Source organism: Nocardiopsis sp. NRRL B-16309 (genome assembly GCF_001279585.1).
GTDB lineage: Bacteria > Actinomycetota > Actinomycetes > Streptosporangiales > Streptosporangiaceae > Nocardiopsis.
In genome coordinates, this window is sequence record NZ_LGEC01000103.1 from 115,343 (window position 1) to 227,618 (window position 112,276).

Below are 112,276 nucleotides of genomic sequence, written 5' to 3' on the forward strand. Positions count from 1 at the left end.
GCCGAGGCCAGAGCCGGGGCGTCGGGGAAGGTGTAGACGCAGAACGGCCCCGCCGAACCGGGGTGGCGCTGCGGCTCGGACGGCATGCTCTGGAAGCGCAGCCGCCCCTCCTCCACCAGGGCGAGCAGGCTGTCCAACTGGCCCGCCATGACCGTGCGGTCACCCATCACGCGGTTGAGTACCGAGGCCTCCACCACCATGGAGACGAGCGGGGGATGCTCCTTGTAGAGGATCTCCTGGCGCTGCATGCGCGACTCGACCATCCGCGCGACCTCGGCCGGTGAGGTCCAGGGCGAGGCATCCTGGATCGCCACCCGGGCGTAGTCGGGGGTCTGGATGAGTCCCGGGAACAGCAGGCACTGGTACTCCCGCAGTTCGGACACCTTGCGTTCGATGCCCGGCACCCGCTCGTACCACTCGGGCAGCTGCTTCGGTGCGTTCGCGTTCTTCCACACCCTGTGGAAGCGCCCGTTGGCGTCGAGCGCCTGGTCGAGCCTGAGCGCCTGGTCCTCGGTCATGCCGCGCTTTCCGTGCTCCCACGCGGAGATATGTGCCGGAACGACGTTGATGTCCGGTGCGAGTTGGGCCTGTTTCAATCCCTTTCTCTGCCGGAGCGCCGTGAGTTCCTCACCGACCCGCCGCCACTTGGCCTTGCCGCGCTTGTCCATGCGCATCGTTCCTCAACCGAGAAATGACCGGGAAAACCATTGTCCGTCGATCCCGAGACCCCGCGCAACCGGAATCGGCATTCTGTCGCCACCCCTGTTCATTCCCTGGCGCGACGCCCGTGCCCGTTCCAAGGTGTTGACCAGCCGGAAGACCGGGATGGGAGAAGCGGATGGGATCAGTGGTCCGGATGGGGACGTTCAGGGACAGCACAGGGCGCGAAGGGCGGGCAGGGCGCGACGGGCGAGGAGACGTCCCCCCGGTGCTGCCGCGCAGGTCGCGCGACGCGCAGGACCGCGCGCCGATCGTGCTCGACCGCAGGGCGGAGGTCAGGGGACACGCCATGGTCGTGGCGGGTGTCCCGGAGGAGGCCCGGATGCTGCGCTACCGCCTGGGCGCGCTCTCGGGTCTGCCCGGCGAGAAGCGGCACCGGCTGCGCCTGCTGGCCGGAGAGCTGTTCACCAACGCGATCACGCACTCGCGCAGCGGACGCCCCGGCGGGCTGGTGACCGTCACCGTCTTCCGGCTGCCGGGCCGGGTCCAGGTCAAGGTGACCGACGAGGGCCCGCTGGGCGACGAGGTGGCCACACCCTGCGTCCGGCCGTGCGATCCGGAGCGGGTGGGCGGGCTGGGCCTGCGGCTGGTCGCCCTGGAGGCGGACCGGTGGGGCGTGGTGCACGAGGTTCGTGAGGGGCGCGGGACCACCGTGTGGTTCGAGATCGACCGCGAGGGCCCGCCGGGTGAGCCCGCAGGCCCGGGCGAGCCCACTGCGCCGGGTGAGCTGGGTGCGTCGGGTGAGCCCGCTGGGTCCGGTGAGCTGGGTGCGTCGGGTGAGCCCGCAGGCACGGGGAGGTGGGCTGACATGTCGACATCCCGACACGGCGACACCACCGAACCGCGGGATCCCGGGCTTCGGCCGACGCTCGCGGAGACACCGGCTTCGCTGGACGCCGTACACCGGCTCGCGATGGGCGTCGGCGCGGAGTCGGAGGCCGCCGCGATCGCCCGATCGACGGACAGCCTCCGATCGCCCTGGCGGTGACTGACTCGCCTGAAATGTCATCCGCTCCTCCGATATGTGACCCACGCCGTGTCGCCCAGGTCCTGGCTTGGATAGCGTTTGCCGGGTCTGACCAGAGCTTTTGTCGGGGGGCGCCCCTTGTCCGGGGTCATCATCGGTTTCGGTGTCATCGCCAGCGTCGTCGTGATCGGCTACATGCTGGGGCGACTCCCGATCCTCGGGCCGGGCGCCAAGGAGGTCCTCACCAAGCTGGCGTTCTACGTGGCCAGCCCGGCGCTGCTGTTCACCATCCTGGCCGACGCGGACCTGTCGGTCCTGGTGTCCGCCCCCGTCCTGGTGACCGTACTCAGTGTCGTCGCGGTGATGGCCGCCTTCGTGGCGTTCGGCCTGGTCCGGCGCTGGGGCATCGGCCGGACCACGGTGGGCGCGCTGTCGTCCGGCTACGTCAACGCGGGCAACCTCGGCATCCCCATCGCCTCCTACGTGCTGGGCGACGCCTCGATGGTCGCCCCGGTGCTGCTGCTCCAGCTGCTGGTGATCACGCCGGTCAGCCTGACGATCCTGGACCTGCACACCGGGGGCGTGCGCGGACTCGGCCCGGTGCTGCGGCGCGCGGTGGGCACGCCCGTCCGCAACCCGGTGGTGATCGGTTCGCTGGCGGGGGTGGCCGTCTCCGCGTCGGGGTGGACGCCGCCCGGGCCGCTGATGGAGCCGTTCGAGCTGATCGGCGGCATGGCGGTCCCCGCGATGCTGCTGGCGTTCGGGATCTCGCTGCACGGCAGCGGCGTCCCCGGACGCGGGCCCGAGCGCGGACCGGTGCTGCTGGCGGTGGCGCTGAAGTCGGTCGTGCAGCCGCTGGTCGCCTGGGCCCTGGGCGCGCTGGTGTTCGGGCTGGAGGGCGTGGCCCTGTTCGCGGTGGTGGTGCTGGCCGCGCTTCCGACCGCCCAGAACGTCTTCAACTACGCCACGCTGTTCCGAACGTCGGAGGTGATGGTGCGGGAGGTGGTCCTGATCACCACGTTCCTCACGATCCCCGTCCTGTTCACCATCACCTTCCTCCTCGGGTGACTCCGGGCCCCTCAGCGACCCAAGACGCACCTGCGGCAGGTGGGTTCTGTCGCCCCAACCGCAAGCCCTCCAAGCCCCGTCAGCAACAGAATCGGACGCCCGGCAGGAACGGCCGCACCCGCGTACCCTCCCCGTATGGGACACCGTCACCCGAGCCAGCTGAAGAACCCTGACATCGCCCATGCCCGTGCCCGATGGCTGCTGCGGGCCGAACTGGCCGGTTGCGAGGAGTGCAGGGCGGAGGGTGACCGCGACGCACTGGCCGACCTGGCCGAGGGCGGTGTGTTCGACTCCCTGCTGACCGGTTTCATCCTCGCCCGCGTCCCGCAGTGGTCCACGCCCGGGCATCCGCAGACCTATCCGGCGACCGCCCACGGCCTCGCCCCGGTGGACGAGCGCGACTTCTGGCACTCCCCGACCCAGGACTGCCTGCGCGTGTGCACGGTCGACAAGCGCGGCAGGGACGTCGACACCCGCCCGGCGCTGCGGGCACTGCGGCTCATGCCCTCAGTGCACCGGACGCTCGTCCTGGACGACGTCATCGACGGCCTCTCCGAGTCGGAGGTCTGAGGTCCGGCCGGGGACGAGCGCCCCCGCACTCGTTCCGGCACCCGGCACCCCGTACCCGGATCGGAGACGCAGCCGTGTCCCGGCCAGCGCCGAGCGAACCCCTCGCGCGCGAGGTATCCGGGTCATGTGTCGGTCAAGGTCGCACAGGGAACACTGACCCACAGGGACTCGCCCCCTCCCCCTTGCGGGGCGGGTCCTCCCCCAGACGCACGGTGGCCGACCGGCGCCAACGCCCGGGGCCCGGTGACGGGTCCGCCCGAACGGTTCTTCCCGGGCACGCGAAGGGGGCCGGTGGCCGCCGCGTTCACGCGACGGGCACCGGCCCCCGGAGCAGGGCGCCCCGTCGGAGCACCCGGCCTTCCGTTCTCTTCACACCCGGGTCATCACCCCGAGCCAGAGCGCTCACCCCCGGCCCGAGACATCGGCTCCGGCTCAGATCGGTCGGCGCCAGGCCGAGCCGTGAAGCCCAGGCCACGGTGTTCGGCCACGGCCCGAGTGTTCAGCCCAGGGGCGGAGCGCTCGCCCCGGCCCGACCATGATCCCCGGCCCAGGGCGCCCGGCCCCCGGCCAGAACCGTCAGCCCCAGGCCAGGGCGGTCAGCTCCGGGTCCTCCAGCGCCGTGCCGATGTCGCGCAGCACCTTGGAGCCCAGTTCCCCGTCGACCAGGCGGTGGTCGAAGGACAGCGACAGCGTGGTCACCTTCCGGACCGCCAGCTCGCCCTCGTGCACCCACGGCATGTCCCGGATCTGCCCGAAGGCGAGGATCGCGGCCTCGCCCGGGTTGATGATCGGGGTGCCCGCGTCCACGCCGAAGACACCGACGTTGGTGATGGTGATGGTCCCCTGCGACATGTCCGCCGGACTGGTCTTGCCCGCCCGGGCGGTGTCCGTGAGCTCCTTGAGGCTCGCCGCCAGCTCGGGCAGGGTCTGGGCGTCGGCGTCCTTGATGTTGGGCACCACCAGACCGCGCTCGGTGGCGGCGGCGATCCCAAGGTTCACGTAGTCCTTGACCACGATCTCCTGGTTCTCCTCGTCCCAGGAGGCGTTGACCTCCGGGTTGCGCCGGATGGCCATGAGCAGCGCCTTGGCCACCAGCAGCAGCGGGGACACCTTGACGTCGGCGAAGTCGGGACGGGCGCGCAGCCGCGCGACCGCCTCCATGGTCTTCGTGACGTCCACCTGGAGGAACTCGGTCACGTGCGGCGCGGTGAACGCGCTGCCCACCATCGCGGCGGCCGTGTGCTTGCGCACGCCCTTGATGGGGACGCGGCGCTCGCGGGCCGACCGGTCGGTGGCCGCCGCGGGCGCGGCCTGCGGCGCGGCCTCGGCGGGCGCCTCGGGCGCCTGTGCCGCGTCGGCGGCGGCCCGGACGTCCTCGCGCGTGACGATCCCGCCGGCGCCGGTGGGCGTCACCGTCGCCAGGTCCACGCCCAGGTCACGGGCGAGCTTGCGCACCGGCGGCTTGGCCAGCGGGCGGCCCGACGCCGGAGCCGGGGCCGCGGGCGCGGCGACCACGCCCGGGGTGCCGGGCTCGGCCGCGGGCACCGGCCGGGCGGACTCCTCCGTCGGGGCGGGCCGCTCGGCCTGCGCGGGCGCCGCGGTGGGCGCCGACGAGGGCGCGGGCGGTGAGGCCGGGCCCGAGGGCGTCGGCCGACGACGGGCACGGCGCTGCGTGGAGGCCGCCTTCTCGCCGTAGCCGACCAGCGGCTTCTCCCGCTTCTCCGTCTCCTCCTCGGCGGCCGGGGCCGCTCCGGACGCCGCGCCGCCGTTCCCGGCCGGGGCGTCTCCGCCGGAGCCGTCGTCCACGGTGATGATCACCGTGCCGACGTCCACCGTCTGCCCCTCCTCGACCAGCAGTTCGCGGACGGTCCCCGCGTACGGGCTCGGCAGTTCGACCACGGCCTTGGCCGTCTCGATCTCGCAGATGTTCTGGTTGACGACGATCTCGTCGCCCGGCCGCACGAACCAGGTGAGCAGCTCGGCGTCGACCAGGCCCTCCCCGACGTCGGGCAGTCTGAACTCCCGCACGCCGCCCGTGGACGGCGCGCTCTTCTGAATCCCCATGTTCTTCGGTTTCCCCGATCCCCTAGTACGCGAACGCCCGGTCCACACCGTCCAGAACGCGGTCAAGGTCCGGAAGGTAGTGCTCCTCCAGACGAGACTGCGGATACGGCGTGTCGAAAGCGGCAACACGGATCACCGGCGATTCCAGGTGGTAGAAGCACTCCTCCGTGACGCGGGCGGCGATCTCACCACCGGGGCCGCCGCTGAGCGGCGCCTCGTGCGCGATCACCAGGCGACCGGTGCGCTTGACCGACTCCACGATGGTCGGGTAGTCGACCGGCGACAGCGAGCGCAGGTCCACCACCTCGATGGAGTGGTCGGTGTCGGCCTCGGCCGCCTGGAGGGCGGTCTTGACCATCGGACCGTACGCCAGGAGCGTCGCGTCCGTGCCGGGGCGCGCCACACGGGCGGCGCCCATCGGGGTCGCCTCCTCGATGGGGGCGGCGGTGTCGACCTCGGCCTTCTCGTAGTAGCGCCGCTTGGGCTCCAGGAAGATGACCGGGTCGTCGGACCGGATGGCCTGCTGGATCATCCAGTAGGCGTCCTCGGGGTTGGCGACGGTGACCACCCGCAGGCCCGCGGTGTGCGTGAAGTACGCCTCCGGGGACTCACTGTGGTGCTCCACCGCGCCGATGCCGCCGCCGTAGGGGATGCGCATGACGATGGGCATGCTGAGCTTACCCGCCGAGCGGCGGCGCATCTTGGCCAGCTGGGTGAAGGTCTGGTTGGCGGCCGGGAAGAAGAAGCCGTCGAACTGGATCTCGACCACCGGGCGGTAGCCGCGCATGGCCATGCCGATCGCCGTGCCGACGATCCCCGACTCGGCGAGCGGGGTGTCGATGACGCGGTCGGCGCCGAAGTCCTTGTGCAGGCCGTCGGTGACCCGGAAGACACCGCCGAGCCTGCCGACGTCCTCGCCCATGACCAGGACCTTGGGGTCGTGCTCCATGGAGGCGCGCAGGCCGGCGTTGATGGCCTTGCCGATCGTGAGGTTGGTTCCCATGGCCTAACGGCCCCCTTCGGCGCCGGCACCCTCGAACGAGGCGAGGTACTCGGCGAACTCTGACCGCTGCCGGTCGATCTGGACGTTGGGCTCTGCGTAGACCTCGTGGAAGATGTCCAGCGGCTCGGGGTCGGGCAGTGCCCGGCACTCGCTGCGCACCTGCTCACCGATGGCGTCGGCCTCGGTGTCCACGGACGCGAAGAACGCGTCGTCGGCCAGCCCGTTGTTCTCCAGGTACCGGCGCACGCGCAGGATCGGGTCCTTGGCCTTCCACTCGTCCAGCTCGGCCGACGCGCGGTAGCGGCTGGGGTCGTCGTTGGTGGTGTGGGCGCCCATCCGGTAGGTGAACGCCTCCACGAGCGTGGGGCCGTTGCCCTCGCGGGCGTTGTCCAGCGCGGCGCGGGTGACGGCCAGGCAGGCCAGGACGTCGTTGCCGTCCACGCGCACGCCCGGGAAGCCGAAGCCGGCGGCGCGCTTGTAGATGGGCACGCGGGACTGGCGCTCGGTCGACTCGGAGATGGCCCACTGGTTGTTCTGGCAGAAGAAGACCACGGGGGCGTTGTTGACCGAGGCGAAGTTGAACGCCTCGTTGGTGTCGCCCTGGCTGGTGGCCCCGTCGCCGAAGTAGGAGATGACGGCGGTGCCGTCCTCGCCGACCGCGCCGTCGCGCTGGACGCCCATGGCGTAGCCGGTGGCGTGCAGCGCCTGGCTGCCGATGACGATGGTGTAGAGGTGGAATCCGTGCTCGTGCGGGTCCCAGCCTCCGTTGGTGACGCCGCGGAACATGCCGAGCAGTTCCTTGGGAGCGATGCCGCGGCACCAGGCGACGCCGTGCTCGCGGTAGGACGGGAAGGCCATGTCGCGCTCGCCGAGCGCACGGCCGGAGCCGATCTGGGCGGCCTCCTGGCCGAGCAGGGACGCCCACAGTCCCAGTTCGCCCTGGCGCTGCAGGGAGACGGCCTCGCTGTCGACCCTGCGTACCAGGACCAGGTCCCGGTACAGCGCGCGGATCTCCTCCGCGCTGATGTCAAGGGGGTAGTCGGGGTGCCCCGTCAGTTCCCCTTCTGGTGTCAGGAGCTGGATGAGCTCCGGCTCCTCGTGCGCGGTGGTATCCGACACGTCGCTCCTCGGGTACTCGGGGCCGAATTCGCGTTGGTGAACGCTGATCGGCCGGATCACGGTCCGCCCACCCGGGGGTGGTGGGTGGAGGCGGACAGCCCTCACCACATCGTGACAGACCTCACTATGGGGAGCGCAAGCCCCCAGCGTCACCTTTTAACTTGTGGGGCCCATGATCCACGACGTCCGACCGGGCCGTTTACCAGGGCTTCCTAGCAGATACAAGGACTTCCGACTACTTTCCGGCCACGAGTCCACGAGTCCACGACAGGCGGATAGAGCCCTGTTCGGAACCACGGATGCGTCCGGTCCAGCCCGCACGAGCCAGCGCCCCGCCCTACGGGAGGTCGGCTGACTCGACTGCATCGACGATCTTTCGTCTGCCTTCCCTACGCCGCTCCCGCTTGGCCTGAAACTCCAGGACGTCTTCCAGCCGGACCATCCGATGGCGGCGGCTGCCGGGCAGGCGCTCCGACGGAATCGCTCCCTCATCCAGCAAGCGCACGACGAAGGGCCTGGACAAGCCCAGCATCTCCGCGGCTTCCGCGGGGGAGAGCGTGGTCTCGGCGGCCAGCACGCAAACCGCATGTCCGGCTGAGAGCTCACCGGCCAGTACGAGGTACCCCGAGGTTTCCGGACAGGTTGCACAACACGCTGAGAGGCGACACGGGTTCAGTGCCGCCGGCATCATCAGGAGTCGGCTCCGAACTGTTGCTTGACCCGCGACGGGCCGGGGAACTCCGCAGGGACGGCGTCCATGTGGATCTCGTTGACACGACGGCCCAGCCACTTGTTGGAGTTGCGGCGCATTCCCTGACGGCGGAAGCCCGCGCGCTCGTAGGCGGTGATCGCCCCGGCGTTGGGTTCCAGGACGGTCAGGTAGACGCACTCCAACCCGGTGACGTGGAAGGCGTAGTCCAGCACCAGAAGGGTCGCCTCGGTACCGACCCCCTTGCCTCGGGCTTCGGGGGCTCCGATGGCCACGGTGTACTCGGCGACGTCCAGTCCCAGGTCGAGCAGGAGCATGGCTGTGCCCACCGGAAGCGGTTCGGGACCGTCCGTGGCGTAGACGGTGAACTTGATCTGCCGGTCGGGGGAGGACTCGTAGGCGCTGGTGTAGATCTCCCGGGTGGTCGCGATCTGCTGGGGAGTCTGCCGGTTGTATCCGACGATGGTGGGAATGCGCTGCTCCCACCGCCAGTAGTCCTCCATCAGGTCGGAGCGGATCGGGCCGATACCGGCCCGGTCACCGTGCAGCCAGAGCTCAGGTTCGTTCATGCGTGTCCTCTTCTTGCTCTCGTGGATGTGGCGCAACGGTCAGGAGCGTCTGGAAGCGCTGCGTGGATGCGGGTTCGGCGATCAGGTTTCCGTCGCTCGTGCGTATCCAGGCGTGGAACTCGATGGGGTCGGCACAGACTCCGTGACACCAGGTGACGTGTCGTCCGATCAGGGCCAGTGCGAGCACCGTGGCCACCGACTCTTCCAGGCATGCGACGCGCACGGGCAGAAACAACCCGATCCACCGAACCGCGCTGTGGACCCTCTCGGCCTCGGCCGGAGTCGCTTCCTGCGTACGGACGCGCAGTGCCTGACGCAGAAGCCACAGCGCCCGTGACATGGTGCGGTTCTTCCGGCCGAAACAGCGCACCAGGAGCGTGAGGGCCAGTGCCGGGGCGGCGAGCAGCAGATGGGCAGTGGTCGGGCGTGGAGACGGATGCCACCCGTAGTCGAGCTCCTGGCTTCCCCAGCTCGGACGCCACCGCGGGCCCGGGGTGACAGGTGACTGTGGTCGTGCGCGGCTCAAAGCGGCGCTGGTTCTGCCGTTCGCATAGTCCACAGTGACGGTGGCCGTGTCCAGGGCACAGACGATGGCGGGGGCACGCTCGACTCGGCGCCGGCTCATACGTGTTCACCTACCGGAGCCGGAGTCCAGTTCGTGGACGGGTGGCGTGTGAGTGCGCGCAACCACGCCTCCGCGGACACCGCGGCTTCGACCGGGTACAGGTCGGCTCGGATGCCCGCGGCGGTCTCTTCGAGGACGCCGTCGAAACGTTCGGGATCCATCAACCCCAGGTCCTCCAGGCGTCCACGCATGAGTTGGCGGAGGTCCGGTAGGGCCCGGCGCAGGCCCCCGAAGTGATCGGGGCAGGCGTCCCCCTTGGTCGTGCGTCTCGCAAGACGGGAGGGGAACAGGTCGTGCATCGCGTCGGCCATGAAGGGCTTGTACCGGGCGGGTCCGGGCAGGTCGTGGGGCGGTATCGACAGGCACAGGTCGACCAGGCGGGAGTCGAAGTACGGGTTGTGGAGGTGGACACCGCAGACCTTGGCGAGTTGGCCGTCGGCTCGGGCTGTACGCCCCGCCACCAGGACCGAGTCCACGAACTCCCGTTGGTTACCTGTGGCGAGAGGAAAGAGCTCGTGCAAAGCGCCTGGAGGCGGTTCCACGGCCTCCTTGGCCACGCGCCACCACGAGGTCCGCCGGGTGTGCGCCCACAGGGCTGTTTCCTTCACGGCTCGCCAGGGTTGTCCGCTACGGACCAGATCGGTCAGGTGTGCGGTTCGGGTGAGGAGCAGGCCGTCCCCTCCGTCCCCGGTCAGATGCACGGTTCGGCCATGTTCACGGGACGACCAGCGGAGCTGTTTCGTCAGATAAGCGTGAGAAACGGCTGAGGGAGGTGGCTCGTCCGCCGCGGCCAGCGCGTCCATCCGCTGGTACGGAGCGTCCTCTTCACTCAGGGGCAGCCACTCGTGGCGGATGCCCCGCCTGCGCCCGGCTTCGCGTGCGTAGTCCAGGTCTCCGCCGCGGGTGATTCCGGTGGGGTGCACGGTCACACCGAGGATGGAACGCCCGGACCGGTGCAGACGCTCCCCGGCGATGAGCGCCAACGCGGTGGAGTCGAAGCCTCCGGAGAGGTCACAGCTGAGCGGGAGCCCACCGGACAGACGTGTGTGGACCGCCGATTCGAGTTCGGCGCGGAGTACGGCAGGCAGGTCGCTTCGGTGCTGGAGCTCTGGTTTCCACATCCGCTCGATCCGCGTCGATCCGTTCCGGTCGATGGTGAGGCGGTGCCCTGGCGGGATCCGGGCCACGTCGGCGAAGTAGGAGCGCTCGACCACGGCCTCCGCGCCGGCGGGGCCGTGGAGCCTTGCCCGCAGTTGCTCCAGGTCCGGGGCGTACCCGGTCCGGGAAGCGAGCAGCAGGGAACTTGACGCCCACAGAGTGCCGGTTTTCGTGGTGTGGACGTAGATGGGCCAGGCCCAGCCGAGATCGGTCCACACCATGGTGCGTTCCGGCTCCCGGCAGACGAGCGTGTAGCTCCCCGACCAGCGTCGGGCGACGTCGTCGGGGGCTCCGGCAGCGGCGATTTCCGCGAGCTGTGCGTCAGTGGCGCCGCAGGGGCCGAAGACCGAGATCCGGCGCTCGCGGTGCCTGACCGTGCGCAGCTCTCGGGGCGGCCAGTCGTCACTGGCCCACAGTGTGGGGGAATCGGAGGTGAGGAATCGAGCCTGGCTGGGGCGCAGGGATGGGCAGGACGCGCTTGCCGTGCCGCCGAACCACATAGAACTCTCCCGATCTGGTGAGAGGGGCGCCCACCGACTGCGGTGGGCGCCCGGGAGGGTTTCAGTTGTAGGGCTGGCGCTTGGCCTCGGAACTGGACTTGCCGATCCCTTCGGTCAGTTCGGCCACATCGCCCAGGTCGATCTCGGTCTGGGGCTCAGGGGTCACCGGGGCGTGTTCTTCGCTGGGAACCACGCGGTCCTCCTCGCTCGGATGGAGTTCTTCTCGACCGCACCAGCCGGATTCCGTACTGGTGCTTCCAGGTTCTGAGGCTAGGGAGAGGCTGAAGCGATGAGAAGCGGAATACACAGCTATACGAGAGGTTCCGGAGACCGTCAGGCGGGGGTGAATAGACGTGAATACGGCGGCCTATTCTCCGCTGAGGGAGTCGATGGCGCGCAGGATCAGGGCGCGGGCCTCCTGCCCGTACCTGGCCGCCTGCGCGCACAGGTCGAAGGCCCGTGTGTACTGCTCGACCTCGCTGGAGTGGGTGAGGCGCAGTTCCGCTGACAGGGTCTCGACGGTGACGAGCCGGTCGTCGTGAATCCAGAAGCCGTGCCCCGGGTCGAAGACCACGCGCTGGTCGAACGGGATGATGCCCAGGGAGACATTGGAGAGCGCTGAAACCGCGGTGAGCCGGTCGAGCTGTTCCACCATGGCGTCACGGTCGGTGTAGCGGGTGTGGAGCACGCCTTCGGTGATGAGGAAGCGGAATCTCTTGCGCCTGCTGTACAGGATTTCCTGGCGTTGGAGGCGTTTACGGACCGCCTCGTCCACTCCGATGGACACCCCGCGAAAGCTCGCATACCGGTCGAGCACCGCCCGGATGTAGGGCTCCGTTTGCAGGATTCCCGGGATGACCGTGCACTCGTACACCCTGCGGTTCCGCGTCTCGGAGTCCCTGCCGAGGACCTCGTTCTGTGGGCCCTGCATGCCCGAACGCTCCTGGAGCCGCCACTCGACGTACATCGATTCCAGGACGCGGAGCCGGTCCACGATCTCCTCGGCAGCCCTTTCCCGGCCGCATGCGTCAGCCCATGCCCGTACCTCCGAGCTGGTGGGGATCTGGCGGCCGGTCTCCAAACGGGAGACCTTGGGCTGGCTCCAGCCCACCGACTCCGCGAGCTGCGAACCGGTCAGGCCGGCGCTGGTTCGCAGCTCACGGAGGCTCCGCCCGATCTCGTGGCGGGCTCGTTCGAGGGAGTAGGACACCTACGCAGTAAACCGCTTCCTGGACGCGGGGTCGTATTCGCTGTGGGGGATCGCGTAGTGCCAGGCGATGTCACGCCATTGGCAGTGTCGGGCGACGGTTGCCGGGTCGTCGATGACCTCGTACTCGTAGGGGGCGTCGTCCTCGTCGAAGTGCAGGACGCACACCCAACGGCTGTCGAAGAGCCAGAAGTCGCTCTGCGGTAGCTGTTCGACCGCCGGGTGGTGGCGGGGGAGCCAGCGGATGTCCTCCCCGGACTCCTCGTTGAACCGGGTTGCGGCGTGCTCCCAGCGAATGTAGTCGCTCAGCGGTTCGCTGACCACGCGGACCCGTTGCCAGAGCTTCCCTGCCTTGCGGGCCTCGCGGACGTTGCGGTGCCAGGCAGAAGTGCGGGCGTGCTTCTCTTCGAGGGAGGTGTCGCCGGTGCGCAGCCAGTACTCGAACTCCTCGCGCTCACCGGAGACGTTGTACCGGTCCCGGGTCTCCAGCTTCCAGGTGGTGTGCTCGAAGTCGAGGAACTGCTGCGCGAACTCCTCTCTGCTGAGGAGCTTGCTCACGGGGAGCCCTCCTTACGAGCGAAGCGCAGGAGCTTTTCAGGGATCTCCACCACGGTCTCGTCGTCGGCGAGATCGCGCAGGTCAGCGAGGGCTTCGGGATCGGTGACCTTGTACCCCTGCACCACGATGGTGCCTCGGTCGGTCCGGTACAGGGTCGGACAGTCGCCGTCCCGGCTGTCAGTACCCAGGAACTCCAGGCGCATGGCATCAAGCCTCTCGGATAGTCACGGATATTCACAGCACATTCATGGTCGACGACAGAAAGCATCGTGACAACTGCTCAGGGTGTCCGAAGTCGGCCAGAAATGACTGCGTCAACTCGAATCCCGAGCACAGTTCCCTCGGCATCGGTGCCCTCCCTGGACTGCCGATCACTCACCGAGCTCTGCGGCCGCACCGGGCCCCGCGCTGCCGGTGCGGCCGTTCGGGTGGGTTCTGTCGGGTCGGTTGGAGTGGTCAGCCCAGGAGGGCGACCAGGTTCTGGCCCACCGCTCCGGCCGTGACGGCCAGGGCGTAGCCGGTGACGAGGAGGCCGATCCGGCGGCGGGGCTTGCGATGGCCGGCCGGGCGGCGGGGGCGGTCCGACCTACGCGGGAGCGGCGGAGGCGGCGCGTGCTCCCTGCGGGGGCGAGGGATCGACACTGGGCGTTCGGGATCGGCGTCCTCGGCGGGCTCGCGTGCCGGTTGCGGAGCGGAAGCGGGTTTCGGTTCGGGAGTGTGGTCGGGGACGTCGTCCTGACGCCGGCAGGATTCGGAGGACTCGGCCCTTCGCATCCACTCGGGCAGGTCCCCGTGGGCGAACCGGCGACGCAGCCCGGGGGTGTCGGGCATCTGCGCGAGGAGTTCACGTTCCCTCGGGGTTCGCCCCAGGGAGACCAGCGGCGGGAGCGGCTCGGGTGCCCGACCGCCTGAGGAATGCACTTCCGGGCGGATTCCGGGACGGAGCGCGGGGCGACTGAAGCGTCGGCCTCGGGGAGCGTCCAGGACTCGGCGCAGGTCCAGGGGGATGGTCTCGGTGCTCATCGGGCGCCTCCGCAGACACACGGGGCAGAGGACACGGCGGTGGCGGTGGGGTAGGTGAACTCGGCCCACAGCACCGTGCCCAGCACGCTCATCGAGTCCGGTTCGGCCCAGCGCTGGACGCCCCACTCGTCCGCGAGCTGGTGGATGAGCCGGAGGCCGCGTCCTGACTCGGCCTGTTCCCAGCTCTCCACCGTTCGCCGCGCGGACGGGAACATCGGACGGGCGTCCAGAGGGCCGTCGTCGATGACGGACAGCCGCAGAGTGGTCTCGCGACCCATCACGATCGGCGTGGAGAGCATCCGGATCACTGCGCCGCCGTGGCGCTGGGATCGGGAATGGGTCACGGCATTGGCGAACGCCTCGCTCGCGCAGAGCTCGACGTCCTCACGGAGGTGGTGGGGAACCCCGGCGAGGGATTCGAGGTCAGAGCGCAGCTCCGCCCGGAAGCGGGGGCAGGTGGAGGGCGTTCCGGGGTACTGGCGCGCTTCCCAGCGCCGTCCCGGATAGGCGGGCGTGGGCATCTGAGGGAGAATGGACACGTCGGCAACTCCTGTTCGAGGGATGGTTGTCGGCTTGGCCCCGGGGGGTGGTGCTACACCCGCCGGGGTTTCTCATGCCACCGGAGTGACACTGAAGCTCAGCGCCACTGCTGATGTACGCAACGATAGAAACTTATGGCATAACCGTCAACACATATGCAATAAGTCCGTCAAGGTCTTGCTCCGCCAGACATGAGGGGTCAGGTACACCCCGGCGCTACGGTGGGACGCGAGTACACGTCATGCCGGAAGGGGCACGCTGGATGAGCACCCTCGAACCGCCTCGTGCGCGGTACAAACAGGTGGCCGCGCTACTGCGCGACGCCATCCGGAGGGGTGACTACGCGCCAGGCAGCACGCTGCCCAGCCAGCCGGACCTCGCTCGGGAGTACGGGCTCAACCAGAGCTCCATCAGTCGGGCGGTGTCCATGCTCCAGGCCGAGGGATGGGTTCGGACCGAGCACGGCCGCGGATCCGTCGTCCTGGAGATGCCGACCGTCAAACGTGTTCGGAAGATCGACCGTGACTACCGTTCCCCGCACGGCGGCAGCTCCTACGCCGAAGAGCTCACGGACGCGGGGCTGACACCCCGCACCGAGCTCGTCCGTTGGGGCGAGGAAGCACCCAGCGAAGAGATCTCCGAGGCCCTCCAGATCACCCCTGAGGACACGGTGCTTGTGCGCAAGCGGCACATGTTCGCCGACGAGAAGCCCGTTCAGCTCGCCATCTCCCACATCCCCATGCAGGTCGCTGGCAGCACCGAAATCGCCATGCCCGACACTGGCCCCAGTGGCATGTACGAGCGGCTGGCCCAACGCGGTTTCGGGCCGGTCCGCTTCTCCGAGGACATCGAGGTGCGCGGGGCGACCGCAGAGGAGTCCGCTTTCCTCGACATCGCCCAGGGGCAACCCGTCTTCCAGGTCATGCGCACTGCTTTCGACAGCGAAGGCCGACCGGTCGAAGCCTGCTTGAACGTCCTCGCCGCACTGCGCTGGCGCCTCACCTACACCTGGGATCAGCCACGATGAACGACGGTGTTCTGCACAGTGTCAGCGTCAGCGCGATCGTGGTGCGCCCCGAGGACGGGAAGGTCCTCGTCATTCAGCGTGCTGACGACGAGCGGTGGGTTCCGCCGGGCGGTGTCCTGGAGCTCGTGGAGACCCCCGAGCAGTGCGCGGTTCGTGAGGTGTGGGAAGAGACCGGGGTCCAGGTCCGGCCGCTGCGGCTGACCGGGGTCTACAAGAACATGAAGCTCGGCGTGGTCTCCCTGGGTCTGCTGTGCGAACCGATCGGCGGCCAGGCCCGACCCAGCGACGAGGCGTTGTCCGTGGCCTGGCTTGAGCCCGAAGAGGCGATCCGTGCCGCCCCCGAGGCCCGGGGTATCCGCATCGCCGACGCGCTGTCCAACGGAGGTCCCTTCATCCGCGTCCATGACGGAACCCATCTGTTGGCCAGTACCGCCGAGGAAGACCTTGGCTGACGCAGGGCTCACAGCGTTGCGGGTGGAGTCCGGTGGCTCCACCCGTGGCGGTCGCTGTGCCGTGTCTCTGCCTGGTGTCGGTTCCGGCAACCGAACCGAGCGCGTCGTAGCACTCCACTACGCTGATCGACGTGATTACAGGCGAGCTGAAGAGCAAGATCGATCGCCTCTGGGACGCGTTCTGGTCCGGAGGAATCTCCAATCCCCTCGAAGTGATCGAACAGATCACCTACCTGATGTTCCTCCGCAGGCTGGAGGACATCCAGAAGGCCAAGGAGAAGAAGAGCCAGCGCACGGGCAAGCCGATCGAGGACCCCCTCTACACGGCCGATACCCAGGCTCTGCGCTGGGCCGAGCTCCAGGAGCTCTCCCCGGACACCCTCTACGAGATGATGGACAAGGGCGTCTTCCCCTGGCTGCAACGGCTCGGTGGCGATGGCTCCACCTACGCGCACCACATGCGGGACGCCCGGTTCACCATCCCCAACGCGAACCTGCTCACCAAGGCCTTCGACATGATCGACGGCCTCCCGCTCGGCGACGGCGACGTCCAGGGCGACCTGTACGAGTACATGCTGAGCAAGATCGCCACCGCCGGGCACAACGGTCAGTTCCGTACCCCCCGGCACATCATCCAGCTCATCGTGGCGATGATGAACCCCGGTCCGCAGGACGAGATCTGCGACCCCGCATGCGGCACGGCGGGCTTCCTGGTCGCCGCTTCCGAGCACATGCGCGCCGAGCACAGCGATGCCCTGCTGGAAGCCACCAACCAGAAGCACTTCCACAACAGCATGTTCCACGGCTTCGACTTCGACAGCACCATGCTGCGCATCGCGAGCATGAACATGCTGATGCACGGGGTGGAGCAGCCGGACATCCGGTACCGCGACTCGCTCGCCGAGAGCGTCGCGGAGGAGGCGGAACGCTACTCGCTCATCCTCGCCAACCCGCCGTTCGCCGGAAGCCTGGACTACGAGAGCACCGCCAAGGACCTCCAGCAGATCATCAAGACGAAGAAGACGGAGCTGCTCTTCCTCCCGCTCTTCTTGCGTCTGCTCAAGCCCGGTGGCCGCGCGGCCGTCATCGTGCCAGAGGGTGTGCTTTTCGGTAGCAGCAAGGCGCACAAGGCCATCCGCGAAATCCTCGTGGAGGACCAGAAACTGGACGCCGTGGTGAAGCTGCCCAGCGGTGTCTTCAAGCCGTACGCGGGTGTGTCCACGGCGATCCTCTTCTTCACCAAGACCAACTCCGGCGGCACGGATAACGTCTGGTTCTACGACGTCGCCGCCGATGGTTTCAGCCTCGATGACAAGCGAACTCCGCTGCTCTCTGAGGACAAGCTCGGTGCCCTCTCTGAGGACCTGGAAGCAACAGAGCATGAGAAGAATAACCTGCCGGACGTACTGGCCCGGTGGTCACGTCGAGACGGCGGTGAGCAGGATCGCGCCCGCACCGAGCAGAGTTTCTGTGTGCCCAAGAAGGACATCGCTGCTCAAGACTACGACCTGAGCCTGAACCGGTACAAGGAAGTCGTATATGAGGAAGAGCACCACCGGGAGCCGCTGGAGGTCATCAAGGAACTTGAGGCCCTGGAAAAAAAGATTCAGCAGGAGCTTGCCGCACTGAAGGGGGTGCTGTGATGACCCTCCGAACCACCACCCTGGGTGATCTCACCACTATCAATCCCAAGCATGAAAAGGGCACGACCCCGGACACCCCCGTTTCCTTTGTCGGGATGTCTGATGTTGACGCGAAGTCGGCTTCGGTCACCCACGAAGAAATCCGCTCCTTCGAGGAGACTTCCAAGGGCTTCACACGGTTCAAGAAAGGTGACATTCTTCTCGCCAAGATCACCCCCTGCTTTGAGAACGGGAAGATTGCTCAAGCCACGATCAGCGAATCTTTGGGGTCCGGTTCAACCGAGTTTCATGTGATCCGAGCGCACGAAGCATCTGCCGACCCTCGGTTCCTCCTCCATATGCTTCGTCACCCTAAAGTCCTTTTCGATGGCGAGCGCAAGATGACCGGAAGCTCAGGACACCGGCGAGTCCCCGAGTCCTACGTAGCCAGCATCGCCATCCCGAATTACCCACTAGAGACTCAAGGGAAGATCGGGGAAGCACTCGACACCCTCGAATCCCTCAGGGCAATGCGCCGAAATTCGCTCGAACTTCTCGATGAACTCGCACAGTCCATCTTCCTTGACATGTTTGGCGACCCGATCCGCAACACGAAGGACTGGGGAACCGAGAAGCTTGGAGATCTGGCCCGCATCATCCGGGGCGCTTCACCTCGCCCTAAAGGGGATCCCCGCTACTTTGGCGGGCCCATCCCTTGGCTGATGATCTCCGATGTCACACGCACCCAAGGGAACACAGTAACGAATATCCGAGAGGGAGTCACAGAAGCAGGAAGAGACAAAAGCGTTTACCTGCCAAAGGGGAGCTTGATTCTCACAAACAGCGCCACCGTTGGAGTTCCCAAGTTTCTCGGAGTAGACTCATGCATCCATGACGGATTTCTGGGAATCCTCGACATCTCCCCCAAAATCAACAAAGAGTATCTCTACAACCTCTTTCTACTCAATCGAGAGCGCATCTCACAAATGGCACCGGAAGGTACTCAAAAAAACCTTAATACTGGAATTGCCAAATCTCTCGAAATACCGATACCTCCTATTGAGAAACAAGACGCCTTCGTTGAAAGAATCCGGCAGATTTCTCTCTTGAGGGAGTCGCACCAATCCCATCTCGCGCACCTGGACGAACTCTTCGCCTCTGTTCAGCAGCGGGCGTTTGACGGCGCCCTGTGGGACGATCGGGACATAGCCTCATAGCGAAACAGCGCTCCGCCCATCCCCCGCACCCACAACTTCATAACCCCGCTGCCGCCCCATCCCGTCGTCCAACCCCCACGTCCACCTCCGGGAAAGGTGCCTGGTGAGCAACTTCGACTTCCTCAGAGCCGAATGGCCCGACCTCCACAACGAGGCGATCCGTGCCGAACGCCTCGCGGTCGCGGACCCGCGCGTCTCCTGCTTCTATGCCCGTCGCACGCTCGAACTGGCCGTGAACTGGCTCTACGAGGCCGATGACACCCTGCGGACCCCCTACCAGAGCGATCTCGCCGCGCGGATCGCCGAACCCACCATGGTGAACCTGGTCGGTCCGGCGATCCGCACGAAGATGGACCTCATCCGCCGCCAGGGCAACGCCGCCGTGCACCGCCCCGGGCCGGTCTCGCACCAGGACTCCACCCGCACCGCCGTCGAGCTCTTCCACGTCCTGTACTGGCTGGCCCGCCACTACACCCGGACCCCCGACAACGCGCCCGCCTCCGGGCTGTCCTTCAAGCGCGACGTCATCCCCACCCCGGTGCCCGCCGAGGTCCGCCGCAAGAAGCAGGCCGAAGTCCAGAAGATGGCCGAGGACTTCGCCCGCCAGCAGGACGAACTCGCCAAGGCCCAGCGCCGCAACAAGGATCTGGACGCCGAAGTCCTGCGCCTGCGCGCACAGGTCAAGGAAGCCAAGGCGGCCAACGCCACCGTCCCCGACCAGCACGACTACAACGAGGCCGACACCCGCACCCACATCATCGACCTGCTCCTCCGGGAAGCCGGTTGGGTGCTCACCAACCCCGAGGACCGCGAGTACCCCCTCACCGGCCTGCCGACCTCCACCGGGGAGGGCCGGGCCGACTACGTCCTGTGGGACGACAACGGCAGACCCCTGGCCGTGGTCGAGGCCAAGCGCACCACCAAGGACGCCCGGGACGGGCAGCAGCAGGCCAAGGCCTACGCCGACGCCCTCGAAGCGAAGTTCGGCCAGCGACCGGTCATCTTCTGCACCAGCGGTTACCGCACCTTCGTCTGGGACGACCACTTCGGCTACCCGCCGCGCGAGGTCCACGGCTTCTACACCAAGGACGAGCTGCGCACGCTCATCATGCGCAGGGCGGGCCGCCAGGCCCTGGCCGGTGTGGAGATCAACGCCGACATCGCCGGACGCCACTACCAGGCCCGCGCCATCCGCCGGATCGCGGAGACCTTCGCCGACGACAAACAGCGCCAGGCCCTGCTGGTGATGGCCACCGGCGCGGGCAAGACCCGCACCGTCATCGCCCTGGTGGACCTGCTCAACCGGGCCGGGTGGATCAAGCGCGTCCTCTTCCTCGCCGACCGCACCGCCCTGGTCAACCAGGCCCTCGGGGCATTCAAGCAGCACCTGCCCAGCACCCCGGTCGTCAACCTGGTGGAGGAGAAGAACACCGAGGCGCGCGTCTACGTGTCCACCTACCCGACGATGATGGGGCTGATCAACGACGCCTCCGACGAGGTCCGCAAGTTCGGCCCCGGCTACTTCGACCTGGTCGTCATCGACGAGGCCCACCGGTCCGTCTACCAGAAGTACGGCGCGATCTTCGAGTACTTCGACGCGCTCCTGGTCGGGCTGACCGCCACCCCCAAGGACGAGATCGACCGCAACACCTACCGGCTCTTCCACCTGGAGGACGGCGTCCCCACCGACGTCTACAGCCTGGACGAGGCCATCCAGGAGAAGTATCTGGTGGGCCCCACCACCATCGACGTGCCGCTGAAGTTCCCCCGCGAGGGCATCAAGTACGACGAGCTGTCCGAGGAGGACCAGGAGGCCTGGGACCTCACCGAGTGGGACGACGACGAGGGCGCGCCCGACGAGATCACCGCGGACGAGGTCAACAAGCACCTGTTCAACAAGGACACCATCGACAAGGCGCTCCAGACCGTCATGGCCTACGGCGCCAAGGTCGAGGGCGGCGACCGGCTCGGCAAGACGATCGTCTTCGCCCGCAACACCAAGCACGCGCACTTCATCGTGGAGCGCTTCAACGACCTCTACCCCGACCTCGGCGGCGACTTCGCGCAGGTCATCACGCACAACACCAGCTACGCGCAGGCCACCCTGGACAAGTTCTCCAGGCGCGACTCACCCCCGTACATCGCGGTGTCGGTGGACATGCTCGACACCGGGGTGGACATCCCCGAGGTCGTCAACCTGGTGTTCGCCAAGCTGGTGCGGTCCAAGACCAAGTTCTGGCAGATGATCGGGCGCGGAACCCGGCTCTGCCCGGACCTGTTCGGCCCCGGCGACGACAAGTCGGGGTTCCTCGTCTTCGACATGGGCCGCAACGTGGAGTTCTTCAATCAGAACCTGCCCGCGGCCGAGGGGCGGACCCAGCCCTCCCTGCGGGAGCGGGTCTTCCGCAAGCGTGTGGAGCTGCTGCACGGCCTGGACAGCGGCGGACCGGCAGCGGCCGAGACCGGCCAGGCCACAACCGAGCAGGCCACCCCCGAGGCCCCCGGTTCCGCTCCGGCCGCCCCCGGCACCGCTCCGGAGGAGCCCGCCGACGAGCCGTCCCTGCGCCGCTCCCTGGCGGAGCGCCTCCAGTCGGAGGTGGCGGGCATGAACCACCGCAACGTCGAGGTCCGCCGCCAGCTGGAGCGGGTGGAGGCTTACCAGGACCCGGCGGCGTGGCAACCGATCACCGCCGACAAGCGCGACGAGCTCATCGAGACGCTCGCGCCGCTGCCGACCGAGTTCAAGGAGGACGAGAACAGCCAGGAGGCCAAGCGGTTCGACCTGCTGGCGCTGCGTCTGCAACTGGGCGTGCTGGAGCCCGAACCCGGCTTCGACAAGCTCCGCCAACAGGTCCAGGACATCGCCGAGGCCCTGCTCGACCCCACCACGATCAACAACCCCGTGGTGGCCAAGCACCGTGAACTCCTCGCCGACCTGGCCACCGACGCCTGGTGGGAGGACGTCACCCTGCCGATGCTGGAGCTCATGCGCCGGCGCGTGCGCGGCCTGGTCCGGCTCATCCCGAAGACGCGTCGAGGGATCGTCTACTCCGACTTCGAGGACGAGCTCGGCGAACTCACCGAGACCGAGCTCAGGGACCTGGACATCGGTGGCGGCTGGACCAGGTTCGAGCTCAAGGTCCGCACCTACGTGCACAGCCACGGCGACGACCTGTCCGTGCAGAAGCTGCTGCGCAACAGGCAGCTCACCAGCGCCGACATCGACCACTTCACGCGGGTGTTCCTGGACGGCGGTTTCGGGACCGAGGGCGACATCGAGCGGGCCGAGGAGGAGCACGGCGGCCTCGGCCTGTTCCTGCGCTCCCTCACCGGGTTGGAGCGGGACGCGGTCGCGGCCGCCTTCGACGAGTTCCAGGCAGGGCACAACCTCACCGGGACCGAACTGCACTTCCTGAAGCTCATCATCGACTACGTGGCCAAGAACGGCTTCCTGGACGTCGGTGACCTCTACGAGCCGCCGTTCACGAGTGTGTCGCCGAGCGGCCCCGAAGGGGTGTTCGGTGACGCCAAGGTGGACGCGATCCAGGAGATCCTCAACCGGATCAAGGCGACCGCGATCCCGCCGGAGGCCGCCGCCGGGTGACCTTCCTTCCCCCGTCGATGAGGGCCCGGCCGTACCGGGTGGGTCCTCATCAGGGGTGCTCTCTCCGGCCTCTCAGGACGCACCTGGGCCACAGACTCGGAGACAGCGCCCTCAGGGCCGGGTGAGGCCGTGGCGAGTCACACGCCGGCTCTCCGAATGCTTCGGTCGGGCCTCCGCATCGCCGACGCCCAAGCGAACGGCGGGCCCTTCGGAGTCCTTCCCTGGAACGGCCTGATTCGGGCCCGGTTTCCGGGCGCGGCCCAAGGTTTCTGGTCACGGCGGAAGCACCGGCGTCGACTCTGGATCACTGCCGGTGCGTTTTCCGTTGAAGCGGCGCCGGTCCGCGCGGATTCACGGTGCGCCGCGTATTCGACGGCTGTCTCCCCACCCAAACCTCGGGAGCACACCGGGTCGTCTTCCGGGCGCACCCACAGGACACCTCCCGAGCGCTTTCCGCCGGGACGGCTACGAGGTGGTGGCCGCGGCCTCGGCGGGGACGCGCATCCCGCGCTCCCGGCCGTAGTCGGCGAGCATCTCGCGGAGCTGGCGGCGGGCCCGGTGCAGTCGCGACATCACGGTCCCCAGCGGGGTGCCCATGCGCGCGGCGACCTCCTTGTAGGCGTAGCCCTCGATGTCCACGAGGTAGATGACCTCCTGGAACTCCTCGGGCAGCCGCGCGAGCGCCTGCTTGATGTCGGAGTCGGGCAGGTGGTCGAGGACCTCGTTCTCGGCCGAGCGCATACCGGAGGACGTGTGCGCCTCCGCGGCGGCGAGCTGCCAGTCCTTGATCTCGTCGGTGGTCTCCTGGCGCGGTTCGCGCTGCTTCTTGCGGTATCCGTTGATAAAGGTGTTGGTCAAGATCCTGTAGAGCCAGGCACGTAGGTTCGTGCCGGCGCGGAACTGGTGAAAATTGGCGAAGGCCTTAGCGAACGTCTCCTGGACGAGGTCTTCTGCGTCGGCCGGGTTGCGGGTCATCCGCAGGGCCGTGGGATAGAGCTGGTCGGCGAACGGTGTGACCGCGGTGGCGAAGTCGAGCGTCTGCTCGCCGTCACGGGTCTCACCGGTCGTGGAGGTCTGGTCCAATTCGATAGTCGCCAAGATTCCCCCTCGGGACGACCGGACGATCACTTCCACCCTGTTAGACGCCGCCGCACGCTTCCAATGATGACAGCTATCCGAGTGATTCGAGTCACGAACGTACCGAAAGCGTCGCCAGTCCCGGTCAGTGTCGGGTAAAGAAGCCGCGGGCTCGGGGCTCTCAGGCTCCCTGCCCCGACGACGGCGGTCGAATCCCCACCGCGGCGGACGGCCCCGAGACCACGCACGGCCACGCGTGTCGCTCCCCGCACGGGGCGGCGGCTCCCGGCGGCGCGGGACCGCGCCGTGTCGTACGCTTACGTCGCCCCCTCCGACCAGTCAGGAGTGGCGCCCGCCCGTTCCGTGGCAGGCGAGTCCGGCATACCCCGTTTTCTTGTGGAGGACCCTGTGGCCCGCGTCGTGGTTGACGTCATGCTCAAGCCGGAGATCCTGGACCCCCAGGGCCAGGCGATCGCCGGGGCCTGCTCCCGGCTGGGCTTCGAGGGGGTCGCCCAGGTCCGCCAGGGCAAGCGCTTCGAGGTCGAGGTCGAGGGCGAGGTCGACGACGCCAAGCTGGCCGACGTCCGCCGCCTGGCCGAGACCGTCCTGGCCAACACCGTCATCGAGGACTTCGAGGTCCGCGTCGACGCCTGACCCTCCGGGGCGGGTCCGAACGCTCCCGAGCACCGTTCCCGCGGTCGCCCTCCCGCGGTCGCCGCCACCACGGCGACCGACACGGGCACCCGGTGCGGCGTTTGGTGCCGGATTTCCACAGCCGTGTCCTCTACCGGACACGGCTGTTCGTTTTGCCCCATCCGGGGTCGGGAAGGTTCCCTACAGCGACAGTCGATCACGACAACGGAGCACGCGAGGTGCATGCATGGACGCCGCTTTCTCGCTCTCCCTCCCTCGTCAGGCGTACACGGTCGCCGTCGTCCGCGACGTCCTCGGCACACTCCTGCACCGCGCGGGCCTGTGCCGTGACTGTGTGGACGACGTCCTGCTGGCCTCCTCGGAGGCCTGCGCGAACGCGGTCGAGTACGGAACACCCGCTCGCGAGTACGTGGTCGAGGCCGAGCTCGACGACGACTGGTGCGAGTTGCGCGTCTCCCATCCGGGACGGGCGCCGGACGACACCGAGCTCGCCGCCCGGTTCACCCGCGAACGCACGCCCCTCCCCGGCCTCGAAGCAGAGTCGGGCAGGGGCATTCTCTTGATGCGCTACCTCATGGACGAGGTCGCCTTTCGGAGCGAGCCCCGGACCACGGTCCTGCTGCGCAAGCACATCACCCGGTGCGACCGTCCCTCCATGGGGGGCCACCGGATCCCGGAGATGCGCTACGCGACGCTCTGACCCCGGGAAGAGGCCCGGCCCGCCATCCCCGCACCCGAGCTCGCCACACCTCGCGTACCGTCCGCGCGAGGTGTGGCGTTCGTCCGTCCACGGGGTGACGCGCGCCACGACCCCTGTCGGGTCGCACACCGCGTACCCGCCACCGGGGCGCCGCGTTCGGACGATCCTCCAGGCCAGGCCCCGCGGCCGGGGGTGACCGTCGTACCCGACTACAGGCGAGCGGGTACGCTGCGGAGTGCGGACGCGCCGTCGACCGGGCGTGTTCCGTGGAGTCGGTCACGCCTCCACGGCGCGCGACCCAGGACTGGCACCGATGTCTCCCTGCCGAACAACCGATGCCTCCCCCGCACGCGGGGGATGCGCCTTCCCGGAGTGTGCTCATGACAGCCCGTGTGGGTGTCGTAACCTTCCCAGGCTCCCTCGACGACAAGGACGCCGCGCGCGCCGTCGCGCTGGCGGGCGCCGAGCCGGTCGCCCTCTGGCACGCCGACGCCGACCTCAAGGGCGTGGACGCGGTCGTCCTGCCCGGCGGGTTCTCCTACGGCGACTACCTGCGCTGCGGCGCCATCGCCCGGTTCGCGCCCCTGATGTCCGAACTGGTCCCGGCCGCCCGCTCGGGCGCCCTGCCGGTCCTGGGCATCTGCAACGGATTCCAGATCCTGTGCGAGAGCCACCTGCTGCCCGGCGCCCTCACCCGCAACTCCTCGCTGAGGTTCGTCAACCGCGACCAGGTGCTGCGCGTGGAGAACACCTCCACCGCGTGGACCAACGCCTACGACGAGGGCCAGGAGATCCTGGTGGTGCTCAAGAGCGGTGAGGGCAGCTACGTGGCCGACGAGGCCACCCTGGACGAGCTGGAGTCCTCCGGCCGCGTCGTGGTCCGCTACGTCGGCGACGACCCCAACGGGTCGCGCCGCGGCATCGCCGGGATCACCAACGAGCACGGCAACGTCGTCGGCCTGATGCCGCACCCCGAACACGCGGTCGAGGCCCTGACCGGCCCCTCCACCGAGGGACTCGGATTCTTCACCTCGATCCTCGCCCGACTGGCCGCCGGTACGCCGGTACGCGCCTGACCCGCACCTCGACTGGGGGGACGATCCGATGAAGGCACAGCTGCGCTCGCGACGGACGATGGCGGTCCTGGTGGGGGTGGTCGTCGTCGGCCTCATCGTGTCGGCCGCCGCGGGCCTCTTCCAGGCCTTCGCGACCGCCCCCGAGGTACCCCCGCTGGAGCAGTCCCAGGAGCAGCCGGGGGCACCCGGGCCCCAGGCCGAGGAACCGCCTCCGGCCTCGGCGCTCGGCGAGGCCCCCGACGGCCTCAGCTACCGCTCCGGTGAGAACGACGTGTACTGCGAGGAGCAGGAGTGCGTCCGGCTCGTGCGCGTCCTCACCGAGGACGGCGAGCCCACCGACGACACCGAGGCCACCATCCAGGACGTCTTCGACCACCTCCTGGACGAGGACTGGCTGATCATGCTCCCCGAGGGCGTGGAGTCACCCGACGACGTGCCGCTCGAACAGACCGTCCTGACCGACGAGGAGGTCATGGTCGCCGACTCCTCCCAGCACGAGGACGAGGAGACCCCGGCGGTCCTGATGATCGGCGACTCCGCCCGGACGGGCTCCTGACCATGACCTTCCGCGCCGGTTGGCGGACGCCACGGCTCGGCTCACAACCGCACATCCCGAACGGAACCACGCATGTCTGAAGTCCCCGGTCCCGACACCGTCGCCTCGGCGCACAGCAGCCCGGACACGCCACAGCCGTACGCCGAACTGGGCATGGCCAAGGACGAGTACGAGCGGGTCCGAGAGATCCTGGGCCGCCGGCCCACGTCCGCCGAACTGGCGATCTACTCGGTCATGTGGAGCGAGCACTGCTCCTACAAGTCGTCCAAGGTGCACCTGCGCCAGTTCGGGGAGAAGGCCCCGGAGAACGACGCCCTGCTCGTGGGCATGGGCGAGAACGCGGGCGTGGTGGACGTGGGCGACGGCCGCGCCGTCACGTTCAAGATCGAGTCGCACAACCACCCGTCCTACGTGGAGCCGCACCAGGGGGCGGCCACCGGCGTGGGCGGCATCGTCCGCGACATCCTCACCATGGGCGCGCGGCCGGTCGCGGTCATGGACGCGCTGCGCTTCGGCCCGGCCGACGCCGACGACACCAAGCGGGTGCTGCCCGGCGTGGTCTCGGGCATCTCGTTCTACGGCAACTGCCTGGGCCTGCCCAACATCGGCGGCGAGATCGGCTTCGGGGCCGGCTACATCGGCAACCCGCTGGTCAACGCCCTGTGCGTGGGCGTGATGAAGCACGAGGACATCAAGCTGGCCCAGGCGCCCGGCCCGGGCAACAAGGTGGTGCTGTTCGGCGCGACCACCGGACCGGACGGCATCGGCGGCGCCTCCGTGCTGGCCAGCGCCACGTTCGACGACGAGTCGCACGCCAAGCGGCCGAGCGTGCAGGTCGGCGACCCGTTCATGGAGAAGCTGCTCATCGAGTGCAGCCTGGAGCTGTTCGCCGAGGACCTCGTCGTGGGCATCCAGGACCTGGGCGCGGCGGGCGTGTCCTGCGCGACCACCGAGCTGGCGGCGGGCGGCACCGGCGGCATGCGCATCCAGCTCGACCGGGTGCCGCTGCGCGACCACCGGCTCACTCCCGAGGAGATCCTCATGAGTGAGTCGCAGGAGCGCATGATGGCGATCGTCGAGCCCGCCAAGATGGCCGACTTCCTGGCCGTGTGCGAGAAGTGGCAGATCCTGGCCACGGAGATCGGCGAGGTCACCGACGTCACGCCCGAGGAGGCCGAGCGCGGCGGGCGGCTGGTGATGACCTGGCACGGCGAGACCGTAGTGGACATGCCGCCGCGGACCGCCTCCGACGAGGGCCCGGTCTACGAGCGCCCGTACGCGCGTCCGGCGGCGCAGGACGCGCTCCAGTCCGACGACCCGGCCGCGCTGCCGCGCCCGGCCGACGACGTCGAGCTGCGCGAGCAGGTACTGCGCGTGCTGGGCGCGCCCGGCGTGGGCGACCCGAGCTGGGTGACCCGGCAGTACGACAGCTACGTGCGCGGCGACACGGTGGTGTCCACGCCGCACGACTCGGGGATGATCCGCATCGCCGACGACTCCCACAGGGGTGTGGCGCTGGCCACGGACGGCAACGGCCGCTACACCCGGCTGGACCCGTACGCGGGGACGCAGCTGGCGTACGCGGAGGCGTTCCGCAACGTGGCGGCCACCGGGGCCCGCCCGCTGGCGGTCACCAACTGCCTCAACTTCGGCTCGCCCGAGGACTCCGGCGTGATGTGGCAGTTCGCCGAGTCCACCCGGGGTCTGGCCGACGCCTGCCTGCAGCTCGGGACGCCGGTGACCGGCGGCAACGTGAGCTTCTACAACCAGACCGGCGACGTGGCGATCAACCCGACGCCCGTCGTCGGCGTGCTCGGCGTCATCGACGACGTGCGCACGCGGCTGCGCAGCGCGTTCGACACCGACGGCGACCGGGTGTTCCTGCTGGGCGAGACGCGTGAGGAGTTCGGCGGCTCGGCGTGGGCGGACGTGGTGCACGGCCACCTGGGCGGGCTTCCGCCGCGGGTGGACCTGGCCGCGGAGGCCGCGCTGGGCGAGGTGCTGGCCACCGCCGCCGACCGCGGGCTGGCCGCCGCCGCGCACGACCTGTCCGACGGCGGCCTGGCGGTCGCGCTCGCCGAGTCGGCGCTGCGCGGCGGGCTGGGCCTGCGGGTGTCCGTGGACGGGGACGCGTTCACCGCCCTGTTCAGCGAGTCGGCCGCCCGCGCCGTGGTCGCGGTGCGCCCGGGCCAGGAGGAGGCCTTCCTGGCGCTGGCCGCCGACCACGGTGTCCCGGTCGCGGAGATCGGCACGGTGGGCGGCGACGCCCTCGCCGTCACCCACCCGGGCGGTGTCGTGCAGATCCCGTTGGAGGAGCTGCGCAGCGCCTACGAGTCCGCGCTGCCCGCCCTGATGGACGGCGTGTAGGACCAGGCGGGACCTGACCGACCGGAGCGGGGGCGCCCAGGAGGGCGTCCCCGCTCCGTCGCGTCCGTGGTCAGGGTCCGGGAGCGGCCGCCGGGAGGGCCCGCCGACTCGGCCGCGTCCGCCAGCCGCTTGTCGTAGGTGACGAAGCAGCTCAATGAACATCAGGCACCGTGGTCCTCTTCTCGCAGCTCCGCCAAGGCGTCCGTAGCCAGGCGCGTACCAGGCGGCGACGACTCGCGTGGCATACCCGCCGATTCGCCCGCGGTCGGCAGAGCAACCAGGTCACGCGGGTCCAACAGGCCGCGGTCGACCGCGCTCATGACCGCTTCCTCTGCCGGATCCGGAGGAAGAACACGGCCGACGGTCTCACCATGCCTGGTCACTGTGAATGACTCCCCGTGTCTGGCCCGGTCGAAGACGTCTGCGGCGTTCCGCTGAAGCTCACGAATCGAGATCCGGTGGGTCCTCGCCTCTGTGTCCATACGACTCAGGGGACGCCACTACGATCCGCGTGTCAGGCAAAGAGTACGAACTGGCAGACACACTTTCTCCCTTGTCTGTCGCCGTCGAGGCCGGGCGGGGCGGGTAGGGGAAAGGACACGGAGGAGCGGTAGGACCGGAGGAAGACGCGAAGGAGGCGGGCGACATGCGACGGGGCAGGTTGAAGGGGCCGCTGGGCAGCCACGACCGGCCGGCGAGCGCCCTCGGGTTCCGCATGGTGCTGGCGGTGTTCGGCGCGCTGATCCTGCTGGGCGGCACGATCGCCGCGCTGGTCTGGACCGAGGAGATCTGGCTGGCCGTCCTGTTGGGGGCGGGCTTCCTGGCCTCGTGCGTGAACGCCTACTGGGTGAGCCGTCGGCTGCGCTACGAGCAACGGGGGCGCTGAGGCCGGCCCGGGACGAGCATCGGATCGCCGGCGGGGGACATGTCCGCACCTGTGGCGGACCGCCGGACCACGGGCGCGTGGGCCCGGTGGCTGCCCCTGGTGCCGCTCACCGCCGCGGTCACCGTCCTCGCGGCGACCGGCGTCCTGCCGACCTGGCCGGGACTGGTGCACCTGGTGGCCCTGCCGCCGCTCGACCTCTTCGGTGACCTGCGCGTCCTGCTCACCACCACGACCGGGCCGGTGTCCTTCGGGTTCCTGCTGGCGGCGGTGCTCGCCGTGCGCGTGGTGGTTCTGGCGCTCATGACGGGCGGGCTCACCCGCGACCGTGTCGTGCTCGCCGCCGTGTTCTACGGGATTCTCCTGCCTCCGACGCTGCTCGCCGCCGAATCCGTGTACATCGCCGGGGCCCTCCTGTACTCCCGCCTGTACTGGGGCGCGCTGGCGGCGGTCGCGGTCCTCTTCGTCCTGGGCGCCGCCGTACCCTGGTCCGTTCGGGGCGACGGCCGGGCCCGCCTGCGGGACGGTGCCGCACGAGCGTGGCGTGCCGGGCTGCGCGTCGAGGTGCTCGTGCCCTACGGCGCGGCCGTGGTGGCGATCGGGGCGCTCGCCCACCTGTTCCCGCAACTGGCGGTCGCGCTCGTCCCCGTCTCGGCGCTCGCCACCGGGGCCGCCGCCACCGCGCTGTCGCGCCCGGCCCGCCCCGGCGGCCGGCGCCGGCTGGCGGCGGCCGCGGCGGTGCTCGTCCTGGTGGCCTGGGTGTGGGTGGGCTCGCGCACGGAGGCGGAGCCCGAGGCGGCGGTGCCGCGGGAGGGGTCGATCATGCTGATGTCGGGGATCGACTCGCACTCGGGCATGGGGGACATCTTCCGCAGCCGCACCGACCTGCTCGGCTACGACTGCGCGAGTACGTACTACTTCTCCTACGCGGGCGCGGGCGACGGGCAGCCACAGGGGCTCGCGCGGTGTCCCATCCGCACCGGTGCCCCCTATACCGCTGCGGACACGGAGCGGCCGATGGAGGAGCTGGTGGCGGCGTTCGCGGAGCAGACGGCGGATCTGCCGCGCCCGCTGGTGGTGGCGGGGCACTCCCAGGGCGCGTGGGTCGCGTGGGAGGCCGTGGCCACCGGAGCGGCGCCGCGCGTGGACGTGCTGGTCCTGGTCGGCCCCTTCCAGGAGAGCACGGGCGGGTACCGGCCGCCCGGCGCACCCGGTCCGGGACGCCCCGCGTCGGACCTGCTGCACCTGCTCGTACCGCTCAGCCGGGCGGTGGACTTCACCTTCGCCCCCCGTTCCCCGGCCGGGTACGAGCTGCTGGGCACGACGCGGGCCCCCGCTCGGATCATGGGTACGCCCCTGCCGGAGGACACCCGCTCACTGAGCATCACCTCGGCCACGGATCTGCCGCTCATGCCGTCCGGCCGGCGTCTGCCGGTGGACCGCAACGCCTGTCCCCTGCGCGCCCCGCATCCCTACCTGGCCACCACGGGGGGCTACTACGTCGAGGTCAACCGCTTCCTGGACGGCGATCCCGGGCTGGACTGCCCGGCCTTCCGTGACTGGGGCGTGCCCCTGTCGACGCCGTTCTCGGCTCCTCCCCTCCTTGTGGAGCCGGAACCCGGACCCCCCGGACGGTGAACAGCGGAGCCCTCGCCCCGGCGGCCTCCGCCGGACACGGCCCGACGCGCGGTGCCGGGCCGGGGACCGGAGTCCCCGACCCGGCACCGGCCGGACGGATCCGGATCAGCCCGCGGGCTCGACGTCCTTCGGGATCCACGGCCGCCACACGTCCGGGTTCTCCTCCACCCAGACCTCGGCCGCGTCCGTCGGGTCCATGCCCTCGTCGGCGATCATCTGCGCCACCCGGTTCTGGTCCGCGTTGGTCCACGTCCAGTTGTCGAGGAACTGGTAGGCGGGGTCGCCCGTCTCCGCGAACCCGGCCCGGAAGATCTTGTTCAGCTCGTAGGCCGGGTAGTCGCAGGGAACCTCGGACGGGTCGTCGGCGCACCCCTCCTCGTAGTCCGGGAAGTCCACCCGGACCAGGTCCAGCTCCTCCTGGAGCCACTGCGGGTCGTAGAAGTAGAAGAGCACCGGCTCCTCGTTGGCGTACCGCCGCCGGACCTCGGTGATCTGTGAGGCCTCGGAACCCGCGTAGACGATCTCCAGGTCCAGGTCGAACGCGTCGATCATCCCCTGGTCCTGGGTGACGAACCCGGGCGCGCCGCCCAGGAACTCGCCCTGGTCGCCGGTCTCGGCGGTCCGGAACAGGTCCGTGTGCTCCTTGAGCCCCTCCACGGTGGTGATCTCCGGGTACTCCTCCTCCATGTAGGCGGGCACGTACCAGCCGATCACCCCCTCGTTGCCGTTGGGGCCGCCGTCGACCACGGTGCCGTTGCCCTCGGGGCCGTAGAGCTCCATGAGGTCCTCGTGACCCCAGTTCTCCACGATGACGTCCAGCACGCCCTGGTCCAGGGCCTGCCACGACGGCTGCTCGGACACCCGCATGAGCTGGACCTCGTAGCCCATCTCCTCACGCAGGACGTACGCCAACACCTCGGCGCTGGCCTCGTAGCCGACCCACCCGTTCAGGGCGATCCGTACGGTGTTCGGGTCCCGCGCGATCTGGTCCGTGCGCACCGCGCACGCGCTGACCATCATCAGTGCCAGTCCGACCGCCAGCAGCCGGACCAGGGCGTGTTCCGTGGATGCCGCCCGTCGCGAGCGGCGCATCCAGTGGTGCTCTCGCAAGGCCGAAGAGGAAGTCAGCCCGGGTTTGGCTGTCGACTGATGAGAACGCCGCGAGAGTGCCGCTGGGGCGCCGCGCAGTAGGGCGAGTATCCGCGGAACATGCCCTAGGGCACCCTTCCTCATGAACCTAGGCACGGGGTGCCCTCCTTCCCTGTGTCACACGGTCCAGGAACAGGCCCAGGCACACGATCGCCAGGCCGGAGGCCAGACCCAGGCCGAGTTCGTTCTGCGCCAGCCCGAACACCACGTCGAAGCCGAGCGATCCGGCGCCGACCAGCGCGCCCATGACGACCATGGACAGCACCAGGATGATCCCCTGGTTGACGGCCAGCAGCAGCGAGCCGCGGGCCATCGGCAGCTCCACCTTGCTGAGCAGCTGCCACTTGGTGGAGCCCTGCGACAGCGCCGCCTCCTTGGTCGCCGCCGGGACCCCGCGGATCCCGTCGTTGACCAGCCGGATGACCGGCGGGAGCGCGAAGATGACCGCGGCCACCAGCGCGGGGACGCGGCCGATGGTGAACAGCGCGACCGCCGGGATGAGGTACACGAACGGCGGCAGGGTCTGCATGGCGTCCAGGACCGGCCGCAGGAGCATCGCGAACACGTCGCTGCGCGACATCAGCACGCCGACCGCCACGCCCAGCGCGAGGGTGACCGCCGACGCCACGAGCACCTGCGACAGCGTGTCCATCGCGTTGACCCACACGCCCAGGAGACCGATGACCACGAACGACGCCCCCGAGACGAGCCCCGCCCGCCATCCGGCGAGGGTCCAGCCCAGAGCCGCGGCCACGACGACCACCAGCCACCAGGGCGACCCGGTCAACAGCGCGCTGAGCGGGGTGAGGACCCAGTCGAGCGTCCATTCGGACAGGGCGGCGGTGTAGGTCCCGATCCCCGCCTGCACGGCCTCGTAGAAGGCGTTGACCGGCGCGCTGATGTCCACGGACAACTCGCGCGGCCAGCCGCCCGCGCCCACGGCCCGCGCCGCGGTGACCACGACGATCACCGCGACCAGCCCCGTCCCCAGCACGGGCAGCCTGAACCGCGGGGGGATGTGGGGGGTGCGCGCCCCGTGGCCGACGGCGCCCGTCACCCGGTCCATCGCGATCGCCAGCATGACGATCGCCAGACCGGCCTGGAAGGCCTCGCCGACGTTGACCTTGGACAGCGCCTGGTAGATCGCGTCGCCCAGACCGCCCGCGCCGATGACCGACGCGATGACGACCATGGAGACGGCCAGCATGATGGTCTGGTTGACGCCCAGCAGGATGGTGCGCTTGGCCATCGGCAGCTGCACCTTGGTGAGGACCTGCCAGGGCGTCGAGCCGAGCGACGTCGTCGCCTCCACCGCGCCCTTGGGGACCTCGCGGATGCCGAGCGCGGTGATGCGCACCGCGGGCGGGATCGCGTAGACCGCCGTCACCACGGCCGCCGCAGGGTTGCCGATGCCGAACAGCAGCACGAACGGCAGCAGGTAGGCGAACGCGGGCATGATCTGCATGAAGTCCAGGACCGGGCGGATTCCCCGGTGGAACGCCTCGCTGCGGCCGGCCAGGATGCCCAGCGGGACGCCGAACACCAGCGCGATGAGCACCGAGGTGATGATCAGGGCCAGCGTGGTCATCGACTCGTCCCACAGGCCGGTCAGCGCGAACACCGCGAAGGTGGCCAGCACCAGCAGTGCCACCCGCCATCCGGCGACGCGCCAGGCGCCGAGAACGCCGATGACCGTGACTCCGGCCCAGGTGAGCAGGTCCAGGACCCGGTTGATGAGGACGACCGCGGAGCCCAGGCCCACGGAGACGTAGTTGAAGCCGTACAGGAACAGCGGGCTGTCGTTGCGGTTCTCGACGATCCAGGCGTAGACGCCGTCGAGCCAGGCCATGAAGCGGTCGCCGATGCCGGTCGGGAACGGTCCCGCCCAGGCGGGGGAGCCCAGGTACCGGAACAGCCCGTACCCGGCCACGAACACCGCGATCACGGCCAGTGCCCGCACCCAGGGGTTGGCGAGCACGCTGGGCTGACGGGGCCCCGCGGCCCCTCCGACTCCTCCGGACCCGCCGGTGGCGGGTCGGGTCAGCGCGGCCATGTCACCCACCGTTCCCGGTCGGGGCGGGACCACCGTGGCCGGTGGGGTTCGAGGGGGCGCCCGGGGTGCTCCCGCGCGCCTCGCCCCCCTGGGGGCCCGTGTCCCCGTCGGCGGCGCGCTCGGCGGGGTCGGTGGACTCCTCCGACAGCTCCCCGACGGTCTCCTCGATGGCCACGGCCACCGCGTTCTCGGACAGCTGGTCCTCGGCGATGGCGCGCAGCACGTCGTCGCGGCCCACGTAGCCGAGGAGGGTGTCGCCCTCCACGACCCGCACGGGGGCGGTGCTCGCCGCGAGCATCGGCAGGACCTCCGCCAGGACCGTGCCCGGCTCGGTGACCGGGCCGTCCGTGCGTTCCCCGGGGTAGGCGTCGCGCACCAGCCACCGCGCGGTCAGCACGGTCGTGCGCGCCACGTCGGAGGTGAAGTCGGCGACGTAGGCGTTGGCCGGGCGGCCCACCACCTCCTCCGGGGTGCCGACCTGGACGAGTTCGCCGTCGCGCATGATGGCGATGCGGTCGCCCAGCTTCAGGGCCTCCTGGAGGTCGTGGGTGATGAACACCGACGTCTTGTTCAGCTCGCGCTGGAGCCGGGAGACCTCGGCCTGCATGTCGCGGCGGATCAGCGGGTCGAGCGCGCTGAACGGCTCGTCGAACATCAGCACCTCGGGGTCGACGGCCAGCGCGCGGGCCAGGCCGACCCGCTGCTGCATGCCGCCGCTCAGCTCGCCGGGCCGCGCGTTCTCGTAGCCCGACAGGCCGACCATGTCGATCATCTCGCCCGCGCGGGCGTAGCGCTCGGCGCGGCCCATGCCGCGCACCTCCAGCCCGTAGGCCACGTTGTCGACGATGCGCCGGTTCGGCAGCAGTCCGAAGTGCTGGAAGACCATGGCCATCTTGTGGCGGCGAAGCTCGCGCAGGCGCTGCTGCCCCGCCGCACCGATGTCCTCGCCGTCGAGCAGGACCTGCCCGGCGGTCGGCTCGATGAGGCGGCTCAGGCAGCGGATCAGGGTCGACTTGCCGGACCCGGACAGGCCCATGACGACGAAGATCTCGCCGGGGCGGACGTCGAAGGACACGTCGCGCACGGCCACGGTGCAGCCGGTCTCCTCCTTGATCCGGTCCCGGTCGGCGGTCTCCAGCTCGGTGCCGATGACCTTGTCGGCGTTCCTCCCGAAGATCTTCCACAGGCCCCGGACGGAGAAGGTGACGTCGGTGCCGCCTTCGAGGGACTCCGGTTCCCTGGCGGTCTGTGTGCTCATCTGGTGGACTCCTGGAGGTGGTCCTCACGGATCAGGTCGGCCGCGCGCTCACCGAGCGCGAGCACCATCACCATGGGGTTGGGGGTGGGCAGGGTGGGGAACACCGAGGCGTCGGCCACGCGCAGCCCCCGCAGCCCGCGCACGCGCAGGCGGGGGTCCACGACGGCGCCGTCGTCCTCCGCGGCGCCCATCCGGCAGGTGCCCGCCGGGTGGTAGACGGTGTGCGCGGCGCGGCGGCCGTACTCCGACAGCTCCTCGTCGGACCGGACCCCGGGTCCGGGCGCGACCTCGCGCTTGATCCACGAGCGGAACGGCTCGGTCGCGGCCACCTCGCGGGCGATCTTCAGCCCGTCCACGATGGTCTGCTCGTCGTAGCCGTCGGGGTCGGTGAAGTAGCGGAAGTCCAGCGCGGGCTTGGCCTGGGGGTCGCCGCTGGTGAGGTAGAGCTTGCCGCGTGAGCGGGACCGGGGGATGTTCGGCGTCATGCAGACCGCGTAGCCGTCCTCCGGCGACTCGTAGCCCAGCCGCTTCGTGTTGTCGTCGAAGGGGATCTGGTAGATGTGGAACATCAGGTCCGGGCGCGGGTCGCCGTCGTGGCGGCGGACGAACAGCGCCGCGTCGGAGTCCATCACGGTCTCCCGCGGCACCGGCCGGTCGGTCTCCCACATGATGATGGACTCGGGGTGGTCCAGGAGGTTCTCTCCGACGCCGGGCAGGTCGTGGCGGGCCTCGATGCCCACCTCGCGCAGCTCCTCGGCGTTGCCCACCCCGGAGAGCATGAGCAGGCGGGGGCTGTCGACCGCGCCCGCGGACAGCACGACCTCGCGCCGGGCGCCGACCGTGACGCGCTCGCCGTCCCTGGTCGTGGCGCTGACCCCGGTGGCGCGGTCGCCGTCGAACTCGATCCGGTCCACCCACGTCTCCAGCATGACCGTGAGGTTCTCGCGCACGCCCATGATCGGGTGGAGGTAGGCGACCGAGGCCGAGGACCGGTGCCCGGTGTAGGGGTCGTAGGCGATGGAGAGGAAGCCCGCGCCGCCCGAGAAGCCTCCGCCGTGCGAGGTCAGGGCGTTGAAGTCCGCCACGACCGGGACGCCGGCCGCCTCGGCGGCCGAGGCCACCCAGTCCTTGACCATGGCGTTGCGGTCCTTCTCCGCGACCGGCACGATGTTGCACTTGATCCGGTCGGCGTAGGACTGGACGGTGGCGTTGTCCCAGCCCTCGGCGCCCGCGGCGACCCAGTCGTCCAGGTCCTCGGCGAACGGCCGGAAGCTGATGAGCGTGTTGTGCGACGAACAGCCGCCGAGCACGCGGGCGCGCGAGTGCAGGATGTGCGAGTTGCCGCGCGGCTGTTCGACGGTGGTGTAGCCGTAGTCGAGGTCGCTGTCCAGCACGCTCAGCCACTCGCGCAGCTGGAGGACGTTCTCGTGGTCGCGGTCGTCGGGACCGCCCTCGATGAGGCACACGGTGGTGCCGGGGTCCTCCGTCAGCCGGTTGGCGATGACGGAGCCCGCTGTGCCACCACCCACGATGACGTAGTCGTAGGTGGTCCGGGTGTCGGACACGGCCTGTTCCTCTCGTTGTCGCTGAGTCGGGGGATAGCCCGGGGGGAAACCGACCTCTGCTGTGTTCTGGTGTGTGTGCGCGTGCGGTGCGTGAGCGGTCGCGGGCACCGCGGCGCGTCCGCCGATCGGGCGGATGCGCCGCGGCACCGCGCGCCGCTCTCGTCGCGCGCGCCGCCCGGGCGTCCGGCCCGGAGCGGCGCGATCGCGTGGCGGCCAGGGAGTGCGTGGCGGGTGCTGCCCGTCGTGAACGGCGCGGGTGTCCGCCACACGCCCTAGCCGAACCAGCGCTGGGGTTCGGGGGCCAGGTTGCGGTAGACGTGCTTGGCCTCGCGGTACTCGTCCAGGCCGGCGAACCCCAGCTCGCGTCCGATGCCGCTGCGGCCGTAGCCGCCCCACTCGGCGCCGGGGAAGTACGGGCCGTAGTCGTTGACCCAGATCGTGCCGTGGCGCAGGGCGGCGGCGACGCGCTCGCCGCGCCCGGTGTCGTTCGTCCACACGCCGCCGGAGAGCCCGTAGTCGGTGTCGTTGCCCAGCTCGATCGCCTGGGCCTCGGTCTCGAACCGCTCCACGGTCACGACCGGGCCGAAGACCTCGGTCTGGACGATGTCCATGGACCGGTCGCAGTCCACGAACACGGTGGGCCGGTAGAAGTAGCCGCGGGCGAGCTCGGGGTCGTCCGGGCGCTTGCCGCCGGCGATGATCCGGGCGCCCTCCTCGACACCGCGGGCGACGGCGGCCTCCACCTTGGCGCGGTGCTCGGCCGAGACCAGCGGTCCGCAGCGCACGCCCTCGTCCTGGCCGCGGCCGATGCGGATGGCCTCGGCCCGGCGGGCGAGTTCGGTGGTGAAGGCGTCGTGGATGTCGTTGTGCACGATCAGCCGGGCGCCCGCCGAGCAGACCTGGCCGGAGTGGAAGAACGCGGCACTGAGCGCGTAGTCCACGGCGGTGTCCAGGTCCACGTCCGGGAAGATGATGTTCGGGTTCTTGCCGCCGAGCTCCAGCGCGACGGTCTTGACGGTCTCCGCGGCCGAGGCCATGATGCGGCGCCCGGTGGCCAGGCCGCCGGTGAAGGAGACCAGGTCCACGTCGCGGTGCTCCGAGAGCGGGGCGCCGGCGTCGGGGCCGCTGCCCAGGACCAGGTTCACCACGCCAGCGGGGATCCCGGCCTCGGTGGCCAGCTCGACCAGCTTGCAGGTGGTGACCGGGGTGATCTCGCTGGGCTTGATCACCATGGTGTTGCCGGCCGCGATGGCCGGGGCCATCTTCCAGGCGAGCTGGAGCAGCGGGTAGTTCCAGGGCGTGATCATGCCGCAGACGCCGACGGGCTCGTACACGACCTTGCTGTGCACGCCCTCGGGCGCGGACACGACACGGCCGGCGTCCTTGTCGGCGAGTCCGGCGTAGTAGCGGAAGACGTTGGTGACGTCGTCGACGTCGATGCCGCCCTCCTCGATCGTCTTGCCGGTGTCCAGCGACTCCATGACCGAGATCTCCTCGCGGTCGCGCTGGAGGAGGTCGGCGATGCGGTCGAGGACGCGGCCGCGCTCGTCGGCGGCGGTCCGGCGCCACTCCCCGGTGTCGAAGGCGCGTCGCGCGGCGGCGATGGCGGCCTCGGTGTCGGGGCGTCCCCCCTCGCTCACGATGGTGAGGACGGAGGCGTCGGCCGGGTTCAGGATCTCCCTGACACGGCCGTTGTGGGCGGCTCGCCACTGGCCGTCGATGTAGAGGCTCGTGGCCTCGGACGCGCCCGGTTCGGACAGGTAGGGCACGGTGGGTAGGGATACGTCGGGCTGGTTCACGGGTCCGGTTTGCCCAAGATCGGTGGTCACAAACTGCCTCGTCTCATACGACACTTTCGCCCCAAGGCTCCCACAAGCCCGTCTGAGCAGTAAAAACCACGCTCTGGGGGCAGGTGAACCCGTGGCGTGAGTCACGTGTGCACAGCATCACCACATCTACGCGCGTGAGCCGGGGTCCTCACGGACCAATCGCGGGCCTGGGGAAGACCAGGCCAAGAGTTTGACGTACATTTAGGTGTACCTAAGTGGATTCGCCCGGATCACGGGCGGCCACGGACCCGCCCGCCCCAGGACCGCGCCACCGCACCGGCGCACCCTCGAGGAAGCGCATGCTGCTTGAACAGGAACGACGCGACGTCTGCCTGACCGCCCGTGCCCTCGCCGCCCATACCGGAACCGCCCCCGGGGAATCGGGAACCGTCAGCGTCCGCAGCGGCGACCTGGTGGTCGTCACCCCGCACGGCGTCCCGCTCGACCAGCTCCAGGCCGCGGACTGCCCGGTGATGTCGCTGGACGACCGTGTCCTGGAGGGGCGCCGCGACCCGGCCGCCGAGGCCACCCTGCACCTGGCCGTGCACCGCCGGGCCGCCGACCACGACGACGCGGTCACCGCGGTCGTCAACGCCTTCACCGCCGACACCGTCGCGGTGTCGTCGGTCCTGGCCGAGCTGCCCCCGATCCACCACCGCGCGGCCGCCCTGGGCGGTGCGATCACCGTCACCCCCTACACGCTCTACGGCACCGGCGAGATCGCCGACCACGCGGTCAAGGCGCTCAAGGGCCGCGACGCCGCCCTGCTCGCCGGACACGGCGGCCTCGCGCTGGGGCACGGGCTGGAGCACGCGCTGGAGAACCTGCGGCTGCTGGACTGGCTGAGCGCCGCCTACCTGCGGGCGCGCCAGATCGGGGAGCCCCGGGCGCTGTCCGAGGACGAGCTGGCCAGGATCCGCCACCGCGACACCTACGGCTGGGCGGGCCCGGACATCTGGTGACCGGCTAGTCGACCTCGGTAGCCAGGACCCCGGGCAGATCCCCGAACCGGGCCTTGGCGTCACGACTCACGACCGTGCGCCCGGTCTGCGCCGCGTGCGCGGCGATGATGAGGTCATGCTTTCCCCTGGGGATTCCGCCGCGCCTGGTTTGGGCGATCAGTGCCGCGTGATGAGCCGCCGTCGCTTCCGTGTACTCCAGGACCTCCACGTTTTCCGTGATCGCGGCCAGTGCCCTGGAACGTTCGGCCGCCCGTGCAGCGGTGTCCGCCATCTCGACGCCGACTCGGTACTCCGCGATCGTGATCGCCGCGACCGACAGGTCGTCCTCGTCGAAGGCGGACCTGTCGATCGCCCCGCGTTCGTAGGAGATGAGGACGTTGGTGTCCAGGATCAGGCGTCGGCCCACGGGTCGGCCTCCTCGTTCGTGAGAAAGGCCAACGCTTCGTTGATGTCGCTCTCGAACCTGTCGTCAGGCGGCGTGATGCCTTCAAGCGCCGCACGCAGGTCCGCGCCGGTGCGGCGACGAGCCGGGCCGATCTCGGCGACGGGCGACTTTCCCCTCGTGATGGTCACGCGCTCGCCGTTCTCGATCGCGTCCAGGAGATCCGAGAACTTCCTCGCAGCCTCGGTCGCGGTGATCGTTCGCATACATACCATGATATCTGACTATCAGATTTCCACCAGGGTCGCCTGGGAAACGCGGAACTCCTTCCCTGGCCGTGCAGTCGGGTGGGCTACTGGCCGATGCGGGGGAAGGGTTCGGTGGAGAAGACGACCTCCACCGGCACCTCGAAGTAGCGGGCGATCCGCATCGCCAGGTGCAGGCTGGGGCTGTACTCGCCCCGCTCCAGGTAGCCGACGGTCTGGTAGTGGACCCCCAGGGCCTCGGCCAGCGCGCGGCGCGACACCCCCCGCTCGGCGCGCAGCACCGCGATGCGGTTGTAGATCACCTCGGATCCGCCCGCCGACGCCTTGGCGCGGCGTCCGGATCCGTTGCTCTTGTTCTCAGTAGGCACGCTTCATCGCCTTTTCCCTGGCCGCCTGGACGCGCGACCCCGACTCCCGACGGGCCATCCGCCGCAGCACCCACGGCGCCACGAGGAATCCGACCACCGCCCACAGTGCCAGAACCCCGGCGACCTGGGGCAGCTGCCACGATCCGGCCATCTCCAGGGCCGCGTAGTCGTCGGGCAGCGCCCCCGCGCGCACGCCGAGCCCCATCCAGTAGATCGGGAGGAACAGGGCGGCCGTCCCCACCCAGTCGGGCAGGAAGTCCAGCGGGAAAAGGATGCCGGAACCCATCAGCAGGAAGACGATCGGCACCATCAGAAGCCCCACGAACCTCGGGTTGGAGATGAGGGAGCCGGCGATCGCCCCGAACGGGGCCAGGGCGAGCGCGCCCAGCACGCAGACCCAGACGAGGGTGGCCGCCGCGCCCCAGCTCGGAGGGTCGAAGCCCTCGACCAGGAACAGGCCGGGCACGACCATGAGGGCCAGCGAGGTCAGCACGATCCCCACGATGTGGACGACCTTGGCGACGGTGTAGCCGAGCATGCCGTGCGGCAGGGTCTTGGCCCGCAGGAGCGTGCCGTTCTCGCGCTCGGCGGCCAGCACCTGGGCCACGGTCAGCAGGCCCGCCATCACGAGGGTGAAGACCACACCGCCGGTGTAGGTCACCGCGCCGTAGGTGGTGTCGGCCTCCTCCACCCGCCCCCTGGACATGAACGTGCCGAGGACGACGAACAGGACCGGCATGTAGAAGTAGCCGAACAGCTCCATCGGGCTGGCGAACGAGCCGCGGAACTCCAGCAGCCCACGGGACAGGCCGGCTCGGACCGCGTTGACGGCGGGGTTCATCGGATCTCCTTCACGAACTCGTGCGCGGCCGTCTCCGTCTCGCCGGACTCGTACCGCGCGACCATGTCGAGGTAGACGTCCTCCAGGGAGGGCCGGACGACCCGCAGGTCGGCCAGGTCGTCGCCGAGCGCGGCGTACAGTTCGGCCACGTGGCGGGCCGGGGCGCCGGTGACGTGGACGTGGCGCTGGCCGCCGACCCGCCAGGAGACCTCGCTCTCCCGCTCGACGAGCGCGGACAGCTGCTCCACGCTGCCGTCGGCGACGATGGTGCCGCCCGCGAGGATGAGGATCCGGTCGGCGAGCTTCTCCGCCTCGTCGAGGTCGTGCGTGGTGAGCAGCACCGCGGTGTCGTCCGTGTCGACGATGTCGTGGACGAGTTCGTGGAAGCTCCGGCGCGCCTGGGGGTCGAACCCGGCGGTGGGCTCGTCGAGGAAGAGCACCTCCGGACGACCGACCACGCCGATCGCCACGTCCAGGCGGCGGCGCTGCCCGCCGGAGAGCTTGGTGATCTTCGTGCCCGCCTGGTCGGAGAGGCCGACACGCTCCAGGAGGGCGTCGGTGTCGTGGGGGCGGGCGCGGTCCCGGGTGGAGTAGGGCGCGTAGAAGCGGCCGAAGTGGCTCAGGAGGTCGCGGACCCGCCACCCGCCGTGGTCGCGCCAGGTCTGCAGGACCACGCCGAGTCGGGCGCGCCAGTCCTCACCTCCGCGTTCGGGATCGGAGCCGAGCACGTCGACCGTGCCCGCCGAGCGCTTCCGGAACCCTTCGAGGATCTCGATGGTCGTGGTCTTGCCCGCGCCGTTCGGGCCGAGGAGCGCGATCACCTCGCCCCGGCGGGCGGTGAAGTCGACACCCCGGAGCACCTCGGCTGTGCCGTAGTTCATCCGCAGACCGCTGACCCGGACCACGGCGTCGGCGGGCTCACCCGACGCCTGCGCCGCCGCCCGCGACACCTCCCCGGTCGGAGCACTCATCACAGGACTCCCTCCATTGATCGTCCCTGTACTGCGATCGATAGTACATGTACTACATACTTGAGCACAGGCGCTGCATCCCGGATCGGGTTCCCGACACCGGTCCACAGGTCGGCGGTGAGGAGGAACACGCAGGTCAGGGAGCCGTCGGAGTGTGTGGCCGGATCCGGCCACACCACACCCGGGTACGGGTACTCAGTGATCGAGGGGGCTCAGGGACGACAATGGACGGGAACGTTCGGTTCAGGACCGCAGGAGGCCCCATGCGCTGCAGCTACATCCGGCTTCTCGTCAACGACTACGAGGCCTGCTTCCACTTCTACGCCGACATCCTCAAGTTCCCCGTGCTGTGGGGTGACGAGACGAGCAGGTACGCGGAGTTCGACGTGGAGTCCGGGACGCGTCTGGCCATCAACCAGCGCGAGGTGATGGCGGAGGCGTTGGAGACCGACACCGCCGACCCCGAGCTCCCCCACCAGGACCGGCTCGCGGTCGTCTTCCAGGTGGACGACGTCGACGAAACCGCCGCCAAACTGGTCGCCGACGGCGCCCGCCAGGTCAGGGCGCCCTACGACTGGACGGCGTGGGGCGTGCGCGCCGCGCACTTCCGCGACCCCGACGGCTACCTGCTGGAGATCAACCACCCGCTCATCCCCGTGGACATCCCCACCCCGCCGAGCCCCTGAGCCCCCCTGGGCGGCGGAGCCTGACCACCGTGTCCGCGGCGCCGGAACGCGCCCGGCCGCGGGACCTCACCCGGCGAGGTGGTCCACCAGCAGCTCGTTGACCCGCTCGGCGCGCTCCACTCCGAGCAGGTGGGCGGCTCCGGAGACCACCTCGAACCGGGTGTCGGCGATCCCGTCGGCCAGCCGCCTGCCGTGCCCCGGTGGCATGAGGGCGTCGTGCGCCGCCGAGACCACCAGCGTCGGCACCCGGACCGCGGAGGCGAGGTGGCGCTGGTCCATGTCCGCGACCGCGTCGCAGATCGCGGCGAAGGCGCCCGCGTCGGTGCGCAGGAAGTCCTCGCTGAAGCGCTCGGTGACGTCGGGGCGGTCCTCGGCCATGTCGGGGGTGAACCACGGCAGGACGACGTCGGCGGCCACCGACTCGATCCCCGACTCCCGGACCCGCGCGGCGACCCGGTCCCAGCGGTGCGGGCGGGGGGTGCGCGGGGCGGCGGCGAGCAGGGCGATCCGCTCCAGCGTCCGGGGCGAGTTCGCCGCGATCCACACGAGCAGGGCGGCGCCGAAGCCGGCGCCGACGGCCGACACGCGGGTGAAGCCCCGCTCCTCCAGCAGGCCCAGGATGTCCAGGGCCATGTCCTCGACGGAGTAGGGGCCCTCCGGGGCGGGCGAGAACCCGTGCCCGCGGTGGTTGATCCGCAGTACCTGGTGGTCACGCGTGAGTTCGGCGATCTGCGGCTCCCACACCGACATCCTCGTACCGAAGGGCGGGACGAGCAGGACCACGGGAGCGTGCCGTGGACCGTCGAGGCGGTACTGCAGCGGAATCAAGGCCATGGAACCTCCGAGTCACCAGGACTCCCAGGCTATCCGGAGTCGTTTCGGGGGATCCAACGGCTTTCCGCCCCTCCCGCGAAGTGGAGGACAGTCGTTGACCGCCGTTCTCCCTACTGTCGTTTCCAGATCCGACGGCAGCGACTGGAAACGGTGATCAGGATGACGACTCAGGTCGAGAACGCACGAACGGCCGACACCGAGCGCGAGACCCTGCTGCGCGTGCTGGAGGAGCAGCGCGGCAACCTGCGGTACGCGGTGCGCGGGCTGACCGACGAGCAGGCGCGGCAGCGCACCACGGTGAGCGCCCTGTGCCTCGGAGGTGTGGTCAAGCACGTCGCCCGCGGCGAGAAGCACTGGGTGAAGTTCATCCTGGAGGGCGACCCGGGCACGGACTACGAGTCCCCGGAGACCTACGCCGTGCACGAGAACAGCTTCCGGCTGCTGGAGGGCGAGACCCTCCAGGGGGTGCTGGAGGAGTACGAGCGGGTGGCGGCGCGGACCGAGCAGATCGTTCGGGACCTGCCGGACCTGGAGGTCACCCAGAAGCTGCCGACCGCCCCATGGTTCCCGGAGGGGACCTACTGGACCGCCCGCGAGGTCCTGCTGCACGTCATCGCGGAGAACGCCCAGCACAACGGCCACGCGGACATCATCCGCGAGGAACTGGACGGCCAGAAGACGATGGGCTGACCCCGCCTAGGGGCCGCCCCCGCCAAGGGGCGGACCCCGTCCAAGGGGCGGACCCCGTCCAAGGGCCGACCCCGAACGCGTGTCCCGCGCCCGGCGTGTCCCGCGCCCGGCGTGTCCCGGGTCCGGCGTGTCCCGCCCCGGTGCGGGACACGCGTTCACGTGCCGGTCAGGACCGGCGCGGCGCACGGGTGGTGGCCACGGCGGTGAGCCACGCCGCCGCCCAGACGGCACCGACCGCGAGCGACGTCCACGCCGCGACACCCTGCGCGGGTTCGCCCAGCCCGGGGGCCAGGCCGGCGGCGCGCGCGGTGAACGACACCACACCGGCCGCGATCAGCAGCGCGCCCGCGCCGTTGGCCACGAGCAGGGGCACACGCCAGAGCGCGCGGGCGGGCGGGCGCAGCAGCGCGAGGACGAACAGCACCATGACCGCGCCCACGGCGGCGTTGGCCAACTGGCCGCCGACGGGGTCGTGGACGTCGTAGGCCTCCGGCGGGGCGGGGAACCCCGGCATCCCCAGTGCGCCGTTCAGCGCCAGGTGCACCTTCGAGACGGCGTAGGCGGCGGCTCCCGCCGCCGCGAGGAGGACGGCCGCGGTGTGTCGGTTCATGGACCCATCCTCCGGGACGGGGCCGGCAGCGGGATCACCCCCCGGCGGGACCCCGCTCCCCCGAGGGAGGGAGGCCGCCCCGCCACGTGCCGGGCTCCGGGAAAGGGTGTCAGCGGCGGTGCGTCCGAACGTTCCCGACACGAGCGCACCCGTCGCCAATCTGTATAGTTTTCTATACAGTTAGGGTATGGCGATTCTTGAACACACCCAGGAGATCAGCGTCACCGACGCAGCCAGACGCGGCGTCGCGGGCATCGTCCACGACGCGGAACAGGGCACCGAGGTCATCGTGACCCGACGACACGAGCCGGTCGCGGCCGTGGTCGCGTTCGCCCGGCTCGCGGAACTGGAGCAGGCGGAAGCGGATCTGAGGGATCTCGCGCTGGTCATGGCCCGGGAACTCACGGACAGTGGACGGCGGACCTCCATGGACGACGTGCTGACCGCCTTCGGGCACAGCCGTGGCTCACTCGAAGAACTGCCCGAGGACTGATGGCCGAGATCACCTTCACCGACGCTGCCCTCGACGACCTGCGGCGACTCGGCCCGGACGCTGTGCCCAAGGTCCTCAAGAAGGTCCTTCTCCTGGAGGAGAACCCAGAGGCCGGATACCCGCTGGGCGGGGAACTCACGGGGTTTCGCAAACTCGTCGTCGTACGCAACACCTGGCGTGTCGTGTACCGCGTCACCGACGAGAAGCGTGTGGAGATCTGCGAGGTCTGGGCCGTCGGAACGCGAGCGGACGCCCAGGTCTACGCCGAGGCCTCCCGGAGAGTTCGGGCAGCTTCGAAGGACACCCCCGCCGCCCAGAAGCTCGCGGTCGTCATCGAACACCTCGGCAAACCCGCGGAGAGGGTGGCACATGAATCGCCTCCCACGAGAGAACCCGTCCCGGGCTGGCTGGCCGAACGTCTGGTCCGCACCGTCGGCATGCCCCCTGAGAAGGTGGCCGCCCTCGATCTGGAACAGGCCGTGGACCTCTGGGCCGACTTCCGATCACGACCACACTGACCCCGCACTCCGCCCTCGGTGTCCACACGCGTATCAGCGACGCGGAACTCCCCGCGCCCCGGGAACGACAACGGGGGCGTCCTCGCTGATCTGCGAGAACGCCCCCGGAAAGAGGTGGCGAGGGTCGCCTCCGCATCCCCCCTCAAAGTACGGAGGCGACCCCCGCGCTGGGAAACGGCCTGCGACTCCTCCCCCCGGGAGTCGCGGCCTGAATGGTCTGCCACGAGGAACGATCTGGTCGTTCCTTGTTGATAGAGACACTACCCACCGCACCCACGAAGAACAACCCTCTGTCACGGAGAACTACTTAAAGTGATCGTCATCGTCGTACAGGGCCAACGCCAATGAGCTGTGGGCAGTGTCAACCAGGGGTCATGGCGGGCCGCCCGGCGGGCGCGCATAGCCTGGTCCGGTGAGATCCGCACTCCTCAGCCCACGGTGGATCGGCCTGCACGTGCTGGCCGTCCTCGCCCTCGTCGTGTGCGTCGCCGGGACGTACTGGCAGTCGGTCCGCGCCTTCGAGCCCGACCGCGACGTCGTCACCAATCCCGTCGCCGACCTCGCCGACGCGGAGGAGCTCGACGCCCTGCTCGTCCCCGGCGAGTACGCCCACCCGGACTCCTACGCCAACACGGCGGTCACCGCGACCGGGTCCTTCGACTCCGGGGCCCAGCTCCTGGTGCCCCGCGCGCACGACGGCGCCGAGGGGTTCGACGTGGTGCTGCCCCTGGACACCGGGGACGGCGTCGCCCTCGCCGTCAACCGCGGCTGGACCGAGGACCCCGACTCCGTCCCGGAGGCACCGGAGGGCGAGGTCACCGTCGCCGGCTGGCTGGTGCCGCCCACCACCGCGCCCGACGGCATCGTGCCGGTGGAGGTCCCCGAGGGCCAGGTCGAGCGGATCGCCCCCTCGGTGCTGGTCAACGAGTGGGACTACCGCCTCTACGAGGGCCACCTGACGCTGCCCGCCAGCGACCCGGCCACCGCGTCGCTCGTGCCGGCGCCGCCGCCCGAGCCGCCCACCGGCATCACGGTCAACTGGCGCAGCCTCAGCTACACCTTCCAGTGGGCGCTCTTCGGCCTGTCCGCGGTCGCGTACTGGGCGATCAGCGTGCGCCGGGAACTGCGCGCGGAGCGGTCCCGTCGGGCAGGCGAGGGCGAGGAGGAGACGGTTCAGGCGGCCGCGGGCTCCTGAGCCCGCTCGGCCTCCTTCGCCCGCTCCGAGCGCACCACCCGGTGCTCGACCACGAAACCGAGGACCGGGATCGTGCCCGCGAGCACCACGCCCAGGGTGCGCCCCGCGCCCCAGCGGCGGTCCAGCGACACCCACAGCACGACCAGCACGTAGGCCATGTAGATGTAGCCGTGCGGCATCGCGATGAACAGCATCAGCGGCGACTCGGGCCCGAACCAGTGCTCCCACCCCTGCGGGGCGGGCACCAGCGCGAACATCGAATCCTCTCCCACCAGGTACTTCGCGGGCATCGCCACGAAGGTCAGACCCAGCAGGAAGATTCCGGTCACGTACGCGAGCACCCGGTACAACGCGAACGACACACGCCTCTTGTCCACGGCGACTTCACCCAATTCAACGACGAACGCCCCGATCGGGGCCATCTTCGAGGTTAAGCCCGCCCGTCGCCCACCACCGCCCGGGGGCCGCCCCGCGGAACACACGGGCTACCACCCTCAACCGACGCCTCCGGCGCAACCCCCACGCCCGTCGCCCACCATCGCCCGGGGGCCGCTCCGCGGAACACACGGGCTACCACCCTCAACCGACGCCTCCGGCGCAACCCCCGCCCGTCGCCCACCACCGCCCGGGGGCCGCTCCCGTGGCGGGGGCGGTCAGGACTTGTTGGAGACGCGGATCGGGCTGCTCCAGCGGCCGTCGGAGTCGGCGGTCCAGGCCCGCGGGATCATCCGCAGCGACAGGTAGGCGTCCACCAGCCGGATCGGGAAGAAGAACACCCCGTAGAGCAGGTAGGACGGCCTGCGCCGCACCATCGCCATGAAACACGTGAGCATGTAGTCGGGCACGAACAGGCCGATGACGATGGCCGTCAGCGGCAGGATCGCCGTCACCGCGGTGAAGCCCTCCCCGAAGTACGGGACCGTGAGGGCGGTCTCACCCCAGAGCGTGCCGACCAGGACGAACACGCCGAGCAGCGACGTGGCCAACAGGGCGAACGAGACCACCACGACCTCGACGATGTACAGCGCCAGCGCCAGCCAGAACACGCTGGGCCACACCCGGTGCCGCCGCACCGTCTGCCAGAACCCCAGCGTCCAGCGCCCGACCTGCTTGTAGTAGTCCCGGAGGGTGAACGGGTCCTGGCTGTAGGCCTTGGTGTCCGGGCGCATCGAGATCTTGCCGAGGCGCTTGCGCTGCACCTCGAAGGTCATGTTGAAGTCCTCGATCACCAGGCCCTTGGGGTTGATCTCCACCTCGCGCAGCGCGCTGCTGCGGTAGACGCTGGCGAACCCCGGCACGATGAAGGACGTGTTCGTGCGCTTCCACGTCTGGCCGAACCGCATGAAGTACTGGAGCAGGAAGTACAGGCGGTCCCGGTAGGCCGAGATGAGCCGCCCGACGAACGTGCGCTCCCGCGGCTTCCACTCCGACTCGACGAACCCGGCGACGGCGGCGACCGCGGGATCGCTCAGCTGCCGCTTGGCACCGCGCACGTAGCCCTCGTCGAGTTCGGTGTCGGCGTCCAGGATCACCACGCCGTCGTAGTTGTCGGTGAGCGCGAACTCCTCGATGACCGCCTCGATGGCACCGGCCTTGCCCCGGTTGGTGAGGAGTTCGAGGACGTTGACGCCCGTGTTGGCGGCGATCTCCGCGGTGGCGTCCCCGGAGGAGTCCGAGACCACGTAGATGTCCCAGCGGTCGAACAGGCTCAGCGCGGAGGCGATGGCCCCGTCGATGACCGGCTCCTCGTTGTGCGCCGGGATGACCACGGCGAGCGTGATGTCCTCGGCGGCGGACCCCTCCACCGTGCCGCCGGAATCCCGTTCGGCCACGTCGGAGGGCCGCTGGCCGGCATCGGCCAGGGCCGTCCCACCGCCCTCGGGGTGGCCCGAACCGGACAGCTCGGACGCGGCCCCGGAGGCGCCGGCGGCGACCAGGACCCGGTCCCGTGAGTCCGCGCGGGGCACGGCCCGGACGCCGTCGCGGGGCCTCCTCCCGAAGACCGACCGCGCGGTCTCCTCCGTCAGACGGAGCAGTCCCATGACCGTCCACAGCAGGAGGTTCGCGCCGAAGGCCAGCCACAGGAAGGCATAGGCGAGCACACCGCCGGTCGCGGCGGCCAGCCCGGAAGCGTAGTCGAACCAGTAGACGAAGAGCGCGACGGTCAGCAGCAGGGCGACCAGCCCCGTGAGCAGACCGCCGGCGAAGCGCACGATACGCACGGCCTTGAACCCCTCCGAAGATCAGTGGTTTCGGGCCGACAATAACCCAGAAGGTCGGCGATAGGTTGACGCACTACGACACCGGCAGGTTGACCCGGGTTCGCGTCCTATGTAGGCCACGCAAATCGTATCCACGGGCTTGCGGGAGGTGGTACCCATTAGAAGATATTTGGGAGGAAGACCGAGGGGCTCATGATGCCACTGGTTCGCTCAGGGCTGCCTGGGGACACACGCGATCCGCTCGGCCACGTCAGACGCAGAAAAGGAGAACGCCCGGCGTGATCGGCGATCCAGCTGCCGCATCGCCCGGTCCTGACCGCGCGGAGCAGGACCGGATCCACGGCACCACCCGCGACTCCGCGCCTGCGACCAGTGCGGACACCGGCAACATCCGAGTGGCGATCCACCAGCCGCACTACCTGCCGTGGCTGGGCCTGATCGACAAGATCGACCGCTGCGACCACTACGTCGTTCTGGACACGGTGCAGTTCGAGCGGCGTGGTTGGCAGAACCGGAACTACGTCGTCGGCCGCGCGGAACCGGTCCTGCTGACCGTGCCGGTCACTCAGGGACACCGAACGGATCGCATACTGGACAAATATATTGACAACACGCACAAATGGAGGCGAAAGCACCACACGGCGCTGGCCGAACACTGTTACCGAAATGCTCCGTACTGGGACGACTATGCGGAAGAAATCGCCCGTTTGTACGAGAACGAGTGGAAGCGTGTCGCGGACCTGGCGATAGCGACCACCCGGCTGCTGCTACGCGGATTCGGCATCACCACACCGTTGCTGCGCGCCAGCGAGATCGGTGACCTCCCGGGCACCAAGAGCGAACTCCTCGCCCGGATCTGCGCCAGAACGGGCGCGGACACGCTCGTCTCGGGGTCCGGGGCCAAGGACTACCTGGACGCGGAGATCCTGCGCGACCACGGTGTCCGCATCGAGTGGCAGGACTTCCGCCACCCGGTGTACCGCCAGCACTCACGCGCCCACGGGGACTTCGTACCCCGGTTGTCGGCCCTCGACCTGCTGCTCAACGCCGGACCCGACGCGCTCCGCGTACTCAGGCAGGCGCGCGCGCACGACTGACCCGCCGCTGGCTCCGAGTCAGCACCCGGGTCCACCACCCGCCCACGACACCGGGCGGACCCGCACCACTGACTCGGGAACCACCCGACATCCCACTTCGGCCAAGGAAACGGGACACTGCCATGACGACGGACTGGGGCCAGGAGCGCATCCTGGTCTTCGCACCCCACCCCGACGACGAGACCCTCGGCTGCGGCGGTCTGCTCAGCAAGGCCAAGCGGGCCGGTGCCGAGATCCTCGTCCAGTTCATCACCGTGGGCGACACCGCGGACGAGTCGGCCAAGGGTTTCTCGACGGCGGAGGAGCGCTACGCCGAGATCAAGAAGGTGTCCGACCACTTCCGCTGGGACGACTGGAACATGGCGCTGCCCGGTGACCACTTCCACCTGCGCCTGGACACCGTCGCCCAGGTCGACCTCGCCCAGATCATCGAGCGTGAGAGCCCGATCTCGATCGCGCGCACGCGGCCCACCGTGGTGCTGGCGCCGCACCGGACCAGCTACAACCAGGACCACCGGGCCGTCGCCGAGGCCGTGCACACGGCCCTGCGCCCGTCCAACACGGCCGTGCGCCACCACCCGCGGCTCGTCCTGTCCTATGAGGAGGCCGCCGACCAGTGGCGGTCCGAGGCCGTGGCGCCGCCCTCGCTCATCGTCGAGCTGGACGAGGACGACGTCGACGCCAAACTCCAGGCCATGGAGCTGTACGGCTCCCAGGCACACGAGCACCCCCACACCCGCTCCGAGACGACTCTGCGCAGCCTCGCCGTGCTGAGGGGCATGCAGGCCGGCGTGGCCCTCGGGGAGGGATTCCACGTCGCGCGCTGGCTGGCCTGAGGCCACCGGACCGAGTTCCCCCGGCGTCCCCCGGACAGCGGACTCCCCCACCCGTCCCATCACAGACACCTCCCCCTGAGTACAGCAACACACAGCGCCCATATGGAGGGGAAACCATGAAGGCCGTGATCACCGGCGGAGCCGGATTCATCGGGTCGCACCTGTGCGACCACCTCGTCGCCCGAGGGCACGAGGTCACCGTCCTGGACGACCTGTCGACCGGTTCACGGGAGAACGTGGCACACCTGGAGGCCGCCCCCGGCTTCCGCTTCGTGCACGGGGACATCCTGGACAAGAGCCTGGTCGACGACCTCGTCGCCCAGTCCGACACCGTCTACCACCTCGCCGCGGCGGTGGGCGTCCACACCATCGTGGACAACCCGCTCAAGTCGCTGCGGACCAACCTGCACGGCACGGAGAACGTGGTGGAGTCCGCGGTCTCCCACCGCGTGCCGTACATGGTCGCCTCGACCAGCGAGGTCTACGGCAAGAACGACGCCGACGGCCTCGCCGAGGACGCCGACCGGATCTACGGTTCACCGACCAAGAGCCGGTGGTCGTACGCGGCGGCCAAGGGCCTGGACGAGCTGGTGGCCTACGTGCACGGCGCCGAGTCCGGCGTGCCGTGCGTCATCACCCGCTTCTTCAACGTCGTCGGCCCGCGCCAGACCGGCCGCTACGGCATGGTCGTGCCCCGGTTCGTGGAGCAGGCCCTGGCGGGACGGCCGATCACGGTCTACGGGACCGGGACGCAGCGCCGCTGCTTCGGCTCGGTGCACGACATCATCCCGGCGCTGCCCCGGCTGATGGCGACGCCGGAGGCCTACAACCGCGCGGTCAACCTGGGAGGGCACGAGGAGGTCTCCATCAAGGGCCTGGCCGACCGGGTCGTGGAGCTCACCGGCTCCACCAGCCCGATCACCTACGTCGACTACGAGCAGGCCTACGGCGAGGGCTACGAGGACATGCAGCGGCGCTACCCGGACACCTCGCTGGCGGCGCGGCTGATCGACTACCGACCCACGCGCGACCTCAACGCCATCATCGGCTCGATCGTGGACCACCGGAGCACCTCGGTCCCCCAGCCCGTGTAGACACCGACCCGCGGCCCCCGCGGCGCCCGCCGCCCGGGAGGTCGTCACCGCCACCGCCCCGCCCGCGGCCGCACGGGTCCGCCCGCCCCCAGGGCCAGAGCCCTCCCGCGCCCGCCATGAGGCCATCGGAGGGGCGAGCCGGACACCCGCCCAGCCGTGCGAGCCCCCCGCGACGGCGCCCGGGGGGTCAGACGGCCAGGACCGTCCCCACGACGAGGACCACGCTCAGGACGAGGACCGTCGCGCACACCGTGACCATGGCCCACGGTGTCGCCACGTTCAGCGGCGGACGGCCCGACTCGGGGTCGCGCGTGCCGTGGCCGCACCGGCGCCACCGGAGATGGACGTGGAGGGCGAGCAGGCCGGCCATGACGATCGACATCGTCATCATGGCCGTCCGGACGGCCATCGAGGGCTCGGGGATGTGGGTCGTCTCGGGAACGAGCGAGCCACGCATGAACAGCATCCCGACCAGGACCATCAGGATCAGCGTGCGCTGCCAGGACATCAGGGTGCGTTCGGGCTGGAGCCCCGGGTCCCGGTCGACGGGCCCGCTCACAGCAGGTTCCCCAACAGGATCAGCACGACGATCGCGGCCACGGCCAGCGTGGTCACCACCGGCAGCATGCTCAGGCGCAGCGTGTCGCCGCGGCTCATGATCTGCTGGACGCGGAACCAGCGCAGCGGCGCGTAGACCGTGATGACGCCGGCCAGTCCGGCCAGGACCAGGCCGACCGCGGTCCGCGACCCGTCGGCCCATTCGAGGGGGAGCAGGTGCAGGACGGCGACGGCGCCGGCGAGGAGGGCCAGGGCCGTGCGGACCCAGGCCAGGAAGGTGCGCTCGTTGGCGAGGGTGAACCGGTAGTCGACGCCGTCGCCGCTGTCGGGGGTGTCGGAAGCCATCCGTCCCCCCTCACGTCGTCGCTTTCGGGCTTTCGGCCCACGCGGTACCGGTCACTGACCACAATGAACTCGTGCCCCCTCCGACACTAGTCTCACATGCCTGTTCCTCCCAAACAGGTCGAGACCACGTGTTAGGTAGGAAATAGCCACGTTGAGCGCCTCCGCGTGTCCGCGGTCCCGCGGCGGGCATGTGGAACAAATGAGCGGGCACGACCGCTGTAGCACTGACAGAGATGGCAGTTGGCCACCGGTCGACACCAGACGACGAAGAGATTCAGGAGACCACGTGCCCACCGTCGAACTCACCAAGGACAACTTCGCCGAGACGCTGAAGGACAACGACTTCGTCCTCATCGACTTCTGGGCGGACTGGTGCGGGCCCTGCCGTCAGTTCGCTCCCGTCTTCGAGAAGTCCGCGGAGCAGCACACCGACATCGTGCACGCCAAGGTGGACACGGAGGCGCAGCGCGAGCTCGCCTTCGAGTTCAAGATCCAGTCGATCCCGACGCTGATGATCGTGCGCGACCGCACGGTCATCTACAACGAGCCGGGCGCGCTGCCCTCCGAGGCCCTGGAGAGCCTGATCACCCAGGCGAAGGAGCTGGACATGGACGAGGTCCGCAGCAAGCTCGCCGAGCAGGGGGACGAGGCCAAGAAGCAGAGCTAGGACCGCTCCGCGACGGGAGCGGGCTTCCCGCACCTCCGGCAGGGGGCCGCGGGACCGAGCCGAGGGAGCTTCGGCCTGGAGACAGGCCGAGGGAGCTTCGGCGCGGGACCCGGGCCGCTCCGCGACGGGAGCGGCCGTCTCCCGCCACCGCCCCGGTGGGCACGCACGGGCGTGACCGCCGGGGCCTCGTCGTGCCGCGGCCGGGGCCGCGCCGGGCCGTCCGCGGCGCACGCGCGGCCCGGCCCACCGACCGGATCCGGCCCGACCGGATACCCTCGCCCCGAGGGACACACGGGAGCGCGGAGCACGGTCCGCCGAGACCCACCGCGGGCGATTCCACCCCTGCCACCTGGATACATGACGAAACCAGGACGAATCACGCGTGCGGCACATCCGAGTTCACCGCCCACGTTCATCCAGGCCACGAGGTTCGTTCACCTCCTCTTCATTCGGGCATATTTGCATGGGTTCGACCGCGCTCCGCGAGCGACGCCCATCGGCGACCGCACCAGCACCGTCCGACCCGGAAGTGGCCCCATGTCTGTCAGCAACACCGCCTCTCCCCGCGACACCGCGTCCGGCCGTGGCCCCGCCCCCGACACGATCCGCTACAACCGCGAGGTGCCGGGTCTGGACAACCCCGTCTTCGACATCTCCGACCTGTCGATCTACTACGGCGACAACAAGGCCGTCCGCGACGTGGAGATGAAGGTCGGCCCGCGCCAGATCACGGCGATGATCGGCCCGTCCGGCTGCGGCAAGAGCACCGTCCTGCGCACGCTCAACCGGATGAACGACCTCATCCCCGGCGCTCGGGTCGAGGGCAAGGTCCAGTACCACGGTGAGGACCTCTACGCCCCCGAGGTGGACCCCATCGAGGTCCGCCGCCGGATCGGCATGGTGTTCCAGAAGCCGAACCCCTTCCCCAAGTCCATCTACGACAACATCGCCTACGGCCCGCGGATCAACGGCATGCGCGGCAACATGGACGACCTGGTCGAGGAGACGCTGACCAAGGCCGCCCTGTGGGACGAGGTCAAGGACAAGCTGAAGGACAGCGCGTTCGCCCTCTCCGGCGGCCAGCAGCAGCGCCTGTGCATCGCCCGCACCATCGCGGTCAACCCCGAGGTCATCCTGATGGACGAGCCCTGCTCGGCGCTCGACCCCATCGCGACCCTCAAGATCGAAGACCTGATGTACGAGCTGGCCAGCGACTTCACCATCGTCATCGTCACCCACAACATGCAGCAGGCCGCGCGCGTGTCCGACCGGACGGCGTTCTTCACCGCGGGTGTCGACGACTCCGGCGACCGCTACGGCAGCCTCGTGGAGTTCGACGAGACGGCGACGATCTTCAGCAAGCCGGCCGACCAGCGCACGGAGGACTACATCTCGGGCCGCTTCGGCTGATCCGTTCGTCGGACTCCTCCTCCCGCCCTCTCGACGAAGTGGACCGCCATGCCAGCGCTCACCTCCTCCACCGCCGTCCCGCAGCCCGCGGGCTCACCGGACGGCGAGGAGCGGATGGAGCGCGCGCCGCGTGTGGAGCGCGCCGACGGTCCGCTCCGGGTCCTGCTGGTGGAGCCCGAATCGGAGCAGTCCCACCAGCTGGTGCTGTCGCTGAGCGGCCACGACGTGGACATCACCGTGTGCGTCGACGGCGCGGAGGCGCTGCTGCGCGTGGGCCAGCTCAGACCGGACACGCTGGTCACCAGCGCGACGCCGCCCGAGGTGGACCTGGAGACGCTGGTGCGGGTGACACGGCGGGCCACGGACATCCCGATCCTCATCGGAGTGGGCCCCGGCGACTCCCAGCGCGCGGTCCGCGCGCTGGCCGTCGGCGCCACGGCGTGTGTGAGCCGCCCGTACCGGATCCCCGAACTCGCGGCGCTGCTGCGCGGTTCGCTGCCCGGCGGCGACGGACACCACGCGGAGGCCGGCGGCGGGACGCCGCTCGCGCTGCGCTCGGGGGCGCTGGAACTCGACGCGCTGGGGCACCGGCTGTTCGTGGACGGGTCACCGGTCAACCTCGCCCTGCGGGAGTTCGGGATCATGGACTTCCTGCTCCGCAACAACGGGCGGGTGGTGAGCCGGGAGGAGTTGTGGACCGAGGTCTGGCACAAGCCGCTGCCTCCGGTGAACAACACGATCGCGGTGCACATCCGGCGCCTGCGGCACAAGCTCGGCGATTCCGAGGCGCAGCCCCGGTTCATCCACACGGTGCGCGGAATCGGTTACCGGTTGGACACCGGAAACGGAGGCTGACCGCGTGCGGGGGTCCATACATTGACGTCCAGGGTCGCACGGCGGACGCCGTGTGGCCCATTGTTCATGTTGGCGTCATTGTCGCCGGAATACCCACGGTCCGATGAACCGACCGGGAATCCGGAATGTCATCCGGGTCGCGCGCACGCGACCCACAACAGACTTACCCAGCGTCACCACCACATGTCATCACCTGGAGTTACGTCCGATAACTCCATCGACACACGCGTACGTTATCAAACGGTTACCGCGATTCACCTTCCATTCACCCTGCTTCCACTGATTCGCCTTCATTTCGATGACACCACGACTTTCGGCACACATACCGTCGTTTTACGTCAGCCCCGACAGTGGTGATTCAACGAGGAGAACTTCGACATGCGCAACGGGCGTTCCAAGCTCGCCGTTCTGGCGGCCATCCCCCTGCTCGCGGCGGCGTGCAGCAGTGGCGGCGGCAGTGACACCGGCACCGACAGCGAGGGCGGCGAGCTCAGCGGCACCCTGACCGGTGCCGGAGCCAGCTTCCCCGATCCCCTCTTCCAGGACTGGATCTACACCTACAACGACGTGCAGCCCGGCGTCGAGGTCAACTACCAGAGCGTCGGCTCCGGCGCCGGCGTCGAGCAGTTCCTGGAGGAGACGGTCGACTTCGGCTCCTCCGAGGAGCCCCTGAGCGAGGAGGAGCTGCAGGCCGCGCTCGACACCCGTGGCTGCGAGGCCGTGCAGTTCCCGGTCGTGTTCGGCTCCGTGGTCGTCGCCTTCGACAACCCCGACCTCGACGGCCTGGTCCTGGACGCGGAGGCCGTGGCCGGCATCTTCGCCGGTCGGATCACCTCCTTCGACGACCCGGCGATCGCCGACCTCAACCCCGACATGGACCTTCCGGACGACGAGATCGTCCCGGTCCACCGCTCGGACGGCTCGGGCACCACCAAGGTCTTCACGCACTACCTGTCCACCGAGGTCGACTGGTGGGCCGAGGAGTTCGGCGCGGACAAGGAGATCCAGTGGGCTGACGGCCTGGTCGGCGGTCAGCAGAACGACGGCGTGGCCCAGGGCATCACCCAGAACCCGGGCGGCGTGGGCTACGTCAACCAGTCCTTCGCGATGGAGGCCGGCCTGTCCACCGCCTCGATCGTCAACGAGGACGGCAACCCGATCGAGCCGACCCTGGAGGCCACCACCATCGCCTCCGAGGAGGCCGAGATCCCGGACAACTTCCAGTTCACGATCGACAACATCGGTGGTGAGGGCTACCCGATCGCGGGCAGCAACTTCATCTTCACCTACACCTGTGGCTACGAGGCCGCCACGGCCGACATGATCACCGACTTCTGGACCTGGGCGATGACCGACGAGGCCGCCGACGAGCTGGCCCTGGAGCTCGGCTACGCCCCGCTGGGCGACAGCCTCAAGGAGCGCGTGCTCGAGACCATCGAGCTGACCAACGCCGAGAGCGGCGGTCTGCCGGGCGACCCCGGCGCCGCGGCCGAGGGTGACGCCGGTGCCGAGGACGAGGCGGCCGAGGGCGACGCCGCAGACGACGCCGAGGCCACCGACGCCGAGGCCGACGAGGAGTAACCCCTCCGGGCGGTCGGGTCGGCACCCGGCCCGACCGCCCTCCACCCGCCGCCCCGGAGTGACGGGGCGGCACTGGTCTGCACTCCCACCGAAAGCCACAGAGGAGAAGCCCATGTCCACCGAGGCCCCCGAGACGCCTCCAGCCCGTGAGGACGCACGGCGGGGGACACTGACGTCCAGCAGAGGACGTCTGGCCGATCCGATCTTCAAGTGGGTCGTCACCGCCTGCGGCGCCCTCGTGCTGGTCATCCTGGCCCTGATGGTCCTGCGGACCGTGTCCGAGGCCTGGCCGGTCTTCGTCAAGGAGGGCTTCTTCGGCTTCCTGGTCGGTGACACGTGGGACGCGGGAGGCTCGCGCGACGAGATCACCGGCACCTACGGTGCCTGGCCGTTCATCTACGGCACGCTGGTCACGGCCGTCATCGCCCTCGCCATCGCGCTGCCGCTGGCGATCATGGTCGCCGTGTACCTCACCCACATGGCGCCGCGCCGCCTGGCCAAGCCGCTCTCCTACACGGTGGAGCTGCTGGCCGCGGTGCCGAGCGTCATCTTCGGCCTCTGGGGCCTGCACTGGTTCCTGCCGAACGTGCTCCGCCCCTTCTTCGAGTTCCTCGAAGCCACGCTGGGGTGGTTCTTCCTGTTCGAAGGGCCGGTCCGCGGCGTCGGCTACCTGCCCGCCGGGATCGTCCTGGCCATCATGATCCTGCCGATCATGACCGCGATCATCCGCGAGGTGGTCGCCGTCCAGCCCCTCGAACAGCAGATGGCCGCCTACGCCCTGGGCTCCACCCGGTGGGAGGTCGTCTCGAAGGTGGTCCTGCCCTCCAGCTTCTCCGGGATCGTGGCCGCCACCATGCTGGGGCTCGGCCGCGCGCTGGGCGAGACCATCGCCGTGCTGATGCTGATCGGCGGCTCCCAGTCCTGGGGCGCCAGCCTCTTCGGCACGGGCAGCAGCATGGCCTCGCACATCGCCGCGACCTTCGGCGAGGCCTCCCCGGAGGGCCGGACCGGGCTGATGGCGATCGGTGTCGCCCTGTTCCTGGTCACGATGATCGTCAACATCCTCGCCCGCGTGATCGTGTGGCGCCTGGGACAGCACACGGGAGACGCCGCCGTATGAGCACCACGACCACCACGCCTCCGACGCCGTCCGCGCCCTCCGGGCACACGCCGCTGAGCGTGCGCAGCCGGGGCGCCGGCACGCGACGGATCAAGGACCGCGTGTCGACCGTCGTCCTGACGGCCGCGATGGTCATCGCGATGATCCCGCTGGTCCTCATCATCTTCGAGGTGACCCGGCGCGGCATCGGGGTCGTCGACCTGGACTTCATCACCCAGAGGGAGCCCCCGCCCCGCCGCGAGGGCGGCGGCTACGTGGCCGGTTTCGTCGGCACGCTCTACATCATGGCGCTGGCCGTCCTGATGTCGATCCCGTTCGGCATCGCCACGGCCGTCTACATCGTGGAGTACGGGCCGAACCGGCTGACCGCGGTGATCCGCTTCTTCACGGACGTCATGACGGGTATCCCGTCGATCTTCGTCGGCCTGTTCGTCTACGGCCTGCTCGTGGTCGGCTGGGGCGGTCTGGGCTTCGGTACCTTCGTGGGCGCCGTGGCGATCGCCGTGATGATGCTGCCGATCGTGACACGATCAGCGGAGGAGATGCTCCGCCTCGTCCCGCAGGAGATCCGCAACGCCAGCTACGGCCTGGGCGCCCGCAAGTGGCAGACCATCGTGCACACGGTCCTGCCCGCCGCCGGACCCGGCCTGGCCACCGGTTCGATGCTCGCGGTGGCGCGCGGGATCGGTGAGACGGCGCCGCTGATGCTCACCGCGTTCGGGTCGGGCCTGATCGTGACCGCGTTCCAGGGCAGTGCCCAGGGCGCCGTGCCCCTGCAGCTGTACCGGGGCGCGTCCCAGCCGTTCGAGGCCGGGATCGACCGCGCCTGGGGCGCGGCGCTGTGCCTGTTCGCCCTGGTGCTGCTGTTCACAGTGGTCGCCCGCTGGATCGGTTCCCGGGGCGCCTCGCGCACCAGCTGACCGACCGCTCCGACCGTACGGGGCCGTGGGCCGGGACCTCCCGGCACGCGGCCCCGCCGCCGTCCCCGGTCCGCCTTCCGCGCCCGCTGTGTTCGCCGATAGCCTGGCGCGATCCGAGCCCTCGAATCCCCTGAGAGTGTGACCCCCATGACCGAGACCTCCCAGTACGCCGCCACGTTCTCCCTCGTCGACACCGACGGCGACGGCCGCATCTCGGCCGGTGAGCTGGCCGATCTCATCCGCCGGCTCGGCGACGAGTGCACCGAGGAGCGGGCCGCGGAGGCCGTGGCCGCGATGGACGCCGACCACGACGACCTCATCTCCCTGGCGGAGTTCGCCGCCTACATGTCGCGGAACCAGGGCTGACCCTCCCTCACGTACGCCAGCGCCAGCCCAGCTCCTCACCGGTCGGCGGCGGCCCGGGGAGGACGTCCGGGCCGCCGCCGTCGCTTCCCCCTCCCGTGTCCGCGCCGCCGCGGTCTCCCGCGCCGCTCGGACCGCGGCCTCCGCCACCGTCGCCGCCGCGTGCGGCCGCGGCGTCCATCCCCCGTACGAGCAGCGCCAGATGGCGCCTGCGCAGCTGCCGCGTGCGCTCGGCGTCGGGCAGCCGGATGGCGGCGCACCCCTCCAGGACGAGCGTGACGTCGTCGGGGACGATGTCGGCGCGCAGCCGCCCGCACCCACGCGCCCGCTCGACCAGCCGCGTGCCCAGCTCCGCCGCCCGGAGCGAGTCCGCGTACATCTGCTCGGTCGGCGTGAACGATCCGGCGAGGTGGACGGTGAGCGAGTGCACGTCGGCGTCCACCACGCGGCCCAGGAACGCGGTGAGGGCCCGCCAGGGGTCGGGGTCGGCCAGGGCCGCCTCGGCCTCGCACACGAAGCGCAGGAGCCCGTCGTGGCAGAGCCTGCGCAGGAGTTCCTCCTTTCCCGCGTAGCGCCGGTAGAGGGCGCTCATGCCCACGCCCGCGCGGGCGGCCACGGCCGAGACCGGCGCCCTGGGGTCCTCGATGAAGACCGCGCGGGCGGCCTCCAGGATCGTCTCGTCGTTGCGTGCCGCCTGGCTCCGGCGCCCGGGGAGGCCGGCGGCGGAAGCCTCGTTCTTCTTGGCCATGCCACGACCCTAGCACTGGAACGGATCGTTCCGTTCTGATACAGTCAAGGGGAACGAAGCATTCCGTTCCAAAAATGGGAGCAGCCATGCGCACCGAGATCGTCCCCGCCCGCATCGACGTCCCGCAGGACCGGCTGGACGACCTCGCCGACCGCCTGCGCCGCACCCGCCGCCCCGACGCGCTGCCGGACGCCGGAGCCGACTACGGCGTGCCGGTGGACCGCGTCGAGCGCCTGCGCGCCCACTGGCTGGAGGCGTTCGACTGGCGAGCCCTGGAGGACCGGCTGAACGCCTACCCGCAGTTCACGACGGAGATCGACGGCGCGAACATCCACTTCCTGCACGTGCGCTCCTCCCGTGAGGACGCCACTCCCCTGGTGATCACGCACGGCTGGCCCGGGTCCGTGCTGGAGTACCTGAACGCGATCGACGCCCTGACCGAGCCGGAGTCGCCCCAGGACCCGGCCTTCCACGTGGTGCTGCCCTCCATGCCCGGGTTCGGCTTCTCCGGCCCGACCCGCGACCGGGGCTGGGACACCGCCCGCATCGCGCGCGCCTGGGTGGAGCTGATGGACCGCCTGGGCTACGAGTCCTACGGCGCGATGGGCAACGACGGCGGCTCGATGGTCTCGCCGGAGGTGGGCCGACTGGCGCCCGGGAAGGTGGTCGGGGTGCACGTCACCCAGCTGTTCTCCTTCCCCTCGGGTGACCCGGCCGAGTTCGCGGATCTGAGCGAGGAGGACCAGGCGGCGCTCGCGCACCTGCAGTGGTTCTACGAGAACAAGTTCTCCTTCAACCAGGTGCACAGCCAGCAGCCGCTGACGCTGGCCTACGCGCTGGCGGACTCCCCGGCCGGACTGCTGGCATGGAACAGCCAGCTGATGGACGACGACCTGGACGACGAGTTCGTGGTCGCCAACGCGGCGGTGTACTGGCTGACCGGGACGGCGGCGTCGTCGATCCGCTTCTACTACGAGAACGCCCGCGCCGGGGCGCCGGACGCCGGCCCGACGACCGTCCCGACCGCGCTGGCGATGTTCGAGGGCGACTTCCGGTCCATCCGCGCCTTCGCCGAGCGCGACCACCGCAACATCGTCCGCTGGAACTCCTACGGGAAGGGCGGCCACTACGCCGCCCACGCCGCCACCGACACCCTCGTGCGCGATGTGAGGAGGTTCTTCGCCGCAGGCGTCCGTTGAGGGTGGTAGGCCCGCCCCTCGCGGAGCGCCCGGGGCCGACAGCGGGCGGCGGGCGGGGGTTCTTCGCCGAAGGCGTCCGTTGAGGGACACGCGGAACGGGGCCGTGGGGGCGGCGCCCGCACGGCCCCAGTAGCCTGGTCCCCGACCACGCCCGCACACCTGAGACGTAGGCAGATGCCCGACACCACCGAGTACGAAGCCACCTTCGCGTTCGTCGACGCCAACAGCGACGGCCTCATCTCCGCGCCGGAGTACGCCGACCTCATGCACCGGCTGGGCGACAGCTGCACCGAGGCCCAGGCACTGGCCGCGATCGAGGCCATGGACCAGGACGGCGACGGCCTGATCACGCTGGACGAGTTCATCCGGTTCATGTCCGACAACGAGGCCTGAACCCAGGACTCCCGCGTCCCGGCCGCGGCCGCGACCCCTACCGCGGTTCGCTCGCCAGGTAGATCGTGTCGGGCACGCCCCGGGCCACCGGGACCTCGATCACGCGCACCGACGCGAACCGGGCCGTCAGCGCCGCCTCGAAGGTGGGCACGGCGTTGGCGCTCCAGAAGGACAGCAGCCCGCCGGGGGCGAGCAGGCGGGTCAGCCGGTCGAGCCCGGCGGCCTCGTAGAGCCGGCCGTTGCCCTCGATCACCGTCCAGTCGGGACCGTTGTCGGTGTCCAGGCAGATGAGGTCGTAGCGGACCGGAGCCTCCGCGGCGGCGGCCTTCTCCAGCCACGCCACGATGTCGGCGTTGTGGACACGGCAGCGGGGATCGCGGTGGACGTACTCGGCCGCCTCGCCCAGCTCGCCGTCGTGCCAGGCGATCACCTGGGGTTCCAGCTCCACCACGTCCACGCGCGCGACCCGCGGGTGGTCCAGCGCCTCCCGTGCGGTGAACCCGACCCCGAGACCGCCCACGAGGACGCTCGCCCGCGAACGGCCCGCGGGCAGGGCGGTCAGGCCGACCCGCACCATCTCCCGCTCGGAGGTGCCGTCGCGGGTGTCCATGAGGAACAGGCCGTTGGAGTAGATCTCGTAGTGCGCGCCCACGCGCTTGAGAACCAGGTCGCCGCCGGTCTCCCCGGTGACCCTGGCCAGGGTGGCGGTCTCGCCCTCGGGGACCGTGTACCGCGCGTCGAGCGCCGTGTCTCGCTGCTCCATCCCCACATTGTGCCCCTTACCCCGGGCGCGCGCCCTCCACGTCCGGCCGGGGCGGGGGAACTGCCTCGATCGAACCCTGGCGAGCTTTACCTTCCGGAAGGTAAAGTAGGACCATGGAACGCAGCACGAGGACACGGATTCTGGACGGGGCGCTCGACCTGCTCCGGGCCGAGGGGGGCGGGAGCGTCACCCTGGACGCCGCCGCCAGGCAGGCGGGGCTGACCAAGCCCGGACTGATGTACCACTTCCCGACCAAGGAGGCCCTCAAGCTCGGCATCGTCGACCACGTCGCCGCACGGTGGGAGGAGATGCTGCTCGACCGCCTGGGCGGACCGCTCGACGCGGCCTCACCGCACCGGCGCACGCGCGCCTACGTGGAGGTCGCTCTGACCGCCCCGTTCGACCGGGCCGACTACGCCGTCTGCACCGACGCCCTGTACCGCGACGCCTTCCACCAGACCTGGGAGCGCCGCTTCGGGCCCTGGCTGCTCCTGCCCGACGACCTGCCGGACCAGGACCGCGCCCGGCTCACCGCCGCACGGCTCCTGGCGGACGGCTACTGGACGGCCGCCGCCACCGGCGTCTTCCCCGTCCTCGAACGCGACCGCGCACGGGTGGTCGCGATCACCGACGACCTGCTGAGAGACGAGAGCCCATGAAGCAGTGGCTGTTCCTGCTGACCGCGATCCTCCTGGAGGTCACCGCGACCCTCTCCCTGCGTGCCGCGCTCGACCACCCCGGCTGGTTCGCGGTGGTGGGCCTCGGCTACCTCGGCGCGTTCGTCGCGCTCTCCCACGTCCTGCGCCTGGGCATGGGCGTCGGCGTCGCCTACGGCGTGTGGGCCGCGACCGGCGTCGCCCTCACCGCCGTCCTGGCCACGTTCCTCTTCGGCGACCCCCTGACCGCGTCCATGGGCCTGGGCATCGCCCTGGTCATCGGCGGCGTGCTGTGCGTGGAGCTGGGCTCCCAGGCCGCGCACGCCCGCACGAGCGAGCGGGAAGGGACGAGCGTATGACCTGGCTCTTCATCTCCGGAGCGGTGCTCACCGAGGTCGCCGGCACGCTGTCGCTGCGGATGGCCTCCCAGGAGAACGCGAACAGGTGGTGGTTCGCGGCGGTGGCCGCGGGCTACCTGGCCGCGTTCGGGCTGCTCACCCTGGCCCTGCTCGGCGGCATGGCGGTCGGCGTCGCCTACGGGATCTGGGCCGCCTCGGGCGTCGCGCTGACCGCGCTCGCCTCACGCCTGCTCTTCGACGAACCCCTCACCAGGGTGATGGTGCTGGGCATCGGACTGATCATCGCCGGTGTGCTGCTCATCGAGCTGGGCTCCGGCCACTGACCCCGCGCCGGGGCCCGCCTCCGGACACGGGGCCGGACCCCGGCACCACTCCCCACCCAGGCGCCGGGGCCCCGCGCGGCGCGCGGGGCCCCGACACGGGGCGGGTACCGCGCGACCGTCAGAGGCGGCAGGCGTAGATGTCGGTGACCAGGATGGCGCGGGCGCCGAGCTCCCAGAGGTCGTCCATGATGCGCTGGGCGTCCTTGCGCGGCACCATCGACCGGACCGCGACCCAGCCCTCGCGGTGCAGCGGCGAGACCGTCGGCCCCTCCATGCCCGGGGTGAGGTCGACCGCCGCCTCCAGGCGCTCGGCGTGCACGTCGTAGTCCATCATCACGTAGTCGCGGGCGACCAGGACGCCGCGCAGCCGCCGCAGCAGCTGCTCGATCTTGGGGTCGTCCCCGGCGTCGCTGGGCCGGATCACGACCGCCTCGGAGACCAGGATCGGCTCGCCGAAGGTCTCCATCCCGGCCTGGCGCAGGGTGGTGCCGGTGGACACGACGTCGGCGACCGCGTCGGCCACGCCGAGCTGGACCGAGCTCTCCACGGCACCGTCCAGGTGGATGACCCGCGCGTCCACGCCCTTCTTCTCCAGGTAGGAGCGCAGGAGTCCGTCGAAGGACGTCGCGATGCGCTTGCCGTCGAGGTCGGAGACCCTCATGTCCGCGCCGCCGGGCGCGGCGAAGCGGAACGTGGACCCGCCGAAGCCGAGGGCGAGGACCTCGTCGACCGGCGCGCCGGAGTCCAGCAGCATGTCACGGCCGGTGATCCCGGCCTGGAGGATGCCCTCACCGACGTAGACGGCGATGTCCTTGGGGCGCAGGAAGAAGAACTCGGTCTCGTTGTCGGGGTCGATCATGACCAGGTCGCGGCTGCTCTTGCGCTGCCGGTACCCGGCCTCGCGCAGCATCTCCACCGCGGGTTCGGACAGCTGGCCCTTGTTGGGCACGGCGATTCTCAACAGGTCGGACATAGGGGTGGCCTTCCTTCGTGGGCTCTGCGTTTCGGGGACGTCCGGTGGGCCGACCCGCGCCGGTGGCGCGGCGGCCTACAAATGCTTGTAGACGTCCTCGAGGCGCAGGCCGCGGGCCAGCATCAGGACCTGGAGGTGGTAGAGGAGCTGCGAGATCTCTTCGGCGGCGTTCTCGTCCGACTCGTACTCGGCGGCCATCCAGACCTCTGCGGCCTCCTCGACGACCTTCTTGCCGATGGCGTGGACGCCGGCGTCGAGTTGGGCGACGGTCCCGGACCCCTCGGGGCGGGAGCGCGCCTTCTCGGACAGCTCGGCGAACAGCTCTTCGAAGGTCTTCATGGTGTCTTTCCTCGACCGACAGTGCGGTACCAGGGTAGGCGCTGCACGGACCCGGCGCCGCACCGGGCGACGGATGTCTCACCATGTGAGAGGGCCCGGGCGCGGCCCGCCGACCGGCGCGCGGCCGGGCGGGTGCCCTCCGGACGCGCCCCCGTCAGGCCATGCGCCGCGCGAGGACCCTGACCAGGCTGCGGGGCAGGACCTTGAGCAGGCCGTCCGCCGTCTTGTACTGGCCGCCCGGGACGACCTTGGAGCGGCCCGCGGACCACGCCCGCAGGGTCTCGCGCACGATCTGCTCCTTGGACACGAACGCGAACTCCGGCAGTCCCTGTTCCTGCACCTTGCGGGTCATGTCCGTGCGCACGAACCCGGGCAGGACCACGGTGACGTCGACGCCCTTGCGCCGGACCTCGGCGGACACGCTCTCGCTCCACAGGGTGACGAACTTCTTGCCGCCGCCGTAGACCGATCCGCCGGGGTTGGCCGCGGGCTCACCGGCCAGCGACGACACGTTGACCACTCCGAGCCGCGCGGTCGCGCCCGCCTCGCGCCGGGCGATCTGGACCGGCAGGACGGCGCGGGCCAACTGCAGGACGGCGCGCACGTTGAGGTCGATCATGGCGTCGATGTCGTCCGGGTCCTGCTCGGCGAAGACACCGCCGTCCCCGCGCCCGGCGTTGTTGACCAGCAGGTCGATGGGCGGGGCGCCGTCCGTGCCGTCCCGCCGCAGGCGGGCGGCGACCGCCTCGACCCCCTCGCGCGTGGCGAGGTCGGCGGGCAGTGTCTCCACGTCCGTGCCGTAGCGCTCGCCGATCTCCCCGGCCAGCGCGTGCAGGATGTCCTCGCGCCGCGCGACCACCACCAGGCCGTATCCGCGCTGGGCCAGGCGGCGGGCGAACTCCTCACCGATCCCGCTGGAGGCGCCGGTGACCAGCGCGGTCCTGGGGGAGGAGGAGTCCTGCGGGATGCTCTGCGCTGCGCTCATGGGCCCAGCGTAGGCCGTGCCGGTCCGGCGCGCCCGTGGGGCCGGGGGCGGGGCCCTTGCCGAACGGGCGCCGTGGCGCGTCCCACACCGCCTCCGACCAGGCCACCGTCCATGAACCGGCAAGGAAACGCCGCGGTGACTCCCCCTGGCGGCCGTCAAGCGCTAGCGTGCCAGTATGTCCGAGACCCAGAGCCCCGCCGGACCATTTTCCGCCCTCCGGCTGGACGAGCGCCTGCGTGACACCAGGTTGTTCTTCAGCCAGGCGCTGCGGACCTTCCACGCGACCGGTTCCATCGTGCCGAGCAGCCGGGCGCTGGCCGACGCGCTGGCCGAGTTCGTCCGCGAGCGCCCCGACCCCGCACAGCCACTGCGCATCCTGGAGGCCGGCGCCGGAACCGGCGCGATCAGCCGCGGGATCGCCGCCGCCATGATCCCGGGCGACAGCGTCGACCTGGTCGAGGCCAATCCCGAGTTCGCCGCCTACCTGGAGGGGCTGCTCACGACCGATCCCGAGCTGTCGCGGATCGCCGACAGCGCCCGGGTCCACGCCAAGCTCGTCAACGAGATGGGCCCGGACCGCCGCTACGACGCGATCGTCTCCGGTCTGCCGTTCGCCAACTTCACCGCCGACGAGGTCACGGAGATCCTCGACTACTACTTCGAGGTCCTCGAACCGGGCGGCACCCTGTCCTTCTACGGCTACCTGTACACCAAGGAGGTCAAGGCGGTCATCGCCCGGCGCGAGGACTACCTCCGCCAGGCGCGCACCAGCTGGGTCGTCCAGGACTGGATCGACCGCTACGGCATCCGCACCGACACGGTGTTCGCCAACATCCCGCCCGCGTGGGTGCACCACCTGCGCAAACCGGTCTGACCGTCGGGGCCCGCCCACGCGCGGCGGGCCCCGCCTACTCCGGCACGGCCCCCGACTCGATCCGGGCGACGGCGGCCCGCACGGCGGCCGTGTACTCGTGGTCGAAGAGGACGTCACGCAGGCCCGAGCCCGCCGCGTGGCGCACCCGCTCGTCCCGGGCGAGCCGTGCGCGCAGCCGGGGCAGGGCCTCCCGCGCCCCCGCACCCATCCGCGCGAGGATCCGGACCGTCCGCAACGCGTCGACGCCGTGGCGGCCGTCCAGGTACGGACCGGCCATGATCCGGCGCAGCGCCCCGTCGCGCTCCCCGGCGACCCGCCACAGCGCCAGCAGCGCCCACGGCCCGGACCGGCCGGACTCGGGCACGCCCTCCCGGACCGCCGCGGCGTGGCGGGCAGCCGGTGGGCCGATCTCCCCGAGCAGCCGCAGCCCGGTGGCGGTGAACCGCTCGTCCGGCAGCGAGTCGAACAGCTCCAGCACGGTGTCGGCGTCACCGGTCATCCGCCAGTACGCGTAGAGCGCGTCCCGCCGTGTGAGGCCGTCGAGCACCTCCCCGCCCCGGGCTCGGTCCAGGACCGGCCCGGCGTGGACGGAGGCTGCCGGACCGATGGCCGCCAGCGCCTCCAGGGCCAGCTGCGGATGGCGCAGGTCTCGCACGGCGTCCGCCAGCTCGGGGGCCAGGGGCGCCGCAGCCTCGCCCCAGGCGCCGAGGGCGCCCACCACGGCGGCCCGCTCGTCCTCGTCGCGGTCGGACCGCAGCAGGCTCCGGAGCGTCGGTACGAGGTCGTCGGCGAACGCCGCCAGGGTGCCCAGCAGGTCGGCGAGGTGCGGACCGAGGGACCAGCCGTCGGCGTAGCCGCGCTGACGGGGGAAACCGAATCCGACGTCCGCGCGCTCGCCCAGCAGACCGACCACGCGGTCGTCGCCCAGGCGCGCCAGGGCGTACAGGGCGTGGTTCGCGTCCTCGCCCGGCGGCCCCCCGGCGAGTAGGGCCAGGCGGTCGGCCCACGGGGCGACGGCCGCAGGGCCGCACACGGCCAGGACCAGGGCCGCACGGGAGCGCACGTGCTCCTCCGGGTCCGCCAGCAGTCCGGCCAGGGCCGGCGCCCATCGCCCCTCGGCCGACCGCAGCGCGGCGACCAGGTCGGCGACGCCGTTGAGCCCCGCCTGGCGCAGGTGCGCGGTCGCCCCGCCGAGCATCCGCCCGGCCAGGTCGCCGTGCCCGGCCGGGTCGCCCCCGAACGCGCGCAGCAGCCAGTTCGGGGCGAAGGCCGCGACATGCTCCCGTGTCGCGGGATCGTGGCGACGGGCCGCGGCCCACAGCGGCGCCTCCTCGCGTGCCAGCCCCTCCACCGCCTCGTGCGCCAGGCGCAGGCCGTCGGGGAATGCCGGTGCCAGCACGTCCGTGCTCAGGAGCACCGTCCGCTCGTCCGGACTTCCGAACCGTGCCCGGTCGACGAGCCAGCTCACGGCGGGCGCGGGAACGCCGTCCACGGCCGGGCGCGGCGCACCGGGCGCGGTGTCGTGGAACGCCTCCCCGTCGGGGTGCCGGTCCAGGAGGTCCGCGGCGTCGGCCAGCAGGGTGAGCCGGGTGAGCGGGTCCTCCTCCCGCCGCCACCGCCCGTGCAGGGCGCTCAGCACCCGAGCGGCGTCGCCCACGGCCCAGGAGAGGACGTCGGCGGCCTCGCGCCGGAGGAGCGCGTCCGGGTCGTCGAGCAGCCCCTCCAGGCAGGGCACCTGCGCGCTCAGAGCGGCGGGCCAGTCGGCGTGGACGTACTCGGGGTCACACTCGACGGCGTCCACGACGAGCTGGAACACCAGGTCGAGGGTGTCGCGCCGGACCTGCCGCGCGCGCCCGGCGTCGGCGACAAGGGCGACCAGGAAGGGCAGCACGGCGGGCGCGGCACCGCAGATCCCTCCCCCCTGGTGGAACACGGCGGCGTCGAGGTCGCCGATCGCCGCCAGGGCGGCGTCCTCGTCGGCTCCGAAGGCCGCGGCCAGCAGTCCCGGCACGTCGTCGGCGGTCCCGTAGGCGTGCCGCAGCGTGTCCCACGGCACGTCGGCCAGACCGGTGGGCGGAGGGAGGGGATCGGGCGCCGGTTCGATCATCACGGAATCCTTACCGGTCGGCGGTTCTCCCCGGATGGGACCGTGCACCGCCGTGCCCGGATTCCCCCCTATGAGTGATTTCCATCACATGCGCTCAGCGGCCCGGGGAGCGCAGGTCGCGGGTAGTCTCGCGTTGACTTCTTGTGGACCGGAGCTTTGCCCCGGCGACCGGTAGGCCCGGTGTGTCGGCATCCGCACCCAAAGCTCCCCATATCTGCCCAAGGTCCCATGGAGTACATCCCGCGCCACAAGCCCTGGATCCACGTTGTGCACACCCATGAGATGTGAACCACCCATCGGCGCGCGGAGTCCTAATTCTCATCGATTCCCCAGGTCACCTTGGACCGACGGAGGAGGCAACGTGACGCTCACCCACGCGGTCGAGGCGAGTCCGGCGGCAGCGCCGGAGACGTCCGGCACGGCTCCCGAAGCCCTGCCACTGGACGTGCGCCGACGCGTGTCGGCGTTGGCCCGCTCCTCCAACCTGCTCGTGACCTGTGACTACGACGGCGCCCTGGCCCCCACGGACGCCTCCGCCTCGCGGCCCCTCCCCCAGGCGGTCCGCGCGCTGCGCGACCTGGCCGAGCTGCCCGGCACCACCTGCGCCGTCATCTCCGCCCGCCCCCTGGCCGACCTGGCGACCCTGTCGCGCCTGCCCGCCGAGATCCACCTCATCGGCTCCCACGGCACCGACTACGACACCACCCTGGACCGACCCCTCCAGGCCGCCGACAAGGCCACCGCGCTGGAGCAGCTCCGCGACCAGGTCGAGGCGACCGCCACGTGCTACCTCGGCGGGGGCCACGGCGAGGAGCCGGTCTTCCTGCGCCTGAACGGACCCGACACCGGCATCCGTGTCGGGAGCGAGCCCACGGTGGCCGCCCACCGCGTCGCGGACACCCCCGCCGCCGCCCAGCTCCTCACCGCCCTGGCCGCCGAGCGCCGCGCCTGGGTCTTCGGGGAGCGCCCCACCCCCATCGAGCGCATGAGCCTGCTGTCCAACCAGGCCGCCGTCGCGCTCGTGGGCCCCGACGCGCGCCTGGCCTGGTTCTGCCACCCCGAGCCCGACTCCCCCGCCGTGTTCGCCGAGGTCCTCGGCGGCCGCAGCGCCGGCGTGTTCGCCATCGCCCCCGCCCACGGCGGACGCCCCCTGGGCCAGCGCTACGAGGCCGGCACGATGACCGTGCGCACCCGCTTCTCCCGGCTGGAGACCACCGACTACCTCGCCCGCAACGAGACCGCCGGGCGCACCGACCTCGTGCGCGTGGTGTCCGGCGTGGTCCCGGCCACCGTGGAGTTCGCCCCCCGCCCCGACTTCGGCCGCGCGCCCGTGCGCCTGGTCCCCGTCCAGGACGGCCTGCTCGTGGAGGGCGGCGACTTCCCGATGGCGCTCTTCTCGCCCGGGGTGGACTGGCACATCAGCGGCGACGGCACCCACGACACCGCCCGCGCCACCGTCCACCCCACCTCCGAGCGGCCCGTCGTGCTCGAACTGCGCTGCGGCACCAGCGACACCGCACCGAGCCGGACCGGCGAGCCGGAGCGCCGCCGGGCCACCCACGAGCACTGGACCGACTGGGTGCGCGGCCTGGACCTGCCGGTCACCGCCCGCGACCTGGCCCAGCGCTCCGCGCTGACCCTGCGGGGGCTGTGCACCCCCACCGGCGGGGTGATGGCCGCCGCGACCACCTCCCTGCCCGAGGAGATCGGCGGGGTCCGCAACTGGGACTACCGGTACTGCTGGCTGCGCGACGGCGCCCTGACCGTCCAGTCCCTGGTCTCCCTGGGTTCGACCGCCGAGGCCGAGCGGTTCCTGGACTGGGTGCACGACGTGGTCGCCGCCCTGCCCGGCCCCGAGCTGCTGCGCCCCCTGTACAGCCTGCGCGGCACCGACCTGGGCCCGGAGGAGGTCATCGAGACGCTGTCCGGCTACGCGGGCTCCCGGCCCGTGCGGGTCGGCAACCTCGCCGACCACCAGGTGCAGCTGGACGTGTTCGGCCCCATCGTCGAACTCATCACCCACCTGTCCGCGGCACGCGGGCACCTGGCCGACCGGGACTGGGACCTGGTGGAGCAGATGTGCGCCGCCGTCGCCCGTCGCTGGGACGAGCCCGACCACGGCATCTGGGAGGAGCGCGACGAGCCGCGCCAGCGCGTCTACTCCAAGGTGATGTGCTGGGTGAGCCTGGACCGCGCCCTGGCCCTGGCCGCCGACTACGGGCGCGAGGCCGACCCCGCCTGGGCCGGACTGCGCGAGCGGATCTCGGCGGAGGTGCTGGAGTCGGGGTGGAACGAGCAGGCGCAGGCCTACACCACCGCCTACGACGGCACCGACCTGGACGCGGCGTCGCTGCACATCGGGCTGTCCGGGATGATCGACCCCTCCGACGAGCGCTTCCAGGCGACCGTGACGGCGATCGAGGCCCAGCTGCGCAGCGGCCCCACGGTCTACCGCTACCACCGCGACGACGGCCTGCCCGGCGGCGAGGGCGGCTTCCACCTGTGCACGACGTGGCTGATCGAGGCCTACGTGCTGACCGGGCGGCGGGCCGAGGCCGAGGAGCTGTTCAAGCACCTGGTGGACTGCGCCGGGCCGACGGGGCTGATCCCGGAGGAGTACGACCCGGTCACCGAGCGGGCCCTGGGCAACCACCCGCAGGCGTACTCGCACCTGGGCCTGATCCGCTGCGCCCAGCTCCTGGACCGGGACCTGTAGCGGCGGCCACCGCGGCCGCGCCGCCCGCGCGGACCCTCCGGACCCGTCGTCCGCGGGGTTCGCGGGGTCCGCGTTCCAGGTGGTTCGTCACACCCTGCCGGTAGGGTGCTGCCACAGCACCCGCCGGAGGGACCCCAGGATGGCCACGACCGACACCGTCTTGACACGGCGGGCGCTCAACCGCGCGACCCTCGACCGCCAACTGCTCCTGCGCCGCGTCGACCGCCCCGTCGCCGACGTGGTGAGCCACCTCGTCGGCCTCCAGGCGCAGACGACCCACTCCTGGTACGTCGGCCTGCAGAGCCGCGTCGCGTCGCTCTCCCCGCACGAGGTCGGCCGCCGGCTGACCGAGGGGGAGCTGGTCCGCGTCTCGCTGATGCGCTCCACCCTCCACCTGGTCACCGCCCATGACTGCCGCACCCTGCGCGCCACCGTGCAGACCGCCATGGACCGGGACCTCGCCCACAGCAGCCACGGGAAGACCACCGGCGGCATCGACCACGACGCCGTCGTCGCGGCCGGGCGCGCGCACCTGGAGAAGCGGCCGCTCACGGCCAAGGAACTGGGCGCGCTGCTCGCCGAGGAGTGGCCGGACGTCCCCGCCGCCGACCTCGCCTACGTCGTGCGCAACCGGCTGCCCGTCGTCCAGGTGCCCCCGCGCGGGGTGTGGGGCGCCTCCGGGCCGCCCGCGCTCGCGCCCGCCGACAGCTGGACCGGCCTGGCCATGGACGCCCCCGCCGACCCGGACGGCCTCGTCCTGCGCTACCTGGCCGCGTTCGGCCCGGCCGGGGTCAAGGACGTGCAGGCCTGGTCCGGGCTGACCCGCCTGCGCGAGGTGGTCGACCGGCTGCGCGACCGGCTCGTGGTGCTGCGCACCGAGGACGGCGCCGAGCTCTTCGACCTGCCCGACGCGCCGCGCCCCGATCCCGACACCCCGGCGCCCGTCCGCTTCCTCTACGACTTCGACAACCTGCTGCGCGGCCACGCCGACCGGAGCCGCGTCATCTCCGCCGAAGATCTCAAGCGCATCACGACCCGCAACGGGATGCCGCCGTCGACCGTCCTGGTGGACGGGCGGGTCCGCGCCTCGTGGAAGGTCGTCGGGAAGGGAGCGGCCACCGCCGTCGAGGTCGTCCCGTTCGCCCCGATCACGGGAACGGACGCCGAGGAGGTGACGGCCGAGGGACTGCGGCTGCTGGAGTTCCTGGCACCGGACGCCGAGGACCGCGAGGTCCGTTTCGTGTCCGGACCGTGACGTCGGCGCGGCCCGCGCCGACCGTGCGGTCCGGGCTGGCCGGGCTCGTGTCCGGTCCCGCCCTCGACCGTGACACTTCGGGACGTGTACCCATGTATCCGAACGCGGACGATACGTGAGGATATGGAAGGATTCACGGGTGACTGATGAGTTCCGCGCCGCGTTCCAACGTGTGCTCGACACCGCCGCAAGCCAGGCACCCGACTTTCCGGACGCCGTGCACGACGTGTTCCGGCTGTCCTCCCACGTGCCGACGGACGAACTCTCCATCGCCATGGAAGCCCTGACCCCTGTCCTGAGCGACTGCGAACCGGCCGCGGGCATCGCCGCCGACCTCGCGGTCCTGGCGGGCGCCCTGGTCGAGTCCGGGGCACCCGCGGGCGAGGTCGGGCTGGAGGTCCTGCGGCAGCTCGGACGCTACGGCCAGGCCGCCGTGGCGTTCATGCACGCCTGGGACAAGACCGGCGGCGGACCGCTCCCCGGACCCACCGAGGTGGGCGAGTCGGAGGAGACCCGCGTCGAGGAGGTCCTCGGCGAGAACGCGCCGCTGGCGACCGTCGGCTGGTGGACCTCGCTGCGCTACGGGCTGGCCGCCAAGGCGATGCTGGGCGACGCCGAGGTGCGCGCCGCCGTGCGCGCGGACGCCAGCGCGCTGGACGGGCTCGGCCAGATCGTGCAGGCGCTCTCGACCCACCTCAGCGAGTTCCGCGAGGTCGGCGAACTCCTGCGGATGGCCGAGGCGGACACGGCGCTGGTCCTGGAGCGCGCCTCCCAGCGGGGCTTCCGCATCCGCTTCGACGGCATCGGCGACAACTTCCAGCTGCACACCCTGCTCGCGGACGCGCTCATCGGCAAGGAGGGCCGCATGCTCGCGGGCACCCGGCCCGACCCGCGGTGGACCGCCGCCTGCCTGGACGCGCCCGCCGACCCCCTGGCCGACGTCGTCGAGGGCGAGTGGGACCTGGTCGGCGGCGACGGCACCTGGGTGGGCAACGAGGCCGTCCCGGGCGACATCCCCGTGGTGGACGGCGAGCGCGTGCTGGTCCTGGAGGCCCAGTCGCTCTCGCACTCCTGGCGGGCCGGACGCCGGCACCCGCACATCCCGGGGTCGCTGTCGGTCGTCTCCGAACTGCCCTCCGACCAGGCCCACGCCTGGTGGGCGCGGCTGCACCCGGCCGGGTCGGTGCGCCACCCGCTCGCGACACCGATCGAGCACGACGACACCGGAGCGCACCGACCGCCCCGGCACTTCGGGGTGGCGGCGCACTTCGCCGAGGTGGACTCCGGCCCGATGTCGGCCCCGTTCCCGGAAGCGGGCCTCGACGCCGAACCCGATTCCTCGTTCGGCTCGGAGTTCGCGGGCGGCCCGGAGTCCGGCTCCGGGTTCACGGGGTTGACGGGCGGCTCTGAGCCCGGCTCCGGCTTCACAAGCGGCTCGGAGTCCGGCACCGGGTTCACGGGCGGCTCGGAGCCTGGCTCCGGCTTCACGGGCGGCGGGCAGCCCGAGTACGACACCGGATTCGACGCGGCCGGAGCCGACGCCGCCCCACCGGCCGCGGACGCTCCCGTGTTCCCGTCAGAGCCGCCACAGGACGACGCGCCCTCCGGTCCGCGGCAGCCGTGGGGCGTCCCGCGGGACTTCCTGGAGGAACTCGCCCGCGGGCCCGAGCCCGCGCCCGGGCGGGCCCCGGAACCGGACCCCGGAACGGCGGCGCATCCGTGGGCGGACGACCCCCTCCCCGACGTGGCGCCCTTCCCCGGATTCGTCCCGGACAGCGCCGACGAGGCGCCCGCGCTCCCCGAGTCCGCCCCCGCGGAGCACGAGGAGCCCCCGGCCCTGCCGACCGGTCCCTCCCGACCCGCCCCGGGCGCCCGGCTGCTCCCGCCGATGCCTCCCGGTGTCTCGGACAGCAGCACCTGGGCGCCGGACTGGAAGTGGCCGCTGCCGCCCCGGAACGGACGGGACGGTTCCGGCCCCGGCTCCTCCGACGGCGGATGACAGTTGTCATGCCGCGAACGCTGAACCGCTCACACGGGCCCGGTGACGACTGCGACTACCGGCCTCCACACCGACACGGGACTCTGGGGACATGACGACGCAGCCGCACGGCGCCAGCCGCGACACCGCCGACACGGACGGGCCCCCTCCGGCGAGCGCCGACGCCCCCGCCACCCTCCCGGAGGCCGCCGACACCTCCGCGGCCGCCACGGACTCCGGCGGACCGCTCTCCCCCGAGGAGGAGAGGCGCCGGGAGAAGGAGCGCAAGGAGGAGGAGGCCATGGCCGCCCTGCGCGCGATCAAGCCGTGGGAGGGCGCGGCGACCCGGCAGGACAAGGCGCTCCTGGCCGCGTTCATCGTGATCCCCGCCGTCTTCCTGGCGCTCACCCCGCTCAAGCCCCTCCTGATCGCCGACCACCCGGTGGGCCTGGCCATGCTGACCGGCAGCAACGCCGCCATCGGCGCCGCGTCGGCCTTCGCGAGCATCGGCGAGATCCCGCTGTGGCTGGTCCTGTGCGCGGGCGTCTTCGGCAAGATCAAGGTCGACTGGCTCTTCTGGTGGCTGGGGCGCCGCTGGGGGCGGGGCATCGTCAACCTGCTCACGCCCAGCGAGCGCGCCCGGCGCCTCGCGGACCGGGTGCGCGACGCGAACCCGTGGTGGATCCGGGGCGCGGTCCTCATCTCCTACGTGCCCGGCGTCCCCGCCGCCCTCGTGCTCGTGGTCGCCGGCTGGACCGGCATGCGGCTGCGGACGTTCATGGTCCTGGACGCGTGCGGCGCCCTGCTGATGACCGGCGTCGTCGCCGCCGCGGGCTACGCCGCCGGGCAGGCCGGGGTCGACATCATCCTCACCGTGGACCGCTACGCCCTCTGGATCACCCTCGCCATCATCTTCGCCATGGCGTTCGCGCCGGTGATCCGCCAGAGCATCCGCACCAAGGCCGCCGAGCGGGCCCGCGCGCAGGAGGCGGCGGGCACCACGGACGCGGAGAGCGCGGAGAGCGAGGAGGACGCGGCGAGCCCCGCCGGACCGGCCGCCGCCGCGGACGAGTCGGTTCCCAAGGACGCGAAGGACGCCACGGCTCGCACGGAGGGCACGAAGGCCGCCGCCGAGACCGCGTCCTGACGCGCCTCCCCCGCCCCGGCCGGAAAGTCGCACCGATGGTGTCCCCGGTCACACGCCCGAGTGGGACCCGCGACTAAGCTGGCCTTCGGCAATCCGACACCCCGGGCAAGCCGGCTGCACTGGGTGCGTCACAAACACACTCTGGGAGATCCCGTCATGGGACAACAACACTTCGATCTCGTCGTCCTGGGCGCTGGTCCGGGCGGCTACGTCGCCGCGATCCGGGCGTCCCAGCTCGGTCTCAGGACGGCCGTCATCGAGGAGAAGTACTGGGGCGGGGTCTGCCTCAACGTGGGCTGCATCCCCTCCAAGGCGCTGCTGCGCAACGCCGAGCTCGCCCACCTGTTCTCCCATGACGCCGACTACTTCGGCATCAAGGTCGACGGCAAGGTGGAGTTCGACTACGGCAAGGCCCACAGCCGCAGCCGCGAGGTGGCCGACGGCCGTGTCAAGGGCGTCCACTTCCTCATGAAGAAGAACAAGATCACCGAGATCCACGGGCGCGGCACCTTCACCGACGACCGCACGATCGAGGTCAAGGGCGAGGACGGCTCCACCGAGACCGTCACCTTCGACCACGCGGTGCTCGCGACCGGCTCCTCCACCAAGCTGCTGCCGGGCACCACCCTGTCCGAGCGGGTCGTCACCTACGAGGAGCAGATCCTCAGCGACACCCTGCCGGAGAGCATCGTCATCGCCGGCGCCGGGGCGATCGGGGTCGAGTTCGCCTACGTCCTGGCCAACTACGGCGTCGACGTCACCGTCGTGGAGTTCCTCGACCGCCTCGTCCCGCTGGAGGACGAGGAGGTCTCCAAGGAGCTGGCCAAGGCCTACAAGAAGCTCGGCGTGAAGGTCATGACCTCCACCCGGGTGGAGTCCGTCGAGGACACCGGCACGAACGTCCGCGTCACCGTCGCGACCACCGACGGGAAGCAGCAGACGCTGGAGGCCGACAAGCTGCTCCAGGCGATCGGCTTCGCGCCCAACGTCGAGGGCTTCGGCCTGGACCGGACCGGGGTCCGGCTCACCGAGCGCGGCGCGGTCGAGATCGACTCCCGCGGCCGCACGAGCGTCCCGCACATCTTCGCCATCGGCGACGTCACCGCCAAGCTGATGCTCGCGCACACCGCCGAGGCCATGGGCATCGTCGCCGTGGAGACCATCGCGGACGCCGAGACCCAGGAGATCGACTACCGGTTCATCCCGCGCGCCACCTACTGCCAGCCGCAGATCGCCAGCTTCGGCTACTCCGAGGCCGAGGCCCGCGAGGCCGGGTACGACGTCCAGGTCGCCAAGTTCCCGTTCATGGCCAACGGCAAGTCGCACGGCATCGGCGACACCCGCGGGTTCGTCAAGATCATCTCCGACGGCAGGTACGGCGAGTTCCTGGGCGCCCACATGATCGGCCCGGACGTGACCGAACTCCTGCCCGAGCTCACGCTGGCCCAGCAGTGGGACCTGACCGTCCACGAGGTGGCGCGCAACATCCACGCCCACCCCACGCTCAGCGAGGCGGTCAAGGAGGCCGTGCACGGTCTGGCCGGGCACATGATCAACTTCTAGCCGGGCGGGAGCGGATCGGGGGCGGACGGGGAGCGGACGCGCGTCGGTGGGACACCGGGGAACTTGCTAAGTTGCCCAGTGTCCCCCGCCGGAAGCCCTCCCCGTCCGGCCCTCCCCGAACCGAAAGCCACCCATGCGACTCATCCCGTCCAAGCCCCTGTCGTGCCTGGGCACGGCCGTCGTCGCCGCCGTCGTCGGCGGTTTCGTTCTCGTCGGCTGCGACGTGGTCGACCTCGACGAACTCGGCGACTTCGGCGGCGTCGACGACATCGACATGAGCCTCCCGGGCGGCGAGGCGGATCCGGACGCCAGCGCCTCCCCCGAGGACGAGGAAGAGGAGGCCGCTTCCGCCTACGGCCTTCCGGAGTCCTGCGAGGCGGCGGGCGCCGCCGAGGTCGTCGGCGACCTGGCCCCCGGCCCCGTGCTCGCCGAGGAGTCCGGCGCCGTCGAGGGGATCGACGGCGCCGAGCAGCTGACGTGCTCCTTCAGCGACGGGAGCACCGAGCCGGGGACGCCCGTGTTCACCCTCGTGTTCACCTCGAACGCCGACCCCAGCGCCAACCCGGACGTCGTCCAGGTGCCCGGCGCGGAGGCGGAGATGAACTGGGAGGTGGACGTCGACGTGGACGTGGACACCTACGAGAACGACGACACCGACGAACTGGGCGGCGGCCTGGAGTACGTGGGGACCGTCGACGGCTCCAGCCGCCAGCTCTTCCTGTCCCTGCCCGGCGACTTCCACGTGGCCGCGATCGCCTTCGGCGAGGACGTGGCGCGCGAGGACCTGGAGCGGGTGGTGATGACGGCCGCCGAACGCGTGCGCGGCTGAGCCTCCCACGCCCTCGACGCCCGCCGCACGGGCTCGGCCGGGGCTCCTGGCGGGCGGGACGGCGACCCCCGCCGTCCCGCCCGGCTCGCGCACCCGCCGGCGGCGCCGCCTCCTCCCGCGCGGCCCTGGGCCCCCTCCGCGCCTCCGCGGCCCCCTCGGGCCGAGAGGGCGGGACGAAGGCGAAGGGGCCGGTGCGCTCGCACCGGCCCCTTCGCGCGTCCCGGGTCAGTACTCGACCGGGATCTCCTCGAACTCGCCGAACGGCCCGGCGCGCAGCGTCAGCTCCTCCACGTCGACCGGGGGCGCGGGGTAGACCGCGACCAGGTCGTAGGTGTTGCCCGGCTGGAGCATGTGGACCTCTTCGGCGAAGCTGCTGTAGCGCCCCTCGCCGAAGTCCATCTGCGCCACGTACCGCACCAGGCCGGCCTCCGGCTCCAGGAGCTGGAAGCCGCCGAGCGTGCCCTTGTTGAACTGGTCCGGCCCGCCGGCCTGGATCGCCTCGGTACCGCCCAGTTCCGGTACGAGCGGCTCGTCGGTGGTGTTGGTGAAGGCCACCGTGCCGATCACGTAGGCGCCGTCACGGCGCAGCGGGTACACCTCCAGGCGCACGCCGTCGAGCTCGCCCTCGGCCACCACCGACCCCGGGTCGTCGCTGAAGGGCGCGGGCCAGGTGACGTTGCGCTGGGCGGCGCCCAGGCCGTCGTCGTCGTACTCCTCCTCCTCGGAGGCCTCGACCGTGTCGTCGAAGACGTACGAGAACTCGACGCGGCGGTTGCGGGCGCGGGCCTGCTCGTCGTCCGGGCCGCCCTCGCGGGCCACCGGCTCGTCCATGCCGCGGCCCTCGACCTCCAGGGTGTAGCCGGAGCCGATCTCCTCGGCGAGCAGGTCGCGCACGCTCTCCGCGCGCTCCACCGACAGGTTGTCGTTGTAGGAGGCCGAGCCGATGCCGTCGGTGTGGCCGATGACGGTGATGGTCGGGTCCTCGGGGTCGACGTTGGTCGCCAGCGTGGTGGCCGCGCGGCGCACGACCTCCTCGGCCTCCTCCGTCAGGGAGGCCTCGTCGAAGGCGAACATCACGTCGGAGTGCAGCGAGATGATCTCGCGGTCGCCGTCGCGGGTGGTGGAGGCGATCTCGGAGTCGACGAAGCTCTGCACCCACCCCTCGTCGGCGAGCGCGTCCTCCTCGGGCCGCCGGTTGGCGAAGGTCAGGTTCTCGCCCGACGGGGGCGGGTTGTCGAGCGTGAGGTGGTCGGCCCCGTTGGGGTCCTCCGGGTCCGCGGCCTCCTCCTCGACGTCCTGGACGGGGAGGCCGGTCATGGCTCCCAGTCCGCTGCCGACGAAGGTCACCTGGGCCGTCTCGTCGGGCAGCCGGGGGAAGTACCGGACGTACTCGTTGGTGACCCCGTCGTGCACGGGGTAGAGGCCGTCCTGGTTGGGGCTCTCCGATCCGTACTTGAGGCCGTCCTCGTCCAGGAACTCGCGGTACACGCGGCCGGTGAGGGGGTCGACGAGCGTGTGGGCCATGCTCAGGTTCCGGTTGGGGCCGGAGAACTCGCCGAGGTAGGTCACCTCGTAGCGCATGACCGTGTACTCGTCGGTCCGTTCGAGGCCGGTGACGGCGAAGCGCATCTCGGTGTCCTGGCCGGTGTCCTGGAAGATCCGGCCCTCACGGACGTAGGGGAACTCCTCGCGGACCTCGGGCGGACCGGACGCGTCACCGAACGTCTCCGACCACCAGCCGGACAGGTCCTCGGTGACGGAGCAGCCGGTGAGCAGCAGGCTGCCCGAGACCAACAGCGCGACCACGGTGAGGGGCGACTTCCGCGCCATGTGGGGGAACTCCGATCGTTGACAGGGCGTACGGGCAACATCCTCCAGCACTCACGGAGTCGAACCGACCGGAGGGCGGACGAGTCGGGCGAACCCTATCGGAACGGGTCCGGTGCGCGGCCCCGCCGGATCCCGGTCGAGAAAAGACGGGATCCCGCCAATCCGGATCGGGGACCACCGCGAATACCTCACGTGAACACCGAGAGGCGCGGGGGGACCACCCCGCCACGTGAGGGGCGGCGGATCGTCGCGGGGTCGGCGACCGGTCTGCTGGCGGTCGGTGCCGCCCTGGGCGCCGCCGAACTCGTGGCCGGGATGACCGGGTCGGTGTCCCCCGTGGTGGCGGTCGGCGACGTCGTCGTCGACGCCACTCCCGCGTTCCTGATGGAGTGGGCGATCGCGCTGTTCGGCACGGCCGACAAGGTCGTGCTCGTCACCGGGATCACCGCCGTCCTCTTCGGGGCCGGTGCCGTCCTCGGAGTGATCGCGCTCCGGCGGCCCGTCCTCGGCTACGCGGGGCTCGCGGTGTTCGCACTGGCCGGGCTGGCCGCGGTCCTCCTGCGCCGCGCCGACGACCCGTGGGCCGCCGCCCCGGTGGTCGCCGGCGCGGCGGCGGGAGCGCTGGCCCTCGCGCTCCTGTCGAGGAGCGCGCGGACGGCCCGCCGACCGGGGAGGGAGGGAAGGCCGCAGGCACCGGCGGACGCGGAGACCGCGCCCGCTCAGGTGGGATCCGACCGGGGCCCGGGCAGACGCGGTTTCGTGCTCACCGCGACGGGCGTCCTGGTCGGGTCGGCGACCGCCGGTGCCCTCGGCCGATGGCTCCCCGACGCGCTGGGCGGGGCGGGGGCGCGGTCCGCGCTCGCCCTGCCCGCCGCGGCCGAGCCCCTGCCCGCACTCCCCTCCGGAACCGACCTCGGGGTCCCCGGGCTCGCGCCGTTCAGCACCCCGAACGCCGACTTCTACCGGATCGACACCGCCCTCACCGTCCCCCGGCTCGACTCCACCCGCTGGCGCCTGCGCGTGCACGGCATGGTCGACGAGCCCTTCGAGATCGACATGGACGAACTGCTCGCCCTGCCGCTGGTCGAGGCCGACATCACGATGACCTGCGTGTCCAACCAGGTGGGCGGCGACCTCGTCGGCAACAGCCGGTGGCTGGGGTTCCCGCTGGCCGACCTGCTGCGCCGGGCCGGTGTCCAGTCGGGCGCGGACCAGATCCTCAGCACCTCCGACGACGGGTGGACGTGCGGCACGCCCACCGAGGTCGTCATGGACGGCCGCGACGCCCTTCTGGCCGTGGGCATGGGCGGCGAGCCGCTGCCCCACGAGCACGGCTATCCCGCGCGGATGGTCGTCCCCGGCCTCTACGGCTTCGTCAGCGCCACCAAGTGGGTCACCGACATCAAGCTGACCCGGTTCGCGGACGAGCGGGCCTACTGGGCGCGGCGCGACTGGGCGGTGCGGGCCCCGATCAAGGTCATGTCGCGCGTGGACGTGCCCGCGCCGCTCGGGCGCGTGCCCTCCGGCGACACCGTGCTCGCGGGAGTGGCGTGGGCCCAGCACCGCGGCGTGGCCGCCGTGGAGGTGAGCGTGGACGACGGCGATTGGTGGGAGGCCGAACTCGCCCAGGTCCCCGGCATCGACACCTGGGTCCAGTGGGTCGCCGAGACCGCGCTCGAACCCGGGCCGCACACGGTACGGGTCCGGGCCACCGACGCCACGGGGCGCACCCAGACCTCCGAGCGCACAGAACCGATCCCGGACGGGGCCACCGGCTGGCACAGCATCCGCTTCACCGCCGAGTAGGCCACCAGAACCCGCCACGCCAGTGGTTTTGACAGTTGAACACGTTGAAGGAGAGAACAATGATCCGCAAGAGCACTCTCACGGTGACCGCCGCCGCTGCCGCACTCGCGTTCGGCCTGACGGCCTGCGGCGACATGGGCGAGGAGGACACCGAGGCGACACAGGAGAACACCAGCACTGAGGAGACCACGGGCACGGAGGACACCGAGAGCGAGGAGATGACGCAGACCGCGGGCGAGAACTTCGGATCGGGCTGCGCCGCGGTGCCCGAGGACGGGGAGGGCAGCTTCGACGGGATGGCCGACGACCCGGTCGCGACCGCCGCGTCCAACAACCCGGCACTGTCCACGCTGGTGACGGCCGTGGGCGAGGCCGACCTGGTCGACACGCTCAACTCGGCCGAGGACATCACCGTCTTCGCCCCGGCCGACGACGCGTTCGCCAAGATCCCTGAGGAGGACCTCAACGCCCTGCTCGCCGACCAGGACCAGCTGACCGAGGTGCTGACCTACCACGTCGTCGAGGGCCGCCAGGCGCCCGCCGACCTGGAGGACGGCACGTTCACGTCCCTGCAGGGGGGCGAGGTCACGACGGAGGGCTCCGGCGAGGACTTCACCGTCAACGGCGACTCGGCGGTGGTCTGCGGCAACGTGCAGACCGCCAACGCCACCGTCTACATCGTCGACACCGTGCTGATGCCCGAGTAGGCACCACAGCCCCCGGGCCGCCCGTGCGTTGAGGCCGGACGGTCCGGGACCCGTGGTCGGCCACCCGTCGCCCGCCCCGTGGGCGCGACGCGAGGGGCGGGGCATCCGCCCTCCCGTCGCCCACCGCGCTCAACGGACGGCCTTCGGCCGCAGAACCACCCTTGTACGGAGAGCCGCCGGCTCCCGTTCCTCCCGGAACCGACGAGGAAGTGTGCAGATGGACGAGGAAGCCGCGGTGCCGCACGACGCCGGGGCGCGACCGGCGGTTCCGGCCGCCCACCGGCTCGGCGCGCTGCTGCGAGAGGTGGCGCGCGGGGACGAGCGCGCCTTCGGGGAGGTGTACGACCTGGTGAGCCCGACCGTGTACGGCCTGGTCCGCCGGATCCTGCGCGACCCCGCCCAGTCCGAGGAGGTCGCCCAGGAGGTGCTGGTCGAGGTGTGGCGCTCCGCGTGCCGCTACGACGAGCGCCGGGGCACGCCCCACGCGTGGGTGATGACACTCGCCCACCGCCGCGCGGTGGACCGGGTGCGCTCGGAGCAGGCCGCGACCGAGCGCGAGGCCCGCGCCGCCGCCTCGGACACGCGGCGGCCCTACGACGAGGTGGCCGAGGAGGTCACCGACCGGCTGGAGGGCCAACGGGTGCGCCGATGTCTGGACACCCTCACCGAACTGCAGTGCGAGTCGGTCCGGCTCGCCTACTACGGCGGGTACACCTACCGTGAGGTCGCCCGCCTGCTGTCCACCCCGCTGGGGACGATCAAGACGCGGATGCGCGACGGGCTGATCAGGCTCCGGGACTGTTTGGGGGTGGAGTGGTGAGAAGGCCGCTGAGCCAGGACCAGCACACGCTGGCGGGCGCCTACGCCCTGCACGCCCTGGCACCGTCCGAAGCGGTGCGGTTCGAGGACCACATGGCCGGATGCGAGTCCTGCCGCCAGGAGGTCCGCGGGTTCTCCGAGACCGCCGCCCGGCTCGCCGCGGCCACCGCCCGCACGCCGCCGGAGGGGCTGCGCGCGCGGGTGCTGGCGGACGTGGGGCGGACGCGGCAGCTCGCCCCGGCACCGGAGCGCCTGCCCGAGCCCCGCCGCCGGTGGGGCTGGGGCTTCGGGCTCGTACTGGCGGCCTGCCTCGCGGTGGTGGTCGCCCTGGGCGCCGTGACCGCCGACCAGGTCCGCCAGGTGCGGGAGCTGCGCGAGAACGAGCGGCGGATCGCGGCCGTGCTCGCCGCGCCGGACGCCGCCTACACCGCGGCGGAGCCCATGGAGGGGGTCACCGTGTCGCTGGTGTACTCCGAGAGCGAGGGCCGCCTCGTGTTCAGCTCGCACGGGCTGGCCGAGCCGGAGGACGAGGACTACCAACTGTGGCTCACCCGGGACGACGGCACCGTCACCTCGGCCGGAGTCCTCTCGATCGGTGAGTCGGGTGTCGCCGAGCCGCTGCTGGCCGGAGTCGACGAGGAGGAGGCCAGCGGGGTGGCGGTCACCCTCGAACCGGAGGGCGGCTCCGAGCAGCCCACCTCCGAGCCGCTGATGGCGATGCCCCTGGAGAGCTGATCGCATCCCGGACTCCCCGGGGCCGGACTGTCATTGAGCCGATGTCCGGTCCCCGGGTCCGCGCCTCACGCGACGGACACGTCCTCCGGGCGGGGCAGGTCGCGCATGACGGGCGAGAGGCTGAACAGCGCGGCGAGCCCCGAGACCAGCGCCATCAGGAGGAACACCCAGGTGGGTCCGGCGTGGTCGAAGACGAGCCCGATCCCGAGGATGCCGACCGGCTGGGAGACCAGGGACATGAACATGACGGCTCCGAGCACCCGCCCCTGGTAGCCGTCGGTGACCGAGGCGGCGACGTAGCCGTAGAAGACCGCGTTGACGCACGGCACGGTCGCGAACACGCAGCCGACCAGGAGCCCGAGCGAGAGCACGTTGGGGGCCACGGCCAGCGCGAGCGCGCACACCGGGGCGGACCAGGCCGCCGCGAGGAAGGTGGTCGTCGGCCGTACCCAGCGCACCACCGCCCCGGCGGCCAGGGACCCCAGGAGCCCTCCGGCCCCGGCCAGCGACACCGTCAGGCCGATCTCGACGTTGGACGCCCCCCGCGCGTCGGCGGTGGCGATGATGGCGAGGAACGCGCCGGTGTGGGTGAAGGCGATGTTGAACACCACGATCCAGAGCATCATCGGGCGCAGGATGGGGTGTTTGGCCAGGACCGCGAACCCGCCGACGGAGCCGCGCAGGGTCCACCGCTCGCGGGGTTCGCGGACGGGCGCCTGCATGGGCCGGCGGATGCACAGCACGAGCCCGGCGGACACCAGGTAGGTGAGGGCCTCGGCGGCGAAGGGGAAGGCGCGGCCCAGGCCGAACAGGAACCCGGCCATGGGCGCGCCGAGCGCGGTGGTGGTGAAGAATCGGATCTGGTTCTGCGCGGCCGCGTCGGCCACCTGCGAGGCCGGTACCAGCTGCTTGATGGCGGCCATCGCGACCGGGTTCGACACGCCCATCAGCGCCGACGAGCACACCGCGACGGCCACGACCCCCGCCGGGGTGGCCTCGCCCGCCACGAGGAAGACGGCGAAGCCGGCGAGCAGCAGGAGCCGGCCGGCGTCGCAGCAGAGCAGCACCACGCGGCGGTTGACGCGGTCCGCGAGGGAGCCCCCGACCACCGCCGCGACCATGGCGGTGGCGACCTGCGAGGCGCCGATGACACCGGCCTGGGCGGCCGATCCCGCCAGGAGGAGGGTCAGGAGGGGGTAGGCGACCTCGCCGCTCTCCTTGCCGAGCCCGGCGAAGAAGCGGCTGGTCCACAGGGCCTGGAAGTCCCTGTTGCGGAGGAGGGGGCCGAACTCCTCGTGACCGCCGATCGGGGGCACCCGTCCGGGGGGCCGGGACGAGTGCTCCCGCTCCGACGTCATCGTGATCGTTCCCCTCGGGTCCCCGCGAGCGACTGGGGAACCACGGCTCCGGCCCGGACTGGTCGTCGTGTGCCCGTGGGAACCGTGTGACACGGGTTTCCTCGTGGGCCGTGGGGGGTCAGGGGACCGGCCCGGAGACCCCGGCGGAGGGCCGGTGCGGGGACTTCGTAGTCATGTCGCCATTATGCGCGCATTGCCCGCATTGGCGAGCGTTTGTCACGGGTGTCCGACGCGCCCGTGGCTCCTACCACGCGCTCCTCCGCGCGGACGTGACGGGCGCCACGCCCGGCCCCGCGCGCCCCGCCCGGGCGGCGTTCTGGGACAGCCGCCGGCGGCCGGGCGGTGGCTCGGCACCACTCCGGTCGGCGCCCGGGGACCCGTCCGCGCGGGAGCGGAGGTCGCTCGTGGGGTCCCCTCGGGGCCGATGGTGGCGGGGACCCGTCCGCGCGGCGGCGGAGGGCCGTCCCGAACGGGGTCCGGGCGGGCCACGGATCTCCCGGGGCCGCACGCCGGCGGCGAGCCGAGGTCCGGCATCACTCCGGGCGGCGTCCGGCGGCGGCCGCCTCGATGCTCCACGGCGTGCGCTCGACGTAGGCGACGACGGTCGCGACCGCCAGGGATCCCCCGGCGACCAGCACGTAGGACGCCGTCCAGCCTCCGGTCAGCTCGCCGAGCAGCCCGAACAGGAGCGGCCCGCCCAGCGCGATGCCGCTGCCCGCCCCCTGGACGAACCCCGACAGCGACGCCGAGCCCCGGGCCGTGGTGCTGCGGGCGTTGATCATGGTCATCATGACCACGAACAGCCCGGTGCCCAGCCCCAGGAAGACCGACCACAGCGGGGCCAGCGCCTGGGGCGCGAGCGCGATCCCGAGGTAGCCCACGACGTAGCCCGCGATGCCGACGGCGACGATCGGGAAGGTGTTGGCGGCCCGCACGGTGATCGTGGGGGCCACCAGGCCGAACATCAGGCTCGATCCCACCATGAGCGACACCATGGCACCGGAGAAGGCCCCCGAGTGCCCGGCGTCGGCCAACAGCGTCGGAAGCCACGTGAACAGGGTGAAGACGTTCCAGGTCACCATGCCGAAGAGCACCGCCATCCGCCAGGCCATGCCCACCCGCCAGACCGGGCGCGCCAGTGGCGGCTCACCGCCCGCGGGCCCGGCCGCACGCGGCGCGGCGGCCCCGCCTCGGCGGCGCCACTGGGCGGCCCACAGTCCGGCGGCGGCCAGGGCGAGCAGGGACCAGGCGCCGAGGGCGACGCGCCACCCGGCCACCTCGGCGAGCGGGACGGCGACCAGCGGCGGGAACAGGGCGCCCAGGTGGATCGCGACCATCTGCACCGTGCTCAGGGCGGCCAGCCGGTCGGGGAAGTACTGCTTGATCAGCGGGGGCACCACGACGTTGCCCAGCGCCGCGCCGGTCAGGGCGACCGCCGTGAGCAGCAGCAGGGTGCCGGTGTCGGGGGCGAAGGCACGGGCGAGCTGACCGAGGGCGGCCAGCAGCATGCTGAGCACGGCGGTGGCCTCGGCACCCAGTCGGCGCATGACGGCGGGCGTGGCCAGGCCGAACAGCGCGAAGGCGACCAGCGGCAGGGCGCCGAAGACGCCCACGACCGTGGTGGTGAAGCCGAAGTCGGCCCCGATCGTGGTCAACAGGGGCGACAGGGAGGTCACCACCAGGCGCAGGTTCAGTGCCGCGCAGGTGATGGCCGCCAGGGCCAGGAGTCGGCCCCTCAGTACGGGGGCTCCGGTGGGAGCCGTGGTGTCCGGCCCTGCCGACGGTCGGTCGGGGCGGGCCAGGAGGGAGGAAGGTCTCATAACGGCGACGGACGTCCCTTGGGTTCTGCGGTGATGCGTCGTCGCATCGGAGCGCGGCCGTCGGCGGGCGACACTGCCTGCCGCGGAAGGATCTGCTTCCGGGCGAGCCAAGTACGGCCTTTTCGCCTAAAGGTTAACCAGACTCCGACCTTGTCGACAACTTTCCGTATTTAGTACGGGTACGATGGGCACATGGCTGATCTTGACGAACTTGATACGGCGATCCTGGCCGAACTCCAGTCGGACGCACGAAAAACCAACCGCGATGTGGCCGCCGCGGTGGGCGCGTCGCCCACCACGACCCTCGATCGGACCCGCGCGCTGCGAGAAAGGGGTGTGATTCGCGGCTCACTGCTGGACGTGGACCTCGATCTCATCGGCCGCCCGGTCCAGGCGCTCATCACCGTGAGCGTCGTGAAGCCCTCGCGGCACAACATCGAGGCCTTCCGCGACTGGGTCCGCTCGCTCCCGGACACGCTGTCGGTCTTCGTCACCTCGGGCAGCGAGGACTTCCTCATCCACGTGGCCCTGCCGGACAACAACAGCCTGTACGCGTTCGTGATCGACAAGCTGACCGAGCGCCCCGAGGTCGCCGACGTGCGCGCCTCGATCGTCTACGAGCACCTGCGCAACGACCGCATCACCCCGACCAACGCCCACGGCCGCCGCCGCACCTGACCGCCATGCGGTCCCCCGTGCGGTCCGCCGTGGAGCACCCGCCGACGCGGGGCTCCACGGCCGTTCGCGCGCGGACGCGGGCTCGCGCGACCCGCCCCGGCGCTCCGTGAACCGCCCGAGTCCCGGGCCGCCGCCGACCGGCCCGCCCGGTCGGCCGCGGACCGGCCCGTCCTCCGCCCCCTCCGGGCCGAGCACGGTTCTGGTTAGGCTGGCCCCTGTGACCCACGCCTCACCGCGCCCCGCGCCCGACGAAGCCGCCGCCGTCCGCGCGCCGTGGCGTTCGCTCGGGCTGCCGGGCCTCATCGACGTCCACACCCACTTCATGCCCGCCAACGTCCTGCGCAAGGTCTGGGCCTACTTCGACGCCCTCGGGGAGGGCGTCTGGCCGATCACCTACCGGGGCACCCAGGACGAGCGCGTGGCCCTGCTGCGCGGCTTCGGCGTCACACACCACACCGCCCTGTCCTACCCGCACCGGCCGGGCATGGCCCGCTGGCTCAACGACTGGGCCGCCGACTACGCCTCCCACCACCCCGACTGCCTGCGCAGCGCCACCTTCTACCCCGAACCCGACGCCAAGGACTACGTGGCCGCGGCGATCGGCGCGGGCGCGCGCGTGTTCAAGTCCCACCTGCAGGTCGGCGCCTACGATCCCCGCGACCCGCTGCTCGCCGACGTGTGGGGCGCCCTCGCCGAGTCCGGGACCCCCGTGGTGGTCCACTGCGCCTCCGGTCCCCTGCCCGGGCCCTTCACCGGCCCCGGACCGATCGCCGAGGTCCTGCGCGCCCACCCACGGCTCGCCCTGATCGTCGCGCATGCCGGGGCGCCGGAGTACTCCGACTTCCTCGACCTCGCCGAACGCCACGAGCGGGTCCACCTGGACACCACCATGGCGTTCACCGCCTACACCGAGCGACACTCGCCGTTCCCGTCCGCCGAGCTTCCGCGGCTGCGCGCGCTCGGCGACCGCGTCCTGCTGGGCAGCGACTTCCCGAACATCCCCTACCCCTACCTCGACCAGATCCGGGCTCTGGAGGGCCTCGGTCTGGGACCCGACTGGTTGCGCGGCGTGCTCCACGACAACGCGGCCCGACTGTTCGACCTCTGAATCACCGCCGGAGCAGAGAGAAGACGGATGGAACTCGCACTCACCCCCCTGGACTTCGCCCGCCGCGCGCGCCGCCTGTACCGCGACCGCGAGGCGGTCGTCGACCGCGGCCTCCGCCTGACCTACGAGGAGTTCTTCGACCGCTGCGACCGCTGGTCCTCGGTCCTGGCGGGCCTGGGCGTGGCCCCCGGCGACCGCGTCGCCTACATCGCCCCCAACACGCACGCCCAGCTGGAGTCCTTCTACGCGGTGCCGCAGCTGGGCGCCGTCCTGGTCCCCGTCAACTTCCGTCTGGCCGCCGACGACTTCGTCTACATCGTCAACCACTCCGGCGCGAAGGTCCTGTGCGTGCACGCCGACCAGATCGACACCGTCGACGGGGTGCGCGACCGCATGCCGGGCGTGGAGCGGTTCGTCGCCCTGGAGGGGGCGCGTCCGGGCTGGGAGGACTACGAGGCCCTCCTCGCCGACGCCTCTCCCGACTTCCCGCGCGCGGAGATCGACGAGAACCAGCTGCTGACCATCAACTACACGTCTGGAACGACCGCGCGCCCCAAGGGCGTGATGATCACCCACCGCAACGCCTACATGAACACGGTCGGCGTCCTGACCCACCTGCGGATCGAGGTCGGCGAGCGGTACCTGTGGACCCTGCCGATGTTCCACGCCAACGGCTGGACCTATACCTGGACGGTGACCGCGGCGGGCGCCGCCCATGTGTGCCTGCCGGCCATGGACCCCGCCACCGTGTACGAGCTGGTGCGCTCCGAGGGCATCGGCTGGATGTGCGCGGCCCCCACCGTCCTCATCATGCTCTCGAACACCCCGAAGGACGTGCGCGGCGACGTCCCGCCGGGCGTCAACGTGGTCACCGCGGGCGCCTCGCCGGCGGCCGACACCATCGAACGCCTGGAGGACGGCCTGGGGTGGACGGTCACCCAGGTCTACGGCCTGACCGAGACCGCGCCGTTCATCACCGTGTGCGAGCCCCGGCCCGAGCACGCCCCGCTGGGCACCCGCGAGCGGGCCGCCGTCAAGGCCCGCCAGGGCGTCGAGCTCATCACCTCCGGCGAGCTGCGGGTGGTCGACGGGTCCGGCGCCGAGGTCCCCTGGGACGGCACGACCGTCGGCGAGATCACGGTCCGCGGGAACGTCGTCATGCGCGGCTACTACAACGACCCCGAGGCCACCGAGCAGGTCATGCGGGACGGCTGGTTCCACACCGGGGACGCCGCCGTCACCCACCCCGACGGCTACGTGGAGATCCAGGACCGGATCAAGGACGTCATCATCTCCGGCGGCGAGAACATCTCCTCGGTCGAGGTGGAGGGGGTCCTGCTGCGGCACCCGGCCGTGTTGGAGGCGGCGGTGGTCGGCGTGCCCCACGAGCGCTGGGGCGAGACCCCGCGCGCGTGCGTGGTGCTCAGGGACGGGGCCACGGTCACCGAGCGGGACCTGATCGCGTTCGCGCGCGACTCCATGGCGCACTTCAAGGCGCCGACCCAGGTGGAGTTCGTGGCGCAACTGCCCAAGACCGCCACGGGCAAGATCCAGAAGTACGTGCTGCGGGGCGGGGCCTCGGCGGTCTCCCGCCAGTAGCGGCGACCGCCTGGCGGGCGGCCCGGGCCCTCCTCCCGTGGTGGCAGGAGGGCCCCACCGCTCACATGGGCGACGGCTTGAGCAGGACGAACACGTTGCCGTCGGGGTCGGCGCAGGTGGACAGGCGCCCGACGCCCTCGGCGTCCTCGGGTCCCATGAACACCTGGCCGCCGGTCTCCGCGACCTTCGCCGTGGCAGTATCGGGGTCCTCCGCGTGGAACACGGGGTGCCAGTCACCGCCGCCGCCCATCGGTGCCAGCATCTGCGGGTCGGCCTGCATCAGGCCGCCGTGCATGCGCTCCTCCGTCTGGCCCCGGGGCGTGATCATCTGGTAGGTACCGGCTCCCTCCGGCAGTTCGAAGGCCGTGTAGTTCCACCCGAAGAGATCGCCGTAGAACTTCTTCGCGCCCTCGTCGTCGGGCGTCCACAGCTCCACCCACACCAGGCTGCCGGGCTCGTCTGCCACCTCCATCCCGGGGAAGGACAGCGGCTGCCAGACCGCGAAGTGCACGCCCTGGGGGTCGCTGAAGTGCGACATGACGCCCATGTCCATGACGTCCATCGCGTCGACGTGGACGGTTCCCCCGAGTTCGGCCACCGTCCGGGCCGTGGCGGCGGCGTCGGTGGAGGTGAAGTAGATCGTCCAGGCCGGCGGCTGCCCCTCCTCCATGAGCGGTCCGGCGCCGCCCACGGCTTTGCCGCCGGACCGGAGGATCATGTAGCCGCCGGTGTCGGGACCGGCCGACTCGGCCTCCCAGCCGAACAGGCCGTGATAGAAGTCCAGCGACGCCCGCAGGTCCGACGCGCTGAGCTCGACCCAGCAGGGTGAGCCCGGAACGAAGTCGGTGGTGATCATGACGGTCCCCTCGGTCGAATGTGAAGCCCACCACAGTCTGTCCCGCAGGTGCGACAAGGCAGGACCCCCGCACGGCAAAGTTCCCGCAACCGTGCGAGCGGCGCCCGGCCGGGGCGAGGGGCCACCGCGGGGGCGCCGGTGCGAGGGGCCACCACCGGGGCCGGGTGCGGCCGACCGAAGCGGGCCTCCGCCGCGTGGCGCGCCCGGCCCGGCACATGACACGACGTATGGTGTCGCTGACCAGGAGAAACCACCCAGTGCTCGACGCGCCGGCTGGAGGGCGGAACACCTTGGCCTCGGAACCCGTGAAGTCCGTCAATCCGACCGCGGCACTGATCGCGGCCGTCTTCCTGACGCTGTGCTTCAACCCGTTCATCGGCATCGTCATGATCGTGCTCGCCGCCATGGCCATGAGGAGGCCCGACGGCTCACCCGAACAGGCCAAGTTCACGCGCTACGCCTGGTTCGCCTTCGCGGCCGGCATGATCCTCACGGTCCTCATCGCCGCCGTCGCCATCGCGCTGGCGTTCGTTCCGTGGTGGGAGAGGCCCGTGTAGGGGCGCGCGCGAACACGGCGGGACACCGCCGGCCGCCGCGCCTGGCGCGTCCTCCCGAACGGAGGCCGACACGTGCGGTGCCAGGACCAGCGCGCACAGCCTTGACGACGGTGTTCCACGCCTCGACCGAAGGGCCGGACCATGACCTCGGACTCCGCCCAGTCCGCCAACCCGCTCGCCGCGCTCATCACGGGCATCTTCCTGACCGTGTGCTGCAACCCGGTGGTCGGCATCGTCATGATCGTGCTCGCCGCCATGGCGTTGAACAAGACCGACGACTCGCGCGCGGAGGCCAGGCTCACCCGCGCCGCCTGGATCGCCTTCGGCGTCGGTGTGGGCATCACGCTCGTCATCGCCGCGACCGCCTTCCTCCTCGGACTCGTCCCGGGCATGGAGACCTATCTCTAGGACGGCTGCGGCGGGGCCCGCGCGCGTCGGCGCATAGGCACTGGTGGAGCATGGGAGCGCCCGGACCCGACCCGGGCGTCCCCTCCCCGAGGAAGCGAACCGATGTCCACCGCACCCACCATCGACCTCACCACCTCCGGCACCACGGCCACCCTGCGCATCGACCACCCGCGTCGCAAGAACGCGATGACCGCGCACATGTGGGGCCTGCTGCCCCGGTTGCTGGAGCCCCTGGCGAAGGACCCCTCCGTCCGGGTGGTGGTCCTGACCGGAGCGGGGCCGGACTTCTGCGCGGGCGCCGACATCTCCGAACTCACCGCGGACGCCCAGGCCACCGCGGGCGCGGTCGGCGGTGACGGTGCCGTCGACGTCGAGGCGGCCGGGGCGCGGGTGCTCGACGACCGCCTCGCCGAGGCCGCGGGCGAGGCCCTGGCTGCCTTCCCCAAACCCACCATCGCCATGGTGGACGGCCTGTGCGTGGGCGGCGGCTGCCTGCTCGCGACCGCCTGCGATCTGCGCGTCGGCACGCCGCGCACCCGCATGGGCGTTCCGGCGGCCAAACTCGGGGTGGTCTACCCCGCCTCGTCCCTGCGTCGGATCGTCGCCCTGGCCGGGCCGTCCACCGCCAAGCGGCTGCTCTTCACCGCCGACCTCCTCGGAGCCGAGGAGGCACTGCGCACCGGCCTGCTCGACGAGGTGGTGCCCGAGTCCGAGCTCGCCCACCACGTCACCGGGCTGGCCGCCACCGTCGGCGGGCGCTCCCAGGTGAGCGTGCGGGCGGCCAAGAGCCTCGTCGACGCGATCGGCGCGGGCGAGCTCACACCCGAGCTGGTCCGGAGCTGGGACGAGGAGGCCGTGCGCAGCGGCGACCTGCACGAGGGCATCGCCGCGTTCCTGGAGCGGCGCCCGGCCCGGTTCACGTCCCCGCCCACCTGAGTCCGACGACCGAGGCGACCGGGGCGTACCCGTCGGTGGACTCACGCGTTCTCGTCCGGTGGCGGCGAACGGCGCCAAGGACTCCTTGTCGGGCCACGGGCCCGGGCCCACCGCCCGGACGTGCGCGCCACCCGGACGGGCCCGCGCTCGGGCGGGCCCGCGCTCGGGCGGACCCGCACCCCGGTGGCCCCGCGTCCTACCGGCGACGCAGCCGCCTGTCGGTCACCGACGGCGGCTCGTAGAACACCATGTCGCGGCTGACGTCGGTCCCCGGCGGCACGATCTCGTCGATCCGGTCGAGGACGTCCCCGCCGAGCCGGACGTCGGCCCCCGCCAGCAGGTCCTCCAGCTGTTCGTGCGTGCGCGGCCCGATGAGCACCGAGGTCACGGCCGGGTGCTCGCGCACGAACGCCGTCGCCATGTGGGGCAGCGTCAGGCCCGCGTCGGCCGCGACCCCGTGCAGCCGCTCCACCGCGGCGAGCTTGGCCGCGTTGGCGGGCACGGACGGGTCGAACATCGGGGCCAGCAGCGCGCCGCGGTGCGCCGAGGAGGGGTCGGCGCCGCCCGGCCCGCCGTAGCGGCCCGACAGCCACCCCCCGCTCAGCGGGCTCCACGTCAGCACGCCCATGCCGTACCGCGCGGCCGTGGGCAGGACGTCGCGCTCGATGCCCCGCGCCAGGATGGAGTACGGCGGCTGTTCGCTGCGCGGCGGCACGTGCCCGCGTTCGGCGGCCGTCCACCGCGCCTCCACGATCTCCTCCGCCGGGAACGTCGACGTGCCGACCGCGCGGACCTTGCCCGAGCGCACCAGGTCCGACAGCGCCGACAGCGTCTCGTCGATGTCGGTCTCCGGGTCGGGCCGGTGCACCTGGTACAGGTCGATCCAGTCCGTCTCCAGGCGCCGCAGGCTGTCCTCGACCGCTCGCATGATCCAGCGCCGTGAGTTGCCCCGGTGGTTGAGGTCCGGTCCCATCGGGTTGTGGAACTTGGTCGCCAGGACCACGTCGTCCCGGCGGCCCTTCAGTGCCCGGCCGACGATCCGCTCGGACTCGCCGTCGGAGTACATGTCGGCGGTGTCCACGAGGTTGATCCCCGCGTCCAGCGCGGTGTGCACCATCCGGACCGCGTCGTCGTGGTCGGTGTTCCCCCAGGCTCCGAGCATCATCGTGCCGAGGCCGTACTCGCTGACCGAGATCCCCGTCCGGCCGAGTGTGCGCCGCTCCATGTCGATCCCCTCGTCGTGGTGTCGGTGTGGGCACCACGGTGGCCGGACGTCCCGGACCGGACCAGGCCCGCTCCAACCGGGGTCTGGCAGTACCAGGCGGGGCCGGTGGATACTGGGGCCCATGGTGAACGCGGACGCGGAGATCAGCCAGTTCCTCAAGAACCGGCGGGCCCTCCTCACTCCCGACCTCGTCGGCCTGCCCGAGGGCGTCAACCGGCGCCGGGTGCGCGGCCTGCGCCGGGAGGAGGTCGCCCAGCGGGCCGGGGTGAGCGTGAACTACTACACGCGCATCGAGCAGGGACGCGGCGGCCGGGTGTCGGCGTCGGTGCTGGACGCCATCGCCGAGGCGCTCCTGATGTCCGAGGTCGAACGCGGCTATCTGCACAACCTGGCCGACGGCCGCGCCCGCAGGACGGGTGGGCCGACCGGCTCCGGGTGGTGCGCGCCGCCGGACGCGCCGCGTCCCCAGGTGCGCCCGGAGCTGAGCGCCCTCGTCGACGCCATGGACCGGGTCCCGGCGATGGTGCTGGGCCGCTCGCTCGACCTGCTGGTCTGGAACCGCATGACGAGCCGCCTGTGGCCGGGCGTGGACGACCTGCCCGAGCCGGAGCTCAACCTGGCGAGGATGGTCTTCGGCGACACCGCGGCCGCGGGCCTGCACGCCGATCCCGAGTCGATGCGCCGCGCCCTGGTCGCCAAGCTGCGCGTGGAGTCGGGCCGCGACCCCGACGACCCGCGGCTGTGCGCGGTGGTCATGGACCTGCGGCGGCGGAGCCCGCGCTTCGCCGAGCTGTGGGAGCAGGCCGAGGTGAGGGAGCACCCGTTCGGCGTCCACCGGATCCTGCACCCGGAGGTGGGCGAGCTGGACCTGCACTACTCGAAGGCCGTCCTGCCCGGCGACTCCGGCCAGATCCTCATGACCTACTGCGCCGACCCGGGATCGCCCTCCGAGGAGCGCCTCGCTGCGCTCGCCCGCACCCCCGCCCCCGCCGCGGGGCGGTGAGCCGGACCGCCCCGTGGCGGCGAACCGCGCGCCGGGGGCGCCCATCGGTGGATTCACGCGTTCTCGTCCGGTGGCGGCGAAGGGCGCCCAGGACTCCTTGTCGGGCCACGGGCCCCGCCCTAGCCTTTCCGGCATCATCGAGCTACCCGAAGGTCGTCACGGATGAGTTCCCGCACCCCCCTGCGCCTCGGCGCCGCCGCGACCGGTCTGGCCGTCGTCTCGGTCCTGGTCCTCGCCCAACCCGCCCGCTCGGAACCCCTCGACGGGCCCGCCGCCACCGTCTCCGGTCCGATCCCCGTCACCGACGACTCCTACCCGTTCATGTCCGCCGACGGACCCGAGGCGCCCCCGATCGAGGCGGGCGAGTCCGTGGAGGTCGACCTCGACGCGTACGGCTACGTCGAGGAGGAGTTCCTCCTGGAGGGCACCGCCGAGCACTACGACCCCACGACCGGCGAGGTGACCGGCGCGTCCCCCTACACCACCCGGATGGTGGTCCGGCGCCCCGCGGACGCCCGCGACTCCACCGGGACCGCGTTCCTGGAGTGGAACAACGTGAGCTTCGGGCAGGACATCGAGATCGACTGGTTCCTGTCCAACGACTACTTCATGCGCGAGGGCCACGTCTGGGTCGGCCTCTCCGCCCAGCGGGTCGGGATCGACGCGCTGCGCGCGTGGGACTCCGAGCGCTACGGCGAACTGGGCGTCGGCGGCGGCGAACCGGGCGACGCCCCGGCGTTCGACATCTACTCCCAGACCGCGCGGACCCTGCGCTCGCCCGAGGGCGTCGACCCGCTGCCCGGCTTCGACGTCGACACGGTCATCGCCACCGGCCACTCCCAGTCGGCCCGCTACCTCATCGGCTACCACAACGCGGTCCATCCGGCCCACGGGGCCGTCGACGGCTTCATGGTCCACGGCGCCCCCGGCGGGCTGGACGAGGGCACCACGCCGGTCATGCGGCTCATGGCGGAGACCGACGTCCGGCTGCGCGCCCAGAGCCAGGAGCCGGACTCGGAGTACTACCGCCGGTGGGAGGTGGCCGGCACCGCGCACGTCGGCGCCCACGAGTACCTCACCTTCGCCCCGCTCATCGCCCGCGAGAACCCGGGCAGCGAACCGCAGCGGTGCGACCGCCCCCCGCTGAGCCGCATCCCGTTCCACCACGTGCTGAACTCGGCCTACGACCACCTGGTGGACTGGGTCGAGGACGGCACCGCGCCTCCGGCCGCCCCGCGGCTGGAGTGGGAGGACGCCACGAGCCCGAGCCGCGACGAGCACGGCAACCGGCTCGGCGGGATCCGCCTGCCGGAGCACGAGGTCGCCACGGCGCTCAACCAGGGCACGAACACCGGCGACCCGTTCTGCGTGCTCATGGGCGCGCACGTCCCCTTCTCCGAGGAGACCCTGGAGGAGCTGTACCCCCGGCGCGGCGCGTACGTGTGGCGGGTCAACCACGCCGTGAACCACGCCCGTCACGACGGCTTCGTCCTGCGGGAGGACGCCCGCGCGTCCCGCGTCGCCGCCTTTCGGACCGACCACCCCTGGTGGTGACGCCGACCGCACGAGCGCAGAGGTGCGGCGAGAGGCAACCTGGCGGCCGCGCGCCCGGAATGCCGCACAAGGCACGGGTCAGGTCACGTCGATCCTGATCCGGCCGGTCTCGCATCGGCCGCCCCAACCGATCAGGACGTCCGCGCCGACGGGTTCGACGGGGCCGCAGTAGCCGTCGAGTTCTCCGCTCACGGACCGGTGGGTGAGGCCTGTGTCCGCGTTCCACAGGCTGAACTCACCGGCGTTGGTCGCGACCACGCCCAGCCCCTCCACGAACTCCATCTCGCCCGTCAGGAGGGGGAAGGCGACCGTGTGCACCGGCGGGTGGAAGGACGCGGCCTCGTGCGCGGTCGCGGTCCGTCCCCGGCCGTCGAGCTCGTACAGGCGGCCCTGCCTGCTCTCCTCGACCGCCAGGACCACCCCGTCCCCCGGGAGGGCCGCCAGCCCGATGTACATCCCGCCCACGTCCTCGACGTCCACGAACTCGACCAGGGGCGCGCTCGGGTCGCCGATCCGGAACCGCCCGGTGAACATCCGCTCGAACGTGGCACCGGCCAGGACGACCTCGTCGTCGACGGCCGCCAGGTCGAAGACGCGGAACCACTCTCCGACACCGGTCACGGCGACGGAGTCCCAGGCGTCCTCCTCCAGCGAGTACACCAGGAGGTCGCCCCGGTAGCCGCCTCCCCCGAAGACGACGTGGTCGCCCACCTCGGTCGCCGGCGCCAGGTGCCTCGCCTCCGGAGCGTCCGCGATCGGCTCCCAGGAGTCGGACCCGGGGTCGTAGACCGCGCCGTCCCTCGCCATGAGGCCGTCCTCGTCCCCCGAGTGCGTGGCGGTGGTACCGCCCCAGACGAGCACCCGCCCGTCCCCGAGGGCCACGGTGGTGTGACGGGTACGCGGTGCCAGGTCCGCGTCCGCGATCACACGCCAGGAACCGGTGTCCGGGGCGTAGGCGGCACCGTCGGCGTGAAGGCCGCCCCGCTCCCCACCGCTTCCGCCCCAGACGAACAGTTCCGCACCGGTCCACACGATGCTGTGGTCCACACGGGTGCCGAAGGGCCCCGGGGGCAGCTCACCGACGGAGACGGCCACATCCCACTCCGGGGTCTCGGCCGCGGTGCAGCCGGTGGCCGCCAGGGCCGCCGCCGCGAGGCAGGTCGCGGTGAACGCCGACCGGCCTGTGACTCGCATTCGCTCGCTCCAGCGTTCGATGGGGGATGTTCGGAGGCAGGCGGACGCTACCAGGGACTCCGGGTGCGGTCGGGCAGCGGCCCCGCGCATCCGCCGGGAGTCAGTGCCTGAAGTGCACGCACAAACGGCCAGGACGCTTCCGACGACCACAGCTCCGTCAACAGCGAGACCGAGCCATGGGGCTCAGACCGCGACCAGGTGCACGTCGTCGGTACCGATCGCGTCCAGGTAGGCGGCGATGTCCCCCGGATCACTGGTGAACACCACGGCACTGCGGTGCTTCACGGCCGTCCAGGTGACGAGGGCGTCCACCGCGTCCGGGCGCTTCTTCGCCGGGAGGGCCGCCACGCCCAGGACCGCACCGACACGCCGCCAGTCGGTGGTGTCCGGAGCGGCCGCGCACGCGATGCACTCCGCCTGCCCCGCACCGGTGGGCCGCAGCGCTGGTGGAGATGACCTGGCTCGGGGAACGGTGCACTCCCTCAGGACCGCACTCATGGCGTGCACGGTCGCCGGATCCGGACGCCATACCTGAGCCAGGACGGGACCGGGGACCACGGGACGGTGTGAAGACCGTGCGAGCCCTCGGTGCATCTGGACCGCCTTGGCCCTGCGTGCCGCCAGTGCGATGAGCATCCCCGTGTCGTAGACGGGCACACGGGTGCTCACGCCACCTCGCCCCGCTTGCGGGCCTGGGCTTCTCCGGCACCGTAGACCAGGCGCATCGCCTCATCCACCTCCCGGCGCTCATCCGCGCTCAGAGAGTCATCGCCCGCCTCGTCGATGGGTCCGTGGGGCTCGGCTCGTTCCTCGGCGTCGGCGATGAGCGCGTCGACACCCGCGAACTCCGCCTCTGCCGCTTCGGCCTCGGCCATCTGTCGGATCGCGGCGTTGACCAGGTAGGACGACACGTCCATCCCCGCGCGGTCCGCGTGCGACCTGACACGCTCCGCCGCGTCGGGATCAAGGCTGATACTGATTCGGACCTTCGCCATGCCATCAGCGCAATACGAGTATTACGCCTCTGTCCAGCACGTTCGTGCCTGGGCGGTGGCCATCTTGGCCGCGTGTGGGGCCTCCCCCGCGTCAGTGCCTGAAGTGCACGAACAGCCGGCCGAAGTTCTTGGAGTCCTTGTCCACGCGGTGGTAGCGGGCCTTGATGTCCTTGCGGTCGAGGAAGCGCAGGACCCGCTTCTTCAACTGGCCCGACCCCTTGCCCGGAATGATCTCCACGGTCTTGGCCTTGGTGCGCTCGGCCTCGTCCATGATCTCGCTCAGGGCGCGGTCGATGTCCCGGCCCTTGTTGAAGATGTCGTGCAGGTCCAGCTTGAGCCGCATCGCTTCGCCTCCCGCGTCCGCTTGCCCCGGATGATACGGCCCCCGCGGTCACAGCCGCAGCTCGAACACCATCCGGTCCGCGCCGAACGCGCCCCTACCGGCCGCCGGACTCCGGCTTGACCGCGACGAAGACCGCCGTGCCCGGGATCATCCGGCCGCGCACGGGGCCCCATCCGCCCCACACCCGGTCATGCCCCTCGGGCCACTCCGGTTCCACGAGGTCCCGGAGGACCAGCCCGGCGCCCGCGATCCCCCGCACCCAGTCGCCCACGGTGTGGTGGTGCTCCACGTAGACCGCGTGGCCGTGGTCGTCCTCCTCGACGTACGCGCGCCGGTCGAAGTAGGACTGGTGGACGGTGAACCCCTCCTCCGTGGGGTCGTCGGGGAAGCCCCAGCGGACCGGGTGCGTCACCGAGAACACCAGGCGCCCGCCCGGCCGCAGCACCCGCGCCGCCTCGGCCAGCGCCTCGTCGGCCGAGGGCACGAAGGGGAAGGCTCCGAAGGAGGAGAAGACCACGTCGAAGGAGGCGTCGGCGAACGGGAGCCGCTGGGCGTCGGCCTGCACGGTCGGCAGCCGGTACCCCGTCCGGTCGTCGAGGCGGCGCGAGTGCCGCAACTGGCGCAGGGACAGGTCGAACGCCACCACCTCGCGGGCGCCCCGGGCGCGCAGCCACCGGCCGCACTGACCGGCCCCGCACCCGACCTCCAGGAACCGCGTCGCCGCCGGGTCCCAGGTTCCGAGCAGCCCCGCCTCGGCCTCGGTCAGCCCCTCGGGGCACCACACGAAGTCCGCGTCGCCGAGGAAGCCGCCGTGCTCGGCCTGGTAGGCGTCGGCCGCGCCGTCCCACCACCACCGGCCGGCCCGGGCGCTCTCGTCGGCGCCCACCATCCGCCGCTCGACCCGGCCGGGCGCCGGGTAGGCGCCGCCGCCGGCGGCCCCGGTCAGGTCGGCGGGCTCACCGTCGTCCGGCACGGGTCTCCTCGGCGATCGCTCCGGCGCCCGCGGCGGCGGAGTCGTCGGGGCCCTCGGAACCGTCGCGACCGCTGGAACCGTCGCGACCGCTGGAGTCGTCAGGGCCGTCCGAACCGCCGGACCCCGTCGAACCACCGGGACCGTCGGAGCCGCCCGGCTCACCGCCCTCCTCCTCGGCGCGGGCGTCGCGCAGCTCGCGGCGGATGAGGACCACCCAGCCCACGACCGCCACGACCGCGAACACCCACCACTGCACGGCGTAGGACAGGCTCATGCCCGAGTCCTCCTCCCGCAGCTCGACCCGCTCCGGCGCGGGGTCGGGCACGGGGTCCTGTTCGGTGAGCTCGACGTACCCGCCGTGAACGGGGTAGGGCAGCCGCTCGGCGAGCATGTCCACGTCCACGATCATGATCTGCCCCTCGGGCAGGCCGTCGCGGTTGGCGAGCCCGGTGTTCTCCTCGGTCTCGGTGAACTGGAGGCGCCCGGCGATCTCCACGGGGCCCTCGGGCGCCGGCGGGACCTCCGGCACGTCCAGCGCGGTGTCGCCCCGCATGATCCAGCCGCGGTTGACCAGGACGGCCGACCCGTCCTCGGTGACCAGCGGCGTCAGCACGTGGAAGCCGACCCCGCGGGAGCCGTCGCGGTTGCGCAGCAGCAGCTCGTGCTCGGTGTCCCACGTACCGCTCACCTCGACGGTGCGCCACCGGTCCCGCGGCGACACCTCCTCGCCGACCCCGGTGAGCTCCTCGACGGGTACCGGCTCCGCGGCCACGTTGTCCTGTTGCAGGCGCACGGACTCGCTGCGCGTCTCCCACCGGTCCAGCTGCCAGAAGCCGAGCCAGACGAAGCTGGGCACGATCACCAGGACCAGCAGGTGGAAGCCGACCATGCGTCGTGAGAACAGGACTGTGAGCACGTCTTCGAGGTTATGAGACGCTCCCGGCCGCCCCGCACCGCCCCTGGCCCAGTGGGCGCGGCGCGCCGGGTCCGCGCACCCGCGCCGGACCGGTCACCGAACACACGCGAACGGGGCCGCCGGTCACCGGCGGCCCCGCACCGCGCGACGCTCACGCGCCGCGCTCCACGCTGCTGTCGCGCCCTACTCGTCGTCGCCGGCCGGAACACCCTCGGCCGCGGCGGCCCGACGCTTGCGGGCGAAGTACACGCCGGCGGCACCGGCACCGATCGCGGCCACACCGGCGGCGACCAGGCCGCCCAGCGCGCTACCGGTCACGGCGAGCTCCTCGTCGGCCTGCGGCTCGGGGGCCGGACGCTCGTCGGCGGTGCCGGAGTCGTCGCCGTCCTTGCCACCGTCCTCCTCACCGGTGTCGGTGTCGGTGTCGTCGCCACCGTCCCCGCCACCGTTGTCGCCGTCGTCGGTGTCCTCGTCCTCGTCGCGGTCCTGGTCCTTGTCGTCGTCACCGCCGTCGCCGCCGTCGTCCTCGTCACCGTCGCCGCCGTCGGAGATCGTCTCCAGGCAGGACGCCTCGGCGAGCCCGAGGACCGACACGGCGTTGCCGCAGATGTCGACGGCGGCGTCGACCGGCACGATGACCTGGTTGCCGCTGGCCACCCCGCCCGAGCCGTCGGTGGAGGGGCCGTCGCCCTCGTTCTCGGGGGAGGACTGGATGATGTTGATGATCGTGGTGCAGGTGGAGCTGGCGCTGCCCAGGATGGCCACCGAGTTGCCGCAGACGTCGACCGCGACGTCGACCGGCACGATGATCTGGTTGCCGCTGGCCACCCCGCCCGAGCCGCTGGTGGTGGCCGCGTCGCCGGACTCGGACTCCTCCTCCAGGACCTCGACCACCTCAACGCACTCGGCCTCGGACACCCCGCCCACGCCCACGGCGTTGCCGCAGGCGTCCAGCGCGGCGTCGACCGGCACGATGATCTGGTTGCCGCTGGCCACCCCGCCCGAACCGTCGGTGGAGGGGCCGCCCTGGCCGCTGCTCTCGTAGAGGACCTCGGAGACCTCGGTGCACTTCGCCTGGGAGATGCCCAGCACGGCGAGCGAGTTGCCGCACAGGTCGGCCTCGACGTCGGCCGGGACGACGACCTGGTTGCCACTCCCCACACCGCCGGAGCCGTCGGTGGAGGTGTCGGCGAAGGCCGCCGTCAGGGGGGCGACCACCAGCCCGGCGGTCAGGACCGTGGCGAAGGAGTAACGGAAGGTGTTGCGCATAGTGCTGTGGAGCCTTTCAGGGAAGACAGCCGGGTAGTCGGCGCCTGTGCATGGCGTCGCTGGGGCCGCGGGGGAATCCGGTGACCGCGCATCGCGGTGACACTCGGCCTCGCACCCGGACGGCACGGCGGGTCCGTCATCCGGAAACGGCAAGACGGCGGGAAGACCCTTTCGGCGGCTCACGATGGGGTCATCCCCCCGGTGAACCGCCGATGGACCGAAACGTTAGCAAGACACCGACGGCGTGCCAGCCGTTTCAGAAAATGGCTCGCCGACATGTCAGCACTATATGAGTACGCCTCACTACCCTTTGCTATTGACACAGCTCACAGCCCTCCAGATAACTACTCAGTGTCGATCTCTGAAAGCAAAGGGTAGTTTTATTGGCGAAAAAAATTCCGCGGAGTACGCCCGTGGTCTACGAATGAACTTCGTTCTCTCCTGGCCCCAAACCCCGCGAACAAACAGCTGGAATTCCCTCTTCTCAGATGGGTCACACCTTTTGCCGGAAAGGCCTCGTACGCGAAGAATCGCCCCCTGGCCGCCTCCGCCCCCTCCCCCGTGTCCGACCCCCGCTCCCACCCGCCTCGTCACCGTGCGTCACCTCCGATGCCCTCCGCGCAGCCGAACCGGGCCGCCTCGCGCGGCCGTCCACCCCTCCCGCGGCGCCAGGGACCACGCTCCGCCGACCGCCGCGGACTCCCCGCCACCCCGCATCGCCCGCCATGGCGGCGACTCGGACATCCACCCACCAAGGGCGACAAAACCGCTGGTCAACAACACTTAGCCTGGAACACTGAGCCGCGGACCCGCCGAGCCGCCTTCCGCACTCCATGACCTTCCGCATTAGACTGATCACAAAATGTAGTCACACGACAGCAGGGCGAAGCCCTCGCGGCATTCGTCCGACCACGACGGCCAACCGGAGACGCCGAGCGCGCGTCCTAACCCTGAGACACGAACGAGGACCCCGCTCGCCGTTTCCCCGCCCGCACTGGAGCACGTATGCACCCCGTAGGACCCCCGACCCCCCGCCGCGGCCTGCCCCTCACCACCGGAAGCGCCGCACTCGCCCTCGTCCTGCTCGTCACCGCCTGCTCCTCCGGCGACGACCCCGCGGACGAGTCCGTCGGGGCGGTCTCGCCCGAGGAGTCCGCCTCCGCGCCCGAGACGCAGGAGAGCGAAGCCGCCGAACCGACGGAGCCGTTCACCATCGCCTTCGGCGGCGACACCATGTTCGAAGGCGCCCTGGAGTCACGTCTCAACGACCCGGCCACCGCCCTCGACCCCATCTCGGAACAACTCTCCGCCGCCGACCTGTCCATGGTCAACCTGGAGACCGCGGTGACCGAGGGCGGCACCCCCGCTCCCGGCAAGCAGTTCCTGTTCCGCGCCCCCGCCAGCTCGCTGGAGGCACTGGACGCGGCGGGCGTCGACGTGGCCAGCGTCGCGAACAACCACGGCATGGACTACGGGACCGACGGCCTGAACGACACCCTCGAGAACGGCGAGGCCTCGCCCGTCGAACTGGTCGGTGCCGGACGCGACGCGGACGAGGCCTACGCCCCCCACATCGCCGAGGTGAACGGCCAGACCGTGGCCATGTTCGGCGCCACCGACGTGCTGGACGACCACCTCATGGCCGAGTGGACGGCGGGCGAGGGCAAGCCGGGCCTGGCCTCCACCAAGAACGAGATGAAGGAACGGATGCTCACGGCGGTCTCCGAGGCCGCCGCCGAGGCCGACAACGTCGTGGTGCTCCTGCACTGGGGCCTGGAGGGCTCGCACTGCCCCCTCCCGCACGCCCCCGCCCTGGCCGACGACCTGATCGAGGCCGGCGCCACCGCCGTGGTCGGCGGCCACGCCCACGTGCTCTCCCCGGGCGGGTTCAGCGGTGACTCCTACGTCCACTACGGCCTGGGCAACTTCGTCTTCTACAACTACAGCGGGCCCACCGCCGAGACCGGCGTGCTCACCCTGACCTTCGACCAGGGCCGCGTGACCGAGTCCGACTGGGCCCCCGCCCAGATCCAGGGCGGCGTGCCGGTGCCCTACGAGGGCGAGGCGGCCGAGCGGGCGCACCAGACCTGGGTGGACATGCGCACCGAGTGCGGCCTGCCGCTCACCGACTCCCCCGCTTAGGGAGTGCTCCTCTGAAGCCCTCCGGGTGAGCGAGCGGTCGCCGGGCCGTCGCCCGCACGACGAGGTGCGGCGTGCGGCCCGCCCGCACACGACCGCCGCCCCCGGTCGGCCCCACGGCTTCCGGGGCGCCGCCCAGCCCCGCGCCTACAGCACGGGGGCCGCGCCGTGCCGGACCGCGACGGTGTCGATCTCCGCCAGCAGCGCCCGGCGCCGGGCCGCTCCCAGGTAGGAGGCCCGCACACCGTTGGCGGCCAGCCGCACGAGGTCATCGGCGCCGAGCCCCATCCGGTGCGCCGCCAGGTACTCCTGGCTCAGGTCGCTGCCGAACATGGTCGGGTCGTCGCTGTTGAGGGTGACGAACAACCCCGCGTCCAGCATGCGCGGCAACGGGTGCTCCGACAGGTCCGCCACGGCGCGGGTGCACAGGTTCGAGGTCGGGCTCACGTCCACCGGCACCTGTTCGCTCACCAGGCGGTCGACCAGGGCGTCGTCCTTCATCGAGTCGATACCGTGCCCGATCCGCTCCGCGCCGAGCACGTCCAGGGCCTCGCGCACCCGCTCCGGCCCGCCGTGCTCCCCGGCGTGCGGCAGGCTCGCCAGTCCGGCCGCGCGCGCCCGCCCGAAGACGTCCGCGTACTGCCCCAGCGGGGTCTCCACCCCGCCCACCCCGAAACCGACCACGCTCGGCGGCCCGTCCGCCAGCACCGCCTCGACGGTCGCCTCGGCGCACTCCACCCCGAAGTCGGCGGGGAAGTCCGGGATCCAGCGCAACTGGATGCCGTGCTCGCGCTCCGCCTCCATCCGCGCCTTCTCGATGCCGTCGAAGACCACCCGGGCCGGGACACCGCGCATCAGGTGCGCGTACAGGCTGACGTGCAGCTCGGCGTAGCGCACGTTCTGGGCGGCCAGCCGCCGGGCGACCACCGACGCCAGGAGGGCGAAGTCCTCCTCCTCGCGCAGGGTCGCCACCGAGGCCAGGTACACCTCGACGAAGTGCGGGAAGTCGGTGAACGCGTACCACGCGCGCAGCTTCTCCAGGGTGTCCGGCAGTTCGCGCACTCCGTGCCGCCCGGCCAGCTCGAACAGGGTCTCGGCCGGCATGGACCCCTCCAGGTGGACGTGCAGCTCCACCTTCGGCAGGTCCCGGACGAGTGCTTCGACGCCCGTAGGGGCGGGTTCGGTGTCCATGGCGCGAGACTACGCGCGCGCGGCAGCGCTCCCAAGCCCTGGCCGGCAAGCTCACACCGGCCGGTCAGAAAGCCCGCGCCGGCCTGTCCGGAGGGCACCGCGGTGACGCCCGGCGAAGCGTCCGGTCCCGCCCGCCACGGCCGGAGGGCGGGACCGGGGGACGGGACCGGCCACGCCACCCGGACGGGTACGCACCGACGGCCCGCGCGGCCGCACCGCCCGAACGAGTACGCCCCGTCGATCCGACGCGCCACATGGACGGCTCACTCGAACGGAAGCGCTCCGCCGACGGACAGGCTCCGCCGGTGCCGGCGGGGGCGCGACCGGGTCACACGGTCGGGTGCGCCCCGTTGATCCGGCGGGGCACGCCCAGCGGGTTGTCGTCGCGCAGCACCGCCGGCAGCAGTGCCTGCGGGACGGACTGGTAGGTGACCGGGCGCAGGAAGCGGCGGATCGCGGTGGTGCCCACGGACGTGTGCAGGGGCGCGGTGGTCGCCGGGTAGGGGCCGCCGTGCGTCATCGCGTGCGTGACGGCCACGCCGGTCGGCCAGCCGTTCCACACCACGCGGCCGGCCACCGAGGCGCCCAGCGCCAGCAGCGCGGGGGCCACCGCGTCGTCCTCCTCGCCGTGGACGGTGACCGTGAGCTGGCCCTTGAGCACACCCGAGGCCTCCAGCAGCCGCCGCTCGTCGGCGTAGGTCACCAGGAGCGTGGCGGGGCCGAAGCACTCCTCCAGCAGGGAGTCGGCGTTCTCCAGCAGGGAGTCGAGGTCGGTGCGGAGCAGCGAGGGCGACCAGCCGTCGCCGGTCCGGGTCCCCCGCACCAGCACCTCGGTGGCCGGGTGCTCCACGAGCCCGCCCAGCACGCGGTCGAAGCCCTCGGCGACACGGTCGTTGAGCAGTGAGGACGCGCCGCGCCCGGCGAAGTCCTCGACGAGGGCGTCGAGCTTGGTGTCCTCCGGAACGAAGACGACCCCGGGCTTGGTGCAGAACTGCCCCGCCCCCATGTTGGCCGACTCCGCGTAGCCCTTGAGGACCTCGTCGCCGCGCGCGGCCATGGCGGCGCGGGTGACGAACACCGGGTTCACGCTGCCCAGCTCGCCGTAGAACGGGATCGGGTCCGGACGCGAGGCGGCCAGGTCGAACAGGGCCCGACCGCCGGGGATGGACCCGGTGAAGCCGACGGCCCGGGTGAGCGGGTGCAGAACGGCCTGGCGCCCGGCCTCCACACCGTGGACGAGGCCGAAGGCGCCCTCGGGGGCCCCGGCCCCGGCGAGCGCGGCGACGACGATCTCGGCCGTGCGCTGGGCCAGCTTCGGGTGGCCGGGGTGCGCCTTGGCCACGACGGGGCAGCCCGCGGCCAGGGCGGAGGCGGTGTCTCCGCCCGCGGTGGCGAAGGCGAAGGGGAAGTTGCTGGCGCCGAACACCACGACCGGGCCGAGCGGGACCAGGACGCGGCGCACGTCCGGGCGGGGCGTGCCCCACTCCGGGTCGGCCGGGTCGACGGCCACCTCCAGGTAGGAGCCGTCCCGGAGCAGTTCGGCGAACTCGCGCAGCTGGAAGGTGGTGCGGCCCAGTTCGCCGCGGCAGCGCGCCTCCGGGTAGTGGGCCTCCTCCATCGCGAGGGGGACGAGCTCGTCGGCGGCCTCGTCCAGGGCGGTCGCGACGGCCTCCATGAGCGCGGCGCGCTCGCCCGGCGCGAGGCCGGCCAGCAGGGGCGCGGCGGCGGACGCCCGGGTGAGGGCGGCGTCGAGTTCTTCCGGCGTGGTGTCGGGCGGGACGGTGGTCATGCCTCATCCTCCTGGGACGTGTGTGCACTGCCTCGGGCACGATCCAACCATGCCACGCCCCTCTTTGGAAAGCGCTATCCAACCGGACGGCACGGACTCCCGCACATCTGACTCCCGGCACGAAACCCCGGATCACCGGCCTCGCGGCACCCGCGTCGGCCGCTTCCGGAACGAAACTGGATTTTCCCCGGAACCAGGTGAATCCGGAAAGGCATCATAGGTGGTGTGACGACAAACTCCCGAAGCACAACGCCCCCACGGCCCCGGCGGTCCACAGGCGCGACGGACGGGCCCGACGTGTCACGCGACAGCCGCGGGCCCGTCGGCACCGCGCCGGACGAACTCGCCTTCGCACAGGCGCCGCTCCGCCGCCTGCCCGCCCAGCAGCGCAGCATGCTGCGGGTCCAGCGCATGCTCGACTGCTGCGCCGACCTCCTCGACGAGGTCGGCTACGACAACCTCTCCACCACCCGCATCGCCGAACGCGCCGGCGTCGCGATCGGCTCGGTCTACCAGTTCTTCCCGGACAAGAAGGCCATCACCCAGGCCCTCGGCCTGCGCTACCTGGACCAGTTCAGCGCGCGCGTCACCGAACGCCTGGCCGACGCCTCCTTCACCCACTGGACCGGCGCCGTCGACACCGTCATCGACGAGTACATCGACATGCACCGCAACGTGCCCGGCTTCCGCAGCCTGCACTTCGGCGACATCGTCGACACCCGGCTGCTCAACGGAGGGGCCGAGAACAACCGCGTCATCTCCGTGCGCCTGCGCCGGATCATCGTTTCCGTCACAGGCATCCCCGATGATGATCAACTGGACCGGGCGGTCAACGTCGCCGTCGAAGCGGCCGACGCCGTCCTCAAACTCGCCTTCCGCGACGACGCCGACGGCGACCCCGACCTCATCACCGAGGCCAAACGCCTGGTCAGCAGTTACCTGTCCAACTACTCCGTACGAACCGGAGGCGACCATCCTTGGTAGCCGACGCAAGCGCACTCACCCGACCCGTCACCGGGACCGCGGCCGGGGTCCCCTACCTCGCCCTGCCGCCCGCCGACGGCCGGGTCCCCGCACCCCTCGTCCTGGGACTGCACGCCTTCGAGCCGCCGCGCAGTGAGTCGGCGCTCGCCGGAGCCGTCCCCATGGCCCCGCTCCCCGCCTGGCGCGTCTACCTCGGCCTGCCGCTGTTCGGGGCCCGCCTGCCCGAGGGCGGCGTCACCGAGATCAACCGGCTCGGCGAACGCGACTACCTGGTCGAACTCTTCGGCCCCGTGGTCGAGCAGGCCGCCGCCGAACTGCGCCGCGTCACCGCCGAACTGCGCACGCTCTTCCCCGTCACCGACGACCCCGTCGGCCTGGTCGGCGTCGGAGCCGGCGCCTCCGCCGCGCTCCTGGCCCTGGCCGACGACACCCTGCCCGTAGGGGCCGCCGCGGTCATCAACCCCGTCGTCGACCCCGCCCTGGTCATCGCCGCCCGCGAGGAACGCACCGGCGCCCCCTACACCTGGACCGAACAGGCCCGACAGGTGCGCGGCTGGCTGGACTTCACCACCCGCGCGGGCGAGATCGCCCGCAACCGGGTCCCCCTCCTCGTCGTCACCGGACGCCAGGACCCCGTCGTCCCGCCCCAGCACGGCCAGGCCCTGCACGACGCCCTGAGCGGCGCCCGGGCCGACCACGGCGACGAGCATGCACTCCGTCACATCGTGGTTCCGGATCTGGCCCACGCGATCGGACCGGAACCAGGACTGGAACCCGGACCGCTCACCCCGGCCGGAGTCCTCACCGACCGCGCGCTGACCGAGTGGTTCCACCTCCACCTCACCTCTTCCGCCCAGGTCCAGGCGACCGCCGACGCCTGATCCGCCCTCCGGCCGCCCGCTGTTCGCACCCCGGCCCCGTGCGACACCCATCGTTCACCGCGAGCACGGCGCGACCTCTCCCGGTATCCGTCTGGCCGATGCCGTCGCGACAGTTGGTACGCGTTCCATGGGATCATCCAGGAGCGGCCGCGCACCGCGGTCCACCTGACCGTTTCGACTCATCCTCAGGAGGGCGAACCACGTGACGGAACCGGCACCGGTCTTTGCCAGCGGGGTCGACAACGAGCGGATGAACGCGCAGCTGCGCTTCCTCCTGGAGGCGGACAAGCTCAAGCGCGTCCTGCGGCGGAACCTGCTGGTGGACGGCTCGCGCCGGGAGAACTCGGCCGAGCACTCCTGGCACCTGGCCCTGTCCGCCCGCACC

Annotated in this window: 111 protein-coding genes (2 of these 111 cut by a window edge); 59 read left to right on the forward strand and 52 right to left on the reverse strand. The window is 71.3% G+C overall.

Annotated elements, in window-relative coordinates:
• Window positions 1–674 carry the 5' portion of a helix-turn-helix transcriptional regulator gene (locus tag ADL05_RS23630; RefSeq protein ID WP_082376811.1) on the reverse strand. 148 nt of this gene lie to the left of the window's left edge, so the window shows 674 of its 822 coding nt (coding positions 1–674); it begins with the start codon at window positions 672–674; its stop codon lies beyond the left edge, outside the window.
• A 254-nt stretch (window positions 675–928) separates the two neighbouring features.
• Here ADL05_RS23630 and ADL05_RS31260 point away from each other — a divergent pair, with 254 nt between their 5' ends.
• From ADL05_RS31260 to ADL05_RS23645, 3 genes are all read left to right on the forward strand, one after another.
• The gene (locus ADL05_RS31260) at window positions 929–1,708 is read left to right on the forward strand and encodes an ATP-binding protein (protein ID WP_231640884.1); all 780 of its coding nucleotides are present in this window, start codon (window positions 929–931) and stop codon (window positions 1,706–1,708) included.
• A gap of 117 nt (window positions 1,709–1,825) precedes the next feature.
• On the forward strand, window positions 1,826–2,755 hold the full coding sequence (locus ADL05_RS23640) for an AEC family transporter (protein ID WP_053619200.1): 930 nt from the start codon (window positions 1,826–1,828) through the stop codon (window positions 2,753–2,755).
• Between the two features lie 135 nt (window positions 2,756–2,890).
• Complete coding sequence (locus ADL05_RS23645; RefSeq protein WP_053619201.1) at window positions 2,891–3,325, forward strand: hypothetical protein; 435 nt, start codon at window positions 2,891–2,893, stop codon at window positions 3,323–3,325.
• A 576-nt stretch (window positions 3,326–3,901) separates the two neighbouring features.
• Here ADL05_RS23645 and ADL05_RS23650 read toward each other — a convergent pair.
• From ADL05_RS23650 to ADL05_RS23700, 13 genes are all read right to left on the reverse strand, one after another.
• Entirely contained in the window at window positions 3,902–5,389 is a 1,488-nt protein-coding gene (locus ADL05_RS23650; RefSeq protein ID WP_053619202.1) for a dihydrolipoamide acetyltransferase family protein, read from the reverse strand.
• Between the two features lie 22 nt (window positions 5,390–5,411).
• Window positions 5,412–6,392: an alpha-ketoacid dehydrogenase subunit beta gene (locus ADL05_RS23655; RefSeq protein WP_053619203.1), complete on the reverse strand. Its 981-nt coding sequence runs from the start codon at window positions 6,390–6,392 to the stop codon at window positions 5,412–5,414.
• 3 nt (window positions 6,393–6,395) lie between these two features.
• Window positions 6,396–7,511 (reverse strand): pyruvate dehydrogenase (acetyl-transferring) E1 component subunit alpha, encoded by a 1,116-nt coding sequence (pdhA, locus tag ADL05_RS23660; RefSeq protein WP_053619204.1) that lies wholly within the window; start codon window positions 7,509–7,511, stop codon window positions 6,396–6,398.
• 337 nt (window positions 7,512–7,848) lie between these two features.
• The gene (locus ADL05_RS23665; RefSeq protein ID WP_053619205.1) at window positions 7,849–8,088 is read right to left on the reverse strand and encodes a helix-turn-helix domain-containing protein; all 240 of its coding nucleotides are present in this window, start codon (window positions 8,086–8,088) and stop codon (window positions 7,849–7,851) included.
• Between the two features lie 113 nt (window positions 8,089–8,201).
• The gene (locus ADL05_RS23670) at window positions 8,202–8,789 is read right to left on the reverse strand and encodes a GNAT family N-acetyltransferase (protein WP_053619206.1); all 588 of its coding nucleotides are present in this window, start codon (window positions 8,787–8,789) and stop codon (window positions 8,202–8,204) included.
• Window positions 8,776–9,414, reverse strand: a complete 639-nt coding sequence (locus tag ADL05_RS30000) for a lasso peptide biosynthesis B2 protein (RefSeq protein WP_082376815.1) — start codon at window positions 9,412–9,414, stop codon at window positions 8,776–8,778. Before ADL05_RS30000 ends, ADL05_RS23670 begins: the two co-directional genes overlap by 14 nt.
• Window positions 9,411–11,072 (reverse strand): albusnodin/ikarugamycin family macrolactam cyclase, encoded by a 1,662-nt coding sequence (locus tag ADL05_RS23675; RefSeq protein WP_053619207.1) that lies wholly within the window; start codon window positions 11,070–11,072, stop codon window positions 9,411–9,413. Before ADL05_RS23675 ends, ADL05_RS30000 begins: the two co-directional genes overlap by 4 nt.
• Window positions 11,073–11,133: 61 nt before the next feature.
• Window positions 11,134–11,265 (reverse strand): albusnodin family lasso peptide, encoded by a 132-nt coding sequence (locus tag ADL05_RS30755; RefSeq protein WP_231640885.1) that lies wholly within the window; start codon window positions 11,263–11,265, stop codon window positions 11,134–11,136.
• A 174-nt stretch (window positions 11,266–11,439) separates the two neighbouring features.
• The gene (locus ADL05_RS23680) at window positions 11,440–12,282 is read right to left on the reverse strand and encodes a helix-turn-helix transcriptional regulator (protein ID WP_053619208.1); all 843 of its coding nucleotides are present in this window, start codon (window positions 12,280–12,282) and stop codon (window positions 11,440–11,442) included.
• Entirely contained in the window at window positions 12,283–12,837 is a 555-nt protein-coding gene (locus ADL05_RS23685; RefSeq protein WP_053619209.1) for a DUF6879 family protein, read from the reverse strand.
• Entirely contained in the window at window positions 12,834–13,040 is a 207-nt protein-coding gene (locus tag ADL05_RS23690; RefSeq protein WP_053619210.1) for a hypothetical protein, read from the reverse strand. The genes ADL05_RS23685 and ADL05_RS23690 overlap by 4 nt, the downstream gene beginning before the upstream one ends.
• Before the next feature lie 253 nt (window positions 13,041–13,293).
• Window positions 13,294–13,668, reverse strand: a complete 375-nt coding sequence (locus ADL05_RS31265) for a hypothetical protein (protein ID WP_053619211.1) — start codon at window positions 13,666–13,668, stop codon at window positions 13,294–13,296.
• Window positions 13,669–13,856: 188 nt separating this feature from the next.
• Window positions 13,857–14,399, reverse strand: coding sequence for an ATP-binding protein (locus tag ADL05_RS23700; protein ID WP_053619212.1), 543 nt, complete (start codon window positions 14,397–14,399; stop codon window positions 13,857–13,859).
• A 263-nt stretch (window positions 14,400–14,662) separates the two neighbouring features.
• Between ADL05_RS23700 and ADL05_RS23705 the strand changes: the two genes are divergently transcribed.
• The 5 genes from ADL05_RS23705 (at window position 14,663) to ADL05_RS23720 (ending at window position 22,322) form a co-directional block, all read left to right on the forward strand.
• Complete coding sequence (locus ADL05_RS23705; protein WP_053619213.1) at window positions 14,663–15,427, forward strand: GntR family transcriptional regulator; 765 nt, start codon at window positions 14,663–14,665, stop codon at window positions 15,425–15,427.
• Window positions 15,424–15,879, forward strand: coding sequence for an NUDIX domain-containing protein (locus tag ADL05_RS23710; RefSeq protein ID WP_053619214.1), 456 nt, complete (start codon window positions 15,424–15,426; stop codon window positions 15,877–15,879). Before ADL05_RS23705 ends, ADL05_RS23710 begins: the two co-directional genes overlap by 4 nt.
• A 131-nt stretch (window positions 15,880–16,010) precedes the next feature.
• Window positions 16,011–17,522: a class I SAM-dependent DNA methyltransferase gene (locus ADL05_RS23715; RefSeq protein ID WP_053619215.1), complete on the forward strand. Its 1,512-nt coding sequence runs from the start codon at window positions 16,011–16,013 to the stop codon at window positions 17,520–17,522.
• Window positions 17,522–18,718: a restriction endonuclease subunit S gene (locus ADL05_RS30005; protein WP_082376819.1), complete on the forward strand. Its 1,197-nt coding sequence runs from the start codon at window positions 17,522–17,524 to the stop codon at window positions 18,716–18,718. Before ADL05_RS23715 ends, ADL05_RS30005 begins: the two co-directional genes overlap by 1 nt.
• Before the next feature lie 103 nt (window positions 18,719–18,821).
• The gene (locus ADL05_RS23720) at window positions 18,822–22,322 is read left to right on the forward strand and encodes a DEAD/DEAH box helicase family protein (RefSeq protein WP_053619216.1); all 3,501 of its coding nucleotides are present in this window, start codon (window positions 18,822–18,824) and stop codon (window positions 22,320–22,322) included.
• Between the two features lie 465 nt (window positions 22,323–22,787).
• Here the strand turns inward: ADL05_RS23720 and ADL05_RS23725 are convergent, their stop codons facing one another.
• Complete coding sequence (locus tag ADL05_RS23725; protein ID WP_053619217.1) at window positions 22,788–23,420, reverse strand: sigma-70 family RNA polymerase sigma factor; 633 nt, start codon at window positions 23,418–23,420, stop codon at window positions 22,788–22,790.
• A 387-nt stretch (window positions 23,421–23,807) separates the two neighbouring features.
• Here ADL05_RS23725 and purS point away from each other — a divergent pair, with 387 nt between their 5' ends.
• The 5 genes from purS (at window position 23,808) to purL (ending at window position 28,752) form a co-directional block, all read left to right on the forward strand.
• Entirely contained in the window at window positions 23,808–24,053 is a 246-nt protein-coding gene (gene purS / locus ADL05_RS23730) for a phosphoribosylformylglycinamidine synthase subunit PurS (RefSeq protein WP_053619218.1), read from the forward strand.
• 226 nt (window positions 24,054–24,279) lie between these two features.
• The gene (locus ADL05_RS23735; RefSeq protein ID WP_053619219.1) at window positions 24,280–24,753 is read left to right on the forward strand and encodes an ATP-binding protein; all 474 of its coding nucleotides are present in this window, start codon (window positions 24,280–24,282) and stop codon (window positions 24,751–24,753) included.
• 380 nt (window positions 24,754–25,133) lie between these two features.
• Window positions 25,134–25,829 (forward strand): phosphoribosylformylglycinamidine synthase subunit PurQ, encoded by a 696-nt coding sequence (gene purQ / locus ADL05_RS23740; protein ID WP_053619220.1) that lies wholly within the window; start codon window positions 25,134–25,136, stop codon window positions 25,827–25,829.
• A 28-nt stretch (window positions 25,830–25,857) separates the two neighbouring features.
• Entirely contained in the window at window positions 25,858–26,385 is a 528-nt protein-coding gene (locus tag ADL05_RS23745; protein ID WP_053619221.1) for a hypothetical protein, read from the forward strand.
• A 72-nt stretch (window positions 26,386–26,457) separates the two neighbouring features.
• Complete coding sequence (gene purL / locus ADL05_RS23750) at window positions 26,458–28,752, forward strand: phosphoribosylformylglycinamidine synthase subunit PurL (protein ID WP_053619222.1); 2,295 nt, start codon at window positions 26,458–26,460, stop codon at window positions 28,750–28,752.
• 161 nt (window positions 28,753–28,913) lie between these two features.
• Here the strand turns inward: purL and ADL05_RS30010 are convergent, their stop codons facing one another.
• Window positions 28,914–29,234 carry a type II toxin-antitoxin system Phd/YefM family antitoxin gene (locus ADL05_RS30010; protein WP_082376821.1) on the reverse strand — a complete coding sequence of 107 codons (321 nt, stop codon included), beginning with the start codon at window positions 29,232–29,234 and terminating at the stop codon, window positions 28,914–28,916.
• Between the two features lie 164 nt (window positions 29,235–29,398).
• On the opposite strand from ADL05_RS30010, the gene ADL05_RS23755 reads away from it, so the two are divergent.
• Both ADL05_RS23755 and ADL05_RS23760 read left to right on the forward strand, forming a co-directional pair.
• The gene (locus ADL05_RS23755; protein WP_053619223.1) at window positions 29,399–29,638 is read left to right on the forward strand and encodes a hypothetical protein; all 240 of its coding nucleotides are present in this window, start codon (window positions 29,399–29,401) and stop codon (window positions 29,636–29,638) included.
• 39 nt (window positions 29,639–29,677) lie between these two features.
• Complete coding sequence (locus ADL05_RS23760) at window positions 29,678–31,273, forward strand: alpha/beta hydrolase (RefSeq protein WP_053619224.1); 1,596 nt, start codon at window positions 29,678–29,680, stop codon at window positions 31,271–31,273.
• A gap of 105 nt (window positions 31,274–31,378) precedes the next feature.
• Here ADL05_RS23760 and ADL05_RS23765 read toward each other — a convergent pair whose 3' ends face one another.
• From ADL05_RS23765 to ADL05_RS23785, 5 genes are all read right to left on the reverse strand, one after another.
• Entirely contained in the window at window positions 31,379–32,365 is a 987-nt protein-coding gene (locus tag ADL05_RS23765) for an ABC transporter substrate-binding protein (protein ID WP_053619225.1), read from the reverse strand.
• Between the two features lie 145 nt (window positions 32,366–32,510).
• On the reverse strand, window positions 32,511–34,484 hold the full coding sequence (locus tag ADL05_RS23770) for an ABC transporter permease subunit (RefSeq protein WP_053619226.1): 1,974 nt from the start codon (window positions 34,482–34,484) through the stop codon (window positions 32,511–32,513).
• A complete protein-coding gene (locus ADL05_RS23775; RefSeq protein ID WP_082376823.1) occupies window positions 34,477–35,733 on the reverse strand; it encodes a glycine betaine/L-proline ABC transporter ATP-binding protein in 1,257 nt (418 codons plus the stop codon). The genes ADL05_RS23770 and ADL05_RS23775 overlap by 8 nt, the downstream gene beginning before the upstream one ends.
• Window positions 35,730–37,298, reverse strand: coding sequence for a GMC family oxidoreductase (locus ADL05_RS23780; RefSeq protein ID WP_053619227.1), 1,569 nt, complete (start codon window positions 37,296–37,298; stop codon window positions 35,730–35,732). The genes ADL05_RS23775 and ADL05_RS23780 overlap by 4 nt, the downstream gene beginning before the upstream one ends.
• 272 nt (window positions 37,299–37,570) lie before the next feature.
• Complete coding sequence (locus ADL05_RS23785; protein WP_053619228.1) at window positions 37,571–39,097, reverse strand: aldehyde dehydrogenase family protein; 1,527 nt, start codon at window positions 39,095–39,097, stop codon at window positions 37,571–37,573.
• A 329-nt stretch (window positions 39,098–39,426) separates the two neighbouring features.
• Between ADL05_RS23785 and ADL05_RS23790 the strand changes: the two genes are divergently transcribed.
• Entirely contained in the window at window positions 39,427–40,089 is a 663-nt protein-coding gene (locus ADL05_RS23790) for a class II aldolase/adducin family protein (RefSeq protein WP_053619229.1), read from the forward strand.
• Window positions 40,090–40,093: 4 nt separating this feature from the next.
• On the opposite strand, the gene ADL05_RS23795 is transcribed toward ADL05_RS23790, so the two are convergent.
• The 5 genes from ADL05_RS23795 to ADL05_RS23815 all read right to left on the reverse strand — a co-directional run bounded on the left by ADL05_RS23795 (window position 40,094) and on the right by ADL05_RS23815 (window position 42,917).
• The gene (locus ADL05_RS23795) at window positions 40,094–40,495 is read right to left on the reverse strand and encodes a type II toxin-antitoxin system VapC family toxin (protein WP_053619230.1); all 402 of its coding nucleotides are present in this window, start codon (window positions 40,493–40,495) and stop codon (window positions 40,094–40,096) included.
• A complete protein-coding gene (locus ADL05_RS23800) occupies window positions 40,480–40,737 on the reverse strand; it encodes a type II toxin-antitoxin system Phd/YefM family antitoxin (protein ID WP_053619231.1) in 258 nt (85 codons plus the stop codon). The genes ADL05_RS23795 and ADL05_RS23800 overlap by 16 nt, the downstream gene beginning before the upstream one ends.
• Before the next feature lie 86 nt (window positions 40,738–40,823).
• The gene (locus tag ADL05_RS23805; protein ID WP_053619232.1) at window positions 40,824–41,105 is read right to left on the reverse strand and encodes a helix-turn-helix transcriptional regulator; all 282 of its coding nucleotides are present in this window, start codon (window positions 41,103–41,105) and stop codon (window positions 40,824–40,826) included.
• Window positions 41,095–41,946 (reverse strand): ABC transporter permease, encoded by an 852-nt coding sequence (locus tag ADL05_RS23810; protein WP_053619233.1) that lies wholly within the window; start codon window positions 41,944–41,946, stop codon window positions 41,095–41,097. Before ADL05_RS23810 ends, ADL05_RS23805 begins: the two co-directional genes overlap by 11 nt.
• Window positions 41,943–42,917: an ABC transporter ATP-binding protein gene (locus tag ADL05_RS23815; protein ID WP_053619234.1), complete on the reverse strand. Its 975-nt coding sequence runs from the start codon at window positions 42,915–42,917 to the stop codon at window positions 41,943–41,945. The genes ADL05_RS23810 and ADL05_RS23815 overlap by 4 nt, the downstream gene beginning before the upstream one ends.
• A 263-nt stretch (window positions 42,918–43,180) precedes the next feature.
• On the opposite strand from ADL05_RS23815, the gene ADL05_RS23820 reads away from it, so the two are divergent.
• Window positions 43,181–43,603, forward strand: coding sequence for a VOC family protein (locus ADL05_RS23820; protein ID WP_053619235.1), 423 nt, complete (start codon window positions 43,181–43,183; stop codon window positions 43,601–43,603).
• A gap of 66 nt (window positions 43,604–43,669) precedes the next feature.
• Here ADL05_RS23820 and ADL05_RS23825 read toward each other — a convergent pair whose 3' ends face one another.
• Window positions 43,670–44,437: an alpha/beta fold hydrolase gene (locus tag ADL05_RS23825; RefSeq protein WP_053619236.1), complete on the reverse strand. Its 768-nt coding sequence runs from the start codon at window positions 44,435–44,437 to the stop codon at window positions 43,670–43,672.
• 159 nt (window positions 44,438–44,596) lie between these two features.
• On the opposite strand from ADL05_RS23825, the gene ADL05_RS23830 reads away from it, so the two are divergent.
• Entirely contained in the window at window positions 44,597–45,127 is a 531-nt protein-coding gene (locus tag ADL05_RS23830; RefSeq protein WP_053619237.1) for a DinB family protein, read from the forward strand.
• Window positions 45,128–45,293: 166 nt separating this feature from the next.
• Here the strand turns inward: ADL05_RS23830 and ADL05_RS23835 are convergent, their stop codons facing one another.
• Entirely contained in the window at window positions 45,294–45,737 is a 444-nt protein-coding gene (locus tag ADL05_RS23835) for a hypothetical protein (protein WP_053619238.1), read from the reverse strand.
• Between the two features lie 187 nt (window positions 45,738–45,924).
• Between ADL05_RS23835 and ADL05_RS23840 the strand changes: the two genes are divergently transcribed.
• The 3 genes from ADL05_RS23840 (at window position 45,925) to ADL05_RS23850 (ending at window position 47,943) form a co-directional block, all read left to right on the forward strand.
• The gene (locus ADL05_RS23840; RefSeq protein ID WP_053619239.1) at window positions 45,925–46,230 is read left to right on the forward strand and encodes a prevent-host-death family protein; all 306 of its coding nucleotides are present in this window, start codon (window positions 45,925–45,927) and stop codon (window positions 46,228–46,230) included.
• A complete protein-coding gene (locus tag ADL05_RS23845) occupies window positions 46,230–46,748 on the forward strand; it encodes a type II toxin-antitoxin system RelE/ParE family toxin (protein ID WP_053619240.1) in 519 nt (172 codons plus the stop codon). The genes ADL05_RS23840 and ADL05_RS23845 overlap by 1 nt, the downstream gene beginning before the upstream one ends.
• A 412-nt stretch (window positions 46,749–47,160) precedes the next feature.
• Window positions 47,161–47,943, forward strand: coding sequence for an SURF1 family protein (locus ADL05_RS23850; RefSeq protein ID WP_053619241.1), 783 nt, complete (start codon window positions 47,161–47,163; stop codon window positions 47,941–47,943).
• Here ADL05_RS23850 and ADL05_RS23855 read toward each other — a convergent pair.
• The gene (locus ADL05_RS23855) at window positions 47,922–48,365 is read right to left on the reverse strand and encodes a DUF3817 domain-containing protein (RefSeq protein WP_231640886.1); all 444 of its coding nucleotides are present in this window, start codon (window positions 48,363–48,365) and stop codon (window positions 47,922–47,924) included. The genes ADL05_RS23850 and ADL05_RS23855 overlap by 22 nt on opposite strands.
• Window positions 48,366–48,596: 231 nt before the next feature.
• Window positions 48,597–50,165 carry a glycosyltransferase family 2 protein gene (locus tag ADL05_RS23860; RefSeq protein WP_053619243.1) on the reverse strand — a complete coding sequence of 523 codons (1,569 nt, stop codon included), beginning with the start codon at window positions 50,163–50,165 and terminating at the stop codon, window positions 48,597–48,599.
• A 389-nt stretch (window positions 50,166–50,554) separates the two neighbouring features.
• On the opposite strand from ADL05_RS23860, the gene ADL05_RS23865 reads away from it, so the two are divergent.
• The 3 genes from ADL05_RS23865 to ADL05_RS23875 all read left to right on the forward strand — a co-directional run bounded on the left by ADL05_RS23865 (window position 50,555) and on the right by ADL05_RS23875 (window position 53,192).
• Window positions 50,555–51,262, forward strand: coding sequence for a WbqC family protein (locus ADL05_RS23865; protein ID WP_053619314.1), 708 nt, complete (start codon window positions 50,555–50,557; stop codon window positions 51,260–51,262).
• Between the two features lie 122 nt (window positions 51,263–51,384).
• Window positions 51,385–52,098: a PIG-L deacetylase family protein gene (locus ADL05_RS23870; protein ID WP_053619244.1), complete on the forward strand. Its 714-nt coding sequence runs from the start codon at window positions 51,385–51,387 to the stop codon at window positions 52,096–52,098.
• Between the two features lie 116 nt (window positions 52,099–52,214).
• Entirely contained in the window at window positions 52,215–53,192 is a 978-nt protein-coding gene (locus tag ADL05_RS23875) for an NAD(P)-dependent oxidoreductase (protein WP_053619245.1), read from the forward strand.
• A gap of 187 nt (window positions 53,193–53,379) precedes the next feature.
• On the opposite strand, the gene ADL05_RS23880 is transcribed toward ADL05_RS23875, so the two are convergent.
• On the reverse strand, window positions 53,380–53,751 hold the full coding sequence (locus tag ADL05_RS23880; protein ID WP_053619246.1) for a DUF202 domain-containing protein: 372 nt from the start codon (window positions 53,749–53,751) through the stop codon (window positions 53,380–53,382).
• Window positions 53,748–54,095 carry a YidH family protein gene (locus ADL05_RS23885; RefSeq protein ID WP_053619247.1) on the reverse strand — a complete coding sequence of 116 codons (348 nt, stop codon included), beginning with the start codon at window positions 54,093–54,095 and terminating at the stop codon, window positions 53,748–53,750. The genes ADL05_RS23880 and ADL05_RS23885 overlap by 4 nt, the downstream gene beginning before the upstream one ends.
• A gap of 286 nt (window positions 54,096–54,381) precedes the next feature.
• On the opposite strand from ADL05_RS23885, the gene trxA reads away from it, so the two are divergent.
• The 7 genes from trxA to ADL05_RS23920 all read left to right on the forward strand — a co-directional run bounded on the left by trxA (window position 54,382) and on the right by ADL05_RS23920 (window position 61,014).
• Entirely contained in the window at window positions 54,382–54,762 is a 381-nt protein-coding gene (trxA, locus tag ADL05_RS23890) for a thioredoxin (protein WP_053619248.1), read from the forward strand.
• A 537-nt stretch (window positions 54,763–55,299) separates the two neighbouring features.
• Window positions 55,300–56,172, forward strand: a complete 873-nt coding sequence (gene pstB, locus ADL05_RS23895) for a phosphate ABC transporter ATP-binding protein PstB (protein ID WP_053619249.1) — start codon at window positions 55,300–55,302, stop codon at window positions 56,170–56,172.
• Window positions 56,173–56,220: 48 nt separating this feature from the next.
• Window positions 56,221–57,027 carry a response regulator transcription factor gene (locus ADL05_RS23900; RefSeq protein ID WP_053619250.1) on the forward strand — a complete coding sequence of 269 codons (807 nt, stop codon included), beginning with the start codon at window positions 56,221–56,223 and terminating at the stop codon, window positions 57,025–57,027.
• A 378-nt stretch (window positions 57,028–57,405) separates the two neighbouring features.
• On the forward strand, window positions 57,406–58,608 hold the full coding sequence (gene pstS, locus ADL05_RS23905) for a phosphate ABC transporter substrate-binding protein PstS (protein WP_053619251.1): 1,203 nt from the start codon (window positions 57,406–57,408) through the stop codon (window positions 58,606–58,608).
• A gap of 112 nt (window positions 58,609–58,720) precedes the next feature.
• On the forward strand, window positions 58,721–59,728 hold the full coding sequence (gene pstC, locus ADL05_RS23910) for a phosphate ABC transporter permease subunit PstC (protein ID WP_053619252.1): 1,008 nt from the start codon (window positions 58,721–58,723) through the stop codon (window positions 59,726–59,728).
• A complete protein-coding gene (pstA, locus tag ADL05_RS23915; protein WP_053619253.1) occupies window positions 59,725–60,648 on the forward strand; it encodes a phosphate ABC transporter permease PstA in 924 nt (307 codons plus the stop codon). Before pstC ends, pstA begins: the two co-directional genes overlap by 4 nt.
• Window positions 60,649–60,795: 147 nt before the next feature.
• Window positions 60,796–61,014, forward strand: coding sequence for an EF-hand domain-containing protein (locus tag ADL05_RS23920; protein ID WP_053619254.1), 219 nt, complete (start codon window positions 60,796–60,798; stop codon window positions 61,012–61,014).
• 7 nt (window positions 61,015–61,021) lie between these two features.
• On the opposite strand, the gene ADL05_RS23925 is transcribed toward ADL05_RS23920, so the two are convergent.
• Window positions 61,022–61,759 (reverse strand): TetR/AcrR family transcriptional regulator, encoded by a 738-nt coding sequence (locus tag ADL05_RS23925; protein ID WP_053619255.1) that lies wholly within the window; start codon window positions 61,757–61,759, stop codon window positions 61,022–61,024.
• An 86-nt stretch (window positions 61,760–61,845) separates the two neighbouring features.
• Here ADL05_RS23925 and ADL05_RS23930 point away from each other — a divergent pair, with 86 nt between their 5' ends.
• Both ADL05_RS23930 and ADL05_RS23935 read left to right on the forward strand, forming a co-directional pair.
• A complete protein-coding gene (locus tag ADL05_RS23930; RefSeq protein WP_053619256.1) occupies window positions 61,846–62,958 on the forward strand; it encodes an epoxide hydrolase family protein in 1,113 nt (370 codons plus the stop codon).
• 174 nt (window positions 62,959–63,132) lie between these two features.
• Window positions 63,133–63,351, forward strand: a complete 219-nt coding sequence (locus ADL05_RS23935) for an EF-hand domain-containing protein (RefSeq protein WP_053619257.1) — start codon at window positions 63,133–63,135, stop codon at window positions 63,349–63,351.
• Window positions 63,352–63,388: 37 nt separating this feature from the next.
• Here ADL05_RS23935 and ADL05_RS23940 read toward each other — a convergent pair whose 3' ends face one another.
• Window positions 63,389–64,114, reverse strand: a complete 726-nt coding sequence (locus ADL05_RS23940) for a spermidine synthase (RefSeq protein ID WP_053619258.1) — start codon at window positions 64,112–64,114, stop codon at window positions 63,389–63,391.
• Window positions 64,115–64,227: 113 nt separating this feature from the next.
• Between ADL05_RS23940 and ADL05_RS23945 the strand changes: the two genes are divergently transcribed.
• Genes ADL05_RS23945 through ADL05_RS23955 form a run of 3 tightly spaced genes read left to right on the forward strand, consistent with a single transcriptional unit; the run spans window position 64,228 to window position 65,452 of the window.
• Window positions 64,228–64,773: a TetR/AcrR family transcriptional regulator gene (locus ADL05_RS23945; protein WP_053619259.1), complete on the forward strand. Its 546-nt coding sequence runs from the start codon at window positions 64,228–64,230 to the stop codon at window positions 64,771–64,773.
• Window positions 64,770–65,129 carry a multidrug efflux SMR transporter gene (locus ADL05_RS23950; RefSeq protein WP_053619260.1) on the forward strand — a complete coding sequence of 120 codons (360 nt, stop codon included), beginning with the start codon at window positions 64,770–64,772 and terminating at the stop codon, window positions 65,127–65,129. Before ADL05_RS23945 ends, ADL05_RS23950 begins: the two co-directional genes overlap by 4 nt.
• Window positions 65,126–65,452 carry a multidrug efflux SMR transporter gene (locus ADL05_RS23955; RefSeq protein ID WP_053619261.1) on the forward strand — a complete coding sequence of 109 codons (327 nt, stop codon included), beginning with the start codon at window positions 65,126–65,128 and terminating at the stop codon, window positions 65,450–65,452. The genes ADL05_RS23950 and ADL05_RS23955 overlap by 4 nt, the downstream gene beginning before the upstream one ends.
• 118 nt (window positions 65,453–65,570) lie before the next feature.
• Here ADL05_RS23955 and hisG read toward each other — a convergent pair whose 3' ends face one another.
• From hisG to ADL05_RS23970, 3 genes are all read right to left on the reverse strand, one after another.
• On the reverse strand, window positions 65,571–66,425 hold the full coding sequence (gene hisG, locus ADL05_RS23960; protein ID WP_053619262.1) for an ATP phosphoribosyltransferase: 855 nt from the start codon (window positions 66,423–66,425) through the stop codon (window positions 65,571–65,573).
• 75 nt (window positions 66,426–66,500) lie between these two features.
• On the reverse strand, window positions 66,501–66,764 hold the full coding sequence (locus ADL05_RS23965; protein WP_053619263.1) for a phosphoribosyl-ATP diphosphatase: 264 nt from the start codon (window positions 66,762–66,764) through the stop codon (window positions 66,501–66,503).
• 154 nt (window positions 66,765–66,918) lie between these two features.
• Window positions 66,919–67,749 (reverse strand): SDR family oxidoreductase, encoded by an 831-nt coding sequence (locus tag ADL05_RS23970; RefSeq protein ID WP_197285912.1) that lies wholly within the window; start codon window positions 67,747–67,749, stop codon window positions 66,919–66,921.
• Between the two features lie 175 nt (window positions 67,750–67,924).
• On the opposite strand from ADL05_RS23970, the gene ADL05_RS23975 reads away from it, so the two are divergent.
• Window positions 67,925–68,623 (forward strand): class I SAM-dependent methyltransferase, encoded by a 699-nt coding sequence (locus ADL05_RS23975; protein ID WP_053619264.1) that lies wholly within the window; start codon window positions 67,925–67,927, stop codon window positions 68,621–68,623.
• Between the two features lie 34 nt (window positions 68,624–68,657).
• Here ADL05_RS23975 and ADL05_RS23980 read toward each other — a convergent pair whose 3' ends face one another.
• Window positions 68,658–70,730 carry a hypothetical protein gene (locus ADL05_RS23980; RefSeq protein WP_053619265.1) on the reverse strand — a complete coding sequence of 691 codons (2,073 nt, stop codon included), beginning with the start codon at window positions 70,728–70,730 and terminating at the stop codon, window positions 68,658–68,660.
• Window positions 70,731–71,091: 361 nt separating this feature from the next.
• Between ADL05_RS23980 and ADL05_RS23985 the strand changes: the two genes are divergently transcribed.
• The 6 genes from ADL05_RS23985 to ADL05_RS24010 all read left to right on the forward strand — a co-directional run bounded on the left by ADL05_RS23985 (window position 71,092) and on the right by ADL05_RS24010 (window position 80,218).
• Entirely contained in the window at window positions 71,092–73,446 is a 2,355-nt protein-coding gene (locus ADL05_RS23985) for a trehalase-like domain-containing protein (protein WP_197285913.1), read from the forward strand.
• Window positions 73,447–73,585: 139 nt separating this feature from the next.
• The gene (locus ADL05_RS23990; protein ID WP_053619266.1) at window positions 73,586–74,701 is read left to right on the forward strand and encodes a winged helix DNA-binding domain-containing protein; all 1,116 of its coding nucleotides are present in this window, start codon (window positions 73,586–73,588) and stop codon (window positions 74,699–74,701) included.
• A gap of 139 nt (window positions 74,702–74,840) precedes the next feature.
• Complete coding sequence (locus ADL05_RS23995) at window positions 74,841–76,700, forward strand: hypothetical protein (RefSeq protein ID WP_053619267.1); 1,860 nt, start codon at window positions 74,841–74,843, stop codon at window positions 76,698–76,700.
• 91 nt (window positions 76,701–76,791) lie between these two features.
• Window positions 76,792–77,826, forward strand: coding sequence for a DedA family protein (locus tag ADL05_RS24000; RefSeq protein WP_082376828.1), 1,035 nt, complete (start codon window positions 76,792–76,794; stop codon window positions 77,824–77,826).
• A 156-nt stretch (window positions 77,827–77,982) separates the two neighbouring features.
• Window positions 77,983–79,389, forward strand: coding sequence for a dihydrolipoyl dehydrogenase (gene lpdA, locus ADL05_RS24005; protein ID WP_053619268.1), 1,407 nt, complete (start codon window positions 77,983–77,985; stop codon window positions 79,387–79,389).
• 133 nt (window positions 79,390–79,522) lie between these two features.
• On the forward strand, window positions 79,523–80,218 hold the full coding sequence (locus tag ADL05_RS24010; protein WP_053619269.1) for a hypothetical protein: 696 nt from the start codon (window positions 79,523–79,525) through the stop codon (window positions 80,216–80,218).
• A 225-nt stretch (window positions 80,219–80,443) separates the two neighbouring features.
• Here the strand turns inward: ADL05_RS24010 and ADL05_RS24015 are convergent, their stop codons facing one another.
• A complete protein-coding gene (locus ADL05_RS24015) occupies window positions 80,444–82,048 on the reverse strand; it encodes an OmpA family protein (protein ID WP_053619270.1) in 1,605 nt (534 codons plus the stop codon).
• Between the two features lie 183 nt (window positions 82,049–82,231).
• Between ADL05_RS24015 and ADL05_RS24020 the strand changes: the two genes are divergently transcribed.
• The 4 genes from ADL05_RS24020 to ADL05_RS24035 all read left to right on the forward strand — a co-directional run bounded on the left by ADL05_RS24020 (window position 82,232) and on the right by ADL05_RS24035 (window position 86,115).
• Window positions 82,232–83,854, forward strand: coding sequence for a molybdopterin-dependent oxidoreductase (locus ADL05_RS24020; protein ID WP_156366002.1), 1,623 nt, complete (start codon window positions 82,232–82,234; stop codon window positions 83,852–83,854).
• A 59-nt stretch (window positions 83,855–83,913) separates the two neighbouring features.
• The gene (locus ADL05_RS24025) at window positions 83,914–84,561 is read left to right on the forward strand and encodes a fasciclin domain-containing protein (RefSeq protein WP_053619272.1); all 648 of its coding nucleotides are present in this window, start codon (window positions 83,914–83,916) and stop codon (window positions 84,559–84,561) included.
• Between the two features lie 217 nt (window positions 84,562–84,778).
• Window positions 84,779–85,381: an ECF RNA polymerase sigma factor SigK gene (gene sigK, locus ADL05_RS24030; RefSeq protein WP_053619273.1), complete on the forward strand. Its 603-nt coding sequence runs from the start codon at window positions 84,779–84,781 to the stop codon at window positions 85,379–85,381.
• Window positions 85,378–86,115 carry an anti-sigma factor domain-containing protein gene (locus ADL05_RS24035; protein WP_231640887.1) on the forward strand — a complete coding sequence of 246 codons (738 nt, stop codon included), beginning with the start codon at window positions 85,378–85,380 and terminating at the stop codon, window positions 86,113–86,115. The genes sigK and ADL05_RS24035 overlap by 4 nt, the downstream gene beginning before the upstream one ends.
• 65 nt (window positions 86,116–86,180) lie before the next feature.
• On the opposite strand, the gene ADL05_RS24040 is transcribed toward ADL05_RS24035, so the two are convergent.
• Both ADL05_RS24040 and ADL05_RS24045 read right to left on the reverse strand, forming a co-directional pair.
• Window positions 86,181–87,473 (reverse strand): MFS transporter, encoded by a 1,293-nt coding sequence (locus tag ADL05_RS24040; protein ID WP_053619274.1) that lies wholly within the window; start codon window positions 87,471–87,473, stop codon window positions 86,181–86,183.
• Window positions 87,474–88,006: 533 nt separating this feature from the next.
• Window positions 88,007–89,293 (reverse strand): CynX/NimT family MFS transporter, encoded by a 1,287-nt coding sequence (locus tag ADL05_RS24045; protein ID WP_053619275.1) that lies wholly within the window; start codon window positions 89,291–89,293, stop codon window positions 88,007–88,009.
• Window positions 89,294–89,485: 192 nt separating this feature from the next.
• On the opposite strand from ADL05_RS24045, the gene ADL05_RS24050 reads away from it, so the two are divergent.
• From ADL05_RS24050 to ADL05_RS24060, 3 genes are all read left to right on the forward strand, one after another.
• Entirely contained in the window at window positions 89,486–89,971 is a 486-nt protein-coding gene (locus ADL05_RS24050; RefSeq protein WP_082376829.1) for an Lrp/AsnC family transcriptional regulator, read from the forward strand.
• Window positions 89,972–90,188: 217 nt separating this feature from the next.
• Window positions 90,189–91,079 carry an amidohydrolase family protein gene (locus tag ADL05_RS24055; RefSeq protein WP_053619276.1) on the forward strand — a complete coding sequence of 297 codons (891 nt, stop codon included), beginning with the start codon at window positions 90,189–90,191 and terminating at the stop codon, window positions 91,077–91,079.
• A gap of 27 nt (window positions 91,080–91,106) precedes the next feature.
• Complete coding sequence (locus ADL05_RS24060; RefSeq protein WP_053619277.1) at window positions 91,107–92,678, forward strand: long-chain-fatty-acid--CoA ligase; 1,572 nt, start codon at window positions 91,107–91,109, stop codon at window positions 92,676–92,678.
• 61 nt (window positions 92,679–92,739) lie between these two features.
• Here the strand turns inward: ADL05_RS24060 and ADL05_RS24065 are convergent, their stop codons facing one another.
• The gene (locus tag ADL05_RS24065) at window positions 92,740–93,534 is read right to left on the reverse strand and encodes a VOC family protein (RefSeq protein WP_053619278.1); all 795 of its coding nucleotides are present in this window, start codon (window positions 93,532–93,534) and stop codon (window positions 92,740–92,742) included.
• A gap of 305 nt (window positions 93,535–93,839) precedes the next feature.
• Between ADL05_RS24065 and ADL05_RS24070 the strand changes: the two genes are divergently transcribed.
• From ADL05_RS24070 to ADL05_RS24080, 3 genes are all read left to right on the forward strand, one after another.
• Complete coding sequence (locus tag ADL05_RS24070) at window positions 93,840–94,091, forward strand: hypothetical protein (RefSeq protein ID WP_156365998.1); 252 nt, start codon at window positions 93,840–93,842, stop codon at window positions 94,089–94,091.
• Between the two features lie 141 nt (window positions 94,092–94,232).
• Window positions 94,233–94,499 carry a hypothetical protein gene (locus ADL05_RS24075; RefSeq protein ID WP_053619280.1) on the forward strand — a complete coding sequence of 89 codons (267 nt, stop codon included), beginning with the start codon at window positions 94,233–94,235 and terminating at the stop codon, window positions 94,497–94,499.
• A gap of 102 nt (window positions 94,500–94,601) precedes the next feature.
• Window positions 94,602–95,435 (forward strand): enoyl-CoA hydratase/isomerase family protein, encoded by an 834-nt coding sequence (locus ADL05_RS24080; protein ID WP_053619281.1) that lies wholly within the window; start codon window positions 94,602–94,604, stop codon window positions 95,433–95,435.
• Between the two features lie 196 nt (window positions 95,436–95,631).
• Here ADL05_RS24080 and ADL05_RS24085 read toward each other — a convergent pair whose 3' ends face one another.
• Window positions 95,632–96,660 carry an aldo/keto reductase gene (locus tag ADL05_RS24085; RefSeq protein WP_053619282.1) on the reverse strand — a complete coding sequence of 343 codons (1,029 nt, stop codon included), beginning with the start codon at window positions 96,658–96,660 and terminating at the stop codon, window positions 95,632–95,634.
• A 121-nt stretch (window positions 96,661–96,781) separates the two neighbouring features.
• On the opposite strand from ADL05_RS24085, the gene ADL05_RS24090 reads away from it, so the two are divergent.
• Both ADL05_RS24090 and ADL05_RS24095 read left to right on the forward strand, forming a co-directional pair.
• A complete protein-coding gene (locus ADL05_RS24090) occupies window positions 96,782–97,663 on the forward strand; it encodes a helix-turn-helix transcriptional regulator (RefSeq protein WP_053619283.1) in 882 nt (293 codons plus the stop codon).
• Window positions 97,664–97,825: 162 nt separating this feature from the next.
• Window positions 97,826–99,217: an alpha/beta hydrolase domain-containing protein gene (locus ADL05_RS24095; RefSeq protein WP_053619284.1), complete on the forward strand. Its 1,392-nt coding sequence runs from the start codon at window positions 97,826–97,828 to the stop codon at window positions 99,215–99,217.
• Window positions 99,218–99,295: 78 nt separating this feature from the next.
• Here the strand turns inward: ADL05_RS24095 and ADL05_RS24100 are convergent, their stop codons facing one another.
• The 7 genes from ADL05_RS24100 to ADL05_RS24130 all read right to left on the reverse strand — a co-directional run bounded on the left by ADL05_RS24100 (window position 99,296) and on the right by ADL05_RS24130 (window position 104,907).
• Complete coding sequence (locus tag ADL05_RS24100) at window positions 99,296–100,411, reverse strand: kelch repeat-containing protein (protein WP_053619285.1); 1,116 nt, start codon at window positions 100,409–100,411, stop codon at window positions 99,296–99,298.
• Between the two features lie 183 nt (window positions 100,412–100,594).
• Entirely contained in the window at window positions 100,595–101,080 is a 486-nt protein-coding gene (locus ADL05_RS24105) for a hypothetical protein (RefSeq protein ID WP_053619286.1), read from the reverse strand.
• Window positions 101,077–101,406 (reverse strand): hypothetical protein, encoded by a 330-nt coding sequence (locus ADL05_RS24110; RefSeq protein WP_053619287.1) that lies wholly within the window; start codon window positions 101,404–101,406, stop codon window positions 101,077–101,079. Before ADL05_RS24110 ends, ADL05_RS24105 begins: the two co-directional genes overlap by 4 nt.
• A 91-nt stretch (window positions 101,407–101,497) precedes the next feature.
• Window positions 101,498–101,749, reverse strand: a complete 252-nt coding sequence (locus tag ADL05_RS24115) for a Smr/MutS family protein (RefSeq protein ID WP_053619288.1) — start codon at window positions 101,747–101,749, stop codon at window positions 101,498–101,500.
• 94 nt (window positions 101,750–101,843) lie between these two features.
• Window positions 101,844–102,638: a class I SAM-dependent methyltransferase gene (locus ADL05_RS24120; RefSeq protein ID WP_053619319.1), complete on the reverse strand. Its 795-nt coding sequence runs from the start codon at window positions 102,636–102,638 to the stop codon at window positions 101,844–101,846.
• Window positions 102,639–102,705: 67 nt separating this feature from the next.
• Window positions 102,706–103,638 carry an SURF1 family protein gene (locus ADL05_RS24125; RefSeq protein WP_053619289.1) on the reverse strand — a complete coding sequence of 311 codons (933 nt, stop codon included), beginning with the start codon at window positions 103,636–103,638 and terminating at the stop codon, window positions 102,706–102,708.
• Between the two features lie 183 nt (window positions 103,639–103,821).
• Entirely contained in the window at window positions 103,822–104,907 is a 1,086-nt protein-coding gene (locus tag ADL05_RS24130; protein WP_053619290.1) for a chaplin family protein, read from the reverse strand.
• Between the two features lie 1,005 nt (window positions 104,908–105,912).
• On the opposite strand from ADL05_RS24130, the gene ADL05_RS24135 reads away from it, so the two are divergent.
• The gene (locus ADL05_RS24135; RefSeq protein WP_053619291.1) at window positions 105,913–107,049 is read left to right on the forward strand and encodes a CapA family protein; all 1,137 of its coding nucleotides are present in this window, start codon (window positions 105,913–105,915) and stop codon (window positions 107,047–107,049) included.
• 144 nt (window positions 107,050–107,193) lie between these two features.
• Here ADL05_RS24135 and add read toward each other — a convergent pair whose 3' ends face one another.
• A complete protein-coding gene (gene add, locus ADL05_RS24140) occupies window positions 107,194–108,237 on the reverse strand; it encodes an adenosine deaminase (RefSeq protein ID WP_053619292.1) in 1,044 nt (347 codons plus the stop codon).
• Window positions 108,238–108,565: 328 nt separating this feature from the next.
• Window positions 108,566–110,026, reverse strand: a complete 1,461-nt coding sequence (locus ADL05_RS24145; protein ID WP_053619293.1) for an aldehyde dehydrogenase (NADP(+)) — start codon at window positions 110,024–110,026, stop codon at window positions 108,566–108,568.
• A 393-nt stretch (window positions 110,027–110,419) separates the two neighbouring features.
• On the opposite strand from ADL05_RS24145, the gene ADL05_RS24150 reads away from it, so the two are divergent.
• The 3 genes from ADL05_RS24150 to ADL05_RS24160 form a co-directional block, all read left to right on the forward strand.
• Window positions 110,420–111,010 carry a TetR/AcrR family transcriptional regulator gene (locus ADL05_RS24150; RefSeq protein WP_053619320.1) on the forward strand — a complete coding sequence of 197 codons (591 nt, stop codon included), beginning with the start codon at window positions 110,420–110,422 and terminating at the stop codon, window positions 111,008–111,010.
• Window positions 111,004–111,891, forward strand: coding sequence for a S9 family peptidase (locus ADL05_RS24155; RefSeq protein ID WP_053619294.1), 888 nt, complete (start codon window positions 111,004–111,006; stop codon window positions 111,889–111,891). Before ADL05_RS24150 ends, ADL05_RS24155 begins: the two co-directional genes overlap by 7 nt.
• 202 nt (window positions 111,892–112,093) lie before the next feature.
• Window positions 112,094–112,276, forward strand: the start of a protein-coding gene (locus tag ADL05_RS24160; RefSeq protein ID WP_053619295.1) for an HD domain-containing protein. 441 nt of this gene lie beyond the right edge of the window; only the first 183 of its 624 coding nucleotides appear in the window; its start codon is at window positions 112,094–112,096; the stop codon falls past the right edge of the window.

Excerpts from the sequence above, each read along its gene's own strand:
- ADL05_RS23645 (WP_053619201.1), top strand. The coding sequence starts at position 2,891 with ATGGGACACCGTCACCCGAGCCAGCTGAAGAACCCTGACATCGCCCAT.
- ADL05_RS23650 (WP_053619202.1), bottom strand. The coding sequence starts at position 5,389 with ATGGGGATTCAGAAGAGCGCGCCGTCCACGGGCGGCGTGCGGGAGTTC.
- ADL05_RS23655 (WP_053619203.1), bottom strand. The coding sequence starts at position 6,392 with ATGGGAACCAACCTCACGATCGGCAAGGCCATCAACGCCGGCCTGCGC.
- ADL05_RS23670 (WP_053619206.1), bottom strand. The coding sequence starts at position 8,789 with ATGAACGAACCTGAGCTCTGGCTGCACGGTGACCGGGCCGGTATCGGC.
- ADL05_RS30000 (WP_082376815.1), bottom strand. The coding sequence starts at position 9,414 with ATGAGCCGGCGCCGAGTCGAGCGTGCCCCCGCCATCGTCTGTGCCCTG.
- ADL05_RS23675 (WP_053619207.1), bottom strand. The coding sequence starts at position 11,072 with ATGTGGTTCGGCGGCACGGCAAGCGCGTCCTGCCCATCCCTGCGCCCC.
- ADL05_RS23690 (WP_053619210.1), bottom strand. The coding sequence starts at position 13,040 with ATGCGCCTGGAGTTCCTGGGTACTGACAGCCGGGACGGCGACTGTCCG.
- ADL05_RS31265 (WP_053619211.1), bottom strand. The coding sequence starts at position 13,668 with ATGCCCGACACCCCCGGGCTGCGTCGCCGGTTCGCCCACGGGGACCTG.
- ADL05_RS23705 (WP_053619213.1), top strand. The coding sequence starts at position 14,663 with ATGAGCACCCTCGAACCGCCTCGTGCGCGGTACAAACAGGTGGCCGCG.
- ADL05_RS23710 (WP_053619214.1), top strand. The coding sequence starts at position 15,424 with ATGAACGACGGTGTTCTGCACAGTGTCAGCGTCAGCGCGATCGTGGTG.
- ADL05_RS30005 (WP_082376819.1), top strand. The coding sequence starts at position 17,522 with ATGACCCTCCGAACCACCACCCTGGGTGATCTCACCACTATCAATCCC.
- ADL05_RS23735 (WP_053619219.1), top strand. The coding sequence starts at position 24,280 with ATGGACGCCGCTTTCTCGCTCTCCCTCCCTCGTCAGGCGTACACGGTC.
- purQ (WP_053619220.1), top strand. The coding sequence starts at position 25,134 with ATGACAGCCCGTGTGGGTGTCGTAACCTTCCCAGGCTCCCTCGACGAC.
- ADL05_RS23745 (WP_053619221.1), top strand. The coding sequence starts at position 25,858 with ATGAAGGCACAGCTGCGCTCGCGACGGACGATGGCGGTCCTGGTGGGG.
- purL (WP_053619222.1), top strand. The coding sequence starts at position 26,458 with ATGTCTGAAGTCCCCGGTCCCGACACCGTCGCCTCGGCGCACAGCAGC.
- ADL05_RS30010 (WP_082376821.1), bottom strand. The coding sequence starts at position 29,234 with ATGGACACAGAGGCGAGGACCCACCGGATCTCGATTCGTGAGCTTCAG.
- ADL05_RS23755 (WP_053619223.1), top strand. The coding sequence starts at position 29,399 with ATGCGACGGGGCAGGTTGAAGGGGCCGCTGGGCAGCCACGACCGGCCG.
- ADL05_RS23760 (WP_053619224.1), top strand. The coding sequence starts at position 29,678 with ATGTCCGCACCTGTGGCGGACCGCCGGACCACGGGCGCGTGGGCCCGG.
- ADL05_RS23765 (WP_053619225.1), bottom strand. The coding sequence starts at position 32,365 with ATGCGCCGCTCGCGACGGGCGGCATCCACGGAACACGCCCTGGTCCGG.
- ADL05_RS23775 (WP_082376823.1), bottom strand. The coding sequence starts at position 35,733 with ATGAGCACACAGACCGCCAGGGAACCGGAGTCCCTCGAAGGCGGCACC.
- ADL05_RS23790 (WP_053619229.1), top strand. The coding sequence starts at position 39,427 with ATGCTGCTTGAACAGGAACGACGCGACGTCTGCCTGACCGCCCGTGCC.
- ADL05_RS23800 (WP_053619231.1), bottom strand. The coding sequence starts at position 40,737 with ATGCGAACGATCACCGCGACCGAGGCTGCGAGGAAGTTCTCGGATCTC.
- ADL05_RS23810 (WP_053619233.1), bottom strand. The coding sequence starts at position 41,946 with ATGAACCCCGCCGTCAACGCGGTCCGAGCCGGCCTGTCCCGTGGGCTG.
- ADL05_RS23815 (WP_053619234.1), bottom strand. The coding sequence starts at position 42,917 with ATGAGTGCTCCGACCGGGGAGGTGTCGCGGGCGGCGGCGCAGGCGTCG.
- ADL05_RS23820 (WP_053619235.1), top strand. The coding sequence starts at position 43,181 with ATGCGCTGCAGCTACATCCGGCTTCTCGTCAACGACTACGAGGCCTGC.
- ADL05_RS23825 (WP_053619236.1), bottom strand. The coding sequence starts at position 44,437 with ATGGCCTTGATTCCGCTGCAGTACCGCCTCGACGGTCCACGGCACGCT.
- ADL05_RS23830 (WP_053619237.1), top strand. The coding sequence starts at position 44,597 with ATGACGACTCAGGTCGAGAACGCACGAACGGCCGACACCGAGCGCGAG.
- ADL05_RS23835 (WP_053619238.1), bottom strand. The coding sequence starts at position 45,737 with ATGAACCGACACACCGCGGCCGTCCTCCTCGCGGCGGCGGGAGCCGCC.
- ADL05_RS23840 (WP_053619239.1), top strand. The coding sequence starts at position 45,925 with ATGGCGATTCTTGAACACACCCAGGAGATCAGCGTCACCGACGCAGCC.
- ADL05_RS23845 (WP_053619240.1), top strand. The coding sequence starts at position 46,230 with ATGGCCGAGATCACCTTCACCGACGCTGCCCTCGACGACCTGCGGCGA.
- ADL05_RS23855 (WP_231640886.1), bottom strand. The coding sequence starts at position 48,365 with ATGGCCCCGATCGGGGCGTTCGTCGTTGAATTGGGTGAAGTCGCCGTG.
- ADL05_RS23870 (WP_053619244.1), top strand. The coding sequence starts at position 51,385 with ATGACGACGGACTGGGGCCAGGAGCGCATCCTGGTCTTCGCACCCCAC.
- ADL05_RS23875 (WP_053619245.1), top strand. The coding sequence starts at position 52,215 with ATGAAGGCCGTGATCACCGGCGGAGCCGGATTCATCGGGTCGCACCTG.
- ADL05_RS23885 (WP_053619247.1), bottom strand. The coding sequence starts at position 54,095 with ATGGCTTCCGACACCCCCGACAGCGGCGACGGCGTCGACTACCGGTTC.
- pstB (WP_053619249.1), top strand. The coding sequence starts at position 55,300 with ATGTCTGTCAGCAACACCGCCTCTCCCCGCGACACCGCGTCCGGCCGT.
- ADL05_RS23900 (WP_053619250.1), top strand. The coding sequence starts at position 56,221 with ATGCCAGCGCTCACCTCCTCCACCGCCGTCCCGCAGCCCGCGGGCTCA.
- pstS (WP_053619251.1), top strand. The coding sequence starts at position 57,406 with ATGCGCAACGGGCGTTCCAAGCTCGCCGTTCTGGCGGCCATCCCCCTG.
- pstC (WP_053619252.1), top strand. The coding sequence starts at position 58,721 with ATGTCCACCGAGGCCCCCGAGACGCCTCCAGCCCGTGAGGACGCACGG.
- pstA (WP_053619253.1), top strand. The coding sequence starts at position 59,725 with ATGAGCACCACGACCACCACGCCTCCGACGCCGTCCGCGCCCTCCGGG.
- ADL05_RS23920 (WP_053619254.1), top strand. The coding sequence starts at position 60,796 with ATGACCGAGACCTCCCAGTACGCCGCCACGTTCTCCCTCGTCGACACC.
- ADL05_RS23925 (WP_053619255.1), bottom strand. The coding sequence starts at position 61,759 with ATGGCCAAGAAGAACGAGGCTTCCGCCGCCGGCCTCCCCGGGCGCCGG.
- ADL05_RS23930 (WP_053619256.1), top strand. The coding sequence starts at position 61,846 with ATGCGCACCGAGATCGTCCCCGCCCGCATCGACGTCCCGCAGGACCGG.
- ADL05_RS23935 (WP_053619257.1), top strand. The coding sequence starts at position 63,133 with ATGCCCGACACCACCGAGTACGAAGCCACCTTCGCGTTCGTCGACGCC.
- ADL05_RS23940 (WP_053619258.1), bottom strand. The coding sequence starts at position 64,114 with ATGGAGCAGCGAGACACGGCGCTCGACGCGCGGTACACGGTCCCCGAG.
- ADL05_RS23945 (WP_053619259.1), top strand. The coding sequence starts at position 64,228 with ATGGAACGCAGCACGAGGACACGGATTCTGGACGGGGCGCTCGACCTG.
- ADL05_RS23950 (WP_053619260.1), top strand. The coding sequence starts at position 64,770 with ATGAAGCAGTGGCTGTTCCTGCTGACCGCGATCCTCCTGGAGGTCACC.
- ADL05_RS23955 (WP_053619261.1), top strand. The coding sequence starts at position 65,126 with ATGACCTGGCTCTTCATCTCCGGAGCGGTGCTCACCGAGGTCGCCGGC.
- hisG (WP_053619262.1), bottom strand. The coding sequence starts at position 66,425 with ATGTCCGACCTGTTGAGAATCGCCGTGCCCAACAAGGGCCAGCTGTCC.
- ADL05_RS23965 (WP_053619263.1), bottom strand. The coding sequence starts at position 66,764 with ATGAAGACCTTCGAAGAGCTGTTCGCCGAGCTGTCCGAGAAGGCGCGC.
- ADL05_RS23970 (WP_197285912.1), bottom strand. The coding sequence starts at position 67,749 with ATGAGCGCAGCGCAGAGCATCCCGCAGGACTCCTCCTCCCCCAGGACC.
- ADL05_RS23975 (WP_053619264.1), top strand. The coding sequence starts at position 67,925 with ATGTCCGAGACCCAGAGCCCCGCCGGACCATTTTCCGCCCTCCGGCTG.
- ADL05_RS23980 (WP_053619265.1), bottom strand. The coding sequence starts at position 70,730 with ATGATCGAACCGGCGCCCGATCCCCTCCCTCCGCCCACCGGTCTGGCC.
- ADL05_RS23990 (WP_053619266.1), top strand. The coding sequence starts at position 73,586 with ATGGCCACGACCGACACCGTCTTGACACGGCGGGCGCTCAACCGCGCG.
- ADL05_RS24000 (WP_082376828.1), top strand. The coding sequence starts at position 76,792 with ATGACGACGCAGCCGCACGGCGCCAGCCGCGACACCGCCGACACGGAC.
- lpdA (WP_053619268.1), top strand. The coding sequence starts at position 77,983 with ATGGGACAACAACACTTCGATCTCGTCGTCCTGGGCGCTGGTCCGGGC.
- ADL05_RS24010 (WP_053619269.1), top strand. The coding sequence starts at position 79,523 with ATGCGACTCATCCCGTCCAAGCCCCTGTCGTGCCTGGGCACGGCCGTC.
- ADL05_RS24015 (WP_053619270.1), bottom strand. The coding sequence starts at position 82,048 with ATGGCGCGGAAGTCGCCCCTCACCGTGGTCGCGCTGTTGGTCTCGGGC.
- ADL05_RS24025 (WP_053619272.1), top strand. The coding sequence starts at position 83,914 with ATGATCCGCAAGAGCACTCTCACGGTGACCGCCGCCGCTGCCGCACTC.
- sigK (WP_053619273.1), top strand. The coding sequence starts at position 84,779 with ATGGACGAGGAAGCCGCGGTGCCGCACGACGCCGGGGCGCGACCGGCG.
- ADL05_RS24040 (WP_053619274.1), bottom strand. The coding sequence starts at position 87,473 with ATGACGTCGGAGCGGGAGCACTCGTCCCGGCCCCCCGGACGGGTGCCC.
- ADL05_RS24045 (WP_053619275.1), bottom strand. The coding sequence starts at position 89,293 with ATGAGACCTTCCTCCCTCCTGGCCCGCCCCGACCGACCGTCGGCAGGG.
- ADL05_RS24050 (WP_082376829.1), top strand. The coding sequence starts at position 89,486 with ATGGCTGATCTTGACGAACTTGATACGGCGATCCTGGCCGAACTCCAG.
- ADL05_RS24060 (WP_053619277.1), top strand. The coding sequence starts at position 91,107 with ATGGAACTCGCACTCACCCCCCTGGACTTCGCCCGCCGCGCGCGCCGC.
- ADL05_RS24065 (WP_053619278.1), bottom strand. The coding sequence starts at position 93,534 with ATGATCACCACCGACTTCGTTCCGGGCTCACCCTGCTGGGTCGAGCTC.
- ADL05_RS24075 (WP_053619280.1), top strand. The coding sequence starts at position 94,233 with ATGACCTCGGACTCCGCCCAGTCCGCCAACCCGCTCGCCGCGCTCATC.
- ADL05_RS24080 (WP_053619281.1), top strand. The coding sequence starts at position 94,602 with ATGTCCACCGCACCCACCATCGACCTCACCACCTCCGGCACCACGGCC.
- ADL05_RS24085 (WP_053619282.1), bottom strand. The coding sequence starts at position 96,660 with ATGGAGCGGCGCACACTCGGCCGGACGGGGATCTCGGTCAGCGAGTAC.
- ADL05_RS24090 (WP_053619283.1), top strand. The coding sequence starts at position 96,782 with ATGGTGAACGCGGACGCGGAGATCAGCCAGTTCCTCAAGAACCGGCGG.
- ADL05_RS24095 (WP_053619284.1), top strand. The coding sequence starts at position 97,826 with ATGAGTTCCCGCACCCCCCTGCGCCTCGGCGCCGCCGCGACCGGTCTG.
- ADL05_RS24100 (WP_053619285.1), bottom strand. The coding sequence starts at position 100,411 with ATGCGAGTCACAGGCCGGTCGGCGTTCACCGCGACCTGCCTCGCGGCG.
- ADL05_RS24110 (WP_053619287.1), bottom strand. The coding sequence starts at position 101,406 with ATGGCGAAGGTCCGAATCAGTATCAGCCTTGATCCCGACGCGGCGGAG.
- ADL05_RS24115 (WP_053619288.1), bottom strand. The coding sequence starts at position 101,749 with ATGCGGCTCAAGCTGGACCTGCACGACATCTTCAACAAGGGCCGGGAC.
- ADL05_RS24120 (WP_053619319.1), bottom strand. The coding sequence starts at position 102,638 with ATGGTGGGCGCCGACGAGAGCGCCCGGGCCGGCCGGTGGTGGTGGGAC.
- ADL05_RS24130 (WP_053619290.1), bottom strand. The coding sequence starts at position 104,907 with ATGCGCAACACCTTCCGTTACTCCTTCGCCACGGTCCTGACCGCCGGG.
- ADL05_RS24135 (WP_053619291.1), top strand. The coding sequence starts at position 105,913 with ATGCACCCCGTAGGACCCCCGACCCCCCGCCGCGGCCTGCCCCTCACC.
- add (WP_053619292.1), bottom strand. The coding sequence starts at position 108,237 with ATGGACACCGAACCCGCCCCTACGGGCGTCGAAGCACTCGTCCGGGAC.
- ADL05_RS24145 (WP_053619293.1), bottom strand. The coding sequence starts at position 110,026 with ATGACCACCGTCCCGCCCGACACCACGCCGGAAGAACTCGACGCCGCC.
- ADL05_RS24150 (WP_053619320.1), top strand. The coding sequence starts at position 110,420 with ATGCTGCGGGTCCAGCGCATGCTCGACTGCTGCGCCGACCTCCTCGAC.